The organism is Caldicellulosiruptor sp. DIB 104C (genome assembly GCF_028198085.1).
GTDB lineage: Bacteria > Bacillota > Thermoanaerobacteria > Caldicellulosiruptorales > Caldicellulosiruptoraceae > Caldicellulosiruptor > Caldicellulosiruptor saccharolyticus.
The window spans coordinates 1,876,809-1,992,151 of the sequence record NZ_CP116337.1 but is presented as its reverse complement, the minus strand read 5'-3'; the positions used below and the strand labels follow the sequence as shown (position 1 = coordinate 1,992,151).

At 34.9% G+C, this 115,343-nt stretch carries 98 protein-coding genes, 3 pseudogenes and 3 riboswitches (1 of these 104 only partly in view); of the genes and pseudogenes, 72 read left to right on the top strand and 29 right to left on the bottom strand.

The window, feature by feature from the left end; genetic code table 11:
- The 11 genes and pseudogenes from PGC14_RS09905 to PGC14_RS13495 all read left to right on the top strand — a co-directional run.
- A protein-coding gene (locus PGC14_RS09905) for an ArsR/SmtB family transcription factor (RefSeq protein WP_039767221.1) crosses the window boundary here: on the top strand, positions 1 to 37 show its final stretch. Its footprint begins 311 nt before the window's first position; 37 of the gene's 348 nt are visible here — the last part of the coding sequence; the start codon falls outside the window, past its left edge; it ends in the stop codon at positions 35 to 37.
- A 52-nt stretch (positions 38 to 89) separates the two neighbouring features.
- The gene (locus PGC14_RS09900; protein ID WP_011916208.1) at positions 90 to 491 is read left to right on the top strand and encodes an arsenate reductase ArsC; all 402 of its coding nucleotides are present in this window, start codon (positions 90 to 92) and stop codon (positions 489 to 491) included.
- 289 nt (positions 492 to 780) lie between these two features.
- Positions 781 to 1,491: a SurA N-terminal domain-containing protein gene (locus PGC14_RS09895; RefSeq protein WP_271628803.1), complete on the top strand. Its 711-nt coding sequence runs from the start codon at positions 781 to 783 to the stop codon at positions 1,489 to 1,491.
- Positions 1,492 to 1,725: 234 nt separating this feature from the next.
- The gene (locus PGC14_RS09890) at positions 1,726 to 2,010 is read left to right on the top strand and encodes a hypothetical protein (protein WP_041722470.1); all 285 of its coding nucleotides are present in this window, start codon (positions 1,726 to 1,728) and stop codon (positions 2,008 to 2,010) included.
- Between the two features lie 148 nt (positions 2,011 to 2,158).
- Positions 2,159 to 2,524, top strand: coding sequence for a hypothetical protein (locus PGC14_RS09885; RefSeq protein ID WP_271628802.1), 366 nt, complete (start codon positions 2,159 to 2,161; stop codon positions 2,522 to 2,524).
- Positions 2,525 to 2,652: 128 nt separating this feature from the next.
- A complete protein-coding gene (locus PGC14_RS09880; protein WP_271628801.1) occupies positions 2,653 to 4,284 on the top strand; it encodes a M48 family metalloprotease in 1,632 nt (543 codons plus the stop codon).
- Between the two features lie 91 nt (positions 4,285 to 4,375).
- Positions 4,376 to 5,530, top strand: a pseudogene (locus PGC14_RS09875) ([Fe-Fe] hydrogenase large subunit C-terminal domain-containing protein).
- A gap of 18 nt (positions 5,531 to 5,548) precedes the next feature.
- Positions 5,549 to 6,232 (top strand): methyl-accepting chemotaxis protein, encoded by a 684-nt coding sequence (locus tag PGC14_RS09870; RefSeq protein ID WP_039767203.1) that lies wholly within the window; start codon positions 5,549 to 5,551, stop codon positions 6,230 to 6,232.
- A gap of 271 nt (positions 6,233 to 6,503) precedes the next feature.
- The gene (locus tag PGC14_RS09865) at positions 6,504 to 7,139 is read left to right on the top strand and encodes a TetR/AcrR family transcriptional regulator (protein ID WP_039767200.1); all 636 of its coding nucleotides are present in this window, start codon (positions 6,504 to 6,506) and stop codon (positions 7,137 to 7,139) included.
- Between the two features lie 82 nt (positions 7,140 to 7,221).
- Positions 7,222 to 7,920, top strand: a complete 699-nt coding sequence (locus tag PGC14_RS09860) for an ABC transporter ATP-binding protein (RefSeq protein WP_271628800.1) — start codon at positions 7,222 to 7,224, stop codon at positions 7,918 to 7,920.
- Positions 7,920 to 10,151 (top strand): annotated as a pseudogene (locus PGC14_RS13495) (ABC transporter permease). The gene PGC14_RS09860 and the pseudogene PGC14_RS13495 overlap by 1 nt, the downstream one beginning before the upstream one ends.
- 46 nt (positions 10,152 to 10,197) lie before the next feature.
- Here the strand turns inward: PGC14_RS13495 and PGC14_RS09850 are convergent.
- From PGC14_RS09850 to PGC14_RS09835, 4 genes are read right to left on the bottom strand one after another with little or no spacing between them, the layout of a single operon-like run.
- Positions 10,198 to 11,052 (bottom strand): ABC transporter permease, encoded by an 855-nt coding sequence (locus PGC14_RS09850; protein ID WP_271628799.1) that lies wholly within the window; start codon positions 11,050 to 11,052, stop codon positions 10,198 to 10,200.
- A complete protein-coding gene (locus PGC14_RS09845) occupies positions 11,052 to 11,951 on the bottom strand; it encodes an ABC transporter ATP-binding protein (RefSeq protein ID WP_271628798.1) in 900 nt (299 codons plus the stop codon). The genes PGC14_RS09850 and PGC14_RS09845 overlap by 1 nt, the downstream gene beginning before the upstream one ends.
- A 29-nt stretch (positions 11,952 to 11,980) precedes the next feature.
- Positions 11,981 to 13,129 (bottom strand): anti-sigma factor family protein, encoded by a 1,149-nt coding sequence (locus PGC14_RS09840; protein ID WP_271628797.1) that lies wholly within the window; start codon positions 13,127 to 13,129, stop codon positions 11,981 to 11,983.
- A gap of 6 nt (positions 13,130 to 13,135) precedes the next feature.
- Positions 13,136 to 13,555, bottom strand: a complete 420-nt coding sequence (locus tag PGC14_RS09835; RefSeq protein ID WP_237738273.1) for a sigma-70 family RNA polymerase sigma factor — start codon at positions 13,553 to 13,555, stop codon at positions 13,136 to 13,138.
- Between the two features lie 240 nt (positions 13,556 to 13,795).
- Here PGC14_RS09835 and PGC14_RS09830 point away from each other — a divergent pair, with 240 nt between their 5' ends.
- Positions 13,796 to 15,154, top strand: a complete 1,359-nt coding sequence (locus PGC14_RS09830; protein ID WP_011916232.1) for a glycosyl hydrolase — start codon at positions 13,796 to 13,798, stop codon at positions 15,152 to 15,154.
- A 108-nt stretch (positions 15,155 to 15,262) separates the two neighbouring features.
- Here PGC14_RS09830 and PGC14_RS09825 read toward each other — a convergent pair whose 3' ends face one another.
- The 3 genes from PGC14_RS09825 to PGC14_RS09815 form a co-directional block, all read right to left on the bottom strand.
- Positions 15,263 to 16,594 carry a glycoside hydrolase family 28 protein gene (locus PGC14_RS09825; RefSeq protein ID WP_237738272.1) on the bottom strand — a complete coding sequence of 444 codons (1,332 nt, stop codon included), beginning with the start codon at positions 16,592 to 16,594 and terminating at the stop codon, positions 15,263 to 15,265.
- Positions 16,595 to 16,765: 171 nt separating this feature from the next.
- Positions 16,766 to 16,984: a nitroreductase family protein gene (locus tag PGC14_RS09820; RefSeq protein ID WP_271628796.1), complete on the bottom strand. Its 219-nt coding sequence runs from the start codon at positions 16,982 to 16,984 to the stop codon at positions 16,766 to 16,768.
- Positions 16,985 to 17,022: 38 nt separating this feature from the next.
- Positions 17,023 to 18,738, bottom strand: a complete 1,716-nt coding sequence (locus PGC14_RS09815; protein WP_271628795.1) for a permease — start codon at positions 18,736 to 18,738, stop codon at positions 17,023 to 17,025.
- Positions 18,739 to 18,911: 173 nt separating this feature from the next.
- On the opposite strand from PGC14_RS09815, the gene PGC14_RS09810 reads away from it, so the two are divergent.
- Positions 18,912 to 19,703, top strand: coding sequence for a PhzF family phenazine biosynthesis protein (locus tag PGC14_RS09810; RefSeq protein ID WP_011916236.1), 792 nt, complete (start codon positions 18,912 to 18,914; stop codon positions 19,701 to 19,703).
- Between the two features lie 3 nt (positions 19,704 to 19,706).
- Here the strand turns inward: PGC14_RS09810 and PGC14_RS09805 are convergent, their stop codons facing one another.
- Together PGC14_RS09805 and PGC14_RS09800 are read right to left on the bottom strand one after the other, a co-directional pair.
- Positions 19,707 to 20,207 carry a (2Fe-2S)-binding protein gene (locus PGC14_RS09805; RefSeq protein ID WP_271628794.1) on the bottom strand — a complete coding sequence of 167 codons (501 nt, stop codon included), beginning with the start codon at positions 20,205 to 20,207 and terminating at the stop codon, positions 19,707 to 19,709.
- Between the two features lie 6 nt (positions 20,208 to 20,213).
- Complete coding sequence (locus PGC14_RS09800; protein ID WP_271628793.1) at positions 20,214 to 20,726, bottom strand: flavin reductase family protein; 513 nt, start codon at positions 20,724 to 20,726, stop codon at positions 20,214 to 20,216.
- Positions 20,727 to 21,027: 301 nt separating this feature from the next.
- Here PGC14_RS09800 and PGC14_RS09795 point away from each other — a divergent pair, with 301 nt between their 5' ends.
- From PGC14_RS09795 to pulA (PGC14_RS09780), 4 genes are all read left to right on the top strand, one after another.
- Positions 21,028 to 22,245, top strand: coding sequence for a M3 family metallopeptidase (locus PGC14_RS09795; RefSeq protein ID WP_271628792.1), 1,218 nt, complete (start codon positions 21,028 to 21,030; stop codon positions 22,243 to 22,245).
- Between the two features lie 66 nt (positions 22,246 to 22,311).
- On the top strand, positions 22,312 to 23,775 hold the full coding sequence (locus tag PGC14_RS09790; RefSeq protein ID WP_271628791.1) for an IS200/IS605 family accessory protein TnpB-related protein: 1,464 nt from the start codon (positions 22,312 to 22,314) through the stop codon (positions 23,773 to 23,775).
- 103 nt (positions 23,776 to 23,878) lie between these two features.
- On the top strand, positions 23,879 to 24,565 hold the full coding sequence (locus tag PGC14_RS09785; RefSeq protein WP_271629879.1) for a M3 family metallopeptidase: 687 nt from the start codon (positions 23,879 to 23,881) through the stop codon (positions 24,563 to 24,565).
- A 177-nt stretch (positions 24,566 to 24,742) separates the two neighbouring features.
- The gene (gene pulA / locus PGC14_RS09780; protein ID WP_271628790.1) at positions 24,743 to 27,220 is read left to right on the top strand and encodes a type I pullulanase; all 2,478 of its coding nucleotides are present in this window, start codon (positions 24,743 to 24,745) and stop codon (positions 27,218 to 27,220) included.
- A 33-nt stretch (positions 27,221 to 27,253) separates the two neighbouring features.
- Here pulA (PGC14_RS09780) and PGC14_RS09775 read toward each other — a convergent pair whose 3' ends face one another.
- A complete protein-coding gene (locus tag PGC14_RS09775; protein ID WP_271628789.1) occupies positions 27,254 to 28,384 on the bottom strand; it encodes a DUF58 domain-containing protein in 1,131 nt (376 codons plus the stop codon).
- 136 nt (positions 28,385 to 28,520) lie between these two features.
- Positions 28,521 to 28,584: riboswitch (Fluoride riboswitch) on the top strand.
- A gap of 109 nt (positions 28,585 to 28,693) precedes the next feature.
- Here PGC14_RS09775 and crcB (PGC14_RS09770) point away from each other — a divergent pair.
- From crcB (PGC14_RS09770) to PGC14_RS09715, 13 genes are all read left to right on the top strand, one after another.
- On the top strand, positions 28,694 to 29,095 hold the full coding sequence (gene crcB / locus PGC14_RS09770) for a fluoride efflux transporter CrcB (protein ID WP_271628788.1): 402 nt from the start codon (positions 28,694 to 28,696) through the stop codon (positions 29,093 to 29,095).
- Entirely contained in the window at positions 29,092 to 29,448 is a 357-nt protein-coding gene (gene crcB, locus PGC14_RS09765; protein ID WP_271628787.1) for a fluoride efflux transporter CrcB, read from the top strand. Before crcB (PGC14_RS09770) ends, crcB (PGC14_RS09765) begins: the two co-directional genes overlap by 4 nt.
- A 59-nt stretch (positions 29,449 to 29,507) precedes the next feature.
- Positions 29,508 to 29,732 (top strand): DUF4258 domain-containing protein, encoded by a 225-nt coding sequence (locus tag PGC14_RS13385; RefSeq protein ID WP_333782456.1) that lies wholly within the window; start codon positions 29,508 to 29,510, stop codon positions 29,730 to 29,732.
- 3 nt (positions 29,733 to 29,735) lie between these two features.
- Entirely contained in the window at positions 29,736 to 29,966 is a 231-nt protein-coding gene (locus PGC14_RS09760) for a type II toxin-antitoxin system MqsA family antitoxin (RefSeq protein WP_039767166.1), read from the top strand.
- Positions 29,967 to 30,176: 210 nt separating this feature from the next.
- Positions 30,177 to 31,436, top strand: a complete 1,260-nt coding sequence (gene hisS / locus PGC14_RS09755; RefSeq protein ID WP_271628786.1) for a histidine--tRNA ligase — start codon at positions 30,177 to 30,179, stop codon at positions 31,434 to 31,436.
- A gap of 27 nt (positions 31,437 to 31,463) precedes the next feature.
- Entirely contained in the window at positions 31,464 to 33,251 is a 1,788-nt protein-coding gene (gene aspS, locus PGC14_RS09750) for an aspartate--tRNA ligase (RefSeq protein ID WP_271628785.1), read from the top strand.
- Between the two features lie 443 nt (positions 33,252 to 33,694).
- On the top strand, positions 33,695 to 35,965 hold the full coding sequence (locus PGC14_RS09745; protein WP_271628784.1) for a cellulase family glycosylhydrolase: 2,271 nt from the start codon (positions 33,695 to 33,697) through the stop codon (positions 35,963 to 35,965).
- A gap of 268 nt (positions 35,966 to 36,233) precedes the next feature.
- Positions 36,234 to 37,178 carry an ABC transporter permease gene (locus tag PGC14_RS09740; protein WP_271628783.1) on the top strand — a complete coding sequence of 315 codons (945 nt, stop codon included), beginning with the start codon at positions 36,234 to 36,236 and terminating at the stop codon, positions 37,176 to 37,178.
- Positions 37,179 to 37,207: 29 nt separating this feature from the next.
- Complete coding sequence (locus PGC14_RS09735) at positions 37,208 to 38,113, top strand: carbohydrate ABC transporter permease (RefSeq protein ID WP_271628782.1); 906 nt, start codon at positions 37,208 to 37,210, stop codon at positions 38,111 to 38,113.
- A gap of 88 nt (positions 38,114 to 38,201) precedes the next feature.
- Entirely contained in the window at positions 38,202 to 39,704 is a 1,503-nt protein-coding gene (locus tag PGC14_RS09730) for an ABC transporter substrate-binding protein (protein ID WP_127352548.1), read from the top strand.
- A gap of 161 nt (positions 39,705 to 39,865) precedes the next feature.
- Positions 39,866 to 41,197, top strand: a complete 1,332-nt coding sequence (locus tag PGC14_RS09725; protein WP_127352547.1) for an ABC transporter substrate-binding protein — start codon at positions 39,866 to 39,868, stop codon at positions 41,195 to 41,197.
- A 2-nt stretch (positions 41,198 to 41,199) separates the two neighbouring features.
- On the top strand, positions 41,200 to 43,038 hold the full coding sequence (locus PGC14_RS09720) for a sensor histidine kinase (protein ID WP_271628781.1): 1,839 nt from the start codon (positions 41,200 to 41,202) through the stop codon (positions 43,036 to 43,038).
- A gap of 17 nt (positions 43,039 to 43,055) precedes the next feature.
- Positions 43,056 to 44,696 carry a response regulator transcription factor gene (locus tag PGC14_RS09715; protein ID WP_127352545.1) on the top strand — a complete coding sequence of 547 codons (1,641 nt, stop codon included), beginning with the start codon at positions 43,056 to 43,058 and terminating at the stop codon, positions 44,694 to 44,696.
- Positions 44,697 to 44,761: 65 nt separating this feature from the next.
- Here PGC14_RS09715 and PGC14_RS09710 read toward each other — a convergent pair whose 3' ends face one another.
- The 3 genes from PGC14_RS09710 to PGC14_RS09700 form a co-directional block, all read right to left on the bottom strand.
- Positions 44,762 to 45,982 (bottom strand): MFS transporter, encoded by a 1,221-nt coding sequence (locus PGC14_RS09710; RefSeq protein ID WP_271628780.1) that lies wholly within the window; start codon positions 45,980 to 45,982, stop codon positions 44,762 to 44,764.
- Entirely contained in the window at positions 45,975 to 46,400 is a 426-nt protein-coding gene (locus PGC14_RS09705) for a helix-turn-helix domain-containing protein (RefSeq protein ID WP_271628779.1), read from the bottom strand. The genes PGC14_RS09710 and PGC14_RS09705 overlap by 8 nt, the downstream gene beginning before the upstream one ends.
- Positions 46,401 to 46,530: 130 nt before the next feature.
- Positions 46,531 to 47,238, bottom strand: a complete 708-nt coding sequence (locus tag PGC14_RS09700; protein WP_271628778.1) for a hypothetical protein — start codon at positions 47,236 to 47,238, stop codon at positions 46,531 to 46,533.
- Positions 47,239 to 47,417: 179 nt separating this feature from the next.
- Between PGC14_RS09700 and PGC14_RS09695 the strand changes: the two genes are divergently transcribed.
- From PGC14_RS09695 to PGC14_RS09680, 4 genes and pseudogenes are all read left to right on the top strand, one after another.
- Positions 47,418 to 47,594, top strand: a complete 177-nt coding sequence (locus PGC14_RS09695; RefSeq protein ID WP_011916256.1) for an HTH domain-containing protein — start codon at positions 47,418 to 47,420, stop codon at positions 47,592 to 47,594.
- A gap of 471 nt (positions 47,595 to 48,065) precedes the next feature.
- Positions 48,066 to 51,167: a type I pullulanase gene (gene pulA / locus PGC14_RS09690; RefSeq protein WP_271628777.1), complete on the top strand. Its 3,102-nt coding sequence runs from the start codon at positions 48,066 to 48,068 to the stop codon at positions 51,165 to 51,167.
- A gap of 47 nt (positions 51,168 to 51,214) precedes the next feature.
- On the top strand, positions 51,215 to 52,432 hold the full coding sequence (locus tag PGC14_RS09685) for an RNA-guided endonuclease InsQ/TnpB family protein (RefSeq protein ID WP_271628776.1): 1,218 nt from the start codon (positions 51,215 to 51,217) through the stop codon (positions 52,430 to 52,432).
- Positions 52,433 to 52,482: 50 nt separating this feature from the next.
- Positions 52,483 to 52,836: pseudogene (locus PGC14_RS09680) on the top strand (CBM20 domain-containing protein); the annotation flags it as partial.
- 31 nt (positions 52,837 to 52,867) lie between these two features.
- Here the strand turns inward: PGC14_RS09680 and PGC14_RS09675 are convergent.
- Entirely contained in the window at positions 52,868 to 53,542 is a 675-nt protein-coding gene (locus tag PGC14_RS09675; RefSeq protein ID WP_271628774.1) for an endonuclease III domain-containing protein, read from the bottom strand.
- Positions 53,543 to 53,552: 10 nt separating this feature from the next.
- On the bottom strand, positions 53,553 to 54,215 hold the full coding sequence (locus tag PGC14_RS09670; protein ID WP_271628773.1) for a hypothetical protein: 663 nt from the start codon (positions 54,213 to 54,215) through the stop codon (positions 53,553 to 53,555).
- Between the two features lie 328 nt (positions 54,216 to 54,543).
- Between PGC14_RS09670 and PGC14_RS09665 the strand changes: the two genes are divergently transcribed.
- The 17 genes from PGC14_RS09665 to cysS all read left to right on the top strand — a co-directional run bounded on the left by PGC14_RS09665 (position 54,544) and on the right by cysS (position 78,107).
- The gene (locus PGC14_RS09665; RefSeq protein ID WP_422653041.1) at positions 54,544 to 55,824 is read left to right on the top strand and encodes an extracellular solute-binding protein; all 1,281 of its coding nucleotides are present in this window, start codon (positions 54,544 to 54,546) and stop codon (positions 55,822 to 55,824) included.
- A 156-nt stretch (positions 55,825 to 55,980) separates the two neighbouring features.
- Positions 55,981 to 56,871, top strand: a complete 891-nt coding sequence (locus PGC14_RS09660) for a carbohydrate ABC transporter permease (protein ID WP_271628771.1) — start codon at positions 55,981 to 55,983, stop codon at positions 56,869 to 56,871.
- 38 nt (positions 56,872 to 56,909) lie between these two features.
- Positions 56,910 to 57,737, top strand: coding sequence for a carbohydrate ABC transporter permease (locus PGC14_RS09655; RefSeq protein WP_271628770.1), 828 nt, complete (start codon positions 56,910 to 56,912; stop codon positions 57,735 to 57,737).
- 85 nt (positions 57,738 to 57,822) lie between these two features.
- Positions 57,823 to 59,022: an ROK family transcriptional regulator gene (locus tag PGC14_RS09650; RefSeq protein WP_271628769.1), complete on the top strand. Its 1,200-nt coding sequence runs from the start codon at positions 57,823 to 57,825 to the stop codon at positions 59,020 to 59,022.
- A 28-nt stretch (positions 59,023 to 59,050) separates the two neighbouring features.
- A complete protein-coding gene (locus PGC14_RS09645; RefSeq protein WP_271628768.1) occupies positions 59,051 to 61,111 on the top strand; it encodes an endo-1,4-beta-xylanase in 2,061 nt (686 codons plus the stop codon).
- Positions 61,112 to 61,170: 59 nt separating this feature from the next.
- A riboswitch (Fluoride riboswitch) is annotated at positions 61,171 to 61,249 on the top strand.
- A gap of 81 nt (positions 61,250 to 61,330) precedes the next feature.
- Entirely contained in the window at positions 61,331 to 61,954 is a 624-nt protein-coding gene (locus tag PGC14_RS09640; RefSeq protein ID WP_271629878.1) for a DUF6062 family protein, read from the top strand.
- 323 nt (positions 61,955 to 62,277) lie between these two features.
- Positions 62,278 to 64,686: a hypothetical protein gene (locus tag PGC14_RS09635; protein WP_271628767.1), complete on the top strand. Its 2,409-nt coding sequence runs from the start codon at positions 62,278 to 62,280 to the stop codon at positions 64,684 to 64,686.
- A gap of 2 nt (positions 64,687 to 64,688) precedes the next feature.
- Positions 64,689 to 65,621, top strand: a complete 933-nt coding sequence (locus tag PGC14_RS09630) for an ABC transporter ATP-binding protein (protein WP_011916267.1) — start codon at positions 64,689 to 64,691, stop codon at positions 65,619 to 65,621.
- A 31-nt stretch (positions 65,622 to 65,652) separates the two neighbouring features.
- Positions 65,653 to 66,552 carry an ABC transporter permease gene (locus PGC14_RS09625; RefSeq protein ID WP_011916268.1) on the top strand — a complete coding sequence of 300 codons (900 nt, stop codon included), beginning with the start codon at positions 65,653 to 65,655 and terminating at the stop codon, positions 66,550 to 66,552.
- A 2-nt stretch (positions 66,553 to 66,554) separates the two neighbouring features.
- Positions 66,555 to 67,973: a hypothetical protein gene (locus tag PGC14_RS09620; RefSeq protein ID WP_271628766.1), complete on the top strand. Its 1,419-nt coding sequence runs from the start codon at positions 66,555 to 66,557 to the stop codon at positions 67,971 to 67,973.
- 1 nt (position 67,974) lies between these two features.
- On the top strand, positions 67,975 to 68,958 hold the full coding sequence (locus tag PGC14_RS09615; RefSeq protein ID WP_271628765.1) for an AAA family ATPase: 984 nt from the start codon (positions 67,975 to 67,977) through the stop codon (positions 68,956 to 68,958).
- The gene (locus PGC14_RS09610) at positions 68,952 to 69,851 is read left to right on the top strand and encodes a DUF58 domain-containing protein (RefSeq protein WP_271628764.1); all 900 of its coding nucleotides are present in this window, start codon (positions 68,952 to 68,954) and stop codon (positions 69,849 to 69,851) included. Before PGC14_RS09615 ends, PGC14_RS09610 begins: the two co-directional genes overlap by 7 nt.
- A gap of 2 nt (positions 69,852 to 69,853) precedes the next feature.
- Complete coding sequence (locus tag PGC14_RS09605) at positions 69,854 to 71,665, top strand: vWA domain-containing protein (RefSeq protein WP_271628763.1); 1,812 nt, start codon at positions 69,854 to 69,856, stop codon at positions 71,663 to 71,665.
- Entirely contained in the window at positions 71,649 to 74,378 is a 2,730-nt protein-coding gene (locus PGC14_RS09600) for a VWA domain-containing protein (protein WP_039763666.1), read from the top strand. Before PGC14_RS09605 ends, PGC14_RS09600 begins: the two co-directional genes overlap by 17 nt.
- Before the next feature lie 170 nt (positions 74,379 to 74,548).
- Complete coding sequence (gltX, locus tag PGC14_RS09595) at positions 74,549 to 76,006, top strand: glutamate--tRNA ligase (RefSeq protein WP_271629877.1); 1,458 nt, start codon at positions 74,549 to 74,551, stop codon at positions 76,004 to 76,006.
- Positions 76,007 to 76,048: 42 nt separating this feature from the next.
- Positions 76,049 to 76,753 (top strand): serine O-acetyltransferase, encoded by a 705-nt coding sequence (gene cysE / locus PGC14_RS09590; protein WP_271628762.1) that lies wholly within the window; start codon positions 76,049 to 76,051, stop codon positions 76,751 to 76,753.
- On the top strand, positions 76,710 to 78,107 hold the full coding sequence (cysS, locus tag PGC14_RS09585; protein ID WP_271628761.1) for a cysteine--tRNA ligase: 1,398 nt from the start codon (positions 76,710 to 76,712) through the stop codon (positions 78,105 to 78,107). The genes cysE and cysS overlap by 44 nt, the downstream gene beginning before the upstream one ends.
- A gap of 25 nt (positions 78,108 to 78,132) precedes the next feature.
- On the opposite strand, the gene PGC14_RS09580 is transcribed toward cysS, so the two are convergent.
- Both PGC14_RS09580 and PGC14_RS09575 read right to left on the bottom strand, forming a co-directional pair.
- Positions 78,133 to 78,489: a gamma-glutamylcyclotransferase family protein gene (locus tag PGC14_RS09580; RefSeq protein ID WP_271628760.1), complete on the bottom strand. Its 357-nt coding sequence runs from the start codon at positions 78,487 to 78,489 to the stop codon at positions 78,133 to 78,135.
- Between the two features lie 55 nt (positions 78,490 to 78,544).
- On the bottom strand, positions 78,545 to 78,937 hold the full coding sequence (locus tag PGC14_RS09575; protein WP_011916278.1) for a winged helix-turn-helix transcriptional regulator: 393 nt from the start codon (positions 78,935 to 78,937) through the stop codon (positions 78,545 to 78,547).
- Between the two features lie 145 nt (positions 78,938 to 79,082).
- Between PGC14_RS09575 and PGC14_RS09570 the strand changes: the two genes are divergently transcribed.
- Entirely contained in the window at positions 79,083 to 80,270 is a 1,188-nt protein-coding gene (locus PGC14_RS09570; RefSeq protein ID WP_271628759.1) for an iron-containing alcohol dehydrogenase, read from the top strand.
- Between the two features lie 169 nt (positions 80,271 to 80,439).
- Here PGC14_RS09570 and PGC14_RS09565 read toward each other — a convergent pair whose 3' ends face one another.
- The gene (locus PGC14_RS09565; protein ID WP_271628758.1) at positions 80,440 to 81,423 is read right to left on the bottom strand and encodes an Rpn family recombination-promoting nuclease/putative transposase; all 984 of its coding nucleotides are present in this window, start codon (positions 81,421 to 81,423) and stop codon (positions 80,440 to 80,442) included.
- Between the two features lie 210 nt (positions 81,424 to 81,633).
- Complete coding sequence (locus PGC14_RS09560) at positions 81,634 to 83,523, bottom strand: APC family permease (protein WP_271628757.1); 1,890 nt, start codon at positions 83,521 to 83,523, stop codon at positions 81,634 to 81,636.
- 421 nt (positions 83,524 to 83,944) lie between these two features.
- Between PGC14_RS09560 and PGC14_RS09555 the strand changes: the two genes are divergently transcribed.
- Positions 83,945 to 85,906: a glycoside hydrolase family 127 protein gene (locus tag PGC14_RS09555; RefSeq protein ID WP_271628756.1), complete on the top strand. Its 1,962-nt coding sequence runs from the start codon at positions 83,945 to 83,947 to the stop codon at positions 85,904 to 85,906.
- Between the two features lie 82 nt (positions 85,907 to 85,988).
- Entirely contained in the window at positions 85,989 to 87,083 is a 1,095-nt protein-coding gene (gene eutH / locus PGC14_RS09550; RefSeq protein WP_271628755.1) for an ethanolamine utilization protein EutH, read from the top strand.
- A 6-nt stretch (positions 87,084 to 87,089) separates the two neighbouring features.
- Here eutH and PGC14_RS09545 read toward each other — a convergent pair whose 3' ends face one another.
- Together PGC14_RS09545 and PGC14_RS09540 are read right to left on the bottom strand one after the other, a co-directional pair.
- Entirely contained in the window at positions 87,090 to 87,989 is a 900-nt protein-coding gene (locus PGC14_RS09545) for a polysaccharide deacetylase family protein (protein ID WP_271628754.1), read from the bottom strand.
- Positions 87,990 to 88,198: 209 nt separating this feature from the next.
- Positions 88,199 to 89,251, bottom strand: coding sequence for a DUF2092 domain-containing protein (locus PGC14_RS09540; protein ID WP_271628753.1), 1,053 nt, complete (start codon positions 89,249 to 89,251; stop codon positions 88,199 to 88,201).
- Between the two features lie 289 nt (positions 89,252 to 89,540).
- On the opposite strand from PGC14_RS09540, the gene PGC14_RS09535 reads away from it, so the two are divergent.
- The 3 genes from PGC14_RS09535 to PGC14_RS09525 all read left to right on the top strand — a co-directional run bounded on the left by PGC14_RS09535 (position 89,541) and on the right by PGC14_RS09525 (position 93,073).
- A complete protein-coding gene (locus tag PGC14_RS09535) occupies positions 89,541 to 91,211 on the top strand; it encodes a ribulokinase (protein ID WP_011916287.1) in 1,671 nt (556 codons plus the stop codon).
- A gap of 120 nt (positions 91,212 to 91,331) precedes the next feature.
- Complete coding sequence (locus PGC14_RS09530) at positions 91,332 to 92,426, top strand: GntR family transcriptional regulator (protein WP_011916288.1); 1,095 nt, start codon at positions 91,332 to 91,334, stop codon at positions 92,424 to 92,426.
- Positions 92,427 to 92,428: 2 nt separating this feature from the next.
- Positions 92,429 to 93,073, top strand: a complete 645-nt coding sequence (locus PGC14_RS09525) for an L-ribulose-5-phosphate 4-epimerase (RefSeq protein WP_011916289.1) — start codon at positions 92,429 to 92,431, stop codon at positions 93,071 to 93,073.
- 87 nt (positions 93,074 to 93,160) lie between these two features.
- Here PGC14_RS09525 and PGC14_RS09520 read toward each other — a convergent pair whose 3' ends face one another.
- On the bottom strand, positions 93,161 to 94,519 hold the full coding sequence (locus tag PGC14_RS09520) for a 2-isopropylmalate synthase (RefSeq protein WP_271628752.1): 1,359 nt from the start codon (positions 94,517 to 94,519) through the stop codon (positions 93,161 to 93,163).
- 5 nt (positions 94,520 to 94,524) lie between these two features.
- Positions 94,525 to 94,675: riboswitch (cyclic di-AMP (ydaO/yuaA leader) on the bottom strand.
- A 225-nt stretch (positions 94,676 to 94,900) separates the two neighbouring features.
- Between PGC14_RS09520 and PGC14_RS09515 the strand changes: the two genes are divergently transcribed.
- The gene (locus PGC14_RS09515; RefSeq protein ID WP_127352497.1) at positions 94,901 to 95,464 is read left to right on the top strand and encodes a hypothetical protein; all 564 of its coding nucleotides are present in this window, start codon (positions 94,901 to 94,903) and stop codon (positions 95,462 to 95,464) included.
- Positions 95,465 to 95,531: 67 nt separating this feature from the next.
- Here PGC14_RS09515 and PGC14_RS09510 read toward each other — a convergent pair whose 3' ends face one another.
- The gene (locus PGC14_RS09510; RefSeq protein ID WP_271628751.1) at positions 95,532 to 96,653 is read right to left on the bottom strand and encodes a DUF362 domain-containing protein; all 1,122 of its coding nucleotides are present in this window, start codon (positions 96,651 to 96,653) and stop codon (positions 95,532 to 95,534) included.
- A 218-nt stretch (positions 96,654 to 96,871) separates the two neighbouring features.
- On the opposite strand from PGC14_RS09510, the gene PGC14_RS09505 reads away from it, so the two are divergent.
- Genes PGC14_RS09505 through PGC14_RS09495 form a run of 3 tightly spaced genes read left to right on the top strand, consistent with a single transcriptional unit; the run spans position 96,872 to position 99,554 of the window.
- Positions 96,872 to 97,438 (top strand): anthranilate synthase component II, encoded by a 567-nt coding sequence (locus tag PGC14_RS09505; protein ID WP_011916294.1) that lies wholly within the window; start codon positions 96,872 to 96,874, stop codon positions 97,436 to 97,438.
- 7 nt (positions 97,439 to 97,445) lie between these two features.
- Positions 97,446 to 98,774, top strand: a complete 1,329-nt coding sequence (pabB, locus tag PGC14_RS09500) for an aminodeoxychorismate synthase component I (protein WP_011916295.1) — start codon at positions 97,446 to 97,448, stop codon at positions 98,772 to 98,774.
- 18 nt (positions 98,775 to 98,792) lie between these two features.
- Positions 98,793 to 99,554 (top strand): aminotransferase class IV, encoded by a 762-nt coding sequence (locus PGC14_RS09495; protein WP_011916296.1) that lies wholly within the window; start codon positions 98,793 to 98,795, stop codon positions 99,552 to 99,554.
- Between the two features lie 70 nt (positions 99,555 to 99,624).
- On the opposite strand, the gene PGC14_RS09490 is transcribed toward PGC14_RS09495, so the two are convergent.
- From PGC14_RS09490 to PGC14_RS09465, 5 genes are all read right to left on the bottom strand, one after another.
- Positions 99,625 to 100,626, bottom strand: coding sequence for an FMN-binding protein (locus tag PGC14_RS09490; protein WP_011916297.1), 1,002 nt, complete (start codon positions 100,624 to 100,626; stop codon positions 99,625 to 99,627).
- 128 nt (positions 100,627 to 100,754) lie between these two features.
- Complete coding sequence (locus tag PGC14_RS09480) at positions 100,755 to 101,255, bottom strand: 4Fe-4S binding protein (protein ID WP_011916298.1); 501 nt, start codon at positions 101,253 to 101,255, stop codon at positions 100,755 to 100,757.
- A complete protein-coding gene (locus tag PGC14_RS09475) occupies positions 101,252 to 102,175 on the bottom strand; it encodes an FAD:protein FMN transferase (protein WP_271629876.1) in 924 nt (307 codons plus the stop codon). Before PGC14_RS09475 ends, PGC14_RS09480 begins: the two co-directional genes overlap by 4 nt.
- Positions 102,176 to 102,364: 189 nt before the next feature.
- Positions 102,365 to 102,970 (bottom strand): TetR/AcrR family transcriptional regulator, encoded by a 606-nt coding sequence (locus PGC14_RS09470; protein WP_011916300.1) that lies wholly within the window; start codon positions 102,968 to 102,970, stop codon positions 102,365 to 102,367.
- A gap of 912 nt (positions 102,971 to 103,882) precedes the next feature.
- Positions 103,883 to 104,650: a hypothetical protein gene (locus tag PGC14_RS09465; RefSeq protein ID WP_011916301.1), complete on the bottom strand. Its 768-nt coding sequence runs from the start codon at positions 104,648 to 104,650 to the stop codon at positions 103,883 to 103,885.
- A gap of 270 nt (positions 104,651 to 104,920) precedes the next feature.
- Between PGC14_RS09465 and PGC14_RS09460 the strand changes: the two genes are divergently transcribed.
- The 11 genes from PGC14_RS09460 (at position 104,921) to PGC14_RS09410 (ending at position 114,398) form a co-directional block, all read left to right on the top strand.
- Positions 104,921 to 105,307 (top strand): BlaI/MecI/CopY family transcriptional regulator, encoded by a 387-nt coding sequence (locus PGC14_RS09460; RefSeq protein ID WP_039766319.1) that lies wholly within the window; start codon positions 104,921 to 104,923, stop codon positions 105,305 to 105,307.
- A 602-nt stretch (positions 105,308 to 105,909) separates the two neighbouring features.
- Positions 105,910 to 106,083: an indolepyruvate ferredoxin oxidoreductase subunit alpha gene (locus PGC14_RS09455; protein ID WP_011916303.1), complete on the top strand. Its 174-nt coding sequence runs from the start codon at positions 105,910 to 105,912 to the stop codon at positions 106,081 to 106,083.
- Between the two features lie 89 nt (positions 106,084 to 106,172).
- Positions 106,173 to 106,730, top strand: coding sequence for a FumA C-terminus/TtdB family hydratase beta subunit (locus tag PGC14_RS09450; RefSeq protein ID WP_011916304.1), 558 nt, complete (start codon positions 106,173 to 106,175; stop codon positions 106,728 to 106,730).
- Entirely contained in the window at positions 106,711 to 108,075 is a 1,365-nt protein-coding gene (locus tag PGC14_RS09445; RefSeq protein ID WP_271629875.1) for an aminotransferase class I/II-fold pyridoxal phosphate-dependent enzyme, read from the top strand. Before PGC14_RS09450 ends, PGC14_RS09445 begins: the two co-directional genes overlap by 20 nt.
- A complete protein-coding gene (gene tmk / locus PGC14_RS09440) occupies positions 108,062 to 108,685 on the top strand; it encodes a dTMP kinase (RefSeq protein WP_307742489.1) in 624 nt (207 codons plus the stop codon). Before PGC14_RS09445 ends, tmk begins: the two co-directional genes overlap by 14 nt.
- Positions 108,686 to 108,724: 39 nt before the next feature.
- Positions 108,725 to 109,054, top strand: a complete 330-nt coding sequence (locus PGC14_RS09435) for a cyclic-di-AMP receptor (RefSeq protein ID WP_011916307.1) — start codon at positions 108,725 to 108,727, stop codon at positions 109,052 to 109,054.
- Positions 109,055 to 109,083: 29 nt separating this feature from the next.
- Positions 109,084 to 109,530 (top strand): YaaR family protein, encoded by a 447-nt coding sequence (locus PGC14_RS09430; protein ID WP_039766310.1) that lies wholly within the window; start codon positions 109,084 to 109,086, stop codon positions 109,528 to 109,530.
- A 16-nt stretch (positions 109,531 to 109,546) separates the two neighbouring features.
- On the top strand, positions 109,547 to 110,509 hold the full coding sequence (locus tag PGC14_RS09425) for an ATP-binding protein (protein WP_271628749.1): 963 nt from the start codon (positions 109,547 to 109,549) through the stop codon (positions 110,507 to 110,509).
- Positions 110,510 to 110,514: 5 nt separating this feature from the next.
- Positions 110,515 to 111,402, top strand: a complete 888-nt coding sequence (locus PGC14_RS09420; RefSeq protein WP_011916310.1) for a PSP1 domain-containing protein — start codon at positions 110,515 to 110,517, stop codon at positions 111,400 to 111,402.
- A 122-nt stretch (positions 111,403 to 111,524) separates the two neighbouring features.
- Positions 111,525 to 112,817 (top strand): DNA recombination protein RmuC, encoded by a 1,293-nt coding sequence (locus PGC14_RS09415; protein WP_271628748.1) that lies wholly within the window; start codon positions 111,525 to 111,527, stop codon positions 112,815 to 112,817.
- 183 nt (positions 112,818 to 113,000) lie between these two features.
- On the top strand, positions 113,001 to 114,398 hold the full coding sequence (locus PGC14_RS09410) for a 2-isopropylmalate synthase (protein ID WP_039766300.1): 1,398 nt from the start codon (positions 113,001 to 113,003) through the stop codon (positions 114,396 to 114,398).
- Positions 114,399 to 114,648: 250 nt separating this feature from the next.
- Here PGC14_RS09410 and PGC14_RS09405 read toward each other — a convergent pair.
- The coding region (locus tag PGC14_RS09405) for a hypothetical protein (protein ID WP_271628747.1) at positions 114,649 to 115,343 on the bottom strand (695 nt) is incomplete at its 5' end.

The window sequence follows — 115,343 nt, the reverse complement described above, 5'->3', positions numbered from 1 at the left end:
AAAGAAAAAAGGGTTTAGCTGCGAGAAAACTAAATAAAAAACAAGGGGATTTTTACAAAAGGTTAAAAAGAAGAAAGGGGATGTTTTGCATGAAACCCAAAGTTGCTTTTGTGTGTGTTGGAAATTCCTGCCGAAGCCAGATGGCAGAAGGTTTTGTACGTTACTATGGCAAAGACTTAATTGAAGTCTACAGTGCAGGTACAGAGATAGCAGATAAAGTCAATCCTCTGGCAATTGAGGTTATGAAAGAAAAGGGAATTGACATCTCAAGCCACTATCCAAAGACAATTTTTGATATTCCAAAAGAAGTAGATTATTTAATCACAATGGGCTGTGGAGTTGAATGTCCACGCCTACCTTGCAAACACAAAGAAGACTGGGGCTTGAGTGACCCTGCAGGAAAGCCTATCGAAGAGTTTAGAAAAATCAGGGATGAGATAGAAAAGAAGGTTTTGGATTTGATTGAGAGGATTAAAAAACAGTATTATTGACTTTGAGCTTGCAATTACGGTTGCTGTTTCAACATTTGGTTTGGGGGCAGAAGAAGCTTTTGCAACTTGTAATTGGACTGCTGATTGAAGTGCCTGTCAAACTTGTACTTGTCAACGTGGCGATGTATTTAAAGAGATTTTATAAAATAGTAAATAATGTCTTAAAGTAAGGTTAAGAAATGCTCTTTTTTTATTTTGAAGTCCTCAATTAATCTTCAAAGTATTGATTCAATAACTTGTATTTGATATAATAAAAAAATAGTAAATTAAGGAAGCGAAGTGAAGAAGATTGAAAGAAAAGAAAGTTAAAAGAAGTTTTTCATTGATAATAGTCGTAGCTATAAGCTTGATATCCTTTTCTAAAGTTTTCTCAGCAGATATTTGGACAGAATGTGGACAAAAAATAAAAAAAATACAGCAGTCAGAAGACAATAGAGTTGTAGCAGTGGTAAATGGCGAGAAGATTTATAAAAAGGATTTAGAGATTGTGTATGCATTAGAACAAGCAAGCTATTTGTCTCAAAAAGAATCTTATCAGAAGCTTTCAAAGAAATACAAGACAAATTCTTTAAAGCCACCCGTGCAAAGGACAAAAAAAGAGGTTTTAAATGACATGATAGAACATTTCCTTTTGCTTCAGGCTGCTAAAAAAGAAGGATATTTTATATCAGAGAAAGAAGCAAAAGACTACTATGAGAAAGCAATGAAAACAATGCAGGAGATAATAAGTGGAAAAGTTTCAGGTGATGTGGAAGGTATAAAGCTTGCAAATGATACAATTGAGAAACTCATCAAAGGATGGGGAATAACAAGAAAAGAATATGATAAAAAGGCTATTGAGCAAACAAGAAGTATGCTTTCAATTCAAAAACTGCTTAATGCAAAATTTGAAGAGTTTAGGCTCAAGTCTAAGAATTTGGTGATTGAAGACTTCAGAAAGGAATATATAAATTCATTAAAGAAAAAAGCCAAAGTAACAATATATGAAAAGAGTATTTAAAAGTGGAATTTATATAGAAAAAGGCCACAGGCTTGAAAAGTCTGTGGTTTTTATTTTTTTTAACTTCGCATAAAATTTGAACTTTTTTAGAAAAGTGTTTTGAATATAATAAAAAATTAGCTGCTTGCTACTAAACAAGATTGGCTGGGAAGGAGGGAATATAAAAAGAAGGCAAAAAGTGCAGCAAATAGCTTTAAGGCTTTAAAATAAACATTGAAGAAAGGATGTGATTTTTTGAGCCAGAACTGGTTGTTTGAAGAAGCAACAAGACTGGCTCATGAATATGGCTTTAGAGTGTATAAAGTTACACAAACGGTTGTGAGAATTAGAACAATTTGCGACGAGTGGCTGATACAGTATGTTGAGGGTTCGAAAAAACCGTTTTACCTGTACCACTACAAGCAAAAGCCTCATCTTCAGAGAAAGTTCTATGATCTGCCTTTCTTGTTCAAGTCAGTTTGGCAGCATGACAGATTTGTCTTAAACGGACGTAGTACAGTTCCCATCGGAGTATATTAAAATCCCTGCGAAAATTAAAAATAACACAAAAGAAAGGAGGTGAGTTTAATAAAATGTAAGTAAGTATTTCTAGAAAAAGCTGAAATAAAATTTAAAGTAACAGCATGAATATCTGTGATATAATAAAATTTCGAAGGAGTGTGATAGTTTGGCAAATGTTTTTTTGTTTTTTGTCGGGTTCGTAGGGGGAGTTGTAAGTTTACTTTTGTATCTGAAATTTCATTTTCCAAAAGTGTCAAAAAAATCTTCCATCAAACTTGGACCGACTGTAAGGTCATTTGATGAGCTAAAAGAGATGTTCAGCTCTACAAAAGAAGATGTAGAAAATGAGCTAAACAGCTATTTAGAGTTTTCCACAATTGAAAAGGGAAAAAAACTTGCTGAGAGAGTATTTTGCCATGTGACAGTTTGTTTGGGGATACTTGCTTCGTTGGAGAGATTTGGTGTAAATCCAAGTGAAGTTTTTGAAAAGTTAAAGAATGAAAATGCAGTTCAAGAAGATTGCAGAAAATAAATGAAATATAACCTTAACAATTAAACTATTCCTTGGTGGTTATTGCCATCAAGGATTTTTTGTTATAAAATGTTTTAATTAAGGGGTTGTAAGATACAATTTTTAAAATTTGCAAGGGGGATTTTTAAATGGTTTGGATTAAAATATTTTGTCTGGATTTGGCATGCATTGCATTATACATTATTATTATGCATATTATTAAAAATTACATTATATTAAGCTTTCAAAAGAGTAAGAACAAAGAGGAAGCAGCTACAAAGCTAAATACCTTTTTTATTTGGTCAATATTCGTAGTTAGCACTGCAATAGGAGCGTTAGCTGGATTTTCGATGGCAGCGATACTCAAAGTAAGGGGTCTGCGTGAATTTGTTTTGTTCATGATATTGTTAATTTTTGAAATTTATGTTGTAATAATGTTTTTTACAAATAAAATTCATGAAAAAATTTTTGTTCAAAAGTTAAAAAGTTTATTTGTGATAAGGCAGTTTGTGGTTGTTTCCTTGGGTTTAATTGTTATGCTTTTTATAGTTTTAATACCTATTTTAGCCAATTTAAAAACTGATGATTATAAATATACCTATCTTTTACCCATTTCTATTTTTATAGGGTTTTATTTATTTTGGTTAATATTTTTGAATCTGCAATATCCTAAGAAGGAATTAAAAATAGATGAATATCCTTACATCAAAGAAGTTTTAAAAAAGTTTAATTTTGAAGACATAAAAGTTATTCTTCTTGAAACAATGGGACAAAAGTTTGCGAATCTTTTTGCAGCAGGTGTTTTTAAACCTCAGCTTTTAATCACTTCATATGCTTTAGAAAATTTAAAAGAAGACCAGCTTGAGGCAATTGTGGTTCATGAAATAGGACATATAAAAAGAAACCATGTAAGAAAAATACTTTTGGGCTGGATTATAGCTGTATTTTATTATTTAGCCTTTGTTTTTGGACTTGAAAGTTTAACCAGTTATTTTGTAAAAAGCAATGTATCTTTTGTTCTTTTCATATTAGCTATCTTATTGGTAGGTACTACCCAATTTTTCATGTTAGTAAGTTATATTGGTCGAATTGCCGAAATTGAGGCAGACATATTTGTACTAAAAAGTGGTGTGGATAGAGAAGTTTATGAGAATGCTTTGAAAACTATTTATGCACTTAACTACATAAAAGGTTATGTTTCAAAACCACTTGAGAAGATTCAGTCCCACCCTTCACTTAAAAAGAGAATTCAGATATTGACTGATGCTGAAAAAACACAATATAAAGAATATTACCTACCTTTCAAAAAGGTTTATAGTATGTTGCTGGCAGCAATAGTAGTGCTCTTTAGTAGTTATATAACATTTGGTATACTACTGCCAAACAATAATTTGATTAAAGACTCCGCAAATATAGAAAAGATAAAATTGATAAAATATGTTCCAGCGCCGCCTGAAGGTAGTGGAAACGGCAATAAGGTTAATTTACGTGTGGAAAAAAACATCACTGACATAAAAGAAATACAAAGTATTTTAAGATGCATTAGCAAGACAAAAACTAAATCTGATTTTGCCAATACTCTATTTAAAAGGGATTATGAAATTGAAATATACAAAAAGAGTAGCCAGCCTACAATTTATTCTTTTTCATCAAGTTCAGGTGTGATTATGAAATATGTTTTAGCGGAAGATTTTGTAAAAGGGGGAAGTAAGCCATGGGTAGGGGTTAATAAAGAGCTTGGGAAGGTTATTTCAAAGTATTTCAATAGCAATGAAAATTAAAAAGATTCATTCGTGATATAGCAAATAAAAAAATTAAAGTGATAAAATTATGGTAACACTAAATTGTTGATTTTAAACAAATGAAATATGAATGGATAGGGAGATTGTTCTAATGATTACTATCAACAAAGAAAAGTGTGTAAACTGTTATAAGTGCATACGTGTATGTCCTGTACAATTTGCTAATGTTATTGACGGAGAATATATAAAACCTGACAATGATTTTTGCATCAAGTGTGGAAGATGTATAAAGCACTGTGAATATGGAGCAAGGGGTTTTATAGATGATATTTCTTTGCTTAAAGAGATGTTAGCTTCTGGTATAAAACCTATTGCAGTTGTTGCCCCCTCAGCAAGAGCCAATTTCAAAATAGGAAAACTTATAAATACTTTGAGGGAAATTGGATTTAAAGAGGTTTATGATGTTTCTTTTGGTGCGGATATAACCACTTGGGCTTATATCAGATACATTCAGCGTTTTTCCAAAAAAAGTGTTATTGCTCAGCCATGTCCTGCAGTAGTTAATTATATAGAAAAACACATTTCTCAACTTCTTAATTATCTGATTCCTATCTAAAGCCCAATGATGTGTGTTAGTATTTTTCTGAAAAAATATTTGAAAAAAACAGAACCAATAGTTTTTATTTCTCCATGTATTGCTAAAAAAGACGAGATAGCAAGATTTCCTGATATTGTCCAGTTGAATGTAACATATATTTCCTTGATGGAAGAATTTAGTGATGTATACAACAAGGCGGCTGATACAGGAAAGTTTGATTATGCTGAAGGGTATTTAGGAAAACTTTTTAGCAGACCAGGAGGATTAAAAGAGAACGTTCATGCATATTTCAAGGATGCAAAAGTAAAACAGATTGAAGGTGATATAATATTTGAATATTTAGAAAAAGACTATTTGAATACTCCAGACAATCAAAAACCTCTAATTGTTGACATATTAAACTGCCACGAGGGGTGCAATAAAGGAACTGCTACCAAATTAGATATTCCTATCGATGTAATAGATTATGAATTTGATGTTATGAAGAAAAGTACGTATAACAAATTCAAAAGTAAAAGATTGTTTAAGTTCTTCGACAAAAAACTCAAATTAGAAGACTTTATGACAACATACTCAAACAAAAGCAAGTATTTAGAAAAGCCTTCTTCTGATGTGTTAGAAAATATCTACAATGAAATGCTAAAAACCTCGATAGAAAAGAGAAATTTAAATTGTTCAGCTTGCTGATATGATTCTTGTGAAGAAATGGCTATTGCAATCTACTATGGATACAACAGAAAAGAAAATTGTATAAATTACTTAAAAGATAAAATGTCTCTTGAGAATGAAGAATTATATACCAAAAATATACAAATAAACAAACTATTATATAATATTAACAATACTCAAATTAAACTTGAGAAATTAATAAAAGAAGTGGCATTTGCTACAGATGTTGTAGATAGGAGTATGCAAGAGATAGCTGTTGGATATAGTGAGAGTGTTAAAGAGATTGAGAATATATCTTCTTCAGTTTCTGGATTATTAGCTCAAATTAAGTTACTTGATAGTATTAGTAAAGAGTTGTCTACAAAAATTGATATTCTAAACAAAACAAATAATATACTTCAGGATATAGGAAGTAGCATATCCCTTTATGCTTTAAATGCTTCTATTGAAGCTTCAAAAATAACTGAGTCAAAAGGTTTTTCTGTTATAGCCTCAGAAATAAGGAAACTTGCAGATAGAATGAAAGTTGAAACATCTATCATAAAAAAGGAATTTGATACAATGATCAGTTTGATGAACCAAATCCCTGATTTATCGGAGAAAATTTTAAATGCGATTGAAAATATAAACAGTTCTTTAGTGAATGAAAGTGCCCTGATTGAAGAATTAACGGCGAAAAGTGAGGAATTTCAGCTGAAATTTCACGACTCAATGCATTAATTCAGCAAGAAGGTGTATTAGAAGAAAAATAACTGAGGGGATGAAAAGCCTAAAAAATTACTTTTCTTAATTGTTTTGCTAATTGAGAGTGGGGGTCTTTGCAAACCTGGTTTGCAAAGACCTATTTTTGTTTTAAACATCTCTTATACAACTGATTCGCTTCTCGTTATTTTATTTATATACTATATACCGTGTATCAAGCTCAATCAAAGTAAAATTTTCTTTACATTACATGACCGAAAAGTCATAATAAATCTTGAGGTGAGGTTCTATGCCCAAGCAAACATTTTTAAACCTTCCAGAGGAGAAAAGAAACCTTATAACAGATACATTAATAAAGCACTTTTCACAAAAACCTTACCATAAGGTTGATATCTCTGATGTTGCAAGAGAGTGCAATGTTGCAAAAGGGAGTATGTACCAGTATTTTGAAAACAAGAAAGATATGTACTTTTACGCAATAGGGGTCTCTTACCAGAGATTTTTGAAACTTTTTGAAAAGCTTGATATGGTACATGTAAATCTATTTGATTACTATGAAAATTCAATAGAGACTACTTGGGTCGCAATGAAAGATCTCAAGAGTGAGTACCTGCTTTTGGAAAGAGCGTTTTTTTCACAAGACTCACCCTTTAAAGATGAGGTAAATGAGAAATTTTTGAAGCAGTCGAGAGAGTTTTTAGTAAAAATTATAAAGTACAATCAGCAAAAAGGATATATAAGGGACGATATTGATCCTGTTATAATTTCTATTTTCTTAGAAGGTGCAAGTTTTTATATGAAAAAATTTGTAATCGAAGAAGCACTAAGCAGAACATCAACAACACTTGATCTTGACATAAGTTATTTTAAAGATGCACTGTCTCAATTTATAAAACTTTTGAAAGAAGGAATAGGGAAAAAATAAATTTTATATTATGACTTAACAGTCATATGACCAGTGAGTCATAATATATTGTACAAGTGAAAAGTAAAGGAGAGGATTTGATGTGTTTGTGAAGGTTGAGAATCTTTCAAAAGTCTACAGGATGGGTCAAAATACAATCAAGGCGCTCGATGAAGTTAGTTTTGAGCTCGAAAAAGGAAAAATCTACACTGTGATAGGGCCATCTGGGTCGGGTAAAACCACGCTTTTTAACATCCTTGGTGGGCTTGACAGGGCAGATGGAGGCAGAGTTTTTGTTGATGGCAAAGAGATAACTGCAATGGACCAAAAAAGGCTTTCTGAGTACAGGCGCGACTATGTGGGTTTTGTATTTCAGTTTTTTAACCTCATAAATGGTCTCACTGTTTATGAAAATGTGCTCTCAAGTGCACATCTTAGCAAAGATCCACTGGATGTTGATATGGTATTAAAAATGATGGATGTCTATTCTGAAAAGGACAAATTTCCTTTTGAACTGTCTGGCGGACAGCAGCAAAGGGTGGCAATTGCAAGAGCAGTTGTCAAAAACCCTGCATTGATTTTGTGCGATGAGCCAACAGGTGCTCTTGACTATGACAGCAGCAAACTTGTGTTAAAACTTTTAGAAGATGTAAATAAAAAGTTTGGTACAACCATTTTGATAATTACACACAATCTTGCAATTTCTAAAATGGCAAATGCTACATTGAGGCTGAGGTCAGGTAGACTTGTAGAATTTTCGGAAAATTCTCAAAAGATTTCTGCTCAAGAGGTGACATGGTGATGGTCATCAAAAAAATTCCCCTGCGAGTAATCAAGAGAGAGTTTTTACAGTTCTTTTCTATAATGCTGCTTGTTGCTATTGCTACAATGACATATACACTTTTTGCTGTGTCAATGCAGGATATAGATTATAACTATGAAATGTTCAAAAACAAATACAATCAGGAAGGTGGGAATTTTATTACTGCAAAAGAGGTTGATATAAAACTTCTACAAGAAAAATTTAAAATTAATGTAGAACAAAGGCTATTTACTAATGTCCAAGATGACCATTTTACACTAAGAGTTTTTTCAGTGCCAAAAGAAATAAACAAACCATATATCGAAAAAGGCACAATGCCGTCAAAAGGCGAAATACTCATAGACCCTGCTTTTTACAAAAAACACAAGCTCAAAATAGGGTCAGTGCTGACTATAGGTAGACAAAATTTCAAGGTTTCAGGCATTGCTTATCTTCCAGATTATATTTACATCATTAAAAATGACCAAGACTTACTTCCTGACCCTGAGCATTTTGGTTTTGCTCTTATGAATGAAGATGAGATGAGAAGACTTTTCAACATTTTTCCTGTTCATTATTATTGTTTCAAAGGCAAAGTTGAAAACATTGACAAGTTTAAAGAGTTTTTAAATAGCAACTGGGGGCTTTTGAAATTTGTACAAAGAGACCAGAATCCACGAATAATGTATACAGAGATAAAAGTTAAAAATGCAAAGAACTTAACTTTGCCACTCAGTCTTTTTATAATTCTTGTATCATCTTTTATACTCTTTATTGTCATGCGAAGGGTAATAAATACTATGCATGCTGAAATTGGTACAATCTATTCAATGGGATATACACAAAAAGATGTACTAAAAGTCTTCATGAGGTTTCCACTTTATATTTGGCTTTTTGGTTCCATCTTCGGTGTTGTACTTGGGGTTATTGAAGCATCTCCTTTTGCACAGTTTTACAGGTCATATTTTACATTACCAAAGATAAAGTCAATTTTGCCTTGGCAGCACATATTTGTTGCGATACTTCTCCCAGCCATATTTATATTTCTTTCAGGTTACCTTGCAATCAAGAACTTTTTCAAGCTCACAATTGTTCAAATGCTTCACGGCGTTGATGAAATAAAATTTGGCAAGCTTCCTTCAATAAAGTTTTTTGACAGATTTGAGTTTGGAACAAGGATTATGCTAAAATATGGCTGGCGTCATGTTGGCAGGGAGCTGATTTTGGCAGTTGGTATAATCTTTTCAACAATCCTTATGATGTATGGTATGACTGCAAAGGATTCAATTATAACTGCAATAGAAAGAGCATATGAGAAGAATTTTAAATACAACTATCTTTATCTATTAAATTCTGTCTCCACACACCCTGAGATTAAACTCCAAAGCGCAGCTGAGCCATACAACCTTTTGTCTTTTGGCATTTAAGGAACTAAGCTTAGTATTATGATTTACGGTATTAAAAGTAACTCAGATATGATAAAGCTGTATGATGAAAAAGGAAAAGAAATCTCTGTGTCAAGTGAACTTATCATAACCAAACCTCTTGCAAGCAAACTCGGTATTGGCGAAGGAGATAAGATTAAACTAAAAAACAAATTCACAGGCAAAGAATATACTTTAAAAGTAAAAAAAGTTGCCAACCTTCCTGTTGGGAACAATGGGTATATGGAACTCGAAAGTTTTAATAAGCTTTTTGGATATAGCAGTGGAGAGTATATTGGTATATTCTCAAAAGAAAAGTTGGAAATTCCACAGAGCTTAATTTTTGAAAGTTATACAAAATCTGAACATTTAAATACAATAAAGGCATCTGCTGGCGATTTATCAAAGACTATAGGTGTGATGGCGCTAATTGCTGCTGTGCTTGCTCTTTTGATTGTGTATGTTCTGTCTACTTTGACTTTAAATGAAAACAAGAAAAATATAGGAATTTTAAAAATGCTGGGGCACAGTGAAAGGAGTATTTTTAAAATGATTCTCGGTTTTAACTACATTTCGTTTTTTATAGGATTTGTTGCAGGAATTCCACTATCTAAAATTACAATAGATGGGCTTATGAGCACAGTGACAAAAGATATAGACTTTGCAATAAGCCTTGATTTGAGCCTGCAGAGCGTATTATCTACATTTGTAATACTTCTTTTGGTCTTTCTGATTTCAAGGTTTTTAGCAAGACAGAAAATAGCAAGGGTAATGCCGGTTGAGATATTAAAAGGGCAGCTTGATTGATGTCAAAAGGGCTGGCTTGCATGAGAAAAAAGCTCAGCCCTTTTTGTTATGTCAAGTCCTTTTTGTCAAACCTTTTGATGGTTAAATACATTAAAGCAAATACATATAAAAACCAATATATTCTCATGTATATGCTATTTTTTGATATTCCCGCAAATGGGTCAATGGTCGAAAAGTCAATCAAATTGGATTTAAAAAGAATATTTGCCATCTCACGATAAATATTGTCAGTTGGCAAGATTAAGCTTGATACAATACCTATTGTTTGAAGTGTTGTTGAGGCCTTTGAGAAATTTGCTATTGCATAGCCAATCTGCTCCAAAAAACCTCCTATCATTGCAAATCCAAACAGAAGTACAACAAGTATTCCCGTTGCAAGAGTTGAAAACGATGTGCTAAAGAATATTGTGACTGTCAAAAGGACAATCGCAATTAATTCAAACAAAAGCCATCCCAAAACTACCTGTGATATCGGGTGATCAATAGAAAATCCTAAGGTCTTGTTAATAGTGTATATGCTAAAAAATATTGCAGTTGAATATAAAGCTATAAAAATCAAGGCACCTAAATACCTTGCCAGCACATATTTCCACCGTGAAATTGGACGAACAATGATTGTGTGGACATTGTAATTTTCAATCTCAGACGAAATTATTCCTGATGTTGCGAACACAACCAAAAAAGCAACCATCAGGTGTGAAAAGTAAAAACCAAGCGATGAAAATACAGTAACCTGCTGCATTGCAAATGTCATCATAGTACTTTGCTGTTTTAGATTTTCTGCTATTTCTTTTAACCCCCAACTGTACAAAAACAAAAAGGCTGCTGACATTACAATTGTAATCAAAAATATTTTCTTTCTCACAAATTCTTTAAAAGAGTATCTTATTATTGCCGCCATCAGAAAAACCCCTCTCCTATAACCTGCAAGAACACATTTTCAAGCTCTTGGGATTTTTTAACTTCATATATCTTATAACCACTTTTCACAAATTCCTCAACAAGGATGGGTATGTCTTCCTGCGAAGAAAGTTCTACCTCTAAGGTATTTTGCGAATGAGTCAAGACATTTATATTTTTCAAACTCATAATTTCAAATGATTTGCTATCTACTTTATCCAGCACAAAGGTTACCTTTAAGGCTTTTCTTGTCAGCTCATCAATTGTCCCCATCGCAACGATATACCCTTTGTTGATTATAGCAACCATGTCGCAAACCTTTTCGACCTCAGACAAAAGGTGTGAGTTTAGAAACACTGTTGTTCCTTGGTTTTTTAATTCAATTATTATATTTCTCACATCGATTCTGCCAATTGGGTCAAGTGCAGAGGTTGGCTCATCTAAGAAAATTATCTCTGGCCTATTTAACATACTGACAGCAAGTCCAAGCCTCTGCTGCATCCCTTTGCTAAACCACCTTATCTTTTTGTCTTTGTGTTCAATTATACCTACCTTTTCAAGTAGCGAATAAATCTCATTTTTGTAGTTTTTCATTTTTAAAAGCTGGCAGTGAAATTCCATAACCTCATAAGCTGTCATCCAGTCAGGGTATTTAAAATTTTCAGGAAGATAGCCTATTTTTGATTTAATAGTGATATCATCAAGAGGTTTCCCAAGCAAAAAAGCCTTTCCCCTTGTGGGGCTCAAAAGCCCCACAAGGGTTTTTACAAGTGTACTTTTTCCAGCACCATTTGGACCTAAAAGCCCAAACACCATAGGTTTTTCTATTTCAAGGTTTATATTAAAGCACCCGTTTTTAGACGAATATTCTTTTGTAAGGTTTTCTGTTTTCAGTATCAAGTACTATCCCTGCCTTTTTTATTTTTCAGTTATTTTAACAAATTTGCAAGTTCAAGAAGCTTTTGCTCGGAGGTAGACTCTGCTTTAATATATTTTACACTATTATTGTGGTCCACCCATAAAATAGCACTATCCTCAGGATTGTTTTTATGGTAGACAATAAGTCCGCTATTACCTGCAATGCTAATTTTCTTATAATCGTATTCATCTTTATTCACAGGCACAGGGAGTGTTGAAAGAGGGTCTTTGATTGAAAGAAGCTGAGACCTTATATTGTTTGGGATAAATGGTAAGTTTGCTATGGTTTCATATAGTTTGATTTCGTTTAACTCAACAGGGGATGTCAACTTTGGAGTTTTTACAATTCCTATTTCTAATGATGGTATCATATATACAGTACCTTTTTTGGACTCTTCAGAATTTTTTATAGGGTAGAACATTAAATTAAGTGCACCTTCTATGGTAAGCACAAACTCTTTTTGGTCAAGTGTTTGAGGTAGCAAGGTTTTGGAGCCAAGTGATTTTAAGAGCTGGTTTACTTTGTCAATGTCAAGTTTGAATTTTAATTCTATATTTGGATTCTCGTTTATCATCATACTCTTGATGTTTTCTTTTTGCCAAAGATAAGCTATTTCATCAGGATTTATATTGTATTTTTTAAAAATATTCTTTGCAGATTCAAATTCAGTTGAGTTTAATGATTCCACATATATGCTATTATTTTCTGAGCTTTTAAAATCAATTTTCCCAAATTGTTTTAAATCAATCGTAGAATTAGCGTTAACTTGCTGCAGCTTGCTTTCAATTTCCTGAAGGTCAGAAATAGTAATTGCAACTGGCTCTATTGACGAAGCTCTAAAAATTTTCAAAGCATCTGATAAAGCCTTTCCAAATGGTGTAAATATTATGCTGACTAAAAATACAGCTGCTAAAGCTGCTGTAAGAACAACTTTTCTATTTTTATTAAGCATCCTCAATAACCCTCCCTTTTTGTTATTTGAGCTTAAATTGAGGACTTTTTGCATTTTCATAGATACAAACTCATCTGTTTTCTTAAGTTCATTGTAGAGTTTTCTGCACTTTCTGCACACAAGAAGATGTTTTTTTATTTGCAAACTTTCTTCTTTAGAAAGCACCCCATCAATGAGCTCTTGGAGCTTTCCTTCGCTAAAGCACATCAAATATCACTCTCCTTCCCCCTCTTCATAGATTTTTCTGAACTTCTTTTGTGCTCTTGCAATCATAGTGCCAACAGAATTCGGGTTTATATTCATAATCTTTGCTATTTCTTCATATGTATATCCAGAGTATTTCAAAATTAGCAGCTCTCTTTGTTCCTCAGGCAGCTTTTCAAGTGTCATTTTGACCTGAAGTATTTCAATGTCATCTTGTGGGGGTTGAGAAAGAAGCAGATACTTTTCTCCGAGAGTAATTCTTTTTTGCGATTTTAAGTAGTTTATTGCAAGGTTTTTTGCAACAGTAATAAGCCATCCTTGGATATTATCCTCGCGAGGGGGATTTTTAATGAGCTTGTAGAAAACTTCCTGTGCAATATCTTCTGCCTCTTTTGAACTTTTCAGCGTAAATAGCAGGTAATTTAACACCTTTTGATAGTATTTAGAGTAAATCTGCTCGAAGTCCAGCGACCCAAAACCCCCTTTGTTTTTTGTTTTCTAATATTATAAACAATTTAAAAACAGGATTTATGACATGTTTTAAAAAAGAGTATTAAGAGATTTTTTAAAATTTCTGCATGCTAATTTATGATGTATTTGATATACTGCTGACTAAATCACGATAAAAACTGTTAAAAAAAGTCTTTATGAAGGGATGATGGGGTAGCTATGAAGATAAGCAAATATATAAAAGAAGCAATATTAAATGGAGTAAAAATTGTAAAAGAACATATCAGCGGGGAAGATGTTTATAGTGCTTTGCCTGAATCAGACAGATTTGAAATTGAGTTTTGCATAGAAATAGAAAAAAGTGGTTATTACAATCTATATTTGAATTATAAAATAGAAAAGTACACAAAAGTTGTCTATCTTGTAGATATAGATGGATTGTGTCATGGTGATATTAGATTGCATTCTGAATCGGGTAAAGTTTCAAAAATGAAGATTGGGAGGGCCTTCTTAGAAAAAGGTCAGAAAAAAATCAAAATTTATGGTGGCTGGGGAGTAGCTCACATATATGCAATTGAACTTGAAGAAGATAAGTTGCAAAATTACAGTGCTCCTTCATTTGATCTTTCAAACAAAAATGCCTCTGATAAATGCAAAAAATTAATGGAATATTTTTCAAAGATTTATAGCAAGGCAATTATTGCAGGCCAGCACACAAACACAGCAGCAGGACCAGAAATTGCATATTTAGAGTATCAAACAGGCAAAAAAACAACTCTTCGTGGTTTTGATTTTCTAAGCTATACAAGACACACCATTACTAATAATATGACCTACGATGCAATGTTTGAAGTAATTTTAAATAAAGGCTCTGTTGAAGAAGCAATTAAATGGCACAAGGAGTTAGGAGGAATTGTGACATTTTGCTGGCATTGGTTTTCTCCAATAGGAGGCAACGATAAGACTTTTTATACAAAAAACACCGATTTTGATATTGAGGTTGCTCTTTGCCCTAATACTGAAGAAAACAAGCTGCTGATGGAGGATATATATGAAATCGGCAAGTGGTTGAAAATCATGGCAGATGCAGATGTTCCAGTTATTTTCAGACCATTACATGAGGCTGATGGCAGGTGGTTTTGGTGGGGAGCAAAAGGGTTTGATGCTTACAAAAAGCTTTACTATCTTTTGTATGATGTATATACTAATCACTTTAAATTAAACAATCTCATATGGGTTTGGAATGCACCCCATCCTGATTGGAGAATAGAAATGGACTACTATGATGTTGCAGGAGTTGACTTTTATGCCCCGGCCCAAAACTATGGTCCTCTTTCATTTTGGTATGATTATGTCTATGAACTTACAGAAGCTAAAAAACCCATAGCTTTAACAGAAAACGGACCAATTCCTGACCCAGATAAACTGCAAAGTTCAAAGACTTATTGGCTTTGGTTTATGCCTTGGTGGGGTGGATTTACAACTGATGGCAAGATAAATTCGTTTGAACACCTGAGAAAGGTTTATAACCACCCTTACGTAATAACACTTGATAAATTCGACTTATTTAGAAGATGAAAAAAATAAAAGTTCAAGGCTGCCATTTGAAAAAGGTCATTTCATATGTTCTGGAGTGGACTGGCAGCCTTGAAATTTTGTTGCAATTAGGATTTTAAACTTTTGAGCTTAAGTAGCTACTTTTCTAATACCAGAAAAGGAAGAGTTATTTACATTTTGAAAAATTCCTTCTATGTCAAAATCAGTTTTTAAGCTTTGTAAATTGTATCCATAGTTTATATCTTGAAGTTTAAGATTGAAAACATCTTTTGAAAAAATCCATGGAATTTTATTCATGTAATCAGGGAAAGGTGGACATTGACTTGGGAGAATATCAATTCTTTTGCCAAAAAGTGGCCTGTTTTTGCCAAAGCTGAGGTATATATCAATATTTTTAAGCGAAATATTTCGGATATTATTATCTTTGCCATAGATTAAGATCCCATTTTCTGAGTAAGCTTTTACATTGGAAATAGAGATATCTTCGATAAAATTACCTTCTTCAGGGGAAGCAATGACAATTGGTTCACCCTTTCCCCACCATGTACCAGCAAATATTTTTGTTGTCATGATAACATTTGAAATTGTGACTGATTTGACATACCCGTTTTTCCCGTTTGCGAATATTGCAATTCCTCTGTTTGAATTAAGGATGGTAAGATTAGAAGCAACCACATTCTTTACTTTGCTATCTAAATGTCCCATTCTCACAGCTGCAGAGCGTGTTTGCATAATACAGTTTGACACAATTATATTTTCACAAGGTTTGTCCCAGTTTGTAATGCCAGATATAGCAACACAGTCATCACCGCAAGTAAAGAAGCTATCTGTGATTATTGCATTTTCGCATGAGCAAAGATGTATACCGTCGCTGTTTGGAACTCTGAGATTGTTCATAATCCTTATGTTGTGCACCTTGATGTATTTTGATGAGTGGATGCAAACTGTCCAGCAAGGTGAGTCAATAATTGAGATACCACTCAGACAAATATTTTCACAATTATAGAAGAATATGGGTTGATTTGGTCTGTAAATTGGCTTACATTCTGTCTCTTCAAACTGCTCTTTATCAAGCTGAGATAGCTCTTCGAACTGATTAAATGCTCTTGAAAAATCCATAAAACTGCTTCCAGAAAGGTCAATTGTACCTTTTCCATCAATTGCTATGTTCTTTTCATTCATTGCATATAAAAAGGAAGTAACTTCTCCCCATTCATTGTGGTAATAACCAATTTGGTAGTAATCTTCAATATTGTTGGTTGCTTTGATTACAGCACCTTCTTCTAAATATAGGGTTACATTAGATTTTAACCTTATAGGGCGGCTCAAATAAATTCCAGCAGGTATAACTACAACTCCACCACCATTTTCAAAACAGGTGTCAATAGCCTTTTGTATTGCCTCTGTACAAAAGCTCAAACCATCTGGTTTTGCTCCAAAGTCAGTTACAATTATTCTCAAGAGTGTACCTCCTATTACTTTGGGTTCATACATTTAAAATAACCTAAAAAATCACTAAAATCCTCTCAATAATTTTGAGAAAATGTTAGATTTTGATGGTTGTAAATAACAGTGATTAAACATATTGTAATAAACAAAAAAATAAGGGGCATAAAGCCCACCTTGCAATCCCTATAGGGTTTGAGGAAAAAACTCACTTTTGTTTAAAATATCAAAATTTTGAACCACTGTAAAAAACCATGGCTGACCATTTACAGCAGAAGGAGCAAAGATTGCAGCTTCAAGTAAAAGTTTTATCTTTTCCTCTTCCACTTGGGTAGGTAAAAAACTCCTTACACTTCGACGCTCTTTAATTGCTTTTATTACTTCATTTTCAAAAACACTGCTCATTTGCAAGCACTCTCCCTTCAAAAGAGTTTCAAAAAAATTTAGTTTTCTAATTTCAAGACTCTAAAACTTGTTGGCTCTAAGTTGATTTCATAGATATTTTCATTTTCTGATATCATTGAGACTTTAAGATCAGAAGCTTTTAAAGGATCAATAAGTTTCTTGTTTTTATTCTTAATGTGTATATTTACCTTAGTTCTGTAAGGCAAGAAAGACTCTATTATGAATGTATCATTGCCGTATACAAAAATGCCTATCTTTTCCTCGGCTTCAATGTATAAATCAAAATTTTTCATAAATACCTTTCGGATTTCTGTCAAGACATCAAGAGGCCAGTTGTAAATGTCGGAGTAGTTTTCAGGTATTGTCAATGTATAAATAGTTCCTTTGCCATAAGAGTCTTTCATCAGGACAGGAAAATTGTTTTCACCTGAGATTGCGACAATCTCCTGCCATGACGAATTTGTCCTGTGCTCTAAGACAGGAATTAGTATTTCTTTTTTACCATATACATACTTTGAAAATGAACACACTTCTGTTTTGATGGCAAATAAGTTTGTAAAAACCTTTTTGTCTGTCACTCTCACAGATGTCAAATCTTCAATTCCTTTTCTTTGCATGGCCTTTAAAAAACCAGATGTCATTATTACATCTTTTCCGGCTAAAAGATGTTCTTTTAACTTTTGCAGAATATCCTTGTCATTTGTACAGTCAGCTGTGATAAAAACAATATTACTGTTTTGAGGAAAATGTGGTGTAAGCTCAAAGGGTATTCCAACCATTCCTAAGTAATCATAAACATGGTCTTCACCATATGAATTAAATGGATGGTAAACAGGAATTCCTATAGGATTTTCAATGTATTTACAAATCTCATCAAGATGACGCAGCTGCAGTCCAAGTGCTGGGACAAATACAGAGTTTCTCAGGTGCGAAAAGTCAAACAAGGTAATTTCTTTTGCCTTTGCGAATACAGTTAAATTTGCTTGTTCAAGGTAGCTGCCAATATTATACAGACAATCTAAAGAGTCAAACCATCCACCAAGGTTTTTGCCTGGTTTTAGATTTTCAAACCATCTCAAAAGTGAATAGCTTGCATATCTTGGAAGATGCTGCTGTGTATAAGCAGGGTCGCGAGTCTCTGTGCCTGTGTAGACATAGTCAAATAGTTCTACCTGAGTTTGAGGGTTGTAACCTGTCTCTTGATAGGATTCTATCCAATTTGGGTATTTGATTATTAATTTTACATTTGGATTAACACTTTTTGCAGGCTTTATCACGTACTCTCTTGAAACCTCTGTCATTAAATTTAATCTAAATTCGCTCCAACTAAGGTTTCCTTTTGCACTAATGCAAGATGGGCATGTGCAGGCGGTGAAGAAAAAGTCATCTAAAATGATTTCATCAAACAAAGAAGATGTATATTGAACAATTTCTTTTAACTTGTCTAAGTGTTTTTGGTTTGTGTAACAGAAAGTATTAAAGATTCTATAATAATCAAGCTCTTCATTCCCGAACACCACAGTTGCAGTGATTCCACCAGATGTTTTAATATTTTGCCTCTCAAAAAGCTCTTTTATTTTGAGCATCTTCTCTCTTGGGACGGTATCTGCACCTCTGTGTGTCTCAAGGTATACCTTTGAGATGTCCAAATATCTTTTGAAAAACTCTAAATCTTTTTCAAGTGTTTCAAACTCTACATTTTTTAAAAATCCAGCAGGGCAGTATATTGCCAGTTTAAAGTTTTTGTATGCCATTTGCGAAAACCTTCCTTTCAGAATTTGAGTAAATCGATTACAAAGAATATTATACTACTTAAAATTTTCATTACAATCTTTTTTAAGTAAAATAAAAAGTAATGCCTACAAATACAATGCTGTATAGTATATAATAATTCTCAAAATTTGTCTTAAAGGAAGGTAGTTTTTAGATGAAGCTATATCAGGTAGATGCATTTACGGACAAATTGTTTAAGGGTAACCCAGCAGGAGTTTGTATATTGGAAGATTCATTGAGTGAAGAGGTAATGCAAAATATTGCAATGGAAATGAACTTGTCTGAAACTGCTTTTTTACAAAATCAGGGTGATTATTATTTGCTAAGATGGTTTACCCCTGAAACAGAGGTTGATCTTTGCGGTCATGCAACCTTGGCAAGTGCTCATATTTTGTGGGAAGAAGGATATGTTGAAAAAGAAAAAGAGATTGTTTTTCACACAAAAAGTGGTATTCTCAAAGCAAAAAGAGAAGGTGAGTATATTACACTTGATTTTCCTTTGGAAGAGCCCAAAGCGACAAGTGTGCCAGAATATCTTGTTAAGGCATTGAATATTCCGTTGTTGTACGTAGGAAAAAACAGAATGGATTACTTGGTTGAAACTGAAAGTGAAGAAATATTAAGAAATCTCAAACCAGATTTTGAATTACTTAAGAAAGTGGATACGCGAGGAGTAATTGTGACTGCCAAATCTTCAAGCCCTGAATTTGACTTTGTTTCAAGATTTTTTGCGCCAAAAGTAGGTGTAAATGAAGACCCTGTGACTGGTTCTGCCCACACTGCTTTAGCACCATACTGGAGCAAAAAGCTGCAAAAGACACAACTTGTGGCTTATCAGGCTTCAAAAAGAGGAGGAGTGCTAAAACTCAGAATAGATGACCAAAGAGTGTATATAAGTGGCAAGGCAATTACTTTTTTCAAAGCAGAAATAAAGGACTGCCAATAAGCATCAGTTCAGGCAGTCCCTGTTTTCTTCTTTAATCCTTGTAGCCCTTTCAAATGCTTCTTTGACAACAGCAGCACAGCACTTTCCAGTTGGATTGTTTATCTCACATTTGCAATCTTTCATTGCACCTGTGATTTTACATGCTTCACTGAGTGTTTTTGCCCCTTTTTTCAAAACCGAATCTATTATATCTTCTTCTGTAACCTTGCCACAATAACATACATATTTGGGATTTGCATCTTTTTTAAGCCAAATTGGTACCTTTAGCTGTTGCTTGTAAAAGACATTTTCGCCTTGGTAATATCCTACATCACACTCTGGGTTTGTGCACAGGAAATAGTCATTAATTCCTATTTGAGGCAAATACTCATCTAAAACAATATGCTTTACAGTGAAATTCTTAACGAGTATTCCTTGGTGTTTGCAAATAGGACAGGTTTGAGAGGGAGTTTCAATGTAGCTGCTTTCACAGCATGAGAAGTTAGAAAGTGTGCAACAGTCCATTATTTTTTATTCCTCCCTCTTTAGCACTTTAACAATTTCCCCAATAAACATTCTATGATAATCTTTTGCAATGTAAAAATTGTCAATGCTTTTGTCAAGGAAATTCTCAGGGATTATATCTTGAAAATAAATCTTTTTGCAAATCAAGACAAGATTAGCTTCATCGAAAAACACTGTTTTGAACTCTTCATCTTCTCTGGGGGTGAGCTTTGCCATCTCAACCTTATTAACATCTTTGCCAGAATATTTGCCGCAGATTTCAAGAGCTGACCTATACTCCCTACCGAAAAACGAGAGTGTAAAGAATTCATTTTCTTCAACAAACTTTCTTGTGAACCTCTGGGGCCTTATTACACAAAAGGCAACAGGCCTTTCCCAAATATAGCCAAGGCTTCCCCAGCTTGCAGTCATTGTGTTAAATGAGTTGATGTTCCCTGCTGTAATAAGCATCCACTCTTTTCCAATTAGAGTAAAGGGGTTAAAACTGAGGTCTTCAATTTTGACCATTTTGTGTGCCATGAAAAATCACCTCGATAGAGATTTTGAAGTTCTTAGAGTTTTCAATTGTTGTCTTGAACTTAAATATACTACAATAAATTTTAATTTTCAAATCATTTCAGTTGCAAAATTTGGCAAATAGAGGGATTATAAAAGTCTTTTTTATTGGTCAAGCAAAACTCTGAATACTAATTAAAGTTTTGTTACAACAATATTGCAGAAATAGTTTTAATGTTATATAATCATAAAAATTTAAAAATACAAAAGAGCGTATCAATACAATTTTTAAGAAAGGGGGAAGGCGGCAACTGCCGCAAGCAAGATGAAAAGAGTACATTTAAGAAAGTTTTTAGTCCTTGCTATTGTCATTTCTTTTGTTGCCACAACAGTTATTGGTTTTTCTTCAACAGGGGTAAAAAAACGAAGTGAAATTCCTGACAAGTACAAGTGGAATCTTGAAGAGATTTATAGCTCTCCAGAAAAATGGAATGCAGATCTAAACAAGGTTTTAAATTATTACATTCCTAAATTTAAGAATTACCAGGGTAAGCTTTCAGACAGGAATAAGTTACTTGAATGTTTGAAACTAAGAGATGAGATGATGAGAATTGCAGACAAAGTCTATGTTTATGCTCATATGAAGGCTGATGAAAATCAAGCTGATAACAAGGCAAATGAGATGAGGTCAAAATCTGAGACGATGTATGCACAAGTCTCAGCTGCTGTTTCGTTTATCCAGCCTGAACTTTTGCGGTTGCCAGAAAAAACTTTAAAATCATATATGCAGGATAAAAGTTTTGCAGACTACAAAATGTATCTTGATATGGTTTTAAAGCAAAAGCCTCATACTCTATCTCCAGAAGGTGAACAGTTATTAGCCTTAGCTCAGGATTTTGCAGGCTCACCTTACAGTATATTTACTCAGCTAAAATATGCAGACCTTACATTCCCAAAAATAAAAGATGATAAAGGCAATGAGATTCAACTTACAGAAGCAAGCTATGGCAAGTATCTTGAAAGCAAAGATAGAGATTTCAGAAAGAGAGCATTTGAAGGTATATATTCCTCATTTGACAAAGTTAAGAACACATTGGCGGCTACATTGACTGCTGAGGTAAAGAAAAATGTATTTTTTGCAAAGGCAAGAAAATATAATTCAGCATTAGAGGCTTCTTTAGCACAGGAATTTATTCCAAGGAGTGTTTATGATAATCTTATCAAGGCGGTTAATAACAATATCAAGTATTTGCATAAATATGTAGAGCTTAGAAAGAAAGTACTCAATCTTGACAAGGTTCATATATATGATATGTATGTTCCGCTTGTTGAAAATTATGAAGTCAACATCGATTATGAGCAGGCAAAGAAGTTAATTTTAGAAGGTTTAAAGCCGCTTGGAAGTGATTATTTAAAAGTTTTAAACATTGCATTCAACAACAGATGGATAGACGTATTTGAGACCGAGAACAAGTATACAGGTGGTAGACAACAGTTGGAGAAAACGATGAAAAATGGTATAATTCTAATTAGGAAATGGTGAATGTAACCAAGCAGGCAAAAAGGCAAAAAAACGTTGAATTAATAGAAAATAGAGGGGCAGGGAAAAGTGAGAACAATTCAGGTTAAGCTGGTATTTGACATAAATGAAGACAAAAGGAAAGTATTGGACCTTATGAGAAGATGGTCAGCCTGCAAGAGATATGCGTATAACAGGCTTCTGGAAGGGTATGAGAGGAATGAACTCAAAAAGCAACTGCAGAAGATTTTTAACTTAAACGCAAGATATGTATCCGACGCAGTAATGAAAGCAGAGAGTCTTTTAAAATCCTGTGAAGAGAGAGGAGAAAATCCGAGAAAAGTCATATTTGGTGGCAGAAAGCTTTTTGAAAAACTACAAAGACGCCATACAAATGGGGAAGCATATAAAAAGCTAAAACTGGAATGGTATGAGAAAAGGAAAGGCAATCTTTACTCAAGAGGAGAAAGAGGCAAGAAAGGAAATCTCAACACAAGAATTGAAGTGAGGGAGAACAGAACTGTTCTGAGGATAAATACAGGAAACAGAGAATATGCCTATGCGAGAATAGAGGCAGGTTGGAAAAGTCAATGTGGAAAAATAGAAAACAGAGAACAGTTTTTACAGAGTCTTGCAATGAGCAATGTGGCTTATTCTGTTGAGTTAAAACTGAAGAAAGGCACGATATACGCCTACTTTACATTCGAAGAAGTTTTTCCAAAGGTTATGATAACCAAAGAAAACGGTGTTATAGGTATAGATGCGAATGCATATCCGACTCACATAGCATGGGCAGAAACAAACAAAAATGGGCAGTTTGTAAGCTATGGTAAAATCCCAATGCCAGAACTCGAGAGTGGCAGCTTAAACAAAAGGGAGTATTTCAGATGGCAGTATGCGTATGAAATAATAAAGATGGCAGAAGAGAAACAAAAAGCTATTGTGATTGAAAGGTTGGATATAAAAGACAAAGGGCGAAGAGGTGACTTTTCAGGAAGGAAATCAAGACGGATAAGACACTTTTTCAGTTACAAGTCACTTTTGGATAAGATTAAGATATTAGCAAAGAGAAGGGGAATTGAGGTTATAGAAATAGACCCGGCGTATACTACTGTAATAGGGATGTTGAAGTACGCACCGCAGTTTATGGTAAGCAAGGATGTAGCGGCAGCATATGTTATAGCGAGAAGAGGGCTTGGGCTAAAAGAGAGGATACCACACAACTACATGGAGCTCCTCAGTAGGCTTGATGCAAATAGTCTGGAGGAGCTGAAGGAATACGTAAAGAAGGTAGTTAAAAACACATACGTTAGAAAAAAACAACTTAAGGAGATAGATAGAGCGATAAAAATTTTACAAAGCCCTGGGAGTGAGTCAGGGAGGGCATCAGAACCTCTGGATGGAACAAGTTCTGGTGTCTGCGGGGAAACTCGCAATCTCTGGCGAGTTCTCAGGGTAGCGGTGGTAACGCCACTCTCCCCTGAGAGGGTCCTGCGTGACCTCTCTGTCCTGAAATCGCTTTTGGTTTCAGGGCAAGTGGGGGGACCCGGATAAAAAGGGCGCAAGTTCCTGCTTCTAGGGGCAGGGGCTGCTGTGCTAGTGTGCACAGTTCGGTTAACCTGGATATCAATGGGGAGCGTATGATACACATCCTTATATCCTTATGAACTATAACAATACTATGGATTCTGTTTTGACTCTTGCTCATGAACTTGGGCATGCTATAAATTCATATTATACAAACAAGACACAAAAGTATATAAATTCCAATGTACCAATCTTCACAGCCGAGGTTGCCTCAACAACAAATGAGCTTCTTATGATTAACTATTTACTTAAGAAAGCAAAAAGTGATGATGAAAGACTTTATCTACTAAATACCTTAGTAGAAAATATAAGAGGTACTGTTTATACTCAGGTTATGTATGCGGAGTTTGAAAAGGAAATCCATGAAAGAGTAGAGAAAGGCGAAGCACTTTCTGCAGAAACTTTGTGCAATATTTGGGGTAACTTGATGAAGAAGTACTATGGTGATAATTTTGAAGTTGATAAGCTTGCAACATTGTGGTGGGCAAGGATACCACACTTTTACATGAACTTTTATGTTTATAAATACGCAACCTCTATGGCTGCTGCAAACGAGGTTGTAAAGAATATTGAAAAGGGCAATACTGCGAAGTATATAGAGTTCTTAAAAGCAGGAAGTTCAGATTATCCGATCAATGTTCTTAAAAAAGCAGGTGTTGATATGACATCAACAAAGCCTGTTGACAATTTGCTAACTTACTTTGGACAGCTTGTTGACGAGATGGAAAAGATATTGAAAAAGCAAGGAAAAATATAAAAGCAGAGAGATTGGCATATATAAAGAATTTTAAAGGGGGACTATTCAAAAGGCAAAGTGAATAGTCCCCTTTTCGTTTTTCCAATAAAACTTTTAGGGTATTAAAAAATCAATAAAGATGAATTAGAATAATCTTATTGTCATATTCTAAATCTTAAGAATGATAGGGTGAGTTTGATGATAGTGAAAGCATATATAGACGATTTTAACGAGATAACAGTAGTACTTGCTCAGATGGTTCATTCAGTTAAAAAGGAAGATTTCAAGGTTTTTTTAGATGATCAGGAAATAGATATTGAAAAGGTAGAAAAGCTCATGCCACACTCAGAAAATCCATTTGAAGCAGAAACAAGAGGCTATGAAATCTGCGAACAAAAAGGAAAGATTAGATTTGTTTTAAAAGAAGGACACTTTGATTTTCACAGAAAGTCTACGGTAAGGCCAGTTTTTGTTATTGGGGATATGAACAACTGGACAATTTCGCCTGAGTGGGAACTTACTTATTCAAAACTCAGGGGAAGGTATGAGCTTATAAAAGATTTAAAGGATATTAAGATTGGGCAAAAGTTTAAATTTGCAGAAGGAGCAAGCCGAAAACTTTGGTATCCTCCAGGATATGGAAATGATATTGTAATAGAGGACTATTTTGACAGAGAAGCAGCTTTCACAAACATGGTGAAAATTACAACTACCAAAAGGCTTTGGGCAAATTTGAAATACAAAGTAATGTACAAAAACGAATACAAATATGCACGTCCAAGAGAGATTTTGATAAGAAACGAGTATTTCTATGCCAGGGAGCTTGGTGCAAGGTATGAACCATATGGAACCTATTTTAGACTCTGGGCTCCAACTGCCTATAAAGTAAAGATTCAGATATTTGATGAGCATGAAAATTTCAAATTTGAAAAGGAAATGTCAAGGGCAGAGAATGGTACTTGGGATGTATATCTCCCAGGGGATTTAAAGAATCATTTTTACCTTTACGAAATCTGGCATTACAATTACGAAGATGATGAAGGCTATATTGTATATCACGTCCCAGACCCATACTCTAAGGCATCTTCGTCAAACTCTGGCAAAAGTTATATATTTGACCCGGCAGATGGCTTGATAGATGGATGGCAAGCTGATAGTTTTGTTGACAATATTGAAAAGCAAAATGATGCTATAATCTACGAGATGCATGTAAGAGATTTTACAATTGACCAAAGCTCTGGAATTGATGAAAATTTGAGAGGAAAGTTTTTAGGTTTTTGTCAGGAAGGATATTACAAGGAAGGGATTTCAACCGGTCTTTTGCACCTAAAAGAGCTTGGAGTGACTCATGTTCATCTTTTACCAATATCTGATTTTGGGAGTGTTGATGACAAAAACCCAGACAAAAGATACAATTGGGGATATGACCCAGTGCTTTACCAGTGTCCTGAGTATTGGTTTTCGACAAAAAGCGGTGGTATTGAAGCGTTGAAAGAACTTAGAACAATGATAAAAAAGCTTCATGAAAATGGAATTGGAGTTGTGATGGATGTTGTTTTTAATCACACATATCACACAAAGGGCGGAAAATTCTCTATATTTGACAAGATTGTACCTGAATACTTTTACAGGGTAGATGACTATGGAGATTATTCAAATGCGACAGGATGTGGAAATGAGCTTGCAACAGAAAAGCCAATGGTGAGGAAATTCATCCTTGACACTATTATCTACTGGACAGAAGAGTTTCACATAGACGGTTTTAGGTTTGACCTGATGGGGCTTATTGACTGTAAAACAATGAGGCATATTGCTAATGAGGTGCGAAAACGAAATCCGAAAGCGTTGATTTATGGTGAAGGTTGGGTGATGGGCGATAGCACCTGCCTTGTTGAAGAGATGGCTACAATCTTGTCATCTTGTCATCAAGGCTATTCAATCGGACTTTTTAACGACAGGATTAGAGATGCCATAAGAGGTGACCTTGACGGCTACAAAACGGGATATGTGCATGGAAATCTATCAGATGTTGAGAGGCTAAAACAGGGTATCAAAGCGGCAATTGATGATTTTGCAAAAGAACCTGATGAATGTGTAAACTATGTTTCCTGTCATGACAACCTGACACTTTTTGACAAGCTGCAAAAGACAATGGTTGGTGAGGACATCTTTTGGATTGACAGGGCATCAAGGCTTGCAAATGCCATTGTGCTGACATCGCAAGGGGTTGCTTTTTTACATGGTGGAGTTGAGTTTAACAGGAGCAAAGGTGGTCATCCTAATACCTACAATGCTGGCGATGACATAAACAAAATTGATTGGAGTTTAAAAGAGAAGTTTTTTGACACATTTAAGTTTTACTGTGATTTGATAAAACTGAGAAGAAAGCACATTGCTTTTAGGATGAGGTCAAGCGGAGAGATAAAGAAATACTTAAGATTTATTCCTGCACCAGATGGGGTTGTTGCTTTTATAATAACATACCCATATGATGAGTGGAAAAAGATTATTGTTGCCTACAATCCTTTTAAGGGAAAGAAGATTTTGCAGCTTCCAGAAGGTAGCTGGCGTATAAAAGCAAATGATGGCATTGTTTTCCCTGACTCTTCTGAAAAAGAAGCAATAGGCAGCTTTGAGATTGCACCAGTGAGCCTTTTTATTGCATACCAGAAATAGAAGAAAATTTGGGGGTTAAACAAACTTCAGTATTTATTTTACAATCTCTTTTGCCAAAAATACTCTCACATTTTCTGATTCTAAATCAAATGCATGTGGGTCATGTTCGAGCATAATAAGTGTAAATTTTATTCCAAAAGATGAATAAAGTCTTATACATTCCTCCATTTCTTTGTTGACAAAGCATGTGATGATAAAAAGCTCTCTGAAGTTATATGATCTTAAAACATCATACAGTAAAACCTCAAAGTACTGATTTACTTGAATTTTGACATGTGCCAAAGCCTCACACACCTTTAGAAGCTGGTTTGCATCTTGAGAAGGAAGAAGAATTTCAAGAGGCTGGCCTGTTTCCTCATCAAGTGAGTTACACGCAAATCCCACCGGTGTGGAGGCTTTTAGGCATTCATTAGCCAGGCTTGCTGCAATTTTAATTCCAAATTCAATGATGTTTTTATTAAAAACCTCTTTTCTTTCATACTCTGAACTTTGGACATTTAAAAGAATAATTGCATCACCCGATGAGGTGTATTCATATTTATTTACCATCAAAGTATTGTACTTTGCAGTTGCGTTCCAGTTTATTCTGTTAAAGGCATCATGGCTCTGATACTCTCTTATTCCGGCAAAGTGGAAGATGTCTTCATAGTAATGTCTCTTAGTAATTGTCTCCCCAGACAAGCTTGATCGAGGCAAAAGATGTTTTTGCAAGTCCAAAAATGCAGGGTATACAGTCAAAGTGTCACTTACATAGTAACATCTATCAGCAGTTGCCAGGCCAAACAAATCTCCTGTTACAAGATAGATTTTGTCAAGCTTATAAAAACCACGTTTTGTTGCGACAAACTTATGACGTCTTACAATCTGCTGATAGGGCAGCAAGAAGAAGATAGAAATATATCTTAGCTTGTCTCCGACAACATAGTTTTTAGAGTTTTCCATAAAAAAAGATGAAGAAATTTCAAACTCAGACTTTACCCATGGAAGAGGCAAAATCTTGCCATTGTAGATTCTCTCGACTATATGTATCTCTTGCCCTTCACTACTTTTTTCTTCTTCAAAATAAATTTCATATTCTACATTTTTAAGCCCATACCTTTTTGTAACAAAGAAGTTGAGAGCAAACAGAATAGAACATATCAAAAACAACCAAAATGTTTCCATCTTGGATTTATTACCTCTTTTTAATTCTGTTTATTCTTATTATAGCCCATAATATTGAATATTCAAACTAAGAATTTGGCTAAAATTTTTGTTTAAAAATGCTATTGAACATATTCAATTTCACATGTTATAATACTACTGCAACGGCGATGGAGTCCGCCGAACAAATGCCAATGATGGCTGATGACTCCTACAAATATTGCGTCTTTTCAAAAAGGCGTAATATTTGTAGGAGTTTTTTGTTTATATAGTCAAAATTGTCCTTCTAATTATGAGCAACTTACCCAGAAGGAAGGAGAGACAAAAAAGATGAAAAACATTGCTGCAATCTCAGTAGGTGCATTTTTTGGTGCGATAAGCAGGTACTTAATTTCACAGCTTTATGTAGCTGATTTTCCAACAGCCACACTTTTTATAAATGTGCTTGGCAGCTTTATTTTGTGCTTTGTTGCACAGATTACTATTGATCATATAAAGATAAAACCAGCTGTTCGTCACATGATTACAACTGGGTTTATAAGCAGTTTTACAACCTTTTCAACATTTATAATTGAGATAATAAAACTTATCTCAAAAGGTGTGGCGGCAAAGGCTTTTGTGTATCCTGTACTTTCAATTTTGCTTGGGCTTTTTGCAGCACTACTGGGTTATGAGGCAGCAGAGTTTGTTGCAGCAAGAAGGCAAAAAGAAGAGGTGGCTCAAGAGGTATGAATCTTTTTATTGTTGGACTTGGCGGGGTTGCAGGTGCAGTTTTGAGGTATATAATTTCTAAGATCTTCAAAGAAGTTATGGAAAGAGAGCACCCAATTTCAACCATGTTTATAAACGTAGTTGGGTGTTTTTTCATAGGTTTTTTGTCATCAAAGCATTTACCACAAGGATACAAACTGTTTTTAACAACAGGTCTTTTGGGTGGATTCACTACATACTCTACCTTTATGCTTGAGGCATCAATGTATGTAAAAAAATCAAAGCATAAAAAGGCTTTTCTGTATGTGTTCCTCTCTGTTGTGTTTGGCATAATGGCAGCAGGTGTAGGGATTTGGTTGGCGAATGCCAATTAGCTTTTTTTGCTAAGATAGTAGATATAAAGAATATGAAAATGTGGTATAATCAAGAATGAATATTATTAGATACAACAAAACCAACAAGGTGTAAAGTAACAATAATTATAGGGCAGTATGAAAATGATTATCCTAATCCGAGTTGTTTACTCTCTTGGGTACCCAAAAATGGTTCACCACTTCATGTAGTCTGTGCAGTTGGAGATGGTTTTTTGTGGCTTATAACTGCATATTTTCCTTCTGAGGACGAATGGATGATTGATTTTAAAACGAGGAGGAAATAAAAAATGAAGTGTCCATTGTGTAGAACAGAAATGAAAGAAGGAAAGATTAAACATATTGTTGATGTTGGTAACCAAACTGTGATTATAAAAAACGTTCCAGCCCTTGTATGTGGACAATGTGGAGAAGCTTATCTTGATGATGAAACAGCACTTAAGCTTGAAAAGATAGTGGATGAACTTCTTAAAACTAAAACAGAGATAATTATAGCAAACTATTCAGATATTGCAGCATAGACATTTGTACAATTTTATGGTGGATTTAATTATCCCTTATAGGATTAGATGCGATAATTACACGAAGCCAGCTACAGGAGATATATAGATTTTTAACCATCCTGTAGCTTTTTGTTTTATTTTAGAGATTGAAACTTTCTTCACAGGTAGTATATAATTTAAATATTGTAAAAATCAAAAATAAATTACCTTCAAGGAGAGACAACTATTATGAAAATCCAAGCACCAAAAGGAACAAAGGATGTCTTGCCAGAAGAAAGCTATATATGGCAATATGTTGAGGGCAAATTCAGGCAGATTTGCAAACTTTACGGCTATCAAGAAGTAAGATTCCCAACATTTGAATATACAGAGCTTTTCCAGCGAGGCGTTGGTGAGACAACAGACATTGTTCAAAAAGAGATGTATACTTTTTTAGACAAAGGTGGAAGAAGTATAACATTGCGTCCAGAAGGGACAGCTTCTGTTGCGCGACTGTTCATTGAACACGGTTTTGCCTCCCGACCAATGCCACAGCGTCTTTATTACATTATATCAGCATTCAGATATGAAAATACCCAAGGCGGAAGGTACAGAGAGTTTCATCAATTTGGTATTGAAAACTTTGGTTCAAAGTCACCCGTGACAGATGCAGAGATTATTTCACTATCATACAATTTCTTTGTTTCTCTTGGGCTTGACAATATTGTTGTGAATATAAACAGTATTGGTTGTCCTGTTTGCAGAAAGGACTATGTAAAAAATCTCAAGGAATACTTTTTAGGCTACTATGATAAGCTCTGTCCAACCTGCAAACAAAGGCTTGATAAAAATCCGATGAGGATTTTGGACTGCAAAGAAGATAATTGCAAGCTGATTGCCCAAGATGCTCCAAAGCCACTAGAGTATCTTTGCGATGAGTGCAAAACTCATTTTGAAGCTCTAAAAGGGTATTTGGACGCAGCAGGTGTTTGTTACAGAGTTGACCCTTACATTGTAAGAGGATTGGATTACTATACAAAGACAGTTTTTGAGATTGTTGACGTTGTTTTGGACAAAGAACTTGCAATCTGTGGTGGGGGAAGGTATGATAACTTAATAGAGCAGATAGGTGGAAGCAGTACCCCTGGCATTGGCTTTGCAATTGGTGTTGAGAGGCTTATAATGCTTCTTTCACAAAAAGGTCTGATTCCACAAAAGCCACAGGTTCCTCAAGTTTTTGTTGCAACCTTAGGAGATTTGGCAACTAAAAAAGCGTTTGAAATTGCAAGTACTTTGAGGTTTGAAGGGATTTCAACTGTGATTGAGGAGCTTTCAAGGAGTCTAAAGTCTCAGATGAAATATGCAGATAAGCTGGGTTGTGATTTTTCAGTCATAATCGGCGATGATGAGATTGAAAAAGGTGTTTGCAAACTAAGAAACATGAAGACATCATCAGAAGAGGTTGTAAGAATAGAAAGTTTGGCTCAGTACATCAAAAGTAAGATATAAACAAAATTTACAAAGAGGGTGATATTATTGGAAAGCATCAAAGGCTTCAAAAGAACAAAGTACTGTGGAGAAGTGTCGCTTGAAGATGTTGGGAAAGAAGTGATTTTGACAGGTTGGGTTGACACAAGACGTGACCTTGGTGGAATAATATTTGTTGATTTGCGAGACAGAACTGGAATTGTTCAGGTTGTGTTTGACGAGAAGATGGGCGAAGAACTTATGGAGAAAGCAGACAGTTTGAGAAGCGAATATTGTATTGGCATCAGAGGCATTGTAGAAAAAAGACCACCTGACACAGTAAACCCTAAGATCAAAACTGGTGAGGTTGAGGTAAGGGCAAAGGAGCTTAGGATATTTAGCAAGTCCGAAACACCGCCATTCCCAATTGAAGAAGGGATAAATGTAAATGAAGCTGTAAGGCTAAAGTATAGATACCTTGACCTCAGAAGACCTGATATGCAAAGAAACCTAATGTTCAGACACAAACTTTACCAAGTGGTTAGAAATTTCTTATCCCAAAACGGCTTTATTGAAATAGAAACACCAATGCTTACAAAATCAACACCAGAGGGTGCAAGGGATTATCTTGTTCCAAGCAGAATCTTTCCTGGCAAGTTCTTTGCACTGCCACAGTCACCACAGCTTTTCAAACAACTTTTAATGGTTGCTGGGTTTGACAAGTATTTTCAGATTGTAAAGTGCTTCAGAGACGAGGACTTGCGTGCAGACAGGCAACCTGAGTTTACGCAGATTGATATTGAAATGTCATTTGTTGATGTAGATGATGTGATTGAGATAAACGAAAGGCTTCTTCAGACAATTTTCAGAGAAATGCTTGGAATAGATCTAAAACTTCCTCTTCCAAGACTGACATACAAAGAAGCAATGGAAAGATTTGGAACAGACAAACCTGACACACGTTTTGGAATGGAGCTTGTTAATCTCACTGACATTGTAAAACATTGTGAGTTCAAGGTCTTTGCAGATGCCGCAAACAAAGGTGGATCAGTTAGAGCAATAAACGCAAAAGGGTGTGCTGTGAAATTTTCAAGACGAGAGATAGATGCCTTGGTTGAGTACGCTAAGAATTTTGGTGCAAAAGGACTTGCATGGATAGCAGTTGAAAGTGATGGATTAAAATCACCAATTGTCAAGTTTTTAAAGGAAGAAGAGATAAATGAGATTTTAAAGAGACTTGATGCACAGGTTGGCGACCTTCTTTTGTTCTCAGCAGACAAAGACGAGATTGTATTTGACGTCCTTGGAAATGTCAGACTTGAGATTGCAAGAAGATTGAACCTTCTTGACAAGTCTAAATTCAATCTTTTGTGGGTAACAGAATTTCCGCTTTTTGAATACTCAGAAGAAGAAGGAAGGTATGTGGCAAAACACCATCCATTTACATCGCCAATGGATGAGGACATAGAGTTTTTGGAGACAGATCCAGCAAGAGTCAGGTCAAAAGCATATGACATTGTTCTAAATGGAACAGAGATTGGTGGTGGGTCAATAAGAATTCACTCAACAGAGCTGCAAAAGAGAATGTTCAAGGCACTTGGCTTTACTGAAGAGCGAGCACAAGACAGATTTGGATTTTTGCTTGAGGCCTTCAAATACGGAACACCACCGCATGGCGGAATTGCATATGGGTTTGACAGACTCTGTATGCTTCTTTTAGGGCTTGATTCAATAAGAGATACAATTGCATTCCCAAAAGTAAAGGACTCATCTTGCCCGCTCACAGATGCGCCATCAGAGGTTGAGCCAAAACAGCTTCGTGAGCTTCATATTAAGGTAGATGTTGTGAAGGTATAGATAATCACTGGAGAAAGAGTTGCTATAAAAAGATTTAAAGGGCTCATATCCTTGAGAAAAGTACCTAAACTTGAAAAAGGGTATGAGCCTTGTTTTGTTGTTATAAAATTTTTACTTCATTTCATTTCAATATAGTACAAATACCATGTCAAGGTTTCAAAACAAAAATTCAATTTTCTTAATTCAATTTAGTCAAAAGATGAACTATAGTAATTTCTAAAGAGATGATAACGATTACATGTACTGGTAGTTAGATTTAGTTGTTTTAAAATTATTTAGACCTTTCAAAGTTGCGTATCTGAGAGGGATTTTTTTCTTTGACGAAAAAGGAGAAGATTTTACAAGAGAAGAGGAGACAAAAGAAGGTGTGCAAGGTAAATTTTCATGCGGTATTTAGGGAATTTTTCAATGATTACAAACGTTATTTTAGGAGGGTGAGTTTTATGAAGAAAGAATGTCTTAGAGTTTTTGCAGTCTTTATGGTTTTTACTTTTTTACTATCTCTTTTTTCCTTTGTTACATTTGCTCAAAATACTGCGTATGAAAAAGATAAGTATCCACACCTGATTGGCAACAACTTGGTAAAAAAACCTTCTGTGGCTGGAAGACTGCAAATTATCAAACAAAATGGAAGAAGGATTTTAGCTGACCAAAATGGAGAGCCTATTCAGCTTCGTGGTATGAGCACACACGGACTGCAATGGTTTCCACAGATAATTAACAACAATGCGTTTGCTGCACTTGCAAATGACTGGGGTTGCAATGTAATTCGCTTGGCAATGTATGTAGGAGAAGGTGGATATGCTACAAATCCTCAACTAAAAGACAAGGTCATTGAAGGTATTAAATTGGCAATTCAAAACGACATGTATGTAATCGTAGATTGGCATGTTCTCAATCCCGGCGACCCCAATGCAGAAATTTATAAAGGGGCAAAAGACTTTTTCAAGGAGATAGCCCAAAAATTTCCAAACGATTTTCATATAATTTATGAGTTGTGTAATGAGCCAAACCCAACAGACCCAGGTGTAACAAATGATGAAGCAGGGTGGAAAAAGGTAAAAGCTTATGCTGAACCAATTATAAAGATGCTGCGTCAGATGGGAAATGAAAACATTATAATTGTAGGTTCGCCAAATTGGAGCCAAAGACCAGATTTTGCGATTCAGGACCCAATTGCTGATGACAAGGTTATGTATTCTGTTCACTTCTATGCAGGTACACACAAGGTAGATGGATATGTGTTTGAAAATATGAAGATGGCAATTGAAGCAGGTATTCCAGTATTTGTAACAGAATGGGGGACAAGTGAGGCAAGCGGTGATGGTGGACCATATCTTGATGAGGCTGACAAATGGCTTGAGTACCTCAACGCAAACAATATAAGCTGGGTAAACTGGTCCTTGACAAATAAAAATGAGACTTCTGGTGCTTTTGTACCCTACATTAGCGGTGTGTCTCAAGCAACAGATTTGGACCCTGGCAGCGACCAGAAATGGGATATTTCAGAACTTAGCATCTCTGGTGAATATGTACGATCAAGAATAAAGGGTATTCCATATCAGCCTATTGAGAGAACATTGAAAATTTCTCAAGATCAAGTCGCGTGTGCCCCAATTGGTCAACCTATTTTGCCATCTGATTTTGAAGATGGTACACGGCAAGGTTGGGACTGGGATGGACCATCTGGTGTTAAAGGTGCTTTAACAATAGAAGAGGCAAATGGTTCAAATGCACTTTCATGGGAGGTTGAGTACCCTGAAAAAAAGCCTCAAGATGGTTGGGCTTCTGCTCCAAGGCTAATTTTGAGGAATATAAATACAACAAGAGGTGATTGTAAGTATCTCTGCTTTGACTTTTACCTAAAACCAAAACAGGCAACAAAAGGTGAGCTTGCAATCTTCCTGGCGTTTGCACCACCTTCTCTTAACTATTGGGCACAGGCAGAGGATAGCTTTAATATAGATTTGACCAATTTATCTACACTGAAGAAAACACCAGATGACCTTTATTCTTTCAAAATTTCTTTTGATTTAGATAAGATAAAAGAGGGGAAGATTATTGGACCTGATACCCATCTGCGAGACATAATCATAGTTGTTGCAGATGTAAACAGTGATTTTAAAGGTAGAATGTACTTAGACAATGTAAGATTTACAAATATGCTTTTTGAAGATGTTACCCCTCAGACAACTGGGTATGAGGCTATTTCAAAGCTTTATTCTAAGAAAATAGTCAATGGAATTTCTACAAATTTATTTGGCCCTGAAAAGGCAGTCACAAGAGCTGAGGTTGCTGCTATGGCAGTCAGACTCTTAGATTTGCAAGAGGAAAGCTACAACGGAGAGTTTGCAGATGTAAGCAAAAATAGCTGGTATGCAAATGAAGTATCTACGGCATATAAGGCAGGCATAATTTTGGGAGATGGCAAATATATAAAACCAGAGAAGGCAGTGACACGGGAAGAAATGGCAGTGTTTGCAATGAGAATTTACAGGATTTTGACAGATGAAAAAGCTGAAGCTACTGAAGAGATTGCAATATCAGACAAAAACTCAATCAGTAGCTGGGCAAGACAAGATGTAAATGCTGCTATTTCGCTTGGACTCATGGATGTATTTACAGATGGAAGTTTTGGGCCAAAAGCAAAGGTTACACGTGCAGAGGCTACACAAATAATCTACAAAATTTTAGAACTTACAGGAAAGATGTAAAAGGATAGATTTTATAATAAGCTTGTACCACATAAAGGGACTATCAAATAGGATAGTTCCTTTTTTTCTGCCTTCTACATTTTTTAATTTATACTTTTTTGACTGCTTTTAAATCAAAATAATGCAAATTTACATATCAATAATTAACAAAAAGAATGCAATTTTATCAATTCATTTTTTATAAGTAAGATTGTAAACTATAGTTGAAAATCAAACTCAGCACAAGGGATATTTCCAAAGATTTAACATAGAAAGGGGAACATGCAAGATGAGAAGTGGTCAGCGCACATATTCACGCTCTGGTTTTGTAAAAGAACTTAACAAAAATTTTCCATTATTTATAATGGCACTACCTGGGGTAATTCTCCTGATTGCATTTTCTTATCTTCCACTGTTTGGTCTTATCATCGCTTTTAAAGATGTACATTATGATGTAGGAATTTTAAAAAGTCCATGGGTTGGTTTTAAAAACTTTGAATTTCTATTCAAAACGCCTGATGCATTTATAATTACAAGAAATACACTCTTATATAACTTAGCATTCATTGTTCTTGGTAATTTAGCTGCTATTGCAACTGCAATTGCCTTAAGTGAGATGAGAGCAAGATTTATGGCAAAGTTTTACCAGTCAGTAATGTTTTTGCCTTACTTTTTATCATGGGTTGTTGTTGCATACATGGCGTTTGCATTCTTGAGTGTTGACCTTGGAATATTAAATACGTTGATTTTGCCTAAACTTGGAATAGAACCAATTGCATGGTATGTTGAGCCAAAACCATGGCCGGTGATACTTATTTTAGCAAATCTATGGAAATACACAGGATACAATGCGGTTATATATTTAGCTGCAATTACAGGAATCGATCCTGAGTACTATGAAGCAGCGCTTATTGATGGAGCGAGCAAGTGGCAACAGATAAAACATATCACGTTTCCACTTTTGTCTCCACTGGTAGTGGTACTTGTCCTGCTTGGTATAGGAAGAATATTTTATGCAGACTTTGGTCTCTTCTATCAGCTTCCTATGAACAGCGGTGCACTCTATGATGTTACAAACGTCATTGATACATATGTATACAGGACATTAATGGGGATGAATGACATAGGAATGGCTTCGGCAGCAAGCTTTTACCAGTCGATAATGGGTTTTATATTAGTGTTGACTTCAAATCTAATTGTTCGACGACTTGATCCAGAAAAAGCTCTCTTTTAACAATCAAAATAGGAAAGGCGTGAGGATTCATGCATTCAAAAAGCAAATTTATGCAAATATCGACATCGGCAGAAGTGATATTACACATAGTGTTTTTATTAATAACTTTCTTATGCTTAGTTCCTCTTTGGGCAGTTGTTGCTATATCTCTAAGTGATGATGAGGCAATGAGACAAGTAGGCTATAGACTAATTCCAGTCAAATTTAGTCCAAAGTCATATGATTTTGTACTTGGGCAAGGGATTGCAATTGCACGTGCGTATGGTATTACAATATTTGTAACTGCGGTAGGTACACTTCTTTGTGTTGCGGTAGTTTCAATGTACGCATATGTACTGTTCAGAAAAGATTTTAAGTATAGAAAATTCTTCACTTTCTTTGGATTTTTCACAATGTTGATTAACGCTGGACTTGTGCCGTGGTATATAGTTTGTGTAAATGTACTGCATTTGAAAAACACAATTTTTGCTCTCATCTTTCCATATGTAATGAATATGTGGTACGTCTTGATTTTTAGAACATACCTTTCAATGTCCTTGCCTGACTCTATAATTGAATCAGCCAAGATTGATGGTGCCGGGGAATTTACTATATTTTTCAAAATAGTTATTCCATTAGTAAAGCCGGGACTTGCAACAATAGCACTCTTTGCAGCAATAATGTACTGGAATGACTGGTGGCTTCCGTTTATGTTGATTGAAAAGGAAGAACTATATAACTTGCAATATTTAATGTACAGGGTTCAGCAAAAAATACAATACTTAGCAGAGATTGCTTCCAAATTAGCGATGAATCCATCTATTCCGCCTGACATACCTGCAGAATCTGCAAGAATGGCAATGGCAGTTTTGGGAATGGGTCCAATAGTTTTAGCTTATCCATTCTTCCAGCGATATTTTGTTAAAGGTCTTACAATAGGTGCTATCAAAGGATAATGCGTGGTGGATATAGGCCTCAAAAGTCTGGTTTTAACAGGCTTTGGGGCTTATAATAAAAAACAAAAAGTTGGGGAGGTTGGTTTTTGTGAAACTCAAAAAGTTCTTTGTAGTAATGCTCATCTTAGCGTTTGCGTTGACAAGCGTGATTGGCATCGTAAGTGGCTTTGCAGCATCTTCATCTAAACTTCCTTATGTTAAACTCACATGGTATGTCATCGGTACACCACAGAAAGACTGGGATTTGATTAACCAAAAGGTAAATGAGTACATTAAACCAAAACTCAATGCTGAAATCAAAATGACAATGTTTGACTGGGGCGAGTACAACGACAGAATGCAGACAAAGATTGCAGCTGGTGAGCCATTTGACATCTGTTTTACAGCTATTTGGACAAACAACTACAGAACTAACGTTGCAAAAGGTGCGTTTTTACCACTCAACAAACCAGGAAATGACCTTCTTTCAAAGTATGCACCAAAGACAAAGAAGCTTTTAGGTGATGATTTTATAAAGGGTGCTTCAATTAATGGCATTTTGTATGCAATTCCTGCAAACAAAGAAAAGGCTCATAACTGGGGATTTATTGTAAGAATGGACTTGGTAAAGAAGTATAAGCTTCAGGACATGTTCAAAAAAGTTAAGAAGTTAGAAGATTTAGAGCCATATCTGAAGGTTATTAAGCAAAAAGAGCCGGGAGTATATCCATTAGGAGCATATGCAGGTGAGTCTCCAAGATTCTTGCTTGACTGGGATAAGGTTGTAGATGATGATGTTCCTGTTTCACTCTATCCAAATAACAAGAGTACAAAGATAGTAAATGAACTTGAACAGCCAAATACAAAAGCTCTCTTTAAGACAGTAAGAAAGTATTACTTGGCAGGTTACATCAGAAAAGACGCAGCTCAGGTTACAGACTGGATGTCAGATTTGAAGGCAGGAAAGGTATTCGTAATGCCACAGTCTTTAAAACCTGGTAAAGATGCTGAAATGTCAATCTCAACAGGATATGAGTGGAAGCAGATTGACATCACACCACCTGTTATGTCTACAAGAGAGTGTATTGGTTCAATGCAGGCAATAAATGCAAAATCTAAGAATCCTGAAAGAGCACTCATGTTCTTAGAGCTCTTCAACACAGACAAGTATCTAAACAACTTAGTAAACTTTGGTATCGAAGGTCAGCACTACGTATTCAAAGATAAAAAGAAAGGTATTATTGCTCCTGGTCCAAAAGCAAAGGACTACAGCCCAGGTCTTGGTTGGATGTTTGGTAACCAGTTTATAAACTACATCTATGAGAATGAAGACCCGAACAAGTGGAAAAACTTTGAAGAGTATAACAAGAAAGCACTGCCACTTTTGAGCCTTGGGTTTAACTTTGATGACTCAAAGGTTAAGACTCAAGTTGCTGCATGCAAGAGTGTATGGAAACAGTACATTCCACTTCTTGAGACAGGTTCTGTTGACCCAGATAAGTATATACCACAGGCAATCCAGAAGTTTAAACAAGCTGGAGTTGACATTATAATAAAAGAAGCTCAGAAACAATATGATGAGTTCTTAAAGAAGACTGGAAGAAAGAAATAAAAAAATATAGACAAACGGGATACCAATAGTCAGTTTTATATTGGTATCCCGTTTGTTACTAATATTAGTCAATTAATTAAATTGATTGGGGCATGAAAGATAAGGTAAAATATAATTAAAAATGTAGTTATTCAAGCAAGAGTGTAAGGTTGGGATTTTTAATGTTTAGTAAAAAGAAGATAGCTTACTTTAGCTTTTTCATACCGCTAATAACTACCATTACAATAATATTGATGCTAATTTTGAATACACAAAAAAACATTCAAGAAAACATAATGATTGCCAATGATGAAACAAATATTAAAACTGAGCTGAGATTTATTAGTTCATGGGGGGGTGTTGACCCTTATGCTGACACACTTTCATTTGTTTTGAATAAGTTCCAAGAAGAGAATAAGGATATTATGGTTGTTAATGAGTCTTTATTTGGTGATGATTTTTTGATAAAACTTCAAACTGATTTTGCTTCAGGAAACTCTCCTGATGTCTTTGGTCTTTTCCCAGGGTCTGTTAGAGATATATTGATTAAAAACGATAAAGTTGCTGAATTAACCAATGTGCTAAAAAGTGATAGAAAGTGGTATCAAGGTTTTTATCCTAATATGTGGAAATATGTTATGTGGAATGGGAAAATTTATGGACTCCCCTTTGAGACAATTGTTGAGTGTCTTTTTGTAAACAAGGACATATTTGAAAAATATCATTTGAAAGTACCTCAAAATTTTACTCAGCTCAAGGACGTGTGTAAAAAACTCAGGGCCAAAGGGATCATTCCCATTGCTTTCAATGCTCAGCCAGAAGGTACGTACATATATCAAAACTTAGTAGTTGCAATTGGGACAAAGCAAGAAGTGGAAAACCCTTTAAAAGGTCATAAGATATCACCATCTTACATAAAAGCGCTGGATTACTTAAAAGAGCTCTACAAAATAGGAGCGTTTCCTGATAATTACTATACTCTTACAAGCAAACAGCGAAATGATTTATTTTTATCCAAAAAGGCAGCTATGATTGTTCAAGGGTCTTGGTTTATTCCAAAATGTGATCCAAAAACAGTAGATATATATTTTTTCCCTCAGGTAATATCAGGTGGCAAGAGACAGCTAATTTATGGGCTTGGTGGAGGAACATTTTATATGAGCGCATCTTGCTGGAAAGACCCCAAAAAGAGGGATGCAGCAATAAGACTTTTAAAGTATCTCACCTCAGAAAAAACAGCAAGAATCTTTGTTGAGAGGACGGGACTTATTCCAAACGTGAAAATAACAAATCCACCAAAAATTACAAATCCACTCAGAGCAAAGGCTGAAGGGCTTATTAAAGATGCAGATGTGCTTGTTTCACCGCCTGACCATTTTATTGATAGGACTATTTGGGACGAGGTTGTTACTAAAAACATTCCTTATGTTCTAAATGACAAAATTACGCCTGAGCAGTTTTGGGCAAAAGCTATTTTGGCATGGGAAGAGAATATGAAAAAATTGGGTGAATAAGTATGAGAAAAAGTAAAGGAATTTTGGATAGGTTTTTAAAATATTACAGAAGCATTTCAATAGACAAGAAATTTTTGGCAGTTGCATATATCCAAATCTTTATTCCAATAATACTGATAGGTGTTGTAAGCTTTAGAATTTCTTCCGACCTGATTTTCGAAAAGTATATTGGTTACACCTCTGATGTTATAAAAACTGCAAGATTGAGAATTGTTGATAAAATAAATGAATTAAATCTGATTACCCAAGATGTATTGTATCAAAGTGAGTTATATAATGTACTTGAAAAAGCCCAAAGAAAAATTGACTATTACGACGATGTTGCCTCATTTACGAATAAACTTAGAAAGATAATCTTAGGACATCGTGATATTCAATCTATTGGAATTTTTACAAAAGACAAGAAACTGTGTATAGTTGACAACACATCTCAGAAAAAGGGACTTGATGAGATTGTACCACTGGCCATTACATTTGAGAGACTCTACCGTATAGCATCAAACGGCGATGGAAAACCTGTGTGGTATGTTGCAAATATCGATGGTGAAAACGAAAATAACCCAGTTGTTCTTATTGTAAGGCTCATTAATAATCCTAAGACGTTAAAATTTCAAGGAATTTTAGCAATTATGGTAAATACCGAACTGTTTACAAAGACATTTTCAGAGCTTGTTGCAGAAAAAAGTCAAGCAATTTCGCTCATTGGTCAAAACACCTTCGTTTGTACAAAAGGACAGCTCAACAAACAAGAGGTTATGAAGCTTACCGATAGTATAAAAAACGAAAATGGCGTTGTTACATATACCTCGAAAGAGTCTATTGTAAATGTCTTGCCGATAAAAGAAGTAAATTGGTATATTGTAACATCAATACCTGTAAAAGTTCTTTTTAAAGATATAGATAAACTTCGCATATGGTTAATTATCCTTTGCTTTTTGTCCTTCATGATAACCTCTGCTACAGCTCTTTTACTCTCTATGGATTTTTTAAAACCAATCTCGGCTATTGTTGAGGCAACAAAAAAAGTAAGAAGTGGGGAGTATACTACAATAAATGACCTTGAGCGAAAAGATGAGCTTGGGCTTTTAATTGAGAACTTCAATAGCATGGTACAGAAGATAAATCATCTTATAAATTCTATCTACAAAGAGCAAATAACGAGAAAAGAAGCTGAAATAAAAGCGCTGCAAAGTCAGCTCAATCCTCATTTTTTATTTAACATATTAGAATCAATTAACTGGCTTGCGCAGCTAAACGGGGTATCTCAAATTAGTGATGTTGTGATAGCCCTCTCAAGACTTTTAGAGGTGAATTTGAAAGAAGAAAAATTCTTGCCTCTTGAAGAGGAGCTAAAATACATAACTTCGTATATTTCTATTTTAAAGATAAACTTTGGAGAGGAAAATCTGAAACTTGAGATTGACGCAGACAAAGAGGCTTTAAAGTTTAGAATTCCAAAACTCTTAATTCAACCGCTTGTAGAAAACTCTGTTTTTCATGGGATAAGACCAAAAGGGAGAGGCAAGATTTTTATTGGATGTTATGTGTTTGATGAAAAGCTCAACATAATTGTGAAAGACGACGGGATAGGGATGAATCCAGAAAAATTAAATAAAATTCGTGATGGTCTTGCAAATGAGCTTGAGTTTGACCAAGAACAAGAAGAAAAATCATACACAAGAATTGGACTTCTGAATGTTGTAAAGAGATTAAAATTGATATATGGTAGTAATGCTCACTTTTCAATCGAAAGTGTGCCTAATAAGGGCACCACAATAAAGATAGAAATTTTGATTGAGGCAATAGAAAAGGTCTATGAAGATAACTTAGAATACTTGTAAAGAGGGGTAATTTAAAGATGTACAAGATTTTAATCGTTGATGATGATATGCTTATAAGAAAGGGAATTAGAAATGTAATTAGATGGAAAGATTTTGACTGTGAGATCTGTGCCGAAGCTTCAACTGGCGAGGAGGCCTTAGAGCTTATTAAAAAGTTTACGCCTGACATAGTCATTACAGACATCAGAATGCCTAACATGGATGGGATTGAGCTAATTGAGAGAATAAAGGCCATTTTGCCTCAGTGCAAGATTATTATTCTCACGGCTTACAGAGAATTTGAATATGCTCAAAGAGCCATAAAATTTGGTGCATTTGATTTTTTGCTAAAGCCAACAAAGGTGGAAGATATAATAAATGTTGTTCAAAAAGCTATTGCCGAGATAAATAAAGAAAAAACAATGATAGAAGAACTTGAGAAGATAAATAGACTTTTACAAGAGAAATTGCCAATTTTGAGAGAAAACTTTTTGTTCAATGTCATATTTGAGATGATTACAAATGAAGATGAAATTGTCCAGATGGCAGAAGTATACAAAATTGATATAAAGAACTTTGTCATGATTTTGGCAGAATGTGGAATAAAAGAAGAAAACGAAAAACCAAATAGTCATTTGTATCTTTTGGGTGTTTCTAATATACTGAATGATTTTATTGATAAAGATTGTTCTATATATACAATATACCTAAACAATTCTCAAGCAGTCTATGTTGTAAGTTTTGAATGTGAACCTTCCAAAAAAGAGGAGTTAGAGTTTTTTGAACTTTTAAAACAACTCAAAAAAGCAGCTATTGAATGTTTTAACATAGATCTGACATTAGTTGTCAGTACATGGGGTTACGGTATTGTAGAGCTTCCAAACAAATTCAAAGAGTGCATTGATGCTATTAACTACAAGTTTTACTTTGACAATGAAGACATAATATATTACAAGGACCTTTCACATCTTTTTGTGTATGTTGATGATAAAAAATTAAAATATTTGAAAAATGAAATTATTTCAAATGTAAGATATGGCAATATTTCAAATATAGATATACTATTATCAGAACTTGAAGAGACACTAAAAAAATCAAAGGCTGACAAACAATATATATTCAATCTATATTATCTTATGTTAATTGAGATCAACATGATAAAAGCTCAGGTTTTGTCAAGCTCAAGCCAATATGAACAAGAAGACAAGCTGCAAGACATTGAGTTTTTGAGTGAGATTTTAAAATGTAAAAGTATTTCTGAGCTAAATGGTGTACTTAAAATGTCAATCCAAAAGACAATCGAAGAAGTACAAAAGCACAACCAGAGCAAGATGGGCAGCTTAATTAAAAAGGTGATTGAATACATTAAAGCAAACTACTCTTACAATGAAATATCACTTTCAGAGATTTCGGAAAAGTTCTTTGTAAGTCCTTCATACTTAAGTAGACTATTCAAAAAGGAAACAGGAAAGAATCTTTCTGATTTTATAAATGAATACAGAATTGAGAAGGCTAAAGAGCTTCTTGCAACAACTGATTTGAAAACATATGAGGTGGCAGATAAAGTGGGCATCCCGGACCCTCACTATTTTTCGAGGATATTTAAGCGATATACAGGTTATAGCCCCTCTGAGTACAAAGAAGTAGTAAAGTTTAAGAATGTAAGGTTGAATGGATAGAAAAATGGGGCAACAGCTTTTGATATTGAGCTGGCCCCAGGTTATCAATTTTCGAGTAACCATTTTTAATCTCTTTTTAAGCTGAGCACTTTCAAAAGAGATATAGAAGCGATAATTGCAAGGACTGCACCAAATATAAACGGTGCGGAAGGTGAGATGTATTGCCACAAAAATCCAGCTATCAAACTTGCAGGAAATGCAAATATTCCAACAGCTCCGTTGTAAAGTCCATAAGCGGTTCCTCTTTTTTCAGGCTTAACTAAATCAGCAACAAGTGCCTTTTCAACACCTTCTGTCAGTCCATAGTAGAGACCATATAGAATGTACAGAATGACTATTTGGTATGTCTTTGTTGCAAGGCCGAAGCCCAAGTAAATCAGAGCATACACAATCCAGCCAGCGACAATTAAATGTTGACGTTTTATTCTATCTGAAAGAAGTCCTGCTGGATAGGCACTGATTGTGGTGATAAAGTTAAATGCCGCTAACATCAAAAATATCTCTAAGATACTCAAACCTCTGTTTTGAGCTTGAAGTATCAAAAACGCATCCGAAGAGTTACCAAGTGTAAAGATTGCAATTGTGAGAAGATACAGCTTAAATCTTTTGTCAAAACCTTTTAAAGAGAGGTTCACTTTGTTTGTACTGCTGTTTCCATTTTTAACATCTACAGCAAATGCAACTATGAGAAAAAGAGCAATAAATACTGGGAAGATTGAAATTAAAACTAAAATTTTAAATAAATGGTCTGTAAGTTTAATTGCATTCTTTGAGGAAAAATAGATAACTGCAGAGCCTACCAAAAGTGCCAGGATTGCACCTGCCGGGTCCATTGCTCTATTAAAACCAAACGCCTTTCCAAGTTCCTCTTTTTTTGTGGTATTTGCTACGAGTGCATCTCTTGGAGATGTTCTAATACCCTTGCCCACTCTGTCGAGAAACCTTATTATCAGTACAAATACCCAGTTGTTTGCAAAGTACAAAAGCGGTTTTGAAATTGCAGAAAGGCCATAGCCCAAAGTGACAAGCCATTTTCGCTGATTTAACTTGTCAGAAAGATACCCTGAGAAGATTTTTAGAATTGTTGCAGTTGAGTCTGCCACTCCTTCTATAAGCCCTATAATAGATGTTTTTGTATTCAGAACATTTTTCAAAAAAAGAGGAAGTGCTCTTATTGTCAGCTCACTTGAAAAGTCGTTTAAAAAGCTCACAAAACCAAATATAAACGCATTCCACGGTATACCAAAGACTTTCTTTTCCTGAATTTTTGAATTCTTATTATTCATCCTCTTCATCTCCTTTTTCCTCATTCTGCCATTCAAATTCAAGCTCAAACTTGATGGTGTCAACTCTTTTTTTAATTTTTACCTCCATCTCTACGTTATCAGGAAATTCAAATTTTTTGTCTTCAATGGTAATTGATTTTTCTTGTGCAATTGTGTCAAGTATCTCTTTTGCGTGTGAGATCAAGTTTTCAGTTTTTCCACTTTTTACTTCTTCAAACCGTGTAATAGTTTGATTTTTGAAATAATCCCTTGATGAGCCTTTACCAAGCCACTCAAGCAAGGCTTTTTTTGAAAACCGCCACTCTCTTCCAATCTTTCGTGCAGGGATATCTTCATCCTTTAAAAGCTGATTAAACGTTTTGCTTGATATTTCCAAAAACTTAGCCGCCTCTTCAAAATTCAAAACCTCTTTTTCCATTAAAATCACCTCAAATTATAGTTAAGTTACAGTTAATTTATAGTTATATTATAGTTTAAATGAATCTAAATTGCAATGCAAAATAATCTTCACCAAGGAAAAGGTGCAAAAAAAATAGAGGAGATGTTTCTCATCCAGCTAAAAGTTGTGAACTTGATGTGAAAAAATTTAGTAATCTCAAGTTAATATCTTCACTTTTCTTGTGCTCAGGCGAAAAGAAATTGACAGGTGGTTCTCCGCAAACATCAGAGCCAATTATGGTGTATTTAGAAGCAAAGTAGGAAAGAATCTCAAAAAGGGTGGCGACATCGCAGCTTCCTTGGTCCCATGTTGTTTTTAAAGAAGAAGAATTCAAAATATCTTTGTCAATGCTTATGTAAATATCAAATTGAGGCTGGATTTTTCTGTATTCTAAGGGTGAAATTATTTTTAGCTTTTGATTTTCAACATTCTTTTTTTCCTCTGAAAGTACAAAGACCTCAGCTACATTTTCTAAATCGCATGCATCTTTTAACCACGAGCCGCAGCTTACAAATCCTTCAAAAAAGTTTGAGTAATCAACGTGCTTATCAAAGACAATTAAAGAGATTTTTTGAGAAATGTTTTTGAGAAGCACCAATGAAAAATGATGAAAGTCACCTGAGCCAAGGAAACACAATGAATTTTTTATATTTTTAATTCTCTCAGAAATCATTTTTAGAGTTATTTTTGAACACATATATCTTGTTGATCTTATATTGCTAAGATCAACTGTTTTACATAAGCTTTTGAGTCTTGGCTGGAAAGAATAATAATTGTCAAACATTAACATATAAGAAGAAGACAATAAGCTCTTCACCTGCTCATCATCTCCTTCTTAGCTTTTGTATGTTGCTGTTTTCTACTTAAAATTATATCATTCCTTGCCGATCTTTTTCTCTTTCTGTTAAAGAACTAAGAAATAGTGGTAATATATTTACTGAAAGAGTGAAAAAATAGATTTAACATTTTAAAAGTGTGAAAGGAGAGAGAGCAAAAATGGATTCAAAAGAAATTGTGTTGCAGGCGCTAAAAAGCTCTGACCAGCCCTTGAAAACCCAAGACATTGTTGAAAAAACGGGGCTTGATAAAAAGGAAGTGGAAAAGGCAATAAAAGATCTTAAAGATGAAGGTCTGATAGAGTCGCCAAAGCGCTGTTATTATAAGGCAAAATGAGAATGTTTGGAAATTTTGAAAAAGTAGAGAAAGCCTTTGAGTGAAGGTGCAAAGAAAGTTGAAACAAAATAAAGAAACTTCCCTAATTAGGGTACTTGTAATATAGAAGGTATTGATATGTAGAGGGTGGGCTAAATGATAGGCGCCCCTCTTTTTTTTTAATGTATAATTTAATGTCACCTTTCAATACACAAAAAGTTTGATATTAGTTGTTATTCAAAATTATTGTTTTTGAATAACTCTATTTATCTTTGTATATTATTCATAAATTTGAGCAACTAAAATATGCAATCTGCAGCATATTGACAATTTTCATCAGAAATTATATAATCAAAACAAAGCCAAGCAAACATTTGCATAAACTTTTAACCTCTTCAAATTTTTTAATTGTCAATTTTAATTTGTGTATAAACCTTAATTTAAACTTAGCTTTCCTTATTTCTTAATCCAATTTAAAGGAGGTTTATACTGATGATTAAAACTAACTTGAGCAAACGTTTGATGTCAGTTTTAATTGTTTTGAGCTTTTTAGTTTCAATCATTTTGCCACTTTCAATTTTTGCTGCAGATGAAAAGACCACTCTCATCATTCACTACTACCGTTATAATGAAGACTATCAGGGCTGGAACCTCTGGATCTGGCCTGTTGAGCCGGTTGGGGCAGAAGGGAAAGCGTATGAGTTTACTTCTAAAGATGACTTTGGTGTGAAAGCAGTTGTAGAGCTTCCTGGCAAAATAACTAAAGTGGGTATTATCGTAAGAAAGGGCAATTGGGAAGCAAAAGATGTTGCATTTGACAGATTCATCTCTAACATCAACGGAACAAAAGAGGTTTGGCTAATTGAAGGAGAAGAGCAAATCTACACATCCCAGCCTCAAAAAACTCCTAAGATGACAGCTTTCATTGATGGACTTAATACAATCGTTGTAAAGCTTGCGAAGAAAGCAGATATTCTTCCAAATAACAAAACTCAAGGGTTCAAAGTTACGGCATTTTATGAAGAAATTCCTATCAAAAAAGTTGAGCCAGTTTTGCCCAAGATAAATAAGAATTTTAAGCCAGAAGAAGCAGGGTATGAGCTCATTGATGGCGGCACAAAGGTAAGATTTGTCTTAAAACCAGGTGCAGGTGATTTTAAGTTCACAGATACAACTGGTAAACTTGATGTATACGTATCAGGAACTATGAACGACTGGGGCGGAACAGCTTCTCCAGAAGGAAAATATAAACCACTTCCTGAATGGAAAATGACATGGAATGCGCAGAAAGGGTACTATGAGCTTGTGAAAGAACTTGGCAAAGACGGCGTTGTAATTGGTGCTAAGTTCAAGTTCACATCATGGGATGGTACATCTGCAAAGTGGTACCCAGATGGAATGGGAAATGACAAAGTAATTGAGGAGCTTTACACAGGTAATGAAAAGATAACAAAAGTTGATACCTTTAAGATTACAACTGAGGAAGAACTTGAGCCGCAGGTACCATATGTTGTTTCTAAGGATGGCTTTAAGTCTACAATTGCTCAGGCAAGAAATATATTAGACAATCCGAAGTATTACTATAAAGGCAACGATTTGGGATGCACATATACAAAAGCTTATTCAACATTCAGATTGTGGGCTCCGACAGCAATTGGAGTTATACTAAGACTCTATGATGATTATAAAACTACCAAGTATAAAGAGTATGAAATGGAGCAGTCTGTCAACGGAACATGGTATCTTAAGATAAATGGAGATTTGAAAGGGAAATACTACCAATATGAAGTTTGGCATGCTTCTAACTCTATAACCGACGATACAATCAGAAAATATGTTGTGCCAGACCCATATTCAAGGGCAACTTCGGCAAACTCTGAAAGAACTTTAATTTTTGACCCCAAAGATACAAACCCTGTTGGCTGGGAGAAAGATACATTTATAAAGCTTGAAAACCAAGAAGATGCAATAATTTATGAGACGCATGTAAGAGACTTTACAATAGATGCTTCAAGTGGTGTAAGACCAGAATTTAGAGGCAAATATTTAGGATTTGCACAAACAGGTACAAAAGGACCAAATGGCATGAAAACAGGTATTGACCATTTAAAAGAGCTTGGTATAACCCATGTACATCTGCTTCCAACATATGACTTTGCTTCGGTTGATGAGACAAATCCTGACAAAAGCTATAACTGGGGATATGATCCTGTTTTGTATCAAAATGTTGAAGGTTCATATGCTACAAATCCAAATACAATTGCAAGAATTAAAGAGTACAAACAGATGGTTATGGCTCTGCACAAGGCAGGAATAGGTGTTATTCAAGACGTTGTATTTAACCACACATTCCAGATAGGAGATGCTAAATTCTCAATTTTTGACAAGATAGTGCCAGGGTACTTTTACAGAAAAGACAAAGACAGTAACTACTCCAATGGCTCAGGTGTGGGCAACGAAATTGCAACAGAAAAGCCGATGGTAAGAAAGTTTATAATTGATTCATTGACATACCTTACAAAAGAATATCACATAGATGGTTTTAGATTTGACTTAATGGCAGCAATAGACAGGGTTACTATGGCAAAAGCACAAGAAGAAGTAAGAAAAATTAATCCATCAGCAGTAATTTATGGTGAAGGTTGGATGGCAGGTGCATCACCGCTTGACCCATCACTTAGAATGGAAATAGGCTCATTCAACCAGGCAGGACTACACATAGGGCTATTTAATGACAGGATTAGAGAGGCTATAAGGGGTAATCTTGACAACGAGTCCAAGGGCTTTATGCAGGGGAACTATTCTTACAGGCTTGAGGACTTGAAAAGAGGTATCCAAGGCGGACTTGGTGACTTTGCAAAAGACCCTGATGAGTGTATTAACTATGTTTCAGCACATGACAACCTAACACTGTGGGACAAACTTCAAAAGAGTGTTCCAAATGAACCAGATTATATCAAAGATAAGATGGGTAGACTTGCAAATGCAATCGTTTTGACAGCACAAGGTGTTCCATTCTTACACGGTGGAGTTGAATTCAACAGAACAAAATATATGAACAGCAACTCATATAATGCGGGTGACAAAATAAACAAATATGACTGGAACTTGAAAGTAAAGTGGTACAATACTTTTAAGTACTATCAAGGTTTAATTGCACTAAGAAAAGCTCATCCAGCCTTCAGAATGACAACTGCAGAAGATATCCAAAAATATCTCACATTTATCCAAACACCAAAGGGGACTTTAGGATTCAGACTCACATATCCAAAAGATACATGGAATGACATTATAGTTGTTTACAACTCAACAAAGAAAGTACAAGAGGTCACATTGCCAGAGGGGAACTGGGTTGTTGTTGCAAATGGAGATGAAGTTGGCACAACACCAATTAAGAATCTTACAAACTTTGTTGCTGGCAAAGCATTGGTTGCACCAATTTCAATGTTTGTTGCATACAAGAGCAATGAATTTCCGCAAGGTTTTACTAAAGTAACCGGTAAGGACCCTGTATCATTAGAAAGCTCAAGCACAGTAGCAGTTCCAAAAGTTTATCAAAAAATTAAGCAAGAGACTCCATCTTCTATAAGATAAAGATGAATTGCTAAAAATATGATATAATATTCCTCAGGTGATTTCAAATGTACAAAACACAGAAAAATCATATAAGGTGTGATAAACAAACATACAGACTGCTACGTCAGCTTTGCCACTTCTCAAAAAATCTGTACAACTATGCTCTGTACCATATAAGGCAACACTACTTTAAAACTCAGGAATATCTGCGATATGAGAGTGTATATCATCTTGTGAAAGAGAACGAAAACTATAGACTTTTGCCATCGCAGGTTGCCCAGCAAACACTTATTTCAGTGGATGAAGCTTTTAAGTCTTTTCTGGGTCTTTTGAAAGCCAAAAAAGAAGGGAAGGTAGAAGAAAGAGTTTCAATGCCCAAATACCTGCCGAAGGATGGGGTGTATCAGATAGTTTTTCCGAAGGACCAGTTCAAGACAGAGGGGAAAAAAGTACGATTGAGTCTTGGCAGGGGTTTTGCAAAAGAGTTTGGTGTAAGGTACCTGTATTTTGACCTGCCAGCTACGGTTTTGGGTAAGAAAATTAAGGAAGTCAGGATAGTGCCAAGGCTGGGTGGTAGATGGTTTGAGATTGAGTATGTGTATGAAGATAAGCAGCAGCTGAGTATTTTTGATTTGAGCAGGTATTTAGGGATAGACTTAGGGCTTGACAATTTTGCGGCGGTGGTTGATACCATCGGGACTGCCTTTTTGATAGAGGGCAGGTTTTTAAAATCAGTCAACCGATGGTACAACAAACAAAGAGCAAGACTTCAGTCGATTTACAGCAAGCAAGGGATAAAATGTGGCAGAAAACTTGCTTTAGTTTCTCGCAAAAGGCAGCATATAATTGACAACTTTTTGAATCAAGCTGTGAGTTTGATAATCAAGCACTGTTTGGACAATCAAATAGGTACAGTAGTTGTTGGCAGAATGAAAGGTATAAAGCAGGGGATAGACCTTGGGGTTGTAAACAATCAAAATTTTGTGGGGATACCATATGATAAGTTCAAGAGGAAGCTAAAATCAAAGTGCATGAATTATGGTATAAGGTATATGGAAGTGGATGAGAGCTATACATCACAAAGATGTAGCAGGTGTGGGCATATTAGCAAAAGTAGCAGAAGATACAGGGGATTGTATGTATGCAAGAATTGTGGGTATGTAGTAAATGCGGATATAAATGGAGCGATAAATATACTTGTGAAAGTAGCTGGTGAGTCTGCGAAGAAGCAGATAACCAGTAGTGGGTGTGTGAACCACCCTGTGAGAATAAGGGTAGCTTAAGATGCTACCAAACTTCTCACAAAAACCTCTACCTCTATAGGTGGACGGTGGTTCACGGTAATGGAAATATTGAAGTTACATTCAATGTAAAAGTTCCAGCTGGGACAGATGATGATGTTATCTATTTGGCAGGTTCGCTTGGAAAAGCTGGACTTTCTGACTGGAATCCAGGAGATAAGGATGGAGCAATAGAACTTGTAAGATTGCAAGACGGAACATATACTGTGATTGTTAAACTTAACGCAGGTGATACATTCGAATACAAATACACAAGAGGTAGCTGGTCTACAGTCGAGAAAGGTGCAAATAAAGAAGAGATAGAGAACAGAAAACTAACAGTTACAGATGAAGGCGGCGGAAAGATGACAGTCAACGACACGGTTTTGAACTGGGCTGATAAATGATAATGTTTAGTCTCTAATAGAGGCTGGTACTTTATTTAAAAGTGCCAGCCTCACACATTTTGTGTAAGCAACACTTTTTGCATTCAGGCTTTTTATTCTTACAAATCTCTTTACAGTGTTTTACAATAAGTGCATGAAACTCGTTGAACAAAGATGTTTGAGGTTCTAAATTTTCCATAATAATAGATTGCAGCTGGTTATATTCAATTTTTTCACTTTCTATCAAGCCAAGCCTGAGAAAAAGCCTTTTTGTATAAGCGTCAACAACAAAAATAGGCTTCTCTGCTCCATATAGTATTATACTGTCAGCAGTTTCATATCCTATACCTTTTTGTGAGAGCAATTTCTCTCTCAGTTCTGAAATTTCAAGGCTAAAAAGCTTTTGCAAGTCAGAATTAAATTCATTTTTCAAGAAACTACAAAAGTCTTTTAATCTTTTCGCTTTTTGATTGTAATAGCCTGTTGGACGAATTAGCTGAGCTAATATTTCGTCGGGAGTTTGCAGAATTCCTTCAATTGACAGAATATTCGCTTTTTTGAGATTTGATATGGCTTTTTCAACTGAACTCCAAGATGTATTTTGAGTCAAGATTGCACCAACAACCATCTCAAACTTTGTTTCAGCTGGCCACCAGTTTTGAGGGCCCCAAAATTCGTATAATCTTTGGAATATTTCATAGAGTTTTTGAGAGAAATTTACATTCATATTTCCTGTTTTACTCTTCTCCTTTCTTTATAACAGTAAATTTGTAGACAGATTTTAAAAAGACATTAAAAAAATCATTTGAATGTTCACCTTTTATAACAGAGAGCAAGGAATACTCCTCAGGAGTTTTGCTTCTATCTACATAAAGTGTCAAAACAATCATTTCACCTTCGATCATAGAAGAATTTTTTGATTTTTCAATTTCTTCAAGAGGATAGAACATGACAGCTGCATTTATATACTTTGAGAAAAGATCAATTTTTTCAATATAGACATCATATAATCCCTGTTCAAATATATTGGATTCTAAAATCTGCTGTTTTATAAATCTTATTACTGGATTGTAATATTTCATTTCAGATGGTGAGACTTTGTTTTTGTAATAGATTTTTTGTGATGAAGTTCCGTCCGAATTTTTACTGCTAATAATGTAAATGGCATCTGAAACCTTTTCTGTTGAGGTACCAGAGTATACAGTTGAATATACATTGCTTGCCTTACTGCCTTTCTTTGGAGTTTCTTTACTGGCTGATGTAATATAATACTGCCTTTGATTGTTTGAAAAAGATATCTTTTTAGTTTGCTGGGTATTGTCCACAATAGCCCAGATAATATACATAGGAACAAGTAAAAAAGCAAGGATTGTAAAGAGTTTGACTAATGCTTTATTCATTTCATATCAAACCTCAAATATTTTATTATGTAATTAAATTATAAAGCATTTTTTCAGAAAAATCAGCAGCTGAAAGTAAAGAAGGACCTATAGTAAAAGCTTTTCACAAAGCTCACAAATATCTTCTTTTAAAATCAGCAATTCGTACAACAATTTTTTTACAAATTAGTACCTCAAATTTTATGGTTTCATGTTTAAAATTGCTAATTTAATAAAAAATCAAGAAGGAAAATTAAAATTTTTGGCGAAATAATATAATTAGTTTATTTAGTAAACAAACTAAAAAGGAGTGATTGGTGTGAAGAGTTTTAAGAAAGCACTTACGTTATTGTTAGTAATTGTATTTGCTTTGAGTGTATTTTTTGCTTCATCACTTAGCTCTGAAAAGGCTTACAGTGCTTCAGGTGCCACAAAAAAGATTGTGTTTTGGCACATTACAACAGACGAAGTTGGTAAGAAAATGATCCAAAATCAGGTAAACAGATTTTTAAAAGCACATCCGGATTTTAAAGTCGAAGTAGTACCTCTGCAGAACGATTCATTTAAAACAAAGCTCAAGATAGCTATGGGTTCAAATCAGGCACCAGACGTATTTGTTACGTGGGGTGGAGGTCCTTTCTTTGAATATGTTAGAGCAGGTAAGGTAAAAGATATCACAGCTTATATGAATGAAAACAACTACAAAAACAGATTTGTTGAGGCTGCTTTTGGACCAATCACTTATAACAACAAGATTTGGGCAGTTCCAGTTGAAGGTGCTGGTGTTGCACTTGTATGGTACAACAAAGAAATATTTAAGAAATATAATTTAAAAGTTCCAACAACATATGATGAATTTCTAAATATTGTAAAAAAATTAAAATCAAAAGGAATAATTCCTATAACACTTGCAAACAAAACTAAATGGCCGGGTTGTTTCTGGTATTGGAATCTTGTAAATAAATTAGCGGGGCCTTCTGCATTTGAAAAGGCAGCTGAAAGAAAAGGTGGAAGTTTTGCTGATCAGCCATTTATAAAAGCAGGTGAGATGCTTCAAGAGCTTGTTAAGATGGGAGCATTTCCAAAAGGGTTTAATGGTCTTGACTGGGATACAGGACAATCAAGAATGCTTTTGTATTCTGGCAAGGCTGCAATGGAGCTTATGGGAACATGGCAAATACCAATAGTTAAAGCTGAAAAGAAGGAGTTTTATGAGAAAAATCTTGATTTCTTCCCATTCCCAAATATTAAAGGTGGAAAAGGTGACCCGACAAGTTTAGTAGGTATGGCATCGTCAAACTACTATGCTATTACAACATCTTGCAAATATCCAAAGGAAGCGTTCAACATGATCCAGTACTTGATTGATGACCAGGCTGTGAAAGAAAGAATTGCTTATGGTCAGATTCCACCTGTAAAAGGTTTGAAATTCTCTGATCCTATGCTTCAAAAAGTTTACAATATAGTAGCTAAGGCAAAGAGTATTCAGCTTTGGTGGGATCAGTATTTGCCACCTCAACTTGCAGAAACCCACAAAGACATTGTTCAATCTCTCTTTGGTTTAACAATTACACCAAAAGCTGCTGCTGAAAAGATGGAGAAAGCTGCGAAGGATTATTTTAAGAAATAAATATAAGAAATAATTAAAAAAATTAGCTTACCAAGCTGAAATAATGTGGATTGGTATTAGCTAGAGCTTTGCTTTGGCTGATACCAATCCACTTTTTGTAATAAGAAATAATGGGAAATATAAATATGTATTACATAAAAGGGAGGAAAGGGAAAGTTGCAAAGAGATAAATCTGCAAAGCTGTTCCAAAATTTGGGAATATTATTATTTTTAGCTCCAGCTTTAATACTGATTGGTATATACATTATATGGCCAATAATAATGTCTTTTGATTTGAGCCTGTATGAATGGGATGGGGTATCACCTCAGAAACTGTATCTTGGTCTTAAAAACTGGAAAGATCTTATTCACGATAGCATATTTTGGCACGCATTTGGCAACAACATTAAGTTTATATTTTTGTCAATAATAATTGAAATGCCAATCGCAATACTGATTGCCGTTTTGCTTGATAGGGGTGGAAAAAAGTTTAATGTATTTAAATCTCTTTTTTACCTTCCAATGCTTATGTCATCTGTTGCTATAGGAGTATTGTTCAAATATATATATGATCCGAATTTTGGGCTTATAAGTGGAATACTGAGTTTTTTGCATCTCGATTCTTTAAATCAAGATTGGCTCGGTGACCCAAAGGTAGCTTTTTATTCAGTAGTGGCTGTTATATGCTGGCAATACATACCTTTTTATATGATATTTTTCATAGCAGCTCTTTCAAATATACCTCAAGAACTTTATGAAGCTGCAAAAATAGATGGTGCAACACAGGGACAGTATTTTTGGAGAGTAGAACTTCCTCTTTTAGCACCTTCTATAAAAACAGCTTGTATTTTGTCTTTAATTGGTTCATTGAAATACTTTGATTTGATTTACGTTATGACAGAAGGTGGACCTTCAAATGCAACAGAACTTATGGCAACGTATATGTACAAAAATGCTTTTGCTTCATTTAAGATGGGGTATGGAAGCACAATAGCATCTGCTATGTTTTTAATAATTACAACTGCGGGTATCTTTGCTTATTTTGTAATCAAGAAAAAAGGAGAATAATTTTACATCCTGACATTTTAAGGGGGGTTAGAAATACAATGAATTCATTAAAGGAGACCAAAAAGTGGTATTTTATATTTTTAGCAGTATGGACATTAATTGCAGATGTTCCATTTTTGTTTATGTTGTTTACTTCTTTTAAAACGCAGTCAGAACTTTTATCTGGAAACACTTGGCAAATACCTAAGCAACCAACTGTTGGGAATTTTTCTACGGTGCTTGAAGGCAATTTTTTTACGTATTTAAAAAACAGTATAATAGCAGTATCTATATCAGTTGTTCTAATTTTAATAATATCTTCAATGGCGGCTTTTGCTTTTTCAAGGTTTAAATTTGCACTCAACAATGTATTGTATTCGCTTATAATTGCAGGGATGGCGATACCTATTCATGTAACCCTGATACCAATTTATGTACTTACAAACAAGATTAGACTTTATGATACAGTGTTTGCTTTAATTGGGCCATATGTTGCTCTGAGTTTACCCATGTCGATTTTTATTTTGACTGAGTTTATGCGTGAAATACCTATTGAACTTGAGGAAGCTGCTAAAATAGACGGTTGTTCAATGTTCAGGCTATATTCTGATATTTTACTGCCTTTGTCCACCCCAGCTTTAATAACTGTTGGTATTTACAACGGGACATATCTTTGGAATGAGTTTGTGTTTGCATTGGTTTTGACAAGTTCACCAACAAAAAGAACTTTACCACTTGGCATATGGGATTTTCAGGCAAAATATGGTTCAGACATTCCAGCTATAATGGCGTTTTTGACATTATCACTTTTGCCGATGCTAATAGCTTATGTCTTAGGTCAAGACAAGATTATAAAAGGCATGATGGCAGGTGCTGTAAAAGGTTAAAATGTTTTAATGAAGAATATTTCATGAACATAAAGTTTTGAGTTATAATAATTTCCAAACACATTTTAAAAAAGGACATGAAGAAATGGGCAATCATACATTACTGAAACAAATCAATAAACTGTTAGTTTTAAAAACTATACTGGATAACAAGACAATCTCAAGAGCAAAGATTTCGAGACTTGTAGATTTAAATAAAGCCACTGTTTCAAATTTGACAGATGAGCTTATAAAAGAAGGGTTTGTCATAGAAAAAGGTTATGGTCATTCGAAAGGTGGAAGAAGGCCGGTTTTACTTGAGGTAAATAAAAATGTTGGGCTCATAATTGGGATTGACCTTGGAGTAAACTATATTCACTTGGTTTTAACAAACTTTATTGGCGAGATAGTTTGGGAAAAGAGCGTAAACATTAGACTTGGGGAAACTCAAGAGAGAATTTTGGAGGTTCTTTATGAATTAATTAGCGAGGCCATAAAAGTGGCTCCACAGACACAAAAAGGAATTTTGGGCATAGGCATAGGAGTCCCAGGTATTGTTGAAAAAACCTCAGGCACAGTCCTTATTGCTCCTAATCTCCGATGGAAAGATGTACCTTTAAAAGCAATGGTTGAAGAGAGATTTAATCTACCGGTTTACATTGACAATGAAGCAAACGCAGGTGCTTTGGGTGAAAAGTGGTTTGGTGACTGGGGCGATGTTTCTCACCTTGTATATGTGAGTGTTGGCATAGGAATTGGTGCTGGTATTGTCATTGGCGATGAGATTTACAGAGGTGCAAAAGGATTTGCGGGAGAGGTTGGGCACACAACTATTGATTTTAATGATAACGTATGTAGTTGTGGCAATGTGGGCTGCTTAGAGAATTTTGCTTCAGAAAGGGCACTTTTGAGTCTTATTCAAAAAATTGTTGAAAGCGGCTGGGAGGATGAGTATATAAACAAAAAGAATGTTGATAAATTGGATGCAAGTTACATAATAGATTCTGCAAAACTGGGAAGCAAGGTTGCATTGCACGCTATAAAAGATATTGCTAACAAGCTTGGAATAGGTATTGCAAATTTGGTCAATATATTTAACCCAGATATAGTTATAATAGGTAATAAGGCTTCATTTGTGGGTGACTTGTTTTTAGAAGAACTGAGGAGAATTGTCTTCAAAAGGTCATTTATTACACAATACCATCATGTGAGGGTTGAAGTTTCAAAGCTAAAAGACAGAGCTTGCGTTTTAGGTTGTGTTGCAATGGTGATTTCTGATATGCTTGCATTTCCTGATTATGTTTAAAAAGCAAACTTTAAAAAGGAGTGTTTATATGGTAGTTAGAAGGTTAAAAAGTCGAAAGTTAGGTTTTATTCTTGCTTTGTTGTTTGTAATAAGTAGTATTGTACCTTTAAAATTTATAACTTATTCATCTGCCGAGCAGGCAAGTTCAAAAAAGAAATACATTGAGTACAACTTTGAAGGCAAAAGTGTCTCTCCATTAGTGAAATATTCTTCCAGTGTAACTTTAAAGATTACAAATTCTGCTCGTGCAGAAGGTCTTTATTCAGTACTGGTATCAGGGAGAAAAAATGTAAGTGATGGAGTTGTAGTTGATATTACAAAACTTTTAGACTTCTCAAGAGAGTATGAAATTTCTTTTTATGCAATGCAGGCTACAAAAAAGCTTCAAAGAATTTCTGCAACCTTAGAGATTTTAGATTCAAGTGGTAAAAACCAACTTATTGTTGCTGAAAAGGTGTTATTGCCAAACATATGGACAAGGGTAAGTGGAAAAATCCAGGCCTATAATTATAAGAAGGCTAAGAAAATTAATTTGATTGTAAATATGCCAACAAGCAAAAGCGATTCTTTTTACATTGACCTGCTTGCAATAAAGGATTTAGAAAACGCTTATGTTCTCAAACAGGAGAATTTTGAGAACAAAAATACTGGCGGCTTTTTGCCCGAAGATAAAAACTGCAAGATAGCACTCACAAAAGACAAAGCTTACAGCAGCACTTACAGCCTAAAGGTTCAGCCATCTCAAAAGAGCAAGAATGGAAAGATTCTCTTTCCAATAAGGGGCTTGCTCCAGAAAGGTAGAACATATGATTTTTCAGTGCTTGTCTACCAAGACAGTTCAGAACCTGTTAGTTTCTTAGCAGGGATAAAAATAAACGATGGAAAGTCGACAAAAGAGATTGTTTTGACAAAACAGAACGTCACACCTAAAAAGTGGACAGAGCTATTTGCAACTCTTGACCTTGATACCAAGTTTTCTGCGAAAGATGTTAACTTTTTTGTAAAGCCAGCAGTTGCGATACCTTATTATATAGACCTTTATTCCATCACTGATGAAAATTGGGGGCAGCCTATACCAGATTATAATCTACCCTCACTTTGTGAAAAGTACAAAAACTATTTCAAGATTGGGGTTGCTGTGCCGTATAGGGCTTTGACAAATCCAGTTGATGTAGAAGTGATAAAAAGACATTTTAACAGTATAACACCAGAAAACGAGATGAAACCAGAAAGCCTTCAACCTTATGAAAGTGGTTTTAATTTCAGCATTGCAGATGAATATATAGATTTTTGCAAGAAGAATAATATCTCATTACGGGGGCACACTCTTGTTTGGCATCAGCAAACTCCAAGCTGGTTTTTTACAAATCCTGAAACAGGTGAAAAGCTGACAAATAGTGAAAAAGACAAAAAGATACTTTTAGACAGGTTAAAAAAGCATATCCAGACAGTTGTTGGAAGGTATAAAGGAAAGGTGTATGCATGGGATGTTCTAAATGAAGCAATTGATGAGAACCAGCCAGATGGATATAGAAGAAGCGACTGGTACAATATCTTAGGGCCAGAGTACATTGAAAAGGCATTTATCTGGGCACATGAAGCAGACCCAAATGCAAAACTTTTTTACAATGACTACAGCACTGAAGATCCATATAAAAGAGAGTTTATATACAAACTAATTAAAAATCTAAAAGCAAAAGGTGTGCCAATTCATGGGGTAGGGCTTCAGTGCCATATTTCACTTGACTGGCCAGATGTAAGTGAAATCGAGGAGACCATAAAGCTTTTTAGCAAGATTCCAAGGCTTGAGATACATTTTACAGAGATTGATATAAGTATTGCAAAGAATATGATAGAGGGTGATGATGCGTATACCCGTTACCTTCTAATTGAACAGGCCAAAAAATTAAAAGCAATTTTTGATGTTTTAAAGAAGTACAAAAATGTAGTTACAAGTGTTACCTTCTGGGGGTTAAAAGATGATTACTCATGGCTAAAAGGCGACTATCCACTTTTATTTGACAAAGATTATCAACCAAAGTTTGCGTTCTGGAGCCTGATTGACCCATCAGTTGTGCCAGAAGAGTAAAAAGCTAATTATTGACTAAAATTTCAAAACTTCATATAATAAAGATTGAAAGAAAAAGTGAATATAGAGGCGATGGAGTTCGCCTTAAATTGCCACAAGAAGTTCAAATACCTTGTGGCTGATAACTCCTGTCCGTATAAGATGCGGGCAGGAGTTTTTTGCTTTCTTAAAGAGTTTTAAGCCTTTTTGTAGGCTTTGGGGGGATGGACCTTGGATATTGTGTATTTTGAAATGATAGAAAACTTCAGAGAAGATAAGTGTATAATTTGCTATTTAAAAAACAAGGCAATGAACAAATTCTTTGACGATTTTCTGTACGAATCTGTAAATGACTATACTCTGCGTGACAAAATCAGAAAAGGAGGAATATGTCCGGCGCATGCAAGAAAGTTAGAGTCGTTAGGTGATGTCCTTGCCCATGCCATTATATATTCAGACTTGTTAAGTAATTTTAAAAACAACCACCATATTGAAATATTGCCTCGAAAAAAGAAAACTAAAGAACAAAATATGTGTGTCTTTTGTGAAAAGGAAAATGGCTTTGAAGATACCTACACAAGAGCGTTTTCCTACTTTTTTGCTGCCCAGTCTCAATTTAAGTCTGCATTTGCTGAAAGAGGCTTTATATGTCAAAGGCACTTAAATCAAGTTTTGGAGAAGACAACTTCTATCTCTGTTCAAAAGGAACTTTGGTTAGTTATGGGGGCTAAGATAGACAAAATCTTGCATCATCTTGAAAAGATAAAAGAAAAAAATGACTATCGGAACATTCACATCAACTACACACCTGATGAAATCAGGGCATGGCACATGGCTGTTGAGTTTGTGGCAGGTGCGCAGTAGGTTCATTGTCAGGCAGGCAAATACTTTGCGATGACGCTGTAATGAGGTAAAATGGGGTATAGCCAAAATGTGCTAAAAAGAGTTGTAAAATGAAAAGTTAACTTTATAAAATTATTGTTTGAATTAAGATAAGAGGATACCAGCTTAAAACTTTATTAATGCCCCTTTTTCATATGTATTTACTTAATAGCCCAGCACATAACATTTTTGATTTTATGTACGTTTAAATAATTGACAAAAAGGCAAAATTTGATACAATATATGAAGTAGTAATTTTTGAAAGGACTTTAAAAATAAACCTGTGTGAAAGGAGATTTAAACAGATGAGAAAAAGGCTAGTTGTTGTCTTATTTATTTTTTTATTTTTACTGATAGAAAAGAGTATTACATATGCTAATAATAGTATAGAAATTACCAATATTGAGTATGGAATTGACAACAAAGTAAATTTATACAATTTAATTGAGCTTAAGATAACCCTGCAAAACAAAAGTCAAGACTACTTCAAGGGCAAAATTTCTGTTGAATGGTGGGAGCCCAAAAATGATGCATTTGCCACTCCGGTAGCTTCAAGACCAAAGGAAAAAAAGTTTAGTTTTTCAAAGGAATTTGAGCTTGCAGCAAATTCAAAAAAGTCTATTATTCTTCCAATGTGTTTTGGCGACACAATATATTCTGCAACATATGTTAAAATTTACAATTCAAAAGGAGATGTGATTTTAAGCAAGCAGATAGCCCCACCTAAGAAAGTATATAATTTGAGCATTGGTCTTCTTTCAGACCAAAAGGATAAAGTAAAATATTTGATAAAGCCATCTCAACAAGCAACAAGCAGTGTCACTGTGGTTTTATTGGATAGTTCAAATTTTCCTATAACCTCATCCTTATTAGAGAGATTTGATACCATAATAATTCATAATTATAAAACTTCAAATCTTTCTGCTGATCAATACAGAGCGTTAAAAAATTATATTATTAGAGGTGGTAAGTTAATTATATTCTTGGGAGAAAATTATCAAAAGAATTTGTCAATTTTTAAAGATAACTTTCTAGAAGGGAAAATTATGGGTATTAAAAAGGGAGATATCAGTCTTAATTTAGATGGACAAAAGCTCAATTATACCTCAGTGGAGGCGAATGAAGAAAATTCAGAAGATATTGTCTTAAATAATGCAAGATTTGTGGATTTTGTTTTAAAAGATGGAGAAAAGATAAGTCAGTTGCATATTCAGCGAAAGATAATTGGCAATGGTGTTGTGCTGGTAACCTCATTTGACCCATTTGAATTGGACATACCGGCAGAAAAGAGAGATAAATTATTAGGGTTTCTACTACAAAGTTGTTATTCTGAATATTCAAAGCTTTTTCAAGGGATTATTACAAATTCTACCTCTTACTCCTTGGGTGTAAGTAACTCAATTTACAATTTAGCAGTAAACGTAAAATGGCCTCAGAATGGTTTGATAATTATTTTGATAGTTATATACATTTTTGTAATTAGCTTTGGGAACTATTTGATACTAAAAAAGTTTAATAGACGTCACCTTACATGGCAATTTATATTGTTTGGAAGTATAGTTTGGACAGGAGTTATATTTGGTGTTGCTAATGTGTATAAAATAAAACAGCCAAGCATTACAGAAACAAACTTTATTGTTTACAACACCGACAGGAAAGGATATATCGTGAACAAGTATTACCAGATTTTTACTCCAATTAAGAGTAGCTTAGAAGTTGAAAGTGCTAACAGTCAAAAGATAGGGCCATTGGTCAAATCTTTCAAAGCATTTGTTGTAAACTTGGATTATGCAAATGATTTTGAGTATTATCCATGGGAAAAGATTATCTTTAAAAATGTTCCAGCATTTTCTGTAAAGTTTGTAAGGGACTTAGAAACTTATGAACTTCCCAGTCCTTTAGTTGAGATGAAGTTAAATTTAAAGGATATTTTAAAACCATCTGTAGAGATAGAAAATAAATCAAACTATGAAATTAACCATTTGTTTGTATTTTTGTCTAACAACATGGCTTATGTAGAGAATCTAAAACCCTATGCTAAGGTTGTAAAGTCCTTTTCAAATATAGGCGCTGATATTGCAAGTGGTATTAGAAACCAGCTTTACAATTTTAGCAAGAACAGACAATTAAACTATATGTACATTAATAGGTTAGTAGACCTTTGTATAACATCAATACCAGAAAATAATTATTCAAATTTTTATGCAATAGGTTATATCAAAAATTTCAATGATTCGCAGTTGAAAGTAAATTCTAAATTGGTGAAGACCAGAGGTGAAGCAATTTTCAGAGTTGACATAAAACCAACGTGGCTTGTTGATGGAAAAATGGTTATTCCTTATGGCATTATAGTTCCGGTAATTATTAAAAATACATTCCAAAATTCAACTTCCTACGGAACAGGTGTTCAAGTATCTTATTATGGAAAAGGAGAGATAGAGATAGAATACAACATTGCAAGTGTTTTAGAAGATATTAAAAAGGTCTCGGTTAGAAATGATTCATTGTATGGGAGAAGTAATGTAAATGAATTTATTTACAACTTCAAAAGCAAGAAATGGGATAGAGTTGATTTGAGCAAGGCCATCTTAATTTCAGAAAGTGATTTTGGCAAATATCTTTATAGAGGAAAATTGCGCATTAAGGTAGTTGGATTTGATAATTCTTCAGTTGCTAGCATTCCTCTTATTTCAGTAGAAGGTGGTGGAAATTAAAAATGCCGCTTTTGGAGATAGAGGGTTTGACAAAGTTTTATGGGAAGAAAAAGGCTGTTGACAATCTTTCGTTTTCGGTTGAAGAAGGTCAAATATTTGGATTTGTTGGTCCAAATGGTGCTGGAAAAACAACAACAATGAAGATTATGTGCGGGCTTTTAAGAGCAGACGGTGGATGTGTTAAAATTAATGGTATGGACATCTCCAAAAACTTAAGCAAAATAAAGGCGCTGGTTGGTTATATGCCTGACTTTTTTGGTGTATATGATAATCTTAAAGTGAATGAATATTTAGAATTTTTTGCCCACGCATACCGAATAAAAGGTACAAAAGCTCAAAAGATGATAGATGACCTTCTTGAACTTGTCCGCTTGACAGATAAAAAATATGACTTTGTTGACTCCCTTTCGCGTGGTATGAAACAGAGACTGTGTTTAGCACGATGTCTTATTCACAATCCTTTGCTTCTTGTGCTTGATGAACCGGCTTCTGGAATGGACCCGCAGTCAAGAATTGAGATGAAAGAGATATTAAAAAACCTAAAAGATATGGGAAAGACCATTATAATAAGTTCACATATATTACCAGAGCTTTCTGAACTTTGTACGCATGTGGGGATAATAAATCAAGGCAGAATGGTTGCTCAGGGGGATATTGCACAAATTACAATGTTAGCTCATGGTACAAAGAGGATAAAGGTAAGGTTTGCAGAGGATTTTGAAGAAGCACTTACAGTATTTAAGGAATTTCCTGCTGTATCGAATGTTCAGGTAATAGAAAATGGGTACATTTTGAGCTTTGATGGCAATGACAATGATATTTTCTTGCTTATAAAAGGCTTGATTGACAGAGGAGCAAGGGTGTGTGAAGTAGGACTTGTTGAAGGCAGTTTGGAAGAGGCGTTTATGAAAGCAATTCAAGCAGTTGAAAACTGAAGATTTTGTTAGGCAAAGGAGTGGTGAGGTTTTGCAAAGAGTAAATAAATTTTTAAACTCAATATTTGCAAATCCAATTGTCACAAAAGAGATAAAACAAAGAACAAGAAGCATGAAATTTGCTTTGACGCTGGCAGGCTGGCTTTTATTGATAACAGTTTTCAGTTTTATTTTTTTGAAAAACTTTGCCAAGGAGTTTGTTGAGGTTGAAATATATAAAACTAATGCAATAGGCTTTCAGATATTTTTAATTATACTTTTAACAGCTTTTTTTGGTATGTTGATGGTTATTTTAACCTCACAGGCGATAGCTAAGGAAAGAGAAAATCAGACTCTCGACATTCTTCTTTCAACTACCATGAGCAACTTTGAAATAGTAATAGGTAAGATGATTGCAGCGGCAGGTGAGGTTATAATTCTATTTTTTGCTACCTTTCCGGTATATGCTTTACTTTATCTTTATGGCCTTATGAAATTTCAAGATATATTGGGCATGTTTGTATATATCTTTGTGTTGATTTTATTTTATGGGTCCTTAGGGCTTTTAATGTCCACAGTGCTCAAAAAAAGTATTAGTGCAACAGTAGCGGTAATTGTCCTTGTAGTTGTTATAGTATTGATCAGTTACATTTCAGTAGTAGCTTTGTCAGATGTAATTAGTGCTTTACCATCTCAGCCGACAAGGAAGGATGATTTGATAAAACTTTTGCTTACCTCTTTGAGCCCTCTTTTTGCGTTGGTAGAATATATATTTACCCAAATTGGAAGAGGCGACTTGTTTTTTACGTACGGTTATAAAGTAAAAGGTTACCAGGTTCACTTTTTGCTTTGTTTGATAGGAACATTTATTAATATAGCTCTTAGTAGTTACTTTTTAAATCCTTTAAGAAGAGGGTTTTTCAGAAAAAAAGCAAGGGCTAAAGGTGTTTGAAAATGAAAGATGGCGCAGAACTGATTTTGGAATTTTTAAAAAGAGTTCAAAAAAGGCAAATGTTTTGCATATTTTTATCTAAGCTCTGGATATTTGTTGTAATTTGTTCTGTGCAGAACTTAATAATAGAGATTTTGTCAAGAGTAGTACCAGTATATTTTAAATGGCATTTTCAAATAGGAATTAGTATATTTCTTTTTCTTGGTTATTTAATTTACATTATTAAAAGCAAGCTCTCGCTTGAAAAAACAGCACTCTTGATTGACAGCTTTGGATTTAAAGAGATAATTACAACTTCTTTAGAATTAATTGACAGCTATGATGAGATTTCTAAGTATGTAAAAAGCTCGGCTGCCCATATAATTAGAAACATAGATTTGAGAAAGCTTATAAAACCACAGTTTGATGTGAGAAAATGGGCAGCTGCTCTATTTGTAGTTTTGTCATCTGCAGTAATTCTTAGCATTCCCAATCCGAAGATGAAAGAAGCAGAAAGGCTGCACGTTTTGAATGTTGAGAAGAAAAATGAAATAAATAAAATTGAAGGTGTCAAAAAAGAGGTTTTCAAAAATCTAAAACTAAATGACTTAGAAAAAAGAAAAATAGATGAAATTATCATGAAGATGAAAAAAGAGATAAAAATTGCAAAGTCCAAAGATGAAATGAAACTTGCAAAGCAAAAGGCATGGTTTTTGTTTGAAAATTTGAAAAGGGAAAATTCAAAGAATTTTAAGCTTTTGTCTGCTGCAACCAGGCTTCAAGATAATATTACTGAGGGCAAAGATTCAAATTCATCTTTATCAAATGGACAAAATAAAACTTGGAAGGGTAGTTCCAATAAAAAAGATTCTACTGGGAATTCCAAAACAAAAGCAAGGTCAATTGAAGAAACTGCTAGTAGCTCAGCAAGCAGTTCAAGTTTTTCACAAAATCAAGACAGCTCAAATGGCAGTGAACAGTCAAGTTTCAAAGGGCAACAGGACAGCAATAAAAGTGGGGCAAACACCGAAGGTCAAGGCATTAAAGAAAGCAGATCAGAAAATAGCACAAGTAATGGACAAAACAACAACCTACCAGCGGGCAGTGGTAGCCAGACACAGACCGATAACATACAAAATGTGGGCAGTGGACTTGGCGCAGCAATTCCACGGACATCTTCTTTGGTATCACCACCGCAAATTTTTACAAAAAATCTACATAACATAGAGGCTTCAAACCAAGCTGTGCTTAATACTGGCAAGGAAAGTGGTAAAACAGTCCAGAAAGAGGGAATTGGGGAGAAAGGCCAAAAGCTTAACTTCAGCAGTGTTTTTTCAGAGTACAAAAAAGAGGCAAACGAGTATCTTGAAACTGATGAAGTTCCAGCATGGGCAAAAGAGATAACAAAGAGGTATTTTGAAAGCTTAGAAAATTCGAGGTGAGATGGATTTGATTTTACAGAATATTGAATATACAATGGAAGTTTTAAACAAAATAGAGGGTGAAATTACCAAAGTTATAATTGGGCAAAAAGATATTATCAGAAAGGTCTTAATTGCTATCTTCTGCGGCGGAAATGTTCTTTTAGAGGGTTTGCCAGGCGTGGGGAAGACTCATTTGGTAAAGTCAATTGCAAAAGTTTTAAACCTCAAGTTTTCCAGAATACAATTTACTCCTGATTTAATGCCAGCAGACATTGTGGGTACAAATATAATTTCAAAAGACAAAGATGGTTTTTTAAATTTTACATTTCAAAAAGGTCCGATATTTGCTAATATTATTTTGGCTGATGAGATAAACAGAGCAACACCAAAAACACAATCGGCATTATTAGAAGCCATGCAAGAAAAAACCGTCACTGTTATGGGCACAACTTACAAGCTTGATGAGCCGTTTTTTGTGCTTGCAACGCAAAATCCTCTTGAACAGGAAGGGACATATCCACTTCCTGAAGCACAGCAGGATAGGTTCATGTTTAAAGTGGATGTTCCACTTCCTGGCTTTGATGAGATGATTGAAATTGTCAACCTGACAACTGAAAGTCAAATGCCAGAGCCAAATAAAATAATTGAGGCACGAGAGATAATTCAAATTGGTGAGATAATCAGAAAAGTACCGATTGCAAGGCCAGTTTTGGAGTATGCTGCAAGGCTGGTTCTAAGTACACAGCCACATATAGATCAAAATGAAATTGCAAAGAAATACTTGAGGTTTGGAGCAGGTCCAAGGGCTTTGCAGCACATTGTCTTAGGTGCAAAGGCAAATGCACTATTTGAAGGAAGGCCGAATGTTGCATTTGACGATATTAAAAGTTTGGCTAAAAGCGTTCTTTGCCACAGAATTGGACTTAACTTTGAGGCAATCTCAGAAGGTAAAAAACCTGCTGATATTGTTGAGGAGATTTTGCAAAGTCTTAAAGAATGGTAAAAAAGGTTATAAGCAAAAGTGGTGATATTTTAATGTTTGGCGGACTTGTTGATGACAGGCTTCTTGCAAGTATCAGCAATTTGAAGTTCAAATTTAATATAAGTATAACTTCGCAATTTGAAGGTCAGCAAAAAGCAAAAGGGCGAGGGAATTCCCTTGAGTTCAGTGACCATCGGGAATACATACCGGGTGATGACTTTAGAAGGGTGAATTTTAAGATATATGCAGCAACTCAAAGACTTTATGTTAAACTTTTTGAACAAGAAAGACAAACAACATATAATTTTTTTATTGATATGTCAAAATCAATGGACTTTGGTAGCAGCACAAAAAAGGGTGATATGGCAAAAGCGCTTGTTGCATGCCTTTGTTATATTGCTTTGTCGCAACTTGATGGTGTCAATATATTTTTGGTCAAAGAGGACCATATTTTGCACTCAGGTCATTTTAAAAGCAAGCAAAGTTTTGCAAAGATTGTAAAGTTCTTGGAGGATGCGCAATTTGAAGGTTTGGCAAATTTTTATAATATCAAAAATATCTTTATTCCGCGAAAAAGTATTTCTTTTATCTTTTCTGACTTTTTATTTGAAGGTGCAGAGGATGTTTTGAAAATTCTTTTGAGTAAATCTTCGTTTGTATATTGCTGTCAAGTGTTAGACAGGCTTGAAGCATTTCCTCAATTTGATTATTCATTTTACGAGCTTATTGATAGTGAAAGTAATAAAAAGGTCAATATTGAGATTTCTGATACCTTAATCAAATGGTATCAGCAAGAGTTAAGAAATCTTCAGAAGCTATTAAAAGAGCTGGTTCAAAAAGCAAATGGAAGGTTTTATGAGATTTTGACATCTGATAATCTAAATAAAATCTTGTTTGGGATGGTTGGAGTGTAAAAATGAGATTTACACAGCCGCTGTATTTACTGTTTCTTTTGAGCATACCTGTACTTGTTGTGTTGTACATGATAAGACCAAAATACAAAAAGATGGTCATTTCCAGCACTTATTTGTGGGAAAGGTTAAAAAAACAAAAGAGGGTATCAAAACCGGCACAAAAACTGAGACTAAGCCTTCTTTTGATACTGGGGATTTTAACACTTGCTGCATTTTCATTAAATCTTGCAGGTCCATATATTTCTATTACAGACACTAAAAAGAATGTCATTTTTGCATTTGATGTGGGTAGCACAATGAACTGCTTGACACATGACAACAAAACCTATCTTGAAAAGTCTAAAGAAATTGCAAGAAGTATTTTAGATACGCTGTCCAAAGATTCTAAGGTGAGCATTGTCACATTTTCTGACAGCATTGAGGTTTTGGTAAAAGATGTTTCTCCCTCTTTTGCAAAAAGTTCTATTGGTAAAGTGCTGCCAACCTATTATGTCACAAACTTAAAAGAAAGTATCAATGTTATTTCAAAATTGTTTGATGCCTCAAGTTATACTTTCTTTTTGTTTACAGACAAAAAGGTTAAATTGCAGGATAACATACAAATATTTGAGTTTCCAAAACCAGATGATAATGTTAGTATAGACAATGTATCACTTTCTACTTTCAGCGGCGGTTTTGATGCAGTTGTAGAGGTAACAAACAGGGGAATTAAAAGAGCAAGTTTTGAGATTGAGCTTTTTGCAGACAAAAAACTTGTTGGTGCAAAAAGTGTTGTGCTTTTGCCAAAGCAGTCTGAGAGTGTGATTTTTGAGAAAATAAAAGGGAATTATAAGATTGTGCAGGCAAGGATAAACTATCCTGACCGCTTAAGAGAAGACAATATTTTTTGGACAATTTTAGCCCCACCGCCAACTAAAAAGAAAGTTTTGTATGTTGGCAAAGGAAACTTTTTCTTGGAAAAGGCATTTTCAGCTTTTGATGATGTTGAGCTGTACAAGTTACAAGATGTAAAAAATGTAGCTGATGGCTTTGATATTTATGTATTTGACAGTGTTGTCCCCAAAAGGCTCCCTAAAAAGGGCGGAGTTATATTTATATTACAAAAAGGCAAAGATGTATCTAAACTATTAGGAGTATCAATAGGAAATAAGACAGACATTGAAGGGTATGCAAGATTTGTGGAGTCTACCGTTTCACAGAACATTGATGGAATGGAGTTTGCTGTTCAAAAAACAATCTCAATTGATGATAAAAGACTTGAACCTGTTGCAAAACTTAACGGCAAACCGGTTATTTCTTTTGGGGTTGTAAAAAACCTTCCTACAGTATTAATTGGCTTTGCAATTGACGACAGTGACCTTCCGCTGAAAGTCTCTTTTCCCATATTAATAACCAACATCAAAAATAACTTTGTTAAGGGGAACCAGCCATTTGAGAAGATGACATTCCATCCAGGCGAAGAGATAAAAGTTTTTTCATATACAGATGGAAAAGCTGAGATTATTCTGCCTAATAGCAAAAGGGAAGTTGTAAATTTTTCTACATACCCTTTGGTTCTTCCTAAAAACGACCGGTTGGGAGTTTATACCTTGAATTTAAGTAATAACACAAGCTACAAATTTGCAGTAAATTATCCTACTTATGCTCTGGATGAATCTGAAGAAAAAAAGACAGATGCTACTTTAGCTTTTTCGGAAACTGGTGCAAAGACCAATGCTAAAGTTCCCTATCTCTTGAAGGATATATTATTGATACTATCGCTAATATTTTTGACTTTTGAGTGGATGGTGTTTATGAATGAGAATAAGTCTTGAAAGACCGCTTATTTTATTGTTAATACCCATTTTAGGAGTAGTTATTTGGCTTTTGTCAAAAAGGTTTTATAAAGAAGGCTTAGGGAAAAAGTTTGTTGTTGTTCTGAGGATTGTTATATTCCTTCTTATTATATTAGCGCTTGCAATGCCAAAGCTTACAATATCATCAAACAAAGTTGCAACTATTTACCTTGCAGACCTTTCTGATAGCAATGCCAAAAACATTGATAAGATGAAAAACTTTATTCAAAAAGCGATAAAGCTAAAAAAATCAAATGAAATGCAGTCTGTGGTTGCGTTCGGACAGGATGTTAATGTAGAGTTTTTGTTAAAGAATAATCCTAAATTTTCTGAGTTTGGGTCAGTGGTTGATATAAGTGAGACTAACATTGAAAATGCCATAAAGTTTGCAGCAAATTTATTTCCCAAGGACTTTCAAAAAAGACTTGTGATTTTGACAGATGGGAAAGAAACGGTTGGCAATGCAAAGACTACTATTGATTTGCTCAACAACAATGGCATAGATGTGAAAGTTTTGCTTTTGAAAAGTGAAAAGGGAAAAGATATTCAGTTTTCAAGTCTCAAAATTCCCCAAAAAGTGGTTAAAAATCAGGAGTTTTCTGTATTTGCTAATATAAACAGTACATATTCTGCATCTGCTCAGCTCAAAATTTTCAGAGATGGCAGTTTGATTTTTTCTCAAAAAATAATGCTTGAAAAAGGCGAGAACAGGTTTGTGATTAAAGACAAACTGCCTAAAGAAGGTATTTACAGGTATCAGGGTGTAATTGAAGCAGAGGATGATGAGGAGGATAAAAACAATTTTGCATATGCAATGTGTCAGGTCAAAAAACCGCAGAAGGTTTTGGTGGTTTACCAGAATATTGATGATGTGAAAAATGTCAGAAGCCTTCTTGATTCATATTCAGCAGATTATGATATGGTAATTAGCGATAATGTAGATTTTGGGCTTGATAGACTTATGCAGTATTCATTTGTAGTTTTGTGTAATGTATCAAAAAACCAATTGACCGACAAATTTTTAAATGATTGCGAAAGGTATGTAAAGGACTTGGGCGGCGGACTTTTGGTGATTGGCGGTGAAAATTCGTACGCGCTTGGCAACTATTCAAATTCGGTGCTGGAAAAGATGTTGCCTGTCAAAATGCAGCTTAAAAACAAAGAGAAAGAAAGAAATGTGGCTGTAGTTCTTGTCATTGACCATTCGGGAAGCATGGGCGAAAGTAATTTAGGAAATATAAACAAATTGGAAATTGCCAAAAGCGCTGCTGCAAAGATGATTGACCATCTTGAGAGCTCAGATAGTGTTGGTGTTATTGCCTTTGACCATAACTTCTACTGGGCAAGCAGGTTTGGAAAACTAAAAAGTAAAAATGAGGTTATAGAAAACATCTCCGGAATTCAGATAGGTGGTGGGACAGCTATAATTCCACCACTGACTGAAGCAGTCAATACGCTTAAAAAATCTAAAGCCAAAGACAAAGTGATTGTTCTTCTCACTGATGGATATGGTGAGGAGGGCGGTTATGAATATCCAGCAAGTATTGCTAAAAGGAATAATATAAAGATTACAACAATTGGCGTAGGTTCTTCTATAAATGCGCCAATTTTGAGCTGGATGGCAGCATATACCTCAGGAAGGTTTTATTATGTCAAGGATGCTTCAAACCTAATTGATGTGTTTTTGAAAGAGGCAAAGATTATAAAAGGAAAGTATATAAAGGAGAAAAAATTTGTTCCTAAGGTTGTTGAAACGAACTTTATAAACTCTGCCTTTTCTTCATATCCGCCGCTTTATGGTTACATTGCCACAACAAAAAAGGATATTGCAACAAGTCTTCTTGTAAGTGATGAGGATGAGCCCATTTTGACAGTTTGGAGATATGGACTTGGCAAAACTGCTGCGTGGTGTTCAGACTTAAACGGCAGCTGGTCGCGTGACTGGGTGATGTGGGACAAATTTTCAAAGTTTTTTTCAAATCTTTTCAAATGGCTTGAAAAGGGTGCCGAAGATGACAGTTTTACTTTTGATGTGCGAAAGGAAAAAGGGCTTGTTGTCAGTATAAATGGGAAGTTTAAAAGCAGTGCTACTGCAACTCTAAAGTGCATCTATCCAAATGGTGCAGAGAAGATATTAAAAATGAAAAGGACTTCACCTGACAAGTTTGAAACAACAGTTGAGTTTATGCCGGGGAATTACACCTTTGTTGCTTTTGTGACTGAAGATGGAAAAACAAAAATGTCCACCTTTTTATACTCTATAAATTACTCTGATGAATATAGGGTGGATTTTGACAGCAGCAGGTTTGAGCAGTTTATTGCACTGTCAAACGCAAAAGTTGTAAAAAATCCCGAAGATATCTATAAGGGTAAACTTAAAGAAGTGTATTCTCAGCAGGATTTGAGTGATTTTCTTATTATTCTTTGCATTTTTCTTTTTCTTTTAGAAATTGCAATCAGGAGATTTGCATTGTATGTTAAGATTGAAAGGTTGTTACTTCAAACATTTAGTACTATGAAAAAAATAAAGTATTTAAAAATTAAAATGGATTTTGATAAAAAAGATTTAATTACAAAGTCTAATGACACACATAAACCAGAAAATAAAGTAAAACTATTATCTAAAAAAGATAAAAAACAGGATGAAAAAGACCACGAGATATTAGATATAAAAAAGTTGAGAAGATTTTAAAATGTCCATTGAAAATTAAATAGGCTATTGTTTTTTGCATTGACTATAGAATTTTCAAAGATTATACTTTAAAAAAGAGAATATGTTTTTAATTCTTTCCTAAGGATAAAATAAATGAGCTATTGAGATACAGAAATAATAAAATTCAAAAGAAAGGACTGAAGTATACAGTGGAAGTAAGAACAAGATTTGCACCAAGCCCAACAGGGCATCTTCACATAGGTGGTGCAAGGACAGCTCTTTTTAACTATCTTTTTGCCAAAAGATATGGTGGAAAGTTTATATTAAGGATAGAAGACACGGATTTGGAAAGATCGTCTATTGAGTCTGAAAAGGTTATTATCGAGAGCTTAAGATGGCTTGGGATTGAATGGGACGAAGGAGTTGATGTGGGAGGTCCATATGGACCATATCGCTCCACAGAGAGAGTAAATATTTACAAAAAGTATGTAGATGTTCTTTTTGAAAAAGGCTACGCATACTATTGTTATTGCACAGAAGAAGAGCTTGAAGCTCAAAGACAGGAGCTTTTATCAAAAGGGCAGATGCCAAGGTATCTGGGTAAGTGCAGGAATTTAACAGAGGAGCAGAAAAGAAGATTTGAGCAGGAGGGGAGAAAACCAACCGTCAGATTCAAAGTACCAGAGGGTGTTAAGATAGTTGTCCATGACCTTGTGCGCGGAGATGTTGAGTTTATGTCAGATGACATAGGCGATTTTGTAATTGTCAAGTCTGATGGGATTCCAACATATAACTTTGCGGTTGTCATAGATGACCACTTGATGAAGATTTCGCATGTTATAAGAGGTGAAGAGCATCTTTCAAACACTCCGCGCCAGATTCTAATTTACAATGCGCTTGGATTTGAACTCCCGCAGTTTGCTCATGTTTCGCTTATACTTGGAAAAGACAGAACAAAGATGTCAAAGCGCCACGGCTCTACTTGGGTTGAACAGTATAAAGATCAAGGGTATTTAAAAGAGGGGCTCATAAACTTCTTGGCTTTACTTGGTTGGTCACCACCAGAAGATAGAGAAATATTTGATATGGAATATCTAATTGAAAATTTCTCATTAGACAGAGTTTCCAAAAACCCTGCGATCTTTGACATTGATAAGCTGAACTATATAAACTCTCAGCACATTAAGCTAAAATCATTGGATGAGCTTACCCAGATGTGCATACCGTACTTTGTTGAAGCAGGATATATCAAAGAAGATGAGGCAAAGTCCAAATTTGAATGGCTCAAGAAGATAGTAAAATCTGTGTATGAAGGACTGGATTATCTATCTCAAATAAAAGACAGGGTTGATATCTTCTTTAACAATGAAGTCAAAATAGAAGAAGATGAGGCAAAAGAGGTCTTAAAGTGGGATCATGTGAAGGATTTAATTAATGTGTTTGAAAATAAGATAAGGCAGATGAATGAATTAACTCCAGAAGCTATTAAGCTACTTTTCAAAGAGATTCAAAAAGAGACAGGTTACAAGGGCAAAAACCTGTTTATGCCAATAAGAGTTGCGTTGACTGGTAAAACCCATGGTCCTGAGCTTGTTGAAATAATAGAGATTGTAGGTAAAGAAAACATACTAAAACGGTTGGAATTCTTCAAAACGTGGTATAATTAGAGTAGATTTATTTTTGAGCTTTAGAAGGAGTTATGAAGAAGTATGTTTAAATTTATCAGGATGATAAAAGAAGAGATGGATGTTATAATGGAAAAAGACCCTGCTTGCAAAAGCAGGCTTGAGACACTTCTTTATCCAAGCTTTTGGGCAATAATATATCACAGGATTGCTCACTGGTTTTATCAAAGAAGGATGTACTTTATTGCCCGCTGGATTTCTGAAAGGGCACGACACAAAACAGGAATTGAAATACATCCCGGTGCCAAGATTGGTCGAAGGGTATTTATAGACCATGGCATGGGTGTTGTCATTGGTGAGACAGCTGAGATTGGCGATGATGTGCTGATTTATCAAGGTGTTACATTAGGTGGAACAGGTAAAGAAAAGGGTAAGCGCCATCCTACAATTGGAAACAATGTCTTAATTGGTGCTGGTGCAAAGGTTTTAGGACCATTTAAAGTAGGGGACAATACAAAAATTGGTGCAAACGCAGTTGTTCTTCGCGAGGTTGAAGACAACTCAACAGTAGTTGGTGTACCAGGAAGGGTTGTAAGAAAAGAGAAAAAGGAAAAGCCAACTGTTGAAGAACAGCTTGACCAGATTAGATTTCCTGACCCGCTTGCAATGCAAATTTGCAGGCTTGAAGCAAGGATAGAAGACTTAGAGAAAAAACTTGCCGAGTACGAAAGGAGATTAAAAGAGTATGAAGCTTTACAACACTCTGACAATGACAAAAGAGGAGTTTGAACCATTAGAAGAAGGCAAAGTGAAGATGTACGTATGCGGTCCAACTGTCTATGATTTTATCCACATTGGAAATGCAAGGCCTTTGATTGTGTTTGATACTTTGAGGCGGTATTTTGAGTACAAAGGATATGAGGTTATCTACATTCAAAACTTTACAGATGTAGAAGATAAGATGATAAACAGAGCGAACAAAGAGGGCATAACCGTTTTTGAGCTTGCTGAAAGGTTTATACAAGAGTATTACAAAGACGCGGACAGGCTAAATGTCAAGCGAGCAACCAAAAATCCAAGAGCAACAGAAGAAATTGAAGATATGATAGCCCTGATACAAAGGCTGATTGACAAAGGATATGCATATGTTGTTGATGGTGATGTGTATTTTAGAACAAGAAAGTTTGCTGAGTATGGGAAACTTTCTCACAAGAACATTGAAGAGCTGATGGCTGGTGCGCGCGTTGACCCAAGCGAAAAGAAAGAAGACCCTCTTGATTTTGCTCTATGGAAAGCTAAAAAAGAAGGCGAGCCGGCCTGGAGTTCACCTTGGGGTGAGGGCAGGCCCGGCTGGCATATAGAGTGTTCTGTGATGGCAATGAAATATCTTGGGCAGACTATAGACATTCACGCAGGTGGGCAGGATTTGATCTTTCCTCATCATGAAAATGAGATTGCGCAGAGCGAGGCTGCCACAGGAAAACCTTTTGCACGGTTTTGGCTTCACAATGGATATGTGAATATAAACAATGAAAAGATGTCAAAGTCGCTGGGGAACTTTTTTACTGTAAGAGAAATCATAGAAAAGTACCATCCAGAGGCACTAAGGCTTTTCATGCTTCAGGCTCATTATAGAAAGCCTCTTAACTTCAGTATAGACCTTATTGAACAGGCAGAGGTGGCACTCAAAAGAATTTGTACCTGCTATGAAAATCTTGAGTTTTTGATTCAAAATGCAGCATCTTCATCTGAAAATGATGATAAGCTAAAAGCTGCGATTGAAGAGCTAAAAGCAAAATTTTTAGATGCAATGGAAGATGACCTCAACACTGCCGAGGCAACAGGGTATTTGTTCGAAATGGTAAGAGAAATTAACACATATGCTAATTCTTGTTCAAAAGAAACTTTAACTTTTGCAAAAGATACATTGAAAGAGCTTTGCAGTATACTGGGAATCTTGGAGCAATATAGCGCAAAAGAAGAGACTATTCCACAGGAAATTTTAGAGCTGGTTGAAAAAAGAAATCAGGCACGAAAGGCGAAAAACTTTGCCGAGGCAGATAGGATAAGAGATGAGCTTAAAAGCTTGGGCTATATCGTTCTTGACACCCCTCAGGGGACAAAGATTGAGAGGATAAAATAAAACCGGGCAATTTGAGCCCGGTTTTTTACCCTTTCCACGGCTGGCTTTCAAATGATATGTAGTTATTCTCATCAACATCACAAAGATAAATATACGCCCATGCTTTAATTTTCCTGCTGTCATCTAATATAACTTCAATCTCTTTTCTTTTGTAAAGCTTACCCTCATCCTCAAATTCATCTATTTTATTTAAGGTGCTTGGGTCAATTTGGTAAACCTCACCCAGCACCTTTGAGTTTTCTTTTGGTACTATCGCTGGGTACCAGCTTACCTTGTAAAGCCCAAAGCCTTCTAAAATGGCTTTTCCTATAAATTTACAGCCTTTGAGCAAATAGTTGTGGCTGTTATGAGAAAGAAGGCTGCCATAGACAAAAAGGTACATTTGTAAATATCCCCCTTTTTAATTTTAAAATTTTGCCAGCGGCTTTTCTCTGTGTTCAGGAATCATCCTGAGCAATCTCACAGGAATCTTCATTGCAAAGACAGTACTTTAGTTTATATCCAAAATAGTTGTACTTATCAGCCCAGTCGCACATCATATCTAAGATAGGTAGTACTTCTTTTCCTTTTTCGGTTATTGTATACTCAACCTTAATAGGTACTTCAGGATAGACCTTTCTCTCAACAAGTCCATGCTCTTCAAGCTCACGAAGTTGTTTTGTCAAAATTCTGTGAGTAATATCAGGGATTAAGTGTTGCAGCTGAGCAAATCTTAGTGTTCCATATTCACCTAAATACCACAAAATAAGTGGTTTCCATTTTCCACCTATTACTTCAAATGCTACTTCTATTTCGCATGTTGCTTCTTTGACTTTCTGCTTTTGAGCCATATCAAAAACACCTTCCTTTAGTATCATCTATGATACTTTATATCCAAAAAGTGCACTCTTGTAAACGTTGACAAGAATATTATACTAAACTTAAAAGGAATTTTGGCTCTGAGTTTTGAAATTATATTTTGGAGGGATAAAAACCATGGAAAATTTAGTGTTTAACTACTTTATGCCGACAAAAATTCTCTTTGGTCCAGGAAGTTTAAACAGGCTCAGAGACGAGAATTTGCCTGGCAAAAAGGCTTTGATTGTCATATCAGCAGGTACCTCTATGAAAAAGTATGGATACTTGGACAGGTTAATTTCTATCTTAAAAGAAAAAGGAATAGACTATGTTGTATTTGACAAGATTTTGCCAAATCCAATTAAAAAACATGTTATGGAAGGGGCAAGATTAGCAAAAGAAGAAGGCTGTGATTTTGTGATTGGTCTTGGTGGTGGAAGCAGTATAGATTCTGCAAAAAGCATTGCTCTTATGGCAAAACACGAGGGTGATTACTGGGACTATATTGTCGGTGGGACAGGCAAAGGAAAAGTACCGACAAACGGTGCACTTCCAATTGTTGCAATAACCACAACAGCTGGAACTGGAACAGAGGCTGACCCTTGGACTGTTATAACAAATGAAGAGACAAATGAGAAGATAGGTTATGGTAACCAGTACACATTCCCAACTTTGTCGGTTGTAGACCCAGAGCTTATGTTAAGTGTGCCACCGCATCTTACTGCTTACCAAGGGTTTGATGCTTTCTTCCATGCGGTTGAAGGGTATATTGCAAAGATTGCAACTCCAGTAAGTGATATGTTTGCACTCAAAAGTGTTGAGCTTATAGCAAAATACTTGCCGCTTTGCGTAAAAGATGGGACAAATATAGAGGCAAGAACATATGTTGCACTTGCAAACACGTTGGCAGGATTTGTTGAGTCGACTTCCAGCTGTACATCAGAGCACTCAATGGAACATGCGCTTTCTGCTTTTCATCCAGATTTACCTCATGGTGCAGGGCTTATAATGCTATCTGAAGCATACCATACATTCTTTGCCTCAAAAGTGCCTCAAAGGTATATCCAGCTTGCAAGAGCAATGGGCATCGATGTTGACGGCTTGCCAGAGGATGAAAGACCATTTGCATTTGTCAAGGCAATGAAAAAGCTTCAGGAAGAGTGCGGTGTTGGGAATTTGAAGATGTCTGACTATGGAATTAAAGAGGATGAAATTGAAAAGCTTGCTGACAACGCAGTAAAAACAATGGGCGGACTTTTTGAGGTTGACCCGTATAAGCTTTCTTTTGAAAAGACAGTAGAAATTATGAGAAAGGCGTATAAATAAATTAAATAAATGTTTACAATAATTATAAATCGAATCCAAAAAATACAAAAGGAGCTATTCGGCAACAAATCTGAATAGCTCCTTTTATTCTAAAGTCTATTAATGAAGAATAAAAAAACATCATTGTTTGCTCGATATGATATTAGAACACAGTAACAAAAAGTTATCCTCAATTCATGAGATTACTCCTTACTTTTTTTATTTGTTCAATTTCTAATCCTGTTACCTTAGCTATAAAATTATCATCTGCTCCTGCAAGTATCATATTTTTCACTATGTTCATAAGAGTTTCTTTTGAACCTTTTTCGATTCCCTGCTTTATTCCTTCTTCGATTCCTTCCTCATATCCTTTTTCTTTTCCTTTTTCTTCAGCTTGTTTATAGTATTCTTGAATCAGTTGTTGAACATTGAATATAAAATCACCCACATCATCCACCCCCTCTTCTTCTACTTTTTTTAAAAGATCATCAATCATATTTTTCATTTGATCTATTACCTGAGGTCGTACAATTCTCAACAGCCATGAACAAAATACCTTAAGCTGCTCCTGAGGTAGCCCCCTTATGTATTCAGATACTTCATTCAGCTTTTTCACAAATTCTTCTGCATATCGCTTCGACTTTTCTAAATACAGTATACTGCTCAAAAGGTCTAACCGGCCTTTGAGTTTTTCTTCATCAAGTTTATTTACGTCTACTAACCAGTAGTTGAATATATCATCCTTAAATATATCATACCCTCTTATTATATGTCGAGGAACACTCCAGTTCTTTTTACCATTATAAAGCACAATAGGAATTATCGGGGGTAAAAGTTCCTCCTTATTTTCTTCCATATGCCTTTTCCATATTAAATTCATATATTCAAATAGTCTTATTGGCATACTTTCATCTACTGTTGATTGAGCCTCGATCAAAACATAAAAATAGATATCTGTTTCCTCTAATTTTGCCTTATAAATGACATCTGCTTCCTTTTCTAAGAACTCGTCTTTAATAAAGCTCCTGTCTACAAACTCCAAACTCTCTGGATCTATTTTATCTACCCAGTCCCTGTCTAAATGATCTTTTAAAAAATTTAAAAATACATCCTTAAATTGTAAAACTCTTTTAAAAGTTAAGTCATACTGGTTGTGTGGAACTTTTTGTGTCATTATTTTACTCCCTATCTTTCCTTTTTTATATTAAAACTTCGTTGTCGAAAAATTTTTAATTATCTTGATTTTTAATTTAATTATACCATAAAACTTAATTGATTTCACAAAAAACAATTTCATTTTAAACAAGACTACAGCATGACAAAAAACAATAAAAAGACATAGCCAGCTTGCGCAAAGCAGTTGGCTATGTCATTTTTTTATTACTTAGTCTTCCTCTAATATCTTCCACAGAGGTTTGTTCTTTTTCTTCAAAACCACATCATCATCTTTCAGCTGCAACGGCATGACAGATACAACAATGTGTTTGTGTTTTAAAAGTTCTTTTTCTATAAACAGCCACGTATGATTGTGCAAAATCTTTTGCCACCAGCGCTGTACAGTAAATTTGGGTATGATGACTGTTATCATGTCCCCCTTTTGATAGTTGTACTCTTCTGACTTTATATACTCTAAAAGCGGTTCTAATATTTTTCTATAAGGTGAATACCTTATTACAAGCGGAATAGAGCAATTGAGCATTTTATACCTTTCTTGTAGCTTTTTTGCCTGCTCCTCATTTATTGATACATTGAAAGCAATTACATTGTCTGAGATTGTTTTTGCAAATCTAAGAGCACGGATGCTTGCCTTATTTAAACTTTCAATCGGTACAATAACTCTGTTTCTGTAGATGTTATGATCAACATCCAATAGTTCTTTGTCTGCAGGTGTTACTCTCAGCTGATCTGCGACGGCAATATAATGAAGCTTTACCTTTATCATTGCAAAGACAAGTAGAGGAATTAAAAGAACAACAATCCACGCACCTTCTTTGAATTTAGTTATTGCAATTATAATGACAACAACAAATGTTGTGAGTGCACCAAATCCGTTTATAAATGCTTTTATGTGCCAATGACTACCTTTGTTCTTAAGCCATCTTACAAACATGCCTGATTGAGATAGTGTGAATGATATAAAGACGCCGACTGCATAAAGACCAATGAGCGCTGTTACGTTACCATTAAATGCTACAATCAAAAGTGCAGATACCAGAGCAAGGATGATAATTCCATTTGAATAGCTAAGTTTATCACCTTTGAGGCTCAGCTGCCTTGGCACAAATTCTTCTTTTGCCATGACAGCAACAAGCATCGGAAAGCCAGAAAATGCAGTGTTTGCAGCAAAAACAAGGATTATAAAGGTTGTTGCAGCAACAACATAATACATAAAGCTTTTTCCAAATATTTCTTGTGCCATCAAAACAAGCATAGCACCTTCAGTAGGAACTATATGATAGTGTGTTGCCAAAAGTGTTGTTCCGCCAAACAGAACGAGAATTACTAACGACAATAAAAGCAAAACAGTTTTAGCATGTTTTGTTGCCGGGTCTTTAAAGTTTGGAACAGCATTTGATACAGCCTCAATTCCAGTTAAAGCTGTGCACCCGCTTGCAAATGCCTTTAGTAACAAAACTAAAGTAACAGGATGTGTTGGATAATTTATCTTTGGCTCTGGCGGAACATATCCCATCTTTAGCTTTATATATCCCCCTATAATTAAAGCCAAAATTGAAAACATAAAAGCATAAGCAGGTATACCAAATATTCTGGATGATTCTCTTATTCCTCGTAAATTTCCAATCATCAAAAATAGGACTAAAAAGAGACATAAAGCGATCTTATAAGGCTTTAAAAATTCAAGCGCGGTCACAATCTGGTCAACACCTGAGGAGATAGAAACTGCCACTGTCAAGATGTAGTCAACTGACAAAGATGCTCCCGCCACAATGCCTGCCAAAACGCCAAGGTTGTCCTTCGCGACAATGAAAGCACCGCCACCATTTGGATAGTTTTCAATAGTTTGTCTGTAAGAGAGCATTAAAATAAAAAGAAGTATTATGATTGCGGAAGTTACGACAGATATTTCTTTAAAAGCGAGAAATCCTATTGCAGGCAAAAGGACATACAAAATTTCTTGTCCAGCGTATGCAACAGACGATATAGCATCGCTTGACAAAATTGGCAATCCCCATAAAACACCATATTTTTCTGTCTTCTCTGCTTCATTTGGCAAAGGCTTTCCTATAAGGATTCTCTTTAGTTTTTCAAACAAGCCAAAACTCCCCCTCTGAGTAGTTGATTTAAGTAATTTTCACATGATTACAAAATTATATTCCCCTAAAAGTTTTAATTCAATTGTTATTTTGATGTTTTATAGATAGTAAAATATATAGGTTGTAGAGATTATGCACTAAAAATTGAGCTAACTGAAAAATAGCTCAAGTGGTTTATTTTTCTGAGACTTTTAAAATTTAAGCCAAAAAAAGGCAATAAAAATATGCACAAAATTAAGAACAAGGAATTGTAGGAAATTCATAAACTTTTAATTAATAGCCTTTGTTGAGAAAGGTTAATAGAGTATTGACAATCGACAAAGCTTCCACAATTACTACTTTTTCAACTTGAAAAAGTAAGAATAATGTCGGAAAATAAAGACGAAGGATAAAAATTAAATACTTAGGTGGTGAAAAAATATGACTGAAAATCCTTTTACAAATTATTTGAAATCCCCAGAGATAAAAGATGTCACTATCAAAGACCCATTCTGGGGAAGGTACGTAGATCTCGTTCGTGATGTAGTTGTACCATATCAGTGGGAAATTTTGAACGACTTAGTTGATATTCCTGTCAAGAGCCATGCAATAAAAAATTTCAAGATAGCAGCAGGGCTTGAAGATGGGGAATTTGAGGGATTTGTTTTTCAAGATAGCGATGTTGCAAAGTGGCTTGAAGCAGCATCATATGTTCTTGAAAAGTATCCAAATCCTGATTTGGAGAAAAAGGTTGATGAGGTCATTGATATAATTAAAAAGGCTCAGTGGGAAGATGGGTATTTGAATACATATTTTACCATCAAGGAAAAGGGCAAAAGATGGACAAATTTAGAAGAGTGCCATGAACTTTACACTGCAGGACATATGATTGAAGCTGGTGTTGCTCACTTTAAAGCAACTGGAAAGACTAAGCTTTTAGATATTGTTTGCAAGCTTGCAGACCATATCTATAGCGTGTTTGGAAAAGAAGAGGGTAAGATCAGAGGCTACGATGGACATCCCGAGATAGAGCTTGCTCTTGTAAAGCTATATGAGGTAACAAACAATAGTAAATACCTTGAACTTGCAAAGTTTTTTATTGATGAGAGAGGACAAGAACCATACTACTTTGATATAGAGTGGGAAAAAAGAGGCAAAAAAGAGCATTGGAAAGGCTTTAAAGGACTTGGAAGAGAGTATTTGCAAGCACATAAGCCTGTTCGAGAGCAAAGAGAAGCTGTGGGACATGCTGTCAGAGCAGTATACCTTTATTCTGGCATGGCCGATGTTGCTTATTATACAAAAGATAAAGAGCTCTATGAGGTATGTGAAGCTCTGTTTGATGATATAAGAAATAGAAAGATGTACATTACAGGTGCAATTGGTTCATCTGCGCATGGTGAGGCATTTACATTTGAATACGATTTGCCAAATGCTGCTGCGTATGCTGAGACTTGCGCATCTGTAGGGCTTGTATTTTTTGCCCATCGGATGAATAGAATAAAACCACACCGCAAGTATTACGATGTTGTAGAAAGAGCTCTTTATAACACTATAATAGGAGCTATGTCACAGGATGGTAAAAAGTATTTTTATGTTAACCCTCTTGAAGTATTTCCAAAAGAAGTAGAAAAAAGGTTTGACAGACACCATGTAAAACCAGAACGTCAACCTTGGTTTGGCTGTGCTTGCTGCCCACCAAATGTGGCAAGACTATTGGCTTCTATTGGTAAGTATATTTATTTGTACAATAACAATGAGATATATGTGAACTTGTATATTGGCAGTGAGTCTGAATTTTTAATTAATAATCAAAAAGTAAAAATCATACAAAATTCAAGTTATCCATTTAATGATGAGGTCAATTTTAAAATAATTACTAATGGAGAAATGTATTTTACTCTTAATTTGAGAATTCCAAGCTGGTGTGATAAGTTTGAAATCAAAATCAATGGAGAGCTTTTGACCGGTTTTAGCTTAAAAGATGGCTATGTTTCAATAACACGCGGCTGGAAATCAGATGATAGGATAGAGATTATACTTCCAACTCAGCTGAAAAGAGTATATTCAAATCCTCTTGTGAGAGAAAATATTGGCAAAGTTGCAATAGTAAAAGGTCCTGTTGTTTTTTGCATTGAAGAGGCAGACAATGGGGATAATCTTCATTTAGTTTCTGTTGATAGAAATAGCAGTTTGGAGCTCCAGTTTGATGAAAAATTACTAAATGGAATTTACGTAGTTTATGCACACGGTTACAAAATTAGGAGAGACAATTTTGAAGATCAACTTTATAAAACTGATTTTGAGGTCAGATATCAACCTACGAAGGTGAAATTTATTCCATATTTTGCATGGGGAAATAGAGGAAAAGGAGAAATGAGAGTGTGGGTGTATGAGAAATAGAGAATTAAATAGTTTTTTGTAAATAGAATGTGTGATAAAATATTGTGAAAAATGGAATGAGAAAAAGGAAGAGGTCTTAAGAATGCTAATTAATAAGGTTCTATTCTACCTTTTTTCCATTTCATTTACTGTAGGATTGTTAGACAAGATTATGGGAGATAAATTCAAACTTGCTTCAAAAGCCGAAGAAGGCTTTGTGATTATGGCAAAGGCAATATTTTCAATGACGGGAATACTTTATCTGTATCCATTTTTGAGCTTTATATTGATAAATCCTTCAAGATTTTTGGCAAGGCTATTTCAAAGCGATGGAGCAGTGTTGATATCCTGTATTTTACCTATAGATATGGGTGGGTATCATATTTCCAGTGAGGTTTCAAAAGATGAAACATCAAAATTGATAGGTGGTGTTTTATTGAGCTCTACTTTGGGGGCGAGTATAGGCTTTACATATCCTGTTGCATTTGGAATACTAAAGAAAGAATACAGAGATGAGTTTATTAGAGGCAGCCTTATAGGAATTATATGTATTCCCGCAGGTATTCTTTTGACATCTATTTTTTACGGGTTTGACGTTTTAAAAGTTTTCAGACTAATATTCTTTGTCATAGCAATTGTGATTATATTAGCTTTTGGAATTGCTAAAGAATGGTTCATTTTAATAAATTTGATGAAAATTTTGGGCAGGGCAATGAACATCTTGAATTTAATTGGTCTTATATTTTTAGGTTTTCACATTCTAACCGGCAGAGCAATTTTACCTTACAAAACTGCTTTAGATGAGAGCATAAAACTGCCTTTGAAAATGGCAATTTTAATAGCTGGAAGCTATGTATTTTTCTCAATTGTTTATAATGTGTTAATAAAATATTCTGGTTTTGTTAGAAAATACCTAACGTTAAATCAACAGGGGATAGAAGGAATGATGATGCTTTTGATAAATTGTGTTCCCACACTTTATCTTTATGAGAAGATGGATTCTAAGTCAAGAATTATAAATGCAGCATTGAGTATTACAACTGCTTCTGTTGTGGGCCCACAATTAGGATTCTTAGGTGCAGTTGCACCTTCATATATATCAATTTTCCTCTTTAATAAGCTTATAAGTGGTCTTCTTGCTATAGGGGGGACAGTTTTGTATCTGAGATATAAAAGCAAACAGCTATATAAAATATGAAAATCCCTAACTCCGTCGGAGTATAGGAATGCTTTTTCTTCTATTCACATTAACACCAACTGAAGGTCGGCTTTTATAATTATTCTTTTGTTTTTTTTCTGAATAATCTTCAAAATACTTTCCTTCTACAATCCTTACAAACTGCTGAAAAGAAATTTTATCTGAAATAGTGAACCTTGGAAGCTCGTATGGGCTACTGTTTGATGTTACGTACCCTTTTTTTGTTGTAAAAGCAAGCTTATAATTAAAGGATTTTAAAATCTCAATTATTACTTCATTATATCCGCCAAACGGATACGCAAAATAAGGTGATTGAACTACCATCTGACCATTTATAAAATCAAAGAGAATGTCAAGCATGCTGTACTGCAAAAGTGCAGGTTTGCCATTTATGATTTTATGCATATCATATGTGTGAGAGCCAAACTCAAACACATCAGAGTATTTTACCATGTCTTCTAAATTAAGGTATTCAAATTCATCAGGTCTATTTGACTTGTCTATAACAGTTTTTCCAATTACAAAAATACAAGCTTTAAAACCATATCTTTTTAAATTTGGGTATGCCAATGTGACATTGTTTTTGTATCCGTCATCCATTGTGATTACTACAGAATTTTTTGGTGGTGTATACTCGCCTTTTAAAAATCTATATAGCTCATCCATCGTCAATGTCTTAAAGTTTTTTCTATAAAGATAGTCCATTTGAATTTCAAAATTTTCAACAGAAGTGACTGTACTATGGTTGCATTTTACAGCTTCTTCTTTGTCTTTATAAAAATAATGATAAACCAGTACTGGTATTTTGGTTTCTTCTCGTTGAGCAGAAACGTAAATTGGAAACAATAATATTAAGGAAATTGCAACTATTGTTAATACTGCGATGAAATATTTTGTCTTTTGCATTTTAAAATTTCACCTTCTTTTGCAGCGAGTCTTTCACGCAAAAGACACAACATTATTTGATTATAAGGGTAGTTTGTGTGAATATAATTAAAAGAATGTTACAGAAATTTGGGAAGAGAGTTTATCGAAATACAGAAAAATAAAGGAGACTGCCGCATTTTGACAGCCTCCTTCGCAAATCTCATTTTTTCCAAATTTATATTTTTACTTTATTTTAATTGCTGAATCTTAGTTGCAAAGCCTTCCAAAAGTTTTAAGATGCTTGACAAGTCAGGTTGGACATTTTGTCGTTTTATCATGCTTTCATTTATTTGCAAAAACTTTACATCATTTCCAGTTATAATATTGGTTATCTCAATTCTTGAAGAAACACCACTGTTGTTTGCAGGCATGTTTTTAATTATAATCTTTACAATTTTATTTGTCTTTTGGTCTAAATAAAAGCTTACTTTGTAGTCATCCAATTTTAATAAGTTCACTGATGAAGTGATTGCACTTTCAATCTGTTTTGTAATTTGAGCTCCGCTAATTGAAGCAGGGTCTACATTTAAAGATTTTAAAGCTTGCTTTTCTTCATCTGTCAATGTTTTGAGATATAAATCTATCATTGGCGAAAGCTGGGTGAGGATTGTTTTTGTATTAGAAAGCAAAAGACTTTTTACTGCAGGTTCTAAAATTTTGCCAGGCAGAGTTGTTGTCAGCACATAGCAGTCAACGTTTTTGCCAAAAGCTAAAGTTTTTGTCCTATAAGCACCTTTTACAATAGAAGGTGTCTGTGAACTGAGATAGTTCAAAACTGTTTGATTGAACTTATTTAGGTTTTGAGAAAGTGGTATGTCTAACATATTAATTGAGAGCCACAAACTTGCAGGGATGCTGGTTTCTATATATTTATTGTCTTTTGTATCCAGTATATAAACCTTTTGACCATTTACATAAATTGTTGAAGTTGAATTTCCTTTTTTGGCTTGAACAAAGAATTTTTTGTTTTTCCTATCTGCAGATATTTTGTGGCTACTTGTATTATTTACCAGAACATTTACACCAAAGCCTATTGATTTTTGGCCGTTGGAGGTAGTGGTTATGTCACACGAAATTGGAAGGTCAGGATTCAAAAGCTTGGTAAGTTCAGTTTTAAAAGCTTTTTCTAAAGGATTTGATGAGGATTGTTGAGTTTGGGCTGCTGGTACAAAGGGCGCTGAAATGAAAAGGATAAAACTTATAATTGTAAATAAGGCAAATAATTTTTTGAAACTTTTCATTCTTTCTCACCTCCAGATTAAATCTTTCTCGGAATATTAACACTTTCTATATAAAATTATATCACTCTTTTTTAAAAAGTGACCATTCGTTTTGTTTTTTCGCTCTTTCAGTTCTTCTATCTTTTTCCTATAAAACAACTTTGTGTAAAAATAATTTGAGTGGAATGTATGCTTAAATTGTATATATACAACTTTTTTTATCCTCTCTCTTTTGTTCTTTTTGCATATATGCTACTATATTTTTAAAGAAACATGTATGCACAAGCAAAAGGGGAAAAGGGGGATTTTTATGGCAAAGTTTAGTATAGGAATTGATTTTGGGACACAGTCAGGAAGAGCAGTGCTTGTTAATGTTGAGACAGGTGAAGAGGTTGCAACAAGTGTGAAAGAGTACACTCATGGAGTCATGGACGAGAGCTTGCCAGATGGTACAAAACTTCCTCATGACTGGGCACTTCAACATCCACAGGATTATATAGAGGTTTTGGCAACAACCGTTCCAGATGTCTTGAAAAAAGCAGGTGTTTCCAAAGACGATGTGATTGGAATAGGAATTGACTTTACAGCCTGCACTATGCTTCCTATCAAAAAGGATGGGACACCGCTTTGTGAGCTTCCAAAGTTCAAATCAAATCCTCATGCCTATGTTAAGCTGTGGAAACACCATGCTGCTCAAAAGTATGCAAACAGGCTAAATAGAATAGCACAAGAGCGAGGAGAGAAGTTTTTGCAAAGATATGGGGGAAAGATTTCATCCGAATGGCTATTCCCCAAAATCATGCAGATTTTAGAAGAAGCACCAGAGGTTTATGAAGAGGCAGACAGATTCATTGAGGCTGCTGACTGGATTGTAATGAAAATGACAGGGGTTGAGAAGAGGAACTCATGCACAGCAGGATATAAAGCTATCTGGAGCAAGAGGGAAGGATATCCTTCAAAAGAGTTTTTCAAAGCACTTCATCCAAGACTTGAGAATGTTGTTGATGAAAAGCTATCCCGCGACATATATCCTATTGGCCAGAAAGCTGGTGAGCTCACACAAGAGATGGCAAAGCTAATGGGCTTAAATCCTGGAACAGCTGTTGCAATTGCAAATGTGGATGCGCATGTTTCAGTTCCTGCTGTTGGGATTACTGATATTGGTAAGATGCTGATGATAATCGGAACATCTACATGCCACATGCTTTTGTGGAATGAAGAGAAGATGGTCCCAGGCATCTGCGGGTATGTCGAAGATGGAATTTTACCTGGCTTTTATGGGTATGAGGCAGGTCAGAGCTGTGTTGGAGACCATTTTGAATGGTTTGTTGAAAACTGCGTGCCAGCGCATTACTTTGAAGAAGCAAAGCAAAAAGGATTAAATATCTACCAGCTTCTAAAAGAAAAAGCAAAAGCATTAAAACCTGGTCAAAGCGGTCTTTTGGCGCTTGACTGGTGGAATGGTAACAGGTCAATTCTGGTTGATGCAGACCTCACTGGTATGATGCTTGGCATGACCTTAACTACAAAGCCAGAGGAGATGTACAGGGCACTGATTGAGGCAACAGCGTACGGCACAAAGATAATAATTGACAACTTCAATGAACACGGCGTTGAGGTAAGAGAGCTTTATGCGTGTGGTGGCATTGCTGAAAAAGACGAGCTTTTGATGCAGATTTATGCTGATGTGACAGGACTTGAGATAAAGGTATCAGCATCACCTCAGACGCCAGCACTCGGCTCTGCAATGTTTGGTGCAGTTGCTGCAGGAAAAGAAAAAGGTGGTTATGACAGCATATTTGAGGCTGCAAAGAAGATGGCAAAGTTAAAAGACTATTCTTACAAGCCAAATCCAAAAAATCATGAGATTTACAAAAAGCTCTACAGAGAATACAGAATTCTTCACGACTACTTTGGCCGTGGAGCAAATGATGTGATGAAGAGGCTAAAAGAGATAAAAGAAGAAGTTTCGAGGATGTAAAGCTTTTAGGTTTTTTAACTTTTCAAACACAGGCTACCCATTTTTAAAAAGCTTTTCGGACTTTTTGAAGGGTAGCCTGCGAGTTAAATAATGGTATTGATTTAAAATTTTTTAAGTGGTATGATAAAAATAAACTTGTATGGACAAGATGATGATAAAATGAGCAAAACCAAATATGAGATTATAAAAGATTTTATTATTGAAGGAATTAACTCTGGCAAGTTCAAAGAGGGCGAGAAGATTTATTCAGAAAATATGCTTGCAAGAAAGTTCAAAGTTTCTCGTCACACGGTAAGAAGAGCTATAATGGAACTTGAGTTTGAAGGACTCCTTGTGTCTCAAAAGGGGAGAGGTACGTTTGTTGCAAAGAAAAGTGCTGACAGCTCTAAATGCATTGCTGTTCTGACAACATTTATATCAGACTACATCTTTCCCCTGATTATAAGAGGAATTGAAAAGGTGATAGCACATGAAGGGTACGGGCTTTTGCTATTTTCAACCGACAACAGCTACGAATTTGAAAGATATCACTTAGAGAGCATAATAAACAATCCAAACATAGACGCTGTCATAATAGAGCCGACAAAAAGTGCCTTGCCTTCTAAAAATCAAGACCTTTACAGAAAACTTATACAAAAAGAGATTCCTGTAATTTTCATCAACACTATTTTACAAGACATAGCACAAAACTACATAATAACCAAAGACCAGTCAGCAGTTTATAAGCTTACCCAGAGTCTTATAAAAAGTGGGTGCAAAAAGCTTCTTGGCATTTTCAAAGGAGACGATTTGCAGGGGATAAAAAGGTATAGTGGGTTTGAAAAGGCATGCAAGGAGGCACAGGCAGAGTTTGATGCAATCTTTTTTACAAGTGAGGAGTACAATTTTGTTCATAACAGAGCAGCTGAAATCATCTCAAGAGAAAGATTTGATGCTGCTGTTTGTTACAACGACAAGATTGCCCTTCCTCTTTGTGTAAAGCTAAAAGAAATGGGATTTAGAATTCCTCAAGATATATCGGTTACTGGATATGACAACTCACTTCTTTCTACACTGACAGAAATAAAACTCACAACAGTTGAACACCCAAAAGAAAAGCTTGGCGAGATGGCAGCAAAAGCAGCACTATCTATGATAAAGAAGAGCAGAACTGGTGTCAAGGAAGAGGTTGAATGTGAGATAATCTTCAGAAATTCAACAAAAGGAGGATTTTAAAAATGCTTGAAAGCTTAAAAGAACTTGTTTGCAAATACAATTTATATCTTCCAAAATATGGTCTTGTTACATGGACATCCGGAAATGTGTCAGCTCGCGACCCTGACACAAACCTTGTTGTTATAAAACCATCAGGTGTGATGTACGACGATTTGACACCTGATAAGATGGTAGTTGTTGACATGGACGGAAATATTGTTGAAGGGAATTTAAAACCTTCAACAGACACTCTCACACATCTTTATGTATACAAGCACATGCCACATATAAATGCAGTGGTGCACACACATTCTAACTATGCAACGGCGTTTGCAGCACTGGGCCAGCCAATAAAAGTGTATTTGACAGCAATTGCCGATGAGTTTGGCTGTGAGATTCCATGCGGACCGTATGCTCAGATTGGTGGTGAAGACATAGGCAAGGTAATAGTTGAGTATATAGGAGAAAGTCCGGCAATTCTTCTTCAAAACCATGGAGTATTTACAATAGGAAGGACTGTTGATGAGGCAGTAAAAGCGGCTGTTATGGTAGAAGATGTTGCAAAAACAGTGTTTATTGCAAAGATGATGGGCGAGCCTATCGAGATTCCACCTGAAGAGGTAAAAAGAGCTCATGAGAGATACGTGACAAAATATGGACAAAAATGAGCATATTTTTAAATCAAACCCCCAGCACAAAAAGGTTTTATTATACAAAGCACAAGGCTGCCGTTAATTTGGCAGCCTTGCTTTATTTTATATTCCAAATACCTCTTTTACAACCTCTTTTAACTCTTCATCACTTATTGATGTATTTCTTCCATTTTCATATTGACCATCTACCCATTCTTTGACCTTCTGAACCCTTGGGTCTTTTTTGTCAACCTGAATGTCAATACCGCTGTCTTTAAAATACCTGTTTATCCAGATTACAATTCCTGCAATACCTGAGTATGCATCTATAATAACCTTTGGTGGTCTTCCCAAGATTTTACCTGTATCAAATATATTGTAGATTTCCTCATCCTTCATGAGCCCGTCTGCATGAATTCCAGCCCGTGTTGCGTTAAAGTTGTCACCAACAAAAGGCGTCATTGGCGGAATTTCATAGCCTATTTCTTTTTTGAAATAGTCGGCAATCTCAGATATCACAGCAACATTCATACCATCTGCACTGCCTCTTATCTGAATATATTCCATCACCATTGCCTCTAATGGTGTGTTGCCGGTTCGCTCACCTATTCCCAAAAGAGATGTGTTTACCATTGAGGCACCATAAAGCCATGCCATTGTTGAGTTTATGACTGCCTTGTAAAAATCGTTATGGCCATGCCATTCAAGCCACTCAGATGGCACCTCACCATAGTTTACAATCCCATAGATTATTTGAGGCACGCTTCTTGGAAGAGCCACCCCCGGTATTGGTGAGCCAAGCCCCAGCGTGTCACAGGCTCTGATTTTCACAGGCATATTTGCCTCTTTTGAAAGCTTCATAAGCTCATTTATAAACGGCAGGACAAACCCGTAAAAGTCTGCGCGTGTGATGTCTTCAAAATGGCAGCGTGGTATAATTCCTGCCTCTAAAGCTGCTGACACAATCTCTAAGTACTGTTTCATTGCCTGGCTTCGTGTCATCTTGAGCTTCTTAAAAATGTGATAGTCCGAGCATGAAACCAGAATTCCTGTTTCCTTGATACCAAGGCTCTTTACAATCTCAAAATCCTCTTTTTTTGCGCGAATCCAAGCAGTGACTTTTGGGGAATCATAACCCTTTTCCAAACACTTTAAAACTGCTTCCTTGTCCTGCTTTGAGTACACAAAAAACTCTGTGTGAAGAATAACGCCACTTCCATTGTCAAGCTCATGCAAGTAGTCATAAATCCTACAGATTTGCTCAACAGTGTAGGGTGAGCGTGACTGTTGACCGTCTCTGAATGTTGTGTCTGTGATGTAAAGCCGCTCAGGAACATTCATTGGCACAATTCTGTGGTTGAAAACAAGCCTTGGTACTTCATTGTAAGGATAGATGTTCCTGAAAAGATTTGGCTCTTCAACATCCCTGAACTGATACTCAATCTCAAGAATGTGAGTTTTTGGATTAAATTTAACATTCATAAAAACAAACCTCCCTTTCAAAGCTTCGGGGGTTAGCTGACGGGTTCGGGCAGAAAGGGATATTTGCCCTACAAGGCAAGATGCCTTGATTCACCCCGAAAAAGTGGGTCCCCCCTATCCTGTGCTTTTTACACAGGAATTCAGCTTTGTTATAAGTATTATGATACCATTATGATACCAAAGAAAAAGATAATAAACAAGAGATTTAGAATTAATATCGAAACAAAATTTTTAAAATTACTAAGGTAGTATGATATATTAATATATTCATGGAAAAAAGGAAAATAACTGTTGATTTCTTTTATTTTAAATGTTACTATTACAATATAAAGGTACAAAAATAATAAAATACTTGTTCATTAAAAAGGTGGGAAAAATAAAATGAAAAAATTTTATATAGTTATATTAGCGATATTGATTTTGGTGTTTGTGTTTATTACTATTACAAAAGAAAGTTTTTCGATTGCGCTTTGGAGAGCAGGATTCAGTTCTTCTAATATCCAAACATTGGCGAGAAGTTTTGATGATAATGGGAATGAAATTAAAGTCATAAAAACAAGTTCAAAAAAACATGATATTGTTCTTGTTTATTTAGTTAAAAACAAATTTGGGTTTTGGAAGGTTGGATATTTTACAACATCTTCTTCTAATAAATTAGCAGTTATTGGATGGATGAAATGGAGTGCTATTAGAAGGTTTAAGTTGGATGAGGATCCTCTTTTTGAAGCTGAAAATCACAGAATTTATTATGGCAACAATGCCATAAAGCGTATAGAGTTTTTCCCTGGTCAAATTCCTGAAAACGTTGCAGTAAGTATTTGGCAAACTGGTAAAGAATATTACATTCATCTCGTTTGTTTCGAAACAGGTAAGGATAGTCCATTGAATAGTATTGATATATATTCTCTATTACTGAAAAATAAATGTATAGCAAATTTGAGATAATAGAAAATATTATATGAAAGGGGCTCTCCACCTATTTTTTGGACAGCCCCTAAATTTATTGCGCAATTTAAACTTTGATCAGCTCATACTCCAAACTTCCAAGCCCAATCTCTTGAGCATGCTTTAGTGCAACTCTCCAGTCTGTGTCAGGATGAACGCTCTTGAACCTGTCAATCTTGCCGTCAACCTCAATGTGTTTTGCTGTTTCAAACACAGACCCAGCTGGTGTGAATGCAGAGCTATTTACAAGGTCAACACATGCCTTATCCAAAGCAACAGGGTCAAATGACGCAGCTATGCCGATGTCTGGTGCAATAGGAATATCATTGTGTGACCAGCAGTCACAGTCAGGTGATATGTTCATTATAAAGTTTACATGAAAATGAGGCTTGTCTTTGAGCACCGCATATGCATACTCAGCAATCTTTTCGCTTGCAATTGATGCAGCCTCATCCCACTTGACTGTTGCTGCGCCAAACTGACACACTGCAACGCACTGACCACATCCAACACATTTTTCATAGTCAATGACCGCTTTTTTCTTCTCACTCAAAGTTATAGCAAACTGCGCACAGCTTTTGACGCACATTCCGCAGCCAACACATTTTGATGTCTTTATAACCGGCTTTGAGGATGAATGCATAAAAAGCTTTCCACCACGCGAGCCAGAACCCATCCCGATATTTTTGATAGCACCACCAAACCCTGTCATCTCATGACCTTTAAAGTGGTTCATTGAGATTATAATATCAGCATCTGCAATGGCAGAGCCAATCTTTGCTTTTTGAGTATGTTTAAGGTTCACCTCAATCTCTCTGTACTCTGTTCCTTTGAGCCCATCTGCGATGATTACATGACAGCCAAGTACAAGCGGGTTAAACCCATTTTCATACGCAGCTTCTAAGTGGTCCAGAGCATTGCTTCTTCTTCCCGTGTAAAGTGTGTTCGCATCTGTTACAAAAGGCTTGCCACCAAGGCTTTTAATGAGTTTTACAATCCTTGCGACATAGTTTGGTCTTATATACGCAAGGTTTCCTGGTTCTCCAAAGTGGACCTTGATAGCAACAAACTTGTTTTTAAAATCGATTGTTTCAATCCCTGCCTTTTTCACAAGATTTTCAAGCTTGTCGAGCATATTATACCCTGGTTTGGTTTTAAAGTCTGTGAAATAAACCTTTGATGCAGCCATGTTCTCTCTCCATCCCCCTTCAAAAACTTTCTGTGAGAAAAATTATAATCCTTTTTTTTGATTTGTGAATAGCTCATTTTTACACAAAACTACAAATATTTTAAAACGTTTGATATCAAGCTTCTTGCATTAATAATACAATAGCTGAAATGAAGTTTACAAGAGTGCACTTTTTTGATATAAAGTATCATATATGATACTCTTAGAGTGGGGTAAAAATGGTGTTGATTATTGACAACTTTGACTCGTTTACATATAATCTATACAATTATTTTCTAAGATTAGGTGAAAAGACAATTGTAAAAAACAGAGATGAGATTGATATTGGATATATCTATAGCTTAAACCCTACATATATAGTTTTGTCTCCCGGACCGGGAAGACCTGACGATGACAGAATTCTATTCGAAATAATAGATAACTTTAAAGAAAACAAAAAGATTCTTGGGGTGTGTTTGGGTCATCAGGCAATAGGGATGTACTTTGGTGCAAGGCTTACAAAGGCAAAAAGACCTATGCATGGGATTGTAGATACAATAGATCACGATGGAAAAGGAATTTTTAAAGGATTGAAAAATCCTTTAAATGTCACAAGATATCATTCGCTTATATTGGAAAGAAGTAGCATAGACAATACAGATCTTGTAATCACTGCAAAGACGAAAGACAGTGAGGTTATGGGTATAAGGCATAAGTTTTACAAAATTGAAGGTGTTCAGTTTCATCCAGAGTCAATTGCAACTGAACAGGGTCTTTTGATGATAAAAAACTTTTTAAGAGGGTGAAAATTTCTTGAGCATACCGATAATAAGTAATGTTGCTGAGCCATTTTGTGTATTTTTTAATCTAAAAGAGGATTTTTCTATTCTTCTTGAGAGCAATCTCTATAACAAAAGCTATGGAAGATATTCGTTTTTATTTTTAAGACCAAAAGAGGTTTTTATATGCCATGACCATGATGATAGCTTTGAATATTTAGAAAAGCTTTCAAAAGAAGTTTCAAAGAGAAGAAAAGATTCAGATTTTATTTTCAATGGTGGGTTTGCAGGGTATTTTTCATACAACTTTGGTGTTGACTTATATAAAGTTGAAAGAAAAAGAGACTTTTCTTGTGTGTATAAAGCCTTTTTTGGATATTATGAGGATTTTATAGTCTTTGACCATCTTTGCAAAGAGATTTATATAAACCTTTCTTCGAAAAAAGACTTAGAAAAAGTAAAAGAGATTATCTGGGCACAAAAAGATTGTACACATTATAAGGATTTTGAAAAGCCGTTTGTCTTGTCTGTTTTGCCAAATTTTAAAAAAGAAGAATATAAAAAGTGTATAAAGAGGATTAAAGAATATATTTATGAAGGCGATGTGTATCAGGTTAACCTTTCACAGCGTTTTGTGTTCAAAGGGAAGTTTGACCCTGATTATTTATACTTTTGTTTGCGAAACAGAAACTTTGGTGCATACCATGCATACATAAAACTGCCAAATGCAAGCATAATTTCAACATCTCCTGAGCTTTTTTTGAGAAAAAGAGGCTCTGAGATTATAACAAAGCCTATTAAAGGTACAATCAGGCGAGGTGAAAGTGCAGATGAAGACAAGCTTTTAAAAGAAAAACTTTTTAATGATACAAAATGCCGATCAGAGCTTTTGATGATTGTAGATCTTGAAAGAAACGATTTTGCAAAAGTCTGCAGACCCCGGTCAATTGAGGTGCCAAAACTTTTTGAGGTAGAAAGCTACTCAAGTGTATTTCACTTAGTTTCAACAATAAAAGGTGAAATAAACTCTGGGGTCACGCTTTCTGACATAATTAAAGCTACATTTCCGGGTGGGTCTATCACAGGTGCACCAAAATTAAATGCGATAAAGATAATTGAAGAGCTTGAAAAAGACCCAAGAGGAGTTTACACTGGTTCTATTGGTTATATAGCAAATAATTTCAATATGGATTTTAACATTGCAATAAGAACTCTGGTTTTAGAAGGCGAAAGTAGCTATTTTAATGTCGGTGGCGGAATTGTGTGGGATTCTGATGAGGAAGAGGAGTACAAAGAGACTTTGTACAAGGGAAAACCATTTTTTGAGATATTAGGCTGCAGAGAGTTTATAGAAAATATTTGAAATGGGGGAAGTTTAAATTTGCTTTTTTCAGATAATTTTGATAGCTTCAAATTTGGACTTTTGCCCTTTGAAACAATATATTATCAAGAGGGCATCCCTCACTTTTTATATGATCATTTTATAAGACTTAAAAGAGCTTTTTGGATTTTAAATCTGCCTTGCAAAATTAGGTATGAAGACTTTGAAAAAAAGGTGCTTGATTTTATCCTGTCATCTTCCAAAAGATTTGGTGCGATTAGAGTAACATATTACAAAAATACCCTGATGATTGAAGAAAAAGGGATAAGATATACAAATGAATTGTTTACCCAGGGCTTAAGTTTGATAGTTGCAAGGTCAAGAAAAGATTCAAAGAATATTTTGAACTATATCAAAACATATAACATGGGTATAAATTTTATAGAAGAAATTTGGGCAAAAAAGAAGGGATTTGACAGCTGCTTATTTTTAAACCACCAAGGTTTTATCTGCGAAGCTGCGTTTGCAAATATATTCTTCAGAAAAGGTTTTACCCTATATACCCCTCACTTGTCATGCGGGCTTTTGCCCGGAATTATGAGAAAAAAGGTGTGTTTATTAGCAGAGAAGGTAAGTTATGAAGTAAAAAAAGAGTTTTTGAGTTTAGAAGCCATTTCAAAAATGGATGAGTGTTTTATAACAAGTAGTGTTGCAGGAGTTTTTCCTGTAAAAAGGATTGATAAGTTTGAATTTGCAAGCAGAGAATTTGCTGATACCATTTCAGAATATGAATATTTTAAAAGACCTTGGCATGTAAAATAAAAAAAGCCACCCTTTAAGTCTATAACCTATGCGGGTAGCTATTAGTTTATAACACAAAAAACATTTATATCTAATTTTGCAAACTCGATTCATTTTCAATCTTTGCCTTATTTAAAGCATCTTCAACTGCCATGATTATTCCATAAGATGTTCTTGTTGCACCAGAGACTATGTCAACATTTGTAGACTGATTTTGAATAATCTCCTGAGGAATAATTTCAAATGGCAGCTGGGCAAAGCTTTGTGTTTCATTATGAGATACAATTTTAATTTTTGTTATCTTGTCATCTTTAATTGTGACCTCAACAACAAGCCCAGGTCTGTAGCCAAACCCCTCGCCTGTGTAGGTACCATCTTTATATATTTTAGATATACCTTTGGGAGTTTCTGAAGTATTATTCGAAACCTTAAAATTTTGAGTGCTTGTTTCAGTTGCATTTGATAAATTTGCTTGCACGTTTTCCTGCTGTGATTCATCTGAGCTGTTAGAAGATGACACAGGATAAGTGGAATTTTGTACAGAGCCTTGACTTTTCTCAAGACTTGTTTTTTGACTATTTTCTGCAGCTTGTTCAAAAGTTTTAGACTGTACATTGGCACTTTTTTGATTAGTTTCAGTACTGTTATAGCTTTCAGCAGCACTTTGGTTTTGCTGATATTTTGATGTCATGGCATTTTCTTGAGCTTGGTCAGATATTTGATTTTGAGAAGTATTTGCTTCTTGGCTGTTGTTTTGGGCAATTTCTGCTTGATAATCTTGTTGAGTTTCAACTTGTTTATTATCTGAAGAATTAATATTTTCATTTTCTTCATCAGTTTGATAATCTTCATCTGCAAAAGAGGGTATTGCATTGTATTTTGCTGTATCAATCTTTTTTGCACTGGGCAAAAAGCTCAGAGCAGAAAATACTGCAAAAAGCCCTGCAACTGTTAAGCTGCTCGTATATCTTGGGTTGACAGGCTGATTTGCAAAGTTCAACTGCATATTGTAACGCGGGCAGATTTCAACACACTTTATACAAGATATACACTCACCTTTGTACTTCTCTGCATTTTCAGTTTCAATTCCCATTGGGCAAGAAACTTCACATATTCTACATTGACCACAATTTTTCTCTTTCTTTCTAACAAATGCTAATCTTGTCATTGATATGATATTAAAAACTGCACCAAGTGGACAAAAATATCTGCAGTATGGTTTTAAAACAAATGGTGAAAAAAGAGTATCAATAACAAAAAGACAAAGTTTGCTAAATAGAGAGAAATATTAAAGTTCAAAGAAACGAGATTGTCAAAAGCATCCCATGGGTCTGGAAGTTGTTTGTCTCCAAAAGTCCAGATAAAAATGATAAGATAAATAAGTACAATGTATTTTAAGCCTTTTAAAGCTTTGTCAACTTTTCTTGGCATCTCAAATTTAATTTTAAAGAGCTTTCTAAAAAGAAGGTTTGTCCATTCAGTAATTGTTCCAAAAGCGCATATCCAGCCACAGAAAAATCTGCCAAAGAAAATGGTTACAATTACTGTTACAATTAAAAAAATGAAATTTGAATTCCAGTTAAAAGTTTCTTTACCTATAATAGCTAAATACAGACTTTTTATCTGAGACAGCAATATTGCAAAAGACATAGGAAAAAATAGCAAAGAAAAAAGCTGAACAAAAAATCTTATAACTTGCGTTGGTAAAATTTTTCTTTTCACAGTATTATCACCTCATTTATAGATATTACTCTGTATGAATTATCTGTACAGGTAAATCTTTCTTTTAGCTTGGGAGTTAGATAAATTTCTCTGGAGTTTGTAATTACAATCGCGTCAATAGTTTTAAAATCCTGGATAAAATTTATTGCTTTTTTAAGACCCATTGCATAAAATGCAGTGGATATTGCGTCAGCAAATGTTGAGTTGTTATCAATAACTGTAACGCTTGCAATATAATCTTCAACTGGATAGCCTGTTTTTGGATTTATTATGTGCGAAAGCTTCTTGCCATGAATGTTATAATACCTTTCATAACTTGCTGATGTAACTATAGAAGTATTAAAAGTTTCAATAATTCCCACAATTTTACCCCTATTTTTTGTGGGATGCTGTATGCCAACTTTCCATGACAATTCTTCTTTTTTACCAAGTGCAAGAATATGGCCGCCTAAGTCAACAATTGCAGAGTTTATGCTATGTTTCTTGAATATTTCCTTAATTTTGTCAGCAACAAATCCCTTTGCAATAGCACCTAAATCAAGCTTTGCACTGTTTTTTAATTTTATCTTATAATTTGGCAAAAAACTTATATTTTCAAATCCTACAGAAAAAAGGACTTCTTCAATTTGGTTTTTTGAAGGTATTTGATTTTTATTTTGGAAATTTTTCCAATAATCTACAAGGTTTTTTACTGTAATGTCAAAATACCCATCTGTTATTTTGCTGTATTCAACTGCCTTTTCAACCAACTGATAAACTTCTGGGCTCAATTTTATTGAAAAATAGTTTCCAAATCTATTTAGTTTTGATATTTCGCTCTTTGGTTTGAATACTGACAATTTAGCTTCTGTTTGATAAATGAATTCGACTGCTTCATTTAATGCATTTTCAAAATTGTCTCCATAAAATATGAAATTTATATCTGTACCAAGTGCAAAAAGGATTTTATGGTTGGATGTTCGGCCTTGAAAGACACTGCTTGAGACATCTTCTTGTTTTTCTACTCCTTTTTTGATTGTTTTTGTGATATCAATTATAAGACAAAAAGAGAGAGGGTGTGTGAATAAATTGTGAAAAGTTTGTGAATAGAGATTAAGAAAATGTAAAAATCAATTTTCAAGAATTTTTCGAACTGTAGCCAAAAGAAGAGGCTTTACCTTTTCGATTGGAGCAGGCTCTTCCTTTACAATACTTGAGTATGTGATTGAGCTAACAAGCTCAAGAATCATAAAAACAACTATTTCAAGCTCATCTTCTGAATAGTTTGTTTTTATGTTTTTTAATAGCATCTCTTTAGCCAGCTTTATTTCAGAAAATTCCTCATTGTCGGTAATTTTTTTAAAAAATACCCACGAAAAATCTTTTTTCAAAAATCTAAATAGAAATCTGTTCTTACTTAAGTAATCAATTATGTACTCTAAAAAGAACAAAAATTTGTCAACAGGAGATGGAAAGTCTTTATCCTCAACTTCTGCCAACGCTTTCTTTACAATTTCAGCACTTTTTCTCAAAATGAGTTTTTCAAGAATATCTTCCTTATCTTTGAAGTAAAGATAAAAAGTGCCTTTTGCCACTCCTGCCTTTTTGACGATTTCGTCTATTGCTGTATTTGTAATTCCTTTTTCAATAAACAAATTATACGCTGCTTCTAAAAGCCTATTTTCTTTTATCAATTTTTTTTGTTCTCTTTTTCTCACTTCTTTTTTGAGAAACATTGATTATCCCTTTCTTTGAAGATTTTTAACACTTGCCTAATCAAATTATAACCTAATTCTTTGAATATGTAAAATCTCAACTTCTACAGTATAGTGTCAAAAGTGTATAGGGAATTTTTAGGAGGTGCATTTGTGTAGCATGTGAAAATCAAAGCTCCACAAAATTTTTTCACTGCATTGTTTATATTGATATTTGCAAATTAGAAATTAAAAAGAATTCTTGACTAAGTTTATCTCTAAGGTTTGATAGCAGTGCTGACTTTTCTAAAAGCAGCTTAAAAAATTTGGATCTAAATTGCAATATTAAATGCAACACTTTTTTAAAATGAACTGGAAATTGTAATTTGATTAAGACGGCGAACTGAGTGTGATATTAGTTGACAATATATTTCAGCTTCCCTGCAGAAAAGCTGGAAGCTGCCATTTTGTGTTATATATTCTTGTATAATATTTTCTTAGTGAAATAAAACATAGTATAAAAGAAAAAATCAATAAAGATTTAAATTATTAGGAAAGAAAGTTATTTGATGAGATATCGAAGGTAGGTATTAATTGCTGTTTTGCTTTGTACTATTATCTAAGTTTATTCTTCGAAATTTTCAGCAACTCTAAGTAGCACAAAAGCATATGACTAAAATTTAAAAACAAACGAGACTAATGAAAAGCAAACTCTAAAGGCTATAGTCTGTCTCCCCGTTTCAGATAATGGAATTGGTTATATTTGATGCAATAAGAAAAGAAACACCAGAAGGGCCTGATACATTTGATGTTTATGGAGATTTTGTAGATATTATTTGATAATATACATCAAAGAGAATCCTTAAATACAATAAAGATAATAGTAAAAAAGAATGGGATAATATCTTTGCCGTCTGACTTTTAAGTTTACAACATAGGAATTGATGACAGCGGTTAATTATAGTAAGCATATAGATATTCAACCCATTCATTGTATATTTCTTTAGCTGTTTTATTAAACACTTTTTTACAGTCATTGGTTTTAATTAGTTGTAAAATTTTGCTCCATCCATATTTTCTGTCTAAATATTCAATATATTTATCAGCAAAAGTATATCCATTTATATTTGCAAACTTCACAGGGTTTTCTGTCTGAATGTCTTCATATGTAGGTATTTTTAGTCTTTGTAAATCCCCCCTTTTCAATTGTCCTCCATTTGTAAGATACAGTGCAACGCCTTCTTTCAACCACTTCTTCATTCTTGGATTAATCAAATATTGATAAGCATGGACCATTTCATGAGGAAGTGTCTCTTTCACACTTTCATAAGTATGTACTTTCCCTGGATTAGCAGGGGAAGTCAGTATTACTGTAGAACCAACATTATCACCAATATACCAATCAAGATTTAGAAGAAGAGCGACAAGTCCATATTTTTTTGTTTGGAATGTAGATTGTTTATCATAAATAAAGACTTTTATTTTGTATTTTTGCTTAAGAGCTAATTTTTTACACAAATATTCTGCTTTCTTTTCAGCGTAATTAAAAGCATCTAAAGCTGCAGCTTCTTCTTTTTCATAATAGAGTTCTAACCAATTTCCTTTTATTAATTTCATATTTTTTGTTTTTAGTTTGAATGTAGGTACAAAATTAATAATAAGTGCTACTGCAATAATTAAAATTAAAATAATGCTTATCTTAATCACTTTCTCTTTTCTCATTGTTTCCTCCACAGAGACAAATTGGTTCTCTGAACAAGCGAAACTATTTTATCATTTAGATAAATTACGTGTCAATATTATTAGTCTTTCACAAATTCTTATCTAACATTTTTGTTTACAATCTAAGGAGAATGCTAAGAAAACAAGGCAACCTATTCACTTTCTTTCAAATTTTAGTTGACAATTTAAGATTAAAGGTGTAATGTAGTAATTAAGGATTACAAAGATAAACTTAAGAATCAAATTTTCAAAAAAGGAGGAGATGTAAAAATGAGAAAAGAGAAGAACATCCCGCAGGTTTCAGAAGCAGAGTTTTTGGTGATGAAGGTTTTATGGGAAAAATCTCCCCTCACATCTCCAGAGATTATAGAAGTTTTGAGGCCAAAGACTAATTGGAATCCAAAGACTATACACACATTGATAGGAAGATTAATCAAAAAAGGTGCAATAGGGGCTGACGAAAACAGTTTTCCAAAGAAGTTGTATCCACTTGTAACAGAGGAGCAGTACAGGAAAGAGGAGACAAAGTACTTTTTACAAAAACTATACAACGGGTCACTAAAACGTCTTGTTGCGAGCTTTGTAGAGGATGAGCAGATATCAAAAGAAGAGCTTGAGGAAATTAAAAAGCTTTTAGAGGGGAAGGAAGAGAAATAGAAGTATGATTAGATTTTAGTTTAGTAAAATTTTAGTTGTCGATGAGAAGGTAAGATTTAAAATGAAGCTAAGACTTATTACAAAAAATGTTTTGTTAGTAACCTTTATCTATTAGTCTTTCTTTATCAACTTGTTTTTATTTTTGACAATATTTTTTTTCACCACATGTATTTACTTAATGCATTATTTTTAGCTTTTTTCCTAATAGTTAGCAGATTTTTGACAGGAAGTATTTTGGGGATGGTAGCTAAAATAGGTTATATCATAGAAGATAAGCATTCAAAATAGTGGATACAAAAACAGTTTGTTTAAATGAAAACAGATTGGTACATTAAAGTAGTTAAATAGTCAAGAATCAATGGAGTGAAAAATGTCCCAAAAAGTCTTTTTCAAAACAAAACCAAGACGTTCTCAATAGTTATCTTAGTTTTTCTCATTATTATAACACTTCCTTTGAGGGGAAAAAGTAGAAAATATAATGAAATGATAACTATAAAAATTACAAACTTGGGATATATTCAAAAAATCTATTTTAAAAATTCTAAAATCGTGGTATTATTATAGAAGTGAACTTTATTTTCAAAAAGGGAGGCAAAGATAAAATGGCATATTACATCACAGACGATTGTATTTCTTGCGGCGCATGCGAGAGCGAATGCCCAGTTCAGTGCATATCACCTGGCGAGGGCAAGTATGTAATTAATGAGGAAGAGTGTATTTCATGTGGCGCATGCGCAAATGTATGTCCAGTTGATGCTCCAAAGCCAAGAGAGTAATCTTTTTCAATGAGGAAGACCGGGTAGAAATTTTGCTTGCCCGGTCTTTAACTTATTTACATAACCTAAAAAGAAAGGTTGAGCAAAAGTTGAAGAGGCTTTACATACCAGTTACAAATGAAGAGGAAATAAAAAGCTTTAAGGTAGGACAAGAGGTTTTGGTCAGTGGTAGGCTCTTTGTTGCAAGAGATGCTGCTCACAAAAGGCTCATTGATATGTTCAAAAGGGGAGAAGATATTCCCATTGACTTTAAAAACGGTGCTATTTACTACATGGGGCCATGTCCGGAAAAGCCGGGTGAGGTAATCGGGCCGTGTGGACCTACCACAGCAGGTAGGATGGATATTTTCACACCTATAGTTTTAAAGCTTGGTGTCAAAGTCTTAATAGGAAAAGGTAAAAGAAGTCCGCAGGTAAAGGAAGCGATAAAAAGCTACGGTGCAATCTACCTTGCCACATTTGGTGGAGCTGCTATTTTAATTCAAAGCTGTGTAAAATCCCAAAAAATCTTGATGTTTGAAGACCTTGGACCTGAGGCAATAAGAGAGATTGAGGTTGAGGATTTGCCATGTGTTGTTGCAGTAGATTCGCAAGGAGAAGATATATATGAGATTGGACCGAGAAAGTATGCAAGAAATCTTAAATAACTTGAAGGTTTTTAATAGCCTTAAAAATTACAATTTCCAGCGCCTTCATATGCCAGGGCACAAAGGTATGGAAGAGATTTTTCCCGATGGCATTAAAAATGCCTATCCGTATTTTGATGTTACAGAAACAGTCTACACAGATGACCTTTTGAATCCTCAAAGCTATATCAAGGAATTTTTAGAAAGCATAAACAGCTTTTTTAACTCAAGGTACTCTTTTTTATCTCTTCAGGGTTCAACCCACCTTTTACAATCGGCAATTGTAGCATTTTCAAAGCCTTTTGGGAACATACTTATAAACAGGGATGCGCACAAGAGCATCTACAATATCGCAAGGATTTTGAGGCTTGATATAGAGTATATCTATCCAAAGTATGATTCGCTACTTGGAATTTATACATATATTGATGAAAAAGAACTTGAAGAGGCTTTGAAAAAAACAAAATCAGAGATTGTAATAATAACCTCACCCTCATATTATGGGATAAATCAGGATATAAAAGCTATTTCTACACTTACAAAGAAGTATAACAAAAAACTAATAGTAGACCAAGCGCATGGGGGATATTATAAATTTGTAGGGAAAGAAACAGCATTAGATGAAGGGGCAGATATCTGTATTATAAGCCTTCACAAAACCTTACCCTGCCCAAACCAGTCAGCTTTGTTTTTGTCAAATTTAGAAGACAATGAAAAACTAAATGAGATGCTTGCTTGCCTTCATACAACAAGCCCATCATATGTCCTTGTGCTTTGGAGTGAGTATGGTATAGAATTTTCCAAAAAATTTGGGGAAGCTCTCTATCATGAGCTTGAGAAAAAGCTGAGAGAACTTTTTTTGCCAATTTTAGAGTATACAAACTACCGATTTAAAAATATAGATATACTAAAGCTTCTTTTTGACTTTGGCAAATTAGGACATGATATTGAAGATATAAAAATGCTTCTTTCAAGATATTTCATTGTACCAGAGGCAATTGACCAAAGAAGGATTTTGTTTTATTTTTCGATTATCGATAGCTTCTCTAATTTTGAAAATTTAAAAAACTTTTTTTATGATATAATAAAAAAAAAGGGGAAGATACAGAAAAAACCATTTCCTTTGCCTCCAAGGCCAAAAAAGGTTTTGAAGATTTACGAGATAGATGATTATAAAAAGACAAGGATAAAGATAAAAAGCGCAGATGGGTTTATATGTGCAAAGGCAATCATTCCTTACCCACCGGGCTATCCTGTGATAGCTGAGGGTGAGGTTATAGATAAAGACATAATAGAATATCTCGAAGAAGTTTTGGGAAAGGATTTTATAGAAGAAAATGAGGTTGATGTAATTGATGAAAGGTAAGTTTATTGTATTTGAAGGAAACGACGGTTCTGGTAAGAGCACCCAGATTTTGAAAGTAGAAAAATATCTCAAAGAAAAGGGCTACAAGGTTGTCACAACAAGAGAGCCGGGCGGAACAGAAGTAGGGTTTAGAATAAGAAAGCTTCTTTTGGACCCTGCGTACAAAATGGATGGGCTAACTGAGGCTTTGCTTCTTGCAGCTGACAGAAATGAGCATGTAAAAAATGTTTTGATTCCCGCGCTTGAAGATGGGTATGTTGTCGTTTGTGATAGGTACATTTTAAGTAGCATTGTATATCAAGGCATCGTAAGAGGAGTTGGAGTTGAGAATATAATAAAGCTTAACTCTATTTTTGAAGAGAAAATAAAACCTGATTTGTACATTATTTTAACCTTAAGTCCAGAGATTGCTCTGCAAAGACTCAAAATGGCAGGCAAGAACGACAAGCTTGACACAGAAAATTTTGATTTTCACAGAAAAGTTTACAATGGTTTTAAAGAAGTTTCAAAGATGTTTGAAAAGTGTGTAAATATTGAAGCAGAGGGGACAGTTGAGGATGTATTTGAAAAGGTGCGCAAAGTGATAGATGATCTTTTGAAAAAGAGGTAAAAATAGCCTTCAAAATAGCTTGAGAGGAGAGAAAAGAAGATGAAGCTGATTGTTGCGGTTGTTCAGAATGAGGATGTGGGACGACTTTTGGATAGTCTTCAAAAAGAGGGGATTATGGCAACAAAACTTTCAACATCAGGCGGTTTTCTTCGCTCTGGCAATACCACTCTGCTAATAGGTATAGATGATGATAGGGTAAATGAAGTGATTGATATAATTTCTCAAAAATGCAAAACAAGAAAACAGATTGTTTCATCACCTGTTACAAACAATCCTTCAGCAGGTGTGTACATTCCATACCCAATAGAAATAACAATTGGTGGTGCGACAATATTTGTCCTCAACATTGAGAGGTTTGAAAAGGTTTAAAAATTGAGAAAAAGAAGTGAGATATGAATATGAGAATAGAAGATGTAAAAAGAAACAATATATCTAATGTAACATTTTTTCAAGACCCTAAGAAGGTGGAGAGAAAGCAAGAGTCTTTTTTGGGATATGTAAAGCAACTTGAAAGGGATCAATTAATAAACAGAATAAAAGAGCTTATAGAAAAGATAGATTCTCTTGGTCAAAGCCTTGCAAAAAAGATGGATTTGACGACTTTAAAAGAGTATAAAAAATCCATAAAAGAGCTCTTGTCGTATACAGTTTTTTCTTCTCATGAATATTTCAAAGAAAGCCTTTTTGGCAAAAAAGGCAGGCACAAAATATTTGGAATAGTTAAGAAGATTGACGAGAAAATGGATTTGCTAACACAAGAGATTATCAAAAAAGAAGCTAATAATATAAAGGTTTTATCATATGTTGGTGAGATAAAAGGACTTTTGATAGATTTATTTATGTAGCAGGTGAGGACAGAAAATGAATTTAGATACGTTTGTCGGTCAAAAGGAAATTGTATTTACGCTCAAAAAAGCACTTAAAAACCCTTTTCATGCTTATATATTCGAAGGTGAAAAAGGGTTTGGCAAAAAGCTCTTAGCAAGGGTATTTTCAAAACACATTCTATGCGAGAATAAGTCTTCTTGTGGTGTATGTAAATCTTGCCGTCTTTTTGAGGCTTCTTCACATCCAGATTTTCATATTATAAAAAGGCAAGAAGATAAAAAAGAGATTTCTGTTGAGAGCATCAGAGAGATTATAAAAGACTTGTCGAGGGGTCCTATTTTTTCCGATAAAAAAGTATTTATAATTGAAGAGGGTGAAGAACTTTCAATAAGTGCCCAGAATGCTCTTTTGAAGACCTTAGAAGAACCTCCTACTTATGCACTTTTTATAATCACATGTAACAACATTGAAAGGCTTTTACCAACCGTACTATCAAGGTCTATTGTGCTTTCTTTCAAGAGATATTCTGCTTCTGAGATAGCTAAGATTTTAGAACAAAATGGTCTTGAGCCAAAAGACTATATAGTTAAACTTTGCAAAGGAAATCCTAAAATTGCTCTTGATTTTTATAACAAAGAAGTTCAAAATAAAAGAGACTATATTTTTGATAAACTCCTTTGCTATGATGGGGCAAGTTTTGACTTGATAAAGGAATTCGAAAGTGATTTTGAGAAGCTAAAGAACGACTTTGAATTTTTGTTTGAAAACATTATATACTTTTTAAGAGACGCACTTTTTTATAAAAAAACAAAGAGTATTGAACTCATTACAAACACAGACAAATTGGAAAAGATTATAGAGTTTTCAAACAAACATACAATTAGTCATATATACAAACTTTTACAAGATTTTATGATCTTAGAGAAATATCCGGACGCAAATGTTATTTCAGACAATGTGCTTGACATGATTTTCTTAAAACTATCAGGAGGCTAAAAATTATGGCAGAGGTTGTTGGAGTGAGATTCAAAAAAGCAGGGAAGATATATTGGTTTGACCCAAATGATATAGATTTAAAAGCAGGCGATGATGTGATTGTTGAGACTGTCCGTGGGATTGAGATGGGCAAAGTTATGATAGAGAAAAGAGAAGTGCCTGATGAGGAGATAGTTCAGCCTCTTAAAAAGGTTGTGCGAAAGGCAACAGAAGAGGACTACAAAAAGGCTCAGGAAAATATTGAGAAGGCTGCTAGAGCGCTTGAGATTTGTAAAGAGAAGGTCAAAAAACACGGTCTTCCAATGAAACTACTTCATGCAGAGTATACGTTTGACAACAACAAACTACTTTTCTATTTCACAGCAGAGGGAAGGGTTGACTTTAGGGAGCTTGTAAAAGACCTTGCAGCAGTTTTCAGAACAAGGATTGAATTAAGACAGATTGGTGTCAGGGACGATACAAAATTCAGAGGCGGTTTGGGTCCGTGCGGAAGAGAGGTGTGCTGTGCAACACACCTTTGCGAATTTCAGCCGATTTCAATTAAGATGGCAAAACAGCAGGGGCTTGTTTTAAACCCTGCAAAAATTTCTGGGCTTTGTGGAAGGCTTATGTGCTGCCTGACATATGAGCAGAAGTTTTACGAAGAGGCTATGCTAAAACTTCCTGGCATTGGTGCAATTGTGAGAACTGCTGATGGCGAGGGCGAGGTTGTTGAGGTAAATGTCTTAAAAGAGAAGGTTAAGGTGAGATTTGAGGATGAGCAGCAGAATGTTGAGGTAAAAGAGTACTCTGTTGGTGAGTTTGAGATTATAAAGGACACCAAAAAGATTCAACAACCAATGGTTGCACTTGATGACGATGAACTAAAAGAGCTCTTGGATTTAGAAGAGTAAGTCTTTTTGTTGAAAGAGATTAGATAATATGGTTTTCTGACACTTTAGCAAAAGTGGGCTGTTATGGGGTTGTAAAAAAGGCAGCCCGTTTTTTAAATTTGTTTTGAGGGGGAATTTTAAAGGTGGAAATTGCTCTTTTGTTGGTTGTAATAATCCTTCTTGTTGTGAATATCGTATTAGTATTTAGTATAAAAAACTCCTCTTTTCAGACAAGAGCAGAAGAAAAGTTTGAGAGCATTGAAAAGATGCTCGACAAGCTTCAAAATCTCACTCTTGAACAGATTTCGCAAAATAGAAGCGAGGTTCAAAACACAATCAGTTCATTCGGCAGTCTTCTTATGAGCAGGTTTTCTGACTTTTCGTCGTTTCAAAAATCGCAGTTTGATTCGTTCTCAAACCAAATTTTAAACCTTACAACAACAAGCCAAGAAAAGCTTGAAGCAATAAGAAAAGAAGTGGATTCAAAACTTTTGCAAATTCAAGAACAGAACGAAAGAAAGCTTGAGCAGATTCGTCAGACAGTAGATAGTCACCTCCAACAGACGTTAGAAGCCAAGCTTGGTGAGTCTTTCAAACTTGTATCAGAACGTCTTGAGCTTGTCCATAGAGGACTGGGTGAGATGCAGGCCTTAGCAAACGGTGTTGGTGACCTCAAGAGGATTTTGAGCAATGTAAAAGTGCGTGGGACTTTGGGTGAGATTCAACTTGGAAACATTATAGACCAGATTTTGGATACTTCTCAATATGAGAGAAATGTGAGGATAAAACCTCATACACAAGAGCAGGTTGAGTTTGCTATTAAGATTCCATCTAAGAATTCAAATGAAAATGAATTTATATACCTTCCTATAGACTCCAAATTCCCCATTGAGAGTTATGAGCGTCTGCTTGAGGCGCAGGAGAAAAACAATATTGACGAGATTTCGAAGTTTTCAAAAGAGCTTGAAAACAGCATAAAACAGAATGCAAAGACAATTAAGGAAAAATACATAGACCCGCCAAGGACAACCGATTTTGCAATCATGTTTTTGCCAACTGAAGGACTTTATGCAGAGGTTTTGCGAATTCCTGGGCTTTTTGAGTATGTCCAGAGAGAATATAAAGTCATAATAGCTGGGCCAACAACAATATCTGCTATCCTAAATAGCCTTGCGCTTGGGTTTAAGACTATTGCTATTGAAAAGCGAACAAGCGAGGTATGGGAGCTTTTGTCAGCTGTCAAGACTGAGTTTTCAAAGTTTGGAGAGGTTTTAGAGAAGGTCAAAAAGAAGCTTCTTGAAGCTCAGGATACAATAGACACTGCTGCAAGAAAGACGAAGACTATCGAAAGGAAGCTTAAAAACGTCGAAAGCCTTTCTTCTGATGAGGCTGCACAAAAAGTGTTGTATAGTGATGAAACTGAAGAAGAACAGTAAGAAAATAATTCCATTTATGAAGACTCAAAATTTACATCTTGCAAAATTTTAATTCATCTCTTAAAATATACTCTTGCCTACCTTAAAGTTTTGCAATATGCTATTGCCAAAAATGCAAAAGTAGAATATAATATATTTCATAAACAAAATTGTATACATATATACAATGTGGAGGGTAAGTTTATGGCAAAAGTAGAGTTTAACCCAAGGACAAATCTGATTGAGCAGGCAGCGTATAAATATACACTCCAAGATGTTTCAGAGCCAAACCTTTACAGAGATATTTTTCCATATACAGAAATTCCTAAGATAGCATTCAATCACAGGCATGTTCCTATGTTTGTGCCTGATGAGATATGGATAACAGATACAACCTTCAGAGATGGTCAACAAGCAAGATCACCTTATACAGTTGAGCAGATTGTGAGGCTTTATGACTATCTACATGAGCTTGACAATGACTCTGGTGTCATCAGGCAGACAGAGTTTTTCCTGTACTCTAAGAAGGATAGAGAAGCAGTAATCAAATGTATGGAAAGAGGTTATCGCTATCCAGAGGTTACTTCATGGATTAGGGCACGAAAAGAAGATTTCCAACTTGTAAAAGAAATGGGTATAAAAGAGACGGGTATACTTGTATCTTGCTCAGACTATCACATATTCAAAAAGCTCAACATGACAAGAAAACAGGCAATGGAGATGTACCTTTCAATTGTTGAGGCGGCGCTTGAAAATGGCATAATTCCACGCTGCCACTTTGAAGATATTACAAGAGCAGACTTTTACGGCTTTGTTGTGCCGTTTGCAAATGAGCTCATGAAACTTGCAAAACAGGCAAACATGCCGGTTAAAATCAGGGCATGTGATACACTCGGGCTTGGTGTTTCATACCCAGGGGTTGCACTGCCAAGAAGTGTTCAAGGCATAATTTATGGACTTAGACACTATGCAGAGGTTCCTTCTGAGTGGCTTGAGTGGCATGGTCACAACGACTTTTACAAGGCTGTTGTGAACTCAGGTACTGCATGGCTATATGGTGCGTCTGCTGTTAACTGCTCACTTTTGGGAATCGGCGAGCGAACAGGTAATACGCCTTTGGAGGCTATGGTAATTGAATACGCTCAGCTTCGTGGTACAACAAAGAACATGAGGCTTGAGGTTATCACAGAGATTGCAGACTACTTTGAAAAAGAGCTTGACTATGAGATTCCACCTCGAACACCGTTTGTTGGTCGTGCATTTAACGCAACAAGGGCAGGAATTCACGCAGATGGTATTTTGAAAGATGAGGAGATTTACAACATCTTTGATACAAAAAAGATTTTAAACAGGCCAATTGTCATTGCAGTTGACGCACACTCAGGTCTTGCTGGTATTGCAGCATGGATTAACACTTACTTTAGGCTTGAGGGCGACCAGAGGATTGACAAGCGTGACCCACGAGTGGCTAAAATAAAAGAGTGGGTTGACAAAGAGTACGAAAACGGTAGAACAACTGTTATTGGTGATGACGAGCTTGAAATGGTAGTACGTGAGGTCATGCCAGAGTTATTTAAGATGCATGAGAGTAGGGTGAAGTGATTAATAGGCTTATAGATGTTAAGAATGTAAAAGCTGGCAGCATTAAACTGCCAGCTTTTTATATAAAATTACAGGATGGGAGTAAAAAACATCTCGATAATCTTAAACTGAAATATATAAACTCCTAACTCAGCAACTGATGAAAGATTAAATTTGCTTTTATGACTTACTGACAAAAGGGCGAGGTAGTTTGTTAAAAGCAAGACGAACAGTAAAAGAATTAATTTGTATTGTAAACTACCAGACACAATCACAAAAAGAAAGTACAATAAAAAGAAAAAATGCATACAAGCAAAGGAGTTATGAATTTATAAGATGGTAGATTTTTAAAATAAAAAACATCTTTTTTTAAATCGTACTGGTTTGCAGGCAAAAATTTTATAAAAAAGATTACAAAAATCTGCAGAAGTAGGAAAATTATTTCTCTATACTGTCCAAAATATCTATAAGCAAAACCAAAAAACACAGCAATAATTAATGCCATTATTACCTGCGAAAGAGATGTTCTTTTGATAATGATTAAATCTTTATATATTGAAGCAAATATCTTTGGCATATACACTTCAAAGCTTTTTTGCAAACTTGGGGTGATTAAGCTATAAAGTCTCCAGCTATAATCAGTTAAATAATTAAAATTGCCATTTGCAAATCCGACTTTAATTTTATACATGATAGCGCCTAACTCTGTAATTTTTTTGCAATCCCAATGTTGATGCAAAAATATCAGAGGTACAAATAAAACTGCTACTAACCACTCAAGCCTATGTATGAAACCTAATATGGTTATAATGACAAATAAAAATTTAATGCTTTTCCTATTTTTACTAATATAAAATGATTTAAAGAATATTATAAACTCAGCACAAATTGAAGCAAAAAAGAATCTTTTTGTGAAACTGCATAGAAAAACAATCATCTCTTTATTTGTGAAAAAGTCAAAGAAAT

Excerpts from the sequence above, each read along its gene's own strand:
- PGC14_RS09900 (WP_011916208.1), top strand. The coding sequence starts at position 90 with ATGAAACCCAAAGTTGCTTTTGTGTGTGTTGGAAATTCCTGCCGAAGC.
- PGC14_RS09880 (WP_271628801.1), top strand. The coding sequence starts at position 2,653 with ATGGTTTGGATTAAAATATTTTGTCTGGATTTGGCATGCATTGCATTA.
- PGC14_RS09870 (WP_039767203.1), top strand. The coding sequence starts at position 5,549 with ATGGCTATTGCAATCTACTATGGATACAACAGAAAAGAAAATTGTATA.
- PGC14_RS09865 (WP_039767200.1), top strand. The coding sequence starts at position 6,504 with ATGCCCAAGCAAACATTTTTAAACCTTCCAGAGGAGAAAAGAAACCTT.
- PGC14_RS09850 (WP_271628799.1), bottom strand. The coding sequence starts at position 11,052 with ATGGCGGCAATAATAAGATACTCTTTTAAAGAATTTGTGAGAAAGAAA.
- PGC14_RS09840 (WP_271628797.1), bottom strand. The coding sequence starts at position 13,129 with ATGTGCTTTAGCGAAGGAAAGCTCCAAGAGCTCATTGATGGGGTGCTT.
- PGC14_RS09830 (WP_011916232.1), top strand. The coding sequence starts at position 13,796 with ATGAAGATAAGCAAATATATAAAAGAAGCAATATTAAATGGAGTAAAA.
- PGC14_RS09820 (WP_271628796.1), bottom strand. The coding sequence starts at position 16,984 with ATGAGCAGTGTTTTTGAAAATGAAGTAATAAAAGCAATTAAAGAGCGT.
- PGC14_RS09815 (WP_271628795.1), bottom strand. The coding sequence starts at position 18,738 with ATGGCATACAAAAACTTTAAACTGGCAATATACTGCCCTGCTGGATTT.
- PGC14_RS09810 (WP_011916236.1), top strand. The coding sequence starts at position 18,912 with ATGAAGCTATATCAGGTAGATGCATTTACGGACAAATTGTTTAAGGGT.
- PGC14_RS09805 (WP_271628794.1), bottom strand. The coding sequence starts at position 20,207 with ATGGACTGTTGCACACTTTCTAACTTCTCATGCTGTGAAAGCAGCTAC.
- PGC14_RS09800 (WP_271628793.1), bottom strand. The coding sequence starts at position 20,726 with ATGGCACACAAAATGGTCAAAATTGAAGACCTCAGTTTTAACCCCTTT.
- PGC14_RS09795 (WP_271628792.1), top strand. The coding sequence starts at position 21,028 with ATGAAAAGAGTACATTTAAGAAAGTTTTTAGTCCTTGCTATTGTCATT.
- pulA (WP_271628790.1), top strand. The coding sequence starts at position 24,743 with ATGATAGTGAAAGCATATATAGACGATTTTAACGAGATAACAGTAGTA.
- PGC14_RS09775 (WP_271628789.1), bottom strand. The coding sequence starts at position 28,384 with ATGGAAACATTTTGGTTGTTTTTGATATGTTCTATTCTGTTTGCTCTC.
- crcB (WP_271628788.1), top strand. The coding sequence starts at position 28,694 with ATGAAAAACATTGCTGCAATCTCAGTAGGTGCATTTTTTGGTGCGATA.
- crcB (WP_271628787.1), top strand. The coding sequence starts at position 29,092 with ATGAATCTTTTTATTGTTGGACTTGGCGGGGTTGCAGGTGCAGTTTTG.
- PGC14_RS09760 (WP_039767166.1), top strand. The coding sequence starts at position 29,736 with ATGAAGTGTCCATTGTGTAGAACAGAAATGAAAGAAGGAAAGATTAAA.
- hisS (WP_271628786.1), top strand. The coding sequence starts at position 30,177 with ATGAAAATCCAAGCACCAAAAGGAACAAAGGATGTCTTGCCAGAAGAA.
- PGC14_RS09745 (WP_271628784.1), top strand. The coding sequence starts at position 33,695 with ATGAAGAAAGAATGTCTTAGAGTTTTTGCAGTCTTTATGGTTTTTACT.
- PGC14_RS09740 (WP_271628783.1), top strand. The coding sequence starts at position 36,234 with ATGAGAAGTGGTCAGCGCACATATTCACGCTCTGGTTTTGTAAAAGAA.
- PGC14_RS09735 (WP_271628782.1), top strand. The coding sequence starts at position 37,208 with ATGCATTCAAAAAGCAAATTTATGCAAATATCGACATCGGCAGAAGTG.
- PGC14_RS09725 (WP_127352547.1), top strand. The coding sequence starts at position 39,866 with ATGTTTAGTAAAAAGAAGATAGCTTACTTTAGCTTTTTCATACCGCTA.
- PGC14_RS09720 (WP_271628781.1), top strand. The coding sequence starts at position 41,200 with ATGAGAAAAAGTAAAGGAATTTTGGATAGGTTTTTAAAATATTACAGA.
- PGC14_RS09715 (WP_127352545.1), top strand. The coding sequence starts at position 43,056 with ATGTACAAGATTTTAATCGTTGATGATGATATGCTTATAAGAAAGGGA.
- PGC14_RS09710 (WP_271628780.1), bottom strand. The coding sequence starts at position 45,982 with ATGAATAATAAGAATTCAAAAATTCAGGAAAAGAAAGTCTTTGGTATA.
- PGC14_RS09705 (WP_271628779.1), bottom strand. The coding sequence starts at position 46,400 with ATGGAAAAAGAGGTTTTGAATTTTGAAGAGGCGGCTAAGTTTTTGGAA.
- PGC14_RS09695 (WP_011916256.1), top strand. The coding sequence starts at position 47,418 with ATGGATTCAAAAGAAATTGTGTTGCAGGCGCTAAAAAGCTCTGACCAG.
- pulA (WP_271628777.1), top strand. The coding sequence starts at position 48,066 with ATGATTAAAACTAACTTGAGCAAACGTTTGATGTCAGTTTTAATTGTT.
- PGC14_RS09685 (WP_271628776.1), top strand. The coding sequence starts at position 51,215 with ATGTACAAAACACAGAAAAATCATATAAGGTGTGATAAACAAACATAC.
- PGC14_RS09675 (WP_271628774.1), bottom strand. The coding sequence starts at position 53,542 with ATGAATGTAAATTTCTCTCAAAAACTCTATGAAATATTCCAAAGATTA.
- PGC14_RS09670 (WP_271628773.1), bottom strand. The coding sequence starts at position 54,215 with ATGAATAAAGCATTAGTCAAACTCTTTACAATCCTTGCTTTTTTACTT.
- PGC14_RS09655 (WP_271628770.1), top strand. The coding sequence starts at position 56,910 with ATGAATTCATTAAAGGAGACCAAAAAGTGGTATTTTATATTTTTAGCA.
- PGC14_RS09650 (WP_271628769.1), top strand. The coding sequence starts at position 57,823 with ATGGGCAATCATACATTACTGAAACAAATCAATAAACTGTTAGTTTTA.
- PGC14_RS09645 (WP_271628768.1), top strand. The coding sequence starts at position 59,051 with ATGGTAGTTAGAAGGTTAAAAAGTCGAAAGTTAGGTTTTATTCTTGCT.
- PGC14_RS09635 (WP_271628767.1), top strand. The coding sequence starts at position 62,278 with ATGAGAAAAAGGCTAGTTGTTGTCTTATTTATTTTTTTATTTTTACTG.
- PGC14_RS09630 (WP_011916267.1), top strand. The coding sequence starts at position 64,689 with ATGCCGCTTTTGGAGATAGAGGGTTTGACAAAGTTTTATGGGAAGAAA.
- PGC14_RS09620 (WP_271628766.1), top strand. The coding sequence starts at position 66,555 with ATGAAAGATGGCGCAGAACTGATTTTGGAATTTTTAAAAAGAGTTCAA.
- PGC14_RS09615 (WP_271628765.1), top strand. The coding sequence starts at position 67,975 with ATGGATTTGATTTTACAGAATATTGAATATACAATGGAAGTTTTAAAC.
- PGC14_RS09610 (WP_271628764.1), top strand. The coding sequence starts at position 68,952 with ATGGTAAAAAAGGTTATAAGCAAAAGTGGTGATATTTTAATGTTTGGC.
- PGC14_RS09605 (WP_271628763.1), top strand. The coding sequence starts at position 69,854 with ATGAGATTTACACAGCCGCTGTATTTACTGTTTCTTTTGAGCATACCT.
- PGC14_RS09600 (WP_039763666.1), top strand. The coding sequence starts at position 71,649 with ATGAGAATAAGTCTTGAAAGACCGCTTATTTTATTGTTAATACCCATT.
- cysE (WP_271628762.1), top strand. The coding sequence starts at position 76,049 with ATGTTTAAATTTATCAGGATGATAAAAGAAGAGATGGATGTTATAATG.
- cysS (WP_271628761.1), top strand. The coding sequence starts at position 76,710 with ATGAAGCTTTACAACACTCTGACAATGACAAAAGAGGAGTTTGAACCA.
- PGC14_RS09580 (WP_271628760.1), bottom strand. The coding sequence starts at position 78,489 with ATGTACCTTTTTGTCTATGGCAGCCTTCTTTCTCATAACAGCCACAAC.
- PGC14_RS09575 (WP_011916278.1), bottom strand. The coding sequence starts at position 78,937 with ATGGCTCAAAAGCAGAAAGTCAAAGAAGCAACATGCGAAATAGAAGTA.
- PGC14_RS09570 (WP_271628759.1), top strand. The coding sequence starts at position 79,083 with ATGGAAAATTTAGTGTTTAACTACTTTATGCCGACAAAAATTCTCTTT.
- PGC14_RS09565 (WP_271628758.1), bottom strand. The coding sequence starts at position 81,423 with ATGACACAAAAAGTTCCACACAACCAGTATGACTTAACTTTTAAAAGA.
- PGC14_RS09555 (WP_271628756.1), top strand. The coding sequence starts at position 83,945 with ATGACTGAAAATCCTTTTACAAATTATTTGAAATCCCCAGAGATAAAA.
- eutH (WP_271628755.1), top strand. The coding sequence starts at position 85,989 with ATGCTAATTAATAAGGTTCTATTCTACCTTTTTTCCATTTCATTTACT.
- PGC14_RS09545 (WP_271628754.1), bottom strand. The coding sequence starts at position 87,989 with ATGCAAAAGACAAAATATTTCATCGCAGTATTAACAATAGTTGCAATT.
- PGC14_RS09540 (WP_271628753.1), bottom strand. The coding sequence starts at position 89,251 with ATGAAAAGTTTCAAAAAATTATTTGCCTTATTTACAATTATAAGTTTT.
- PGC14_RS09535 (WP_011916287.1), top strand. The coding sequence starts at position 89,541 with ATGGCAAAGTTTAGTATAGGAATTGATTTTGGGACACAGTCAGGAAGA.
- PGC14_RS09530 (WP_011916288.1), top strand. The coding sequence starts at position 91,332 with ATGATAAAAATAAACTTGTATGGACAAGATGATGATAAAATGAGCAAA.
- PGC14_RS09525 (WP_011916289.1), top strand. The coding sequence starts at position 92,429 with ATGCTTGAAAGCTTAAAAGAACTTGTTTGCAAATACAATTTATATCTT.
- PGC14_RS09520 (WP_271628752.1), bottom strand. The coding sequence starts at position 94,519 with ATGAATGTTAAATTTAATCCAAAAACTCACATTCTTGAGATTGAGTAT.
- PGC14_RS09515 (WP_127352497.1), top strand. The coding sequence starts at position 94,901 with ATGAAAAAATTTTATATAGTTATATTAGCGATATTGATTTTGGTGTTT.
- PGC14_RS09510 (WP_271628751.1), bottom strand. The coding sequence starts at position 96,653 with ATGGCTGCATCAAAGGTTTATTTCACAGACTTTAAAACCAAACCAGGG.
- PGC14_RS09505 (WP_011916294.1), top strand. The coding sequence starts at position 96,872 with ATGGTGTTGATTATTGACAACTTTGACTCGTTTACATATAATCTATAC.
- PGC14_RS09490 (WP_011916297.1), bottom strand. The coding sequence starts at position 100,626 with ATGGGAATTGAAACTGAAAATGCAGAGAAGTACAAAGGTGAGTGTATA.
- PGC14_RS09470 (WP_011916300.1), bottom strand. The coding sequence starts at position 102,970 with ATGTTTCTCAAAAAAGAAGTGAGAAAAAGAGAACAAAAAAAATTGATA.
- PGC14_RS09465 (WP_011916301.1), bottom strand. The coding sequence starts at position 104,650 with ATGAGAAAAGAGAAAGTGATTAAGATAAGCATTATTTTAATTTTAATT.
- PGC14_RS09460 (WP_039766319.1), top strand. The coding sequence starts at position 104,921 with ATGAGAAAAGAGAAGAACATCCCGCAGGTTTCAGAAGCAGAGTTTTTG.
- PGC14_RS09455 (WP_011916303.1), top strand. The coding sequence starts at position 105,910 with ATGGCATATTACATCACAGACGATTGTATTTCTTGCGGCGCATGCGAG.
- PGC14_RS09445 (WP_271629875.1), top strand. The coding sequence starts at position 106,711 with ATGCAAGAAATCTTAAATAACTTGAAGGTTTTTAATAGCCTTAAAAAT.
- PGC14_RS09435 (WP_011916307.1), top strand. The coding sequence starts at position 108,725 with ATGAAGCTGATTGTTGCGGTTGTTCAGAATGAGGATGTGGGACGACTT.
- PGC14_RS09430 (WP_039766310.1), top strand. The coding sequence starts at position 109,084 with ATGAGAATAGAAGATGTAAAAAGAAACAATATATCTAATGTAACATTT.
- PGC14_RS09425 (WP_271628749.1), top strand. The coding sequence starts at position 109,547 with ATGAATTTAGATACGTTTGTCGGTCAAAAGGAAATTGTATTTACGCTC.
- PGC14_RS09420 (WP_011916310.1), top strand. The coding sequence starts at position 110,515 with ATGGCAGAGGTTGTTGGAGTGAGATTCAAAAAAGCAGGGAAGATATAT.
- PGC14_RS09410 (WP_039766300.1), top strand. The coding sequence starts at position 113,001 with ATGGCAAAAGTAGAGTTTAACCCAAGGACAAATCTGATTGAGCAGGCA.